The following is a 106,958-nucleotide window of genomic DNA, read 5'->3' as shown; positions in this document are numbered from 1 at the left end:
GGGATCCCGGTGCAGATACGATGGCTCAAGGCCGTGCGGGCCCCTCTTGACGTCACAATCATGATCGTCTCGCACGGCCGTTTGCATGCTCAGACCGGGGTCTCAGCTACCGCGCACGACGTCGTTACGAAGCCAGCCGGGTCGACCGCAGCGAGAAGACTGCTGCGGTCAGGCAGGCCGCAGAGAGCCTGGTGACGAGCGACGACTGGTTTCCGGAACCCCAGGCGGCACTGAGCCCGCTGTATCCGCTGTACGCCAGGTACCGCGCCGACAGGAACGATCGCCTTCCTGACCAGCTGTCCCGGCACGCGCTGGTGCACAGCATCTCTCTCGGGCATCTCAATGTGGGGCACGCAATGGTCGCGATCATGCTGCTGGTCTCGTTGCTCCGGGAACTGGAAGAGCGGTACGCAGAGATCCGCCATGACATGGGCCACTTCGATGACGCCGAGGCGTAGCTCGAGGCAGCGGTGGTTGTGACACCTCACGAGCCGTGTGGCTCCGCGGAGAAGGAAGGGCTGACAGTGCGCGCGTCATCAGCGGGGCTCAGGAATGTGGCAGCTGGCTGCGACGCCGCCCCAACCGGGGAGAAGGGCGCGATCCTGCGCCGTGAACGGCTGTACCACTCCCACATCATCGAGTGGCGGGCTGCGCGGGACGCCGGTGCGATGGCCACCCTGGTCGACAAGCGCACCAGCGCGGCACGGCCGAAAAAAGCAGCGGAACTGGCGGAGTTGGAGCGCTTGCGGAAGAAAGTCGCCCGGCTGGAGAAGGAGGGCGCGCAGAAGGACGCCGCCCTGGAACTGCTGGGAAAAGCACACGCGCTCTTGGAACTGCTCTCCGAGAGCGCGGACTGACGCGCGAGGTCGAGCAGGTCGTCGACGAGCTGTTCGCGTGCTTGGAACGGGAGTTGACCACGACGGCTGCCTGCCGGCTCACCGGCCGCTCACGGGCGACGCACTACCGCCGGCTCAACCCGCCCGCGCCGAAGGAGCGGGCTCGCCGTCCCGCCCCGGCCTCGGCGCTGTCATCCGCCGAACGCGCGCGGGTGCTGGCACTGCTCGCTTTGTCGGCGGCTGACCGCGCGGGATGATCGCGGGATGAGCACTCGCCGGGTCGGCGGTCGAGACCCGCGCGTAGCCGATGAGCATGTGTCGGAATCTACCGGCAGCACCGTTCGCCGACGTTGATTTTCGACGCGAGTTCCCGACACTGTTCACCTGCCGGTTCGTGATCACGGGTCCGAGTGTCGGCAGACGGTCGTTGTCGACACCCGCGGTTGGTGTCCGTGGGTGCATGATCTCCGCATGGCATCGGCGGCGCCCCGTGCGAGGGGTGAGAGAAGTGCGACAGGTGCCTGTTGGCGGCTACGTTCCGCAGCTACCTCGAAGAGGGGACACCGATATGGAATGCACCGGGTTCGTTCCGACAGAAGACGACTACGGAGACGTCCTCTGTGATGCGTGCGGCCATTACGCCTGCGGGATGTGCACTGCGGTGCACGCGCTCCCGGGAGCGTCGCTGTGCCATGCCTGTGCCGAGGAAGTTGGCGGGGAGGAGCTGGCGGAGACACTGGAGGCTGCCGAGCAGTACCGGGCCGCGCTGGAGAACTTGGCGCGGCACCCGGAGGCCGGCCTGCTAGGCCCGGATGAGGAAGACGGAGCGCCGGACCCAGACGAGTGCTCGGAGAGCATGGCGATGGTCAACGGCGCGGTCGATGGAGCCCGCTGCGAGCTGTGCGGCGGGGCCGCCTGCACTCACTGTGAGGCGCACCTGGCGGCCCCGCATGCCGCCTGCGAGAAATGCGGGCGGCAGCTTCTCCACGTCGTCTCTCGCACGGGTGCGAGAAGTGCGATCAGTGCTATTCGCTGACCTGGCGGCGTACGTCGTCGAGGCGATCGAGGGCGACGGCGACCAGGGCGGCCATGAGGACGTGCTTGGGCTTACGGGTCGACCAGTGCAGGTCTTCAAGCGCGGCGGCCAGGCACTGGAACGCAACCGGAAGCTGGCCGACGAGAACCAACGACTCCGTCGCCAGTTGGCCCATGCGCTCGGCGAGCATCGGACTTCCACCGCGAGTGCGCCGACGCCTCCGCGCGCACGTCACCCTTCCCGTGCTGAACCCCTATTGGCAAGGTTGAGCATCACGGCCGGCGGGCCTGAACGAGGAGGAAGGGTGGTAGTCCCGCCCGCTGCGGCTGCTGAGCGGCAACCTCCGCGTTGGGGACAGGTCCGCTACTGACGTCTTCTCAACGGTGATCATTTCCAGATTTGGTTGAGGACGAGGGCGGCTCGGCCGATGTCGCCGATCCGGTTGGGGCTGATGGTGACGTGCTGCAGCGTGCGCCAGCGCTGCTTGAGCTCGGCGGCAGCGCGTTCTCCGAGCGCACGGATGCCCCTGATCAGGCTGTTCGTGGTTCGCGTGTCCGCGTGCCCAGGGCCTGCTCGGATTGGCCCTTCGGGCGGCGGACCGGGATGAGGATGCCGATCCCGGCCCCGATGTAGCCCCCTTGTCGGCCAGGGTCGGCAGCCCGTCGGCCGCGGTCTTGTACAGCGCGGGGAGTGCGGGGATGCGGGCGGCCGTGATGTCGGGGGACGCTGCCGGGTTCGACATCGGAGACCCACAGCGGGGTGCCGTCCGGGGCGGAGAGAAACGGCACGTTGCCGCCGTACGCCTTGTGCTTCTGGCTGAACCACAGGTCGTTAACTCCGCAAGGTACAGGAACCCAGCGGGGGCGAGCAGTTCAGCGACCACCGACGCCCAGCGGCTGAGGTCGGGAAGCCAGTTCAGCGCCCCGAAGCCGGTGTAGACGATGCCGAAGGTCTCCCCCTCGACCGCCGAGACCGCATTGCCCAGGAACCGTACGGTGCTGAGCTGCACGCCGTAGCCGAGCTGCGCCCTCGTACCGCGGCAGGCCATCGCCAGGCGCCGCACGTCGCGGTCCAGCAGGAAGTAGCCGGTCAGCTGCCCGTCGTCCGGTACGGCGGTGAAGGTGCGTAGGTGCGGCGCTGCCCGTCGGTCAGAAACGCCACCGCTGCCGGTCCTCCCCGCCTCTACTCCCCAGGCTGTGACGGTGCTCACCATAGGTCACATGATCGGCAGAGCGGGCGGCGGGTCGGCGCGGGCCAGGGCAGGCAGGGGCCCGGCCGCGGCATGTAAGGGGCGGGAACTCCCAGCGGCTACTGGACGTGTTGATGGGTACGGTGTGCGGTTGTCCGGTGCCGGGACGGTGGCGGGCGGCCGGTCCGCGGAGGCGAAAAAGGGGGTGGGGCATGCTGGTGGAGGCGCTGGCGGCGTTGGCGGCGGCGGGTGGTGGCGCGGTGGTCCAGGCTGCGGGGACCGATGCGTGGAACGGGCTGCGGCGCCGTGTCGGGGAGATCTTCGGCCGCAGCGGTGCCGCGCGGGCAGAAGCCGAGCTCGAACGCCTGGACCGCACCGCGCGGGTCCTGGCCCCGGGCGCTTCGGCGGAGACCGCCGCGGAGCGGCTGCGGCAGGAAGGCGTGTGGGCCGGGCGGTTCGAGGCCCTGTTGGAGGGTCTCGACGATGCCGCGCGGGAGCGTGCGGCCGGGGAACTGCGCGAACTGCTGGCGTTCGTTGCCGCTTCGGCCGGTGATACGGCCGTCGCGACGGGCAAGGCGGTGGCCCGCGACGGGGGCAGTGCGGTCACGGGTATCAAGAACACCGGCGGCGGCCGCCCGGGCCCGGCGCGGGCGGTGCACACCGGGGACGCGGAGGCCACCGGAGCGGGCTCCAGCGCCGTCAGTGGCATCGTCAACGAATGACCGCCCCGGCACCGCCGGAACTGATCAAGGAACTCGGGGGGACGGCATGACCCGATGGCCGTGGCGCAAGGACGGCGGGGACGGGGACGCCGCCGCGTCCGGGCAGGCGAGTGCGGGCAGCAGCGGCGGAGCACCGCTGGCCGCCGGCGGCATCCGGCAGACCGCGGCCCGAAGCACGGGGGGCACCTGGCAGGAGGTGTTCCACAGCGGGAACGCGACCGGCAGCGACGGCGCATTCGTCAACACCGGCATCTACAACTCCACCGTCAACCTGCCGCCCGAGGCGCTGCGGTCGCCCGCCGAGGTGGACGCCTTCGCGGGCCTGGACGACCTGCCCTACCGGCCCGGGCTCTTCGTGGGACGCGGCTGTGAACTCGACCGCCTCGACGCCGCCCTCGCCGCCCCCGGCGCGGCCCTGGTCCAGGCGGTGCACGGGCTGGGCGGGATCGGCAAGAGCACCCTGGCCGCCCACTGGGCCGCCACCCGCCCCCACGGCCGCGCCCCCATCCGGTGGATCACCGCAGACAGCCCCGCCGCGATCCGGCAGGGCCTGGCCGACCTCGCCACCGCCCTGCAACCCGTACTGGCCCAGGTCCTGCCGGACATGGCGCTCGCCGAATGGGGCCTGCAATGGCTGGCCAGCCACACCGGCTGGCTGATCGTCCTGGACAACGCCAACGACCCCGCCGACATCGCCCGCCTGATCGCCCGCGCCCCCTCCGGCCGTTTCCTGATCACCAGCCGGCTCGCCACCGCCTGGAGCGACGCCACCACGCTGGTCCGCCTCGACATCCTCGAACCCCCCGAGTCCCTCGCCCTGCTCACCCGCATCGCCACCGCCCACAGCCCCGGACGGGACCTGGACGGCGCCGCCGGACTGTGCGCCGAACTCGGCCACCTGCCCCTCGCGATCGAACAGGCCGCCGCCTACCTCGCACAGAACCCGCGCGCAAATCGAGTAGACGGCGGAACGGTAAGGTCGGCGTATGACGCAGCAGTCCGACGCAGGGAAGGCACCAAATCTCGAAGGAGTCCGCGCGCTGGTCACTGGAGGCACCAGCGGGCTTGGCTTCGCCATGAGCCGGGCGCTGGCCGACTGCGGCGCCCGAGTCGTCCTGACCGGTCGGACCGAGCAGCGCGTCCGGGACGCCTCCACTCGCATCGCGCGCGGGGATCGCGTGACCGGGCTCGTGATGGACGTCCGTGACGAGCAATCCGTCGGCGAAGGCGTCGATCATATGCTGTCGGCCCTCGGCGGCGTAGACGTACTGGTCAATAACGCCGGCATCGGCATGCGCACTGTCAACCCGGACTTCATGACCGACGCGAAGGCCTTCTGGCACGTCAGTCCGGACGGCTTCAGCGACCTGTTCGCCACCAACGTCCTCGGCTACTTTCTGGTCGCGCGTGCGGTCGTACCCCACATGCTCGACGTCGGGCACGGCAAGATCGTCAACATTTCGATCAACGAGACGACCATGAGGCGCAAGGGCTTCGCACCCTATGGGCCCTCACGCGCGGCAACCGACGCGCTCTCCCACATCATGGCCGACGACCTCGCTGGCACCGGCATCGATGTGAACCTGCTGCTTCCCGGTGGCGCCACCAAGACCGGCATGACGCCAGATCTGGCGCCGCGGGACATGCAAGCGACCTGGCTCGATCCGGCGATCATGGGCCCACCGATCTGCTGGCTCGCATCCCGTGCCTCCGATGGCATCACCGACCAGCGCATCGTCGCAAAGGACTTCACCGGCGGTCGACCTGTCTAGGCCCCGGAATGTCGCCGGACACCAGGGGACAACTGACCGGCCGGTAGGTAGCGTCGTCGGCCGCCGACAACGCCGCCTTGCGCCGCCCCTCGGCACGCGACGCCGCCCCGCCCATCCGCGCGGCCTCTAAGGACTCCTAACAGAACGAGCTTGCGGAATGACTGACCGTCAAGAGTTGTTCTTCCCGCGTTGGCACGGTCGATGTGGGGGTGTGCGGCGACCACTGGTGTGGGGAAGCGCAAGCCGTGGGAGATCGAGGACGGTCTGTGAGAGCGGATGGAGCCGCTGCTCCCGGTGGTGGAGCGGCGTTACCGCTACCCCGGACGCAAGCGGCTTGACCAGCGCAAGGTCATGTGTGGGATCTTGTTCGTGCTGTACACGGGGATCCGGTGGGAGTTCTTACCGCAGGAGCTCGGCTTCGGTTCCGGGATGACCTGCTGGCGGCGACTGCGGGACTGGAACGAGTCCGGCGTATGGCAGAAACTGCACGAACTCCTGCTCGCCGAACTGCGCGCCGGCGACGTGCTTGACTTGTCCCGCGCCTCTGTTGACGGCTCCCACCTGCGGGCATTGAAGAGCGGGGATGCCACCGGGCGCTCGCCGGTGGACCGTGGCAAGACGGGCAGCAAGCACCACGTCATCGTCGACGCCCACGGCATCCCGCTGGCTGCCACCGTGACCGGCGGCAACCGCAACGACGTCACCCAGCTCCTGCCCCTGATCCACGCCGTGCCGCCGATCCGCGGCAAGCGCGGACGGCCGCGTCGTCGCCCCGGCGTGCTCTACGCCGACCGGGGCTACGACCACGACATCTACCGCCGCCAGGTCCGCGAGCTGGGCATCCGCCCGCTCATCGCCCGCCGCGGCACCGAGCACGGCAGCGGCCTGGGCAAGAACCGCTGGGTCGTGGAAGCAGCCTTCGCCCTTCTGCACTGGTTCCGCCGACTGCGCATCCGCTGGGAGATCCGCGCCGACATCCACCAAGCCTTCCTCACCCTCGGCTGCGCGATCATCTGCTGGCGACGCCTGAAAGCCTCTTTTTGATCTGAGTCCTAAGCCGGGCCTGATGTTCACCGCCCCGGGCCCCACCTTCCGCGAGCTCGCCGTGCAGGCGCTGTCATCGGTCGAACGCGGCTACGACCTGCTCGCCCCAAAGTTCGACCACACCCCGTTCCGCACCCCGGACCGCGTGCTGGACTCCGTGACCCGGGCCCTGCGCCCCCTCGGCCCCTTCAGCTCCGGCCTCGACCTGTGCTGCGGCACCGGCGCCGGAATGGGCGTCCTGCGGGAGCTGTGCCGAGACCGGATCATCGGCGTCGACCGCAGCGCGGGCATGCTCGCCGTGGCCCGGGAGCGGGGTGAGCGGGATGCGCCGAACGCGGGGTGGGTGCGCGGCGACGCCCGCGCCCTGCCGTTCAGCCCGGCGTTCGATCTGGTCGTCAGCTTCGGCGCCTTCGGCCACTTCCTGCCTCGGGAGCAGCCTGGCCTCTTCGCCCAGGTCCACTCCGTGCTCCGGCCCGGCGGCCGGTTCGCCTTCCCGCTGCCTGCGCCTGCTCGGCCCGGGTCCAGGGGCTACTGGACGTTGCTGGGCTTCGACTCGGCCATGCGGGTGCGCAACGCCTTGTGGCGGCCCCCGTTCGTCATGTACTACCGCGCGGTCCGGCCCTCGGCCGTGACCGAAGGCACTGCGCCGGACGGGCTTCTCCGTCGAGCTGTACGCGCTGCCTGAGCTCGGCCGACTGCCTGACGGCAGCCCTCGCTGCCGCATGGTCATGGCCACCCGATAGCTGCCTTCCCCTACCTGCGTTCATGCTGGGCGGGAAGGGATCAGTGCGGTGGTGAGGGTGCGGAGGCGGTCGCGGACCTGGGCTGCGGCGGTGGGGCGGTGGTCGGGGTCTTTGGCGACACAATCACATCGTCGCAGGCCAGGCGACACCTTTCCCCGTCGAGGCATCAGATCGGGCTATACCGCTGAATACCCAGGGTTAAAGGTTCCTAGCGACCTGCTCCAGAGGGGGCCTCCAGCGGCCCTGCGGAGCCCCGAGATGTGTTCATGCGCACCGCGGTGGTTTTCTGCCCATTTGTCAGAACCAGTCCCTCCAGTCCCTGCCATTCTAGGGCGCCCTTCGTTGACCTGCAGCTTTGGTCAGTGACTGAAGACACGCGGCTCAGTCCCTGGCCGCCCCTGGTCAGCTGGACGCACACGGCATTCCGCGGTGTCGCGCCTGCCCGTGAGGTCTTCGCTGCAGTCAGGGTGTTCGGAGGACTTGTCCGGCCGATCTCGCTGGTCGTTGGGCACTTCAAGGAGCCCGCAGGCCACCGGGTCCCCGCTCGACGCTTCACTGGCTCCAGACCGCTTCACCGCCAGGTGGCGGGTGAGGGGAATTCAGTGCGGCGCCACAGCATTCAGCAGGCACGCGCGGTCCTCTGCACTGATCAGTCGAAGGGTCTCGTCGTCCAGCAGCATGCGCAGCACGGACGCGTGATCGGCGAACGCGGCCTTGCACTGTTCGCGTTCCGGGTGGTCGCCATCGTTGCCGAGTAGCAGCACCATGCGCTCGTTGTCCGCGTCGACAGGTTGAGAGAGATCCGCAGCGACGACCAAGAGGTCGACCAGGCCGGATCTCACCGCTATGTCAGGGTCTGCCGCGAGGCGGATCAGGAACGGCAAGGCAGTCGGCATCGCCACGCTCGCATGGAAGACGCTGTCCATCAAGACGTTGCCCAGCACGCGCAGGGCCTCGGGACCGGCGGCCTGATCGAGCAGACATTGAAACAGGACCGGGACCCCAGCAGGACACCCGGGGATCTGCGACCAGGCGACATCGGCGCACCCTACAAGCGCGGGGTGGTCGCATTCAGCTTGCCCTGCCTGCGGATATTCGCGCAGGAAGTGAGCGACGGCGGCCTCTTTGTCCGCCGCATCCACCACGCACATCCGTCTGCCCCCGTCTCACACGACATCGCCCCGATGAGCGTCCGTCCGATGGAACTCTTCCTGGGGCGGGGCGTCGAACGCAAGTACAAAGGCGAGCAGTTGAGACCTCAGGCGAGTCCACTCAACTCTCGACACGAGACCACCTAGAGCCAGCCACCGACATCGGGCCCCCAGCCTCTGGCCCTGCTCTCCACTCGACAGGTCGGCCGCAACGCGGTCGCCATTGCGCAACCCGGCCCGTCCGGCGAATCGCTGACGCGCGCCACTCGCGACGGCGGGTGTCCACGCCGACTCCGGGATCTGGAAGACGGCGGCGTGGATGACGTCGGTGATAGTCATGCCGACCGAGTACGACAGCCGTCGGCCGCAAAGATGCCCCCCTATCGGCCGGACCCAACCGACCCACGCGGGACAGGGCCGCGACCGACGCTGCCGGACAGTGGGCAGCTGGAGGCCCCGGCCCGCCGTCGCGCTGCGGCTCAGGCCGTGTTCCGGGCCTTTCCCGGCGCGCTGGCGGCCAGGTCGTTCAGAGCGGCGTTGACGATCGGCCAGCACATGTCGACGGTGTCGCTGTCGGGGGTGTGCCGGGTGCGCATCTCCAAGTGGGGGTGGACCAGGTTGCGGTAGTGGCGCACCAGCTGCGAGGCCATCTTCGCGTCGTGCTGAATCCAGCCGTTGTCGTGGGCAAAGTCGACGAGGTCCTGCAGGCCCATGTTCCGCAGGGGCTTGGACAGGCTGCGGGAGGCCGGCCGGGCCTCGGCGGCGTGCAGCAGGACACCTTCGAGGAGACTACCGAGCATGATCAGGGCGGAGATGTAGGCGCCCTGGGTGGTGCAGGTGCGGGCCTCGTCCAGGCGCAGCTGCACGGCGCGCGCCAGTTCCGGGTCCTTGACGACGTCCTCCACGGCGACCTTGAGCTCCACGCGGGGCGGGCGGGAGCCGATGTCGACGATCCTCTCCTGCTCGACCAGCTTCGGGCGGCCGTCGACGTAGTCGACACGCAGACCCTCCAGAGCCAGGATCTCGTTGAGCTGGTGCAGGGTAGCTTTGAACTCGCGCTCCTGTCCGCGGTACTCGCGGGGATCGGCCAGGCGCAGGACCGCGCGTGCGATGTCGTCCGTTGAGCGCTGCTGTCGGCGGCGCAGCAGGTCGAGGGTCCACTCCTGCCGGGGTGTGCCGTCGTGGTCGGGAACGCTGGGCCAGCCGGCGCGGGTGAAGAACTGCGGGAGCTCCCAGCCCCGGCGGTAGATCAGGGGACCATCGTCTCCGCAGATCAGGCGGGCGATCTCGGCCAGGGTGCTGTCATCGAGCGGTTCGCGCACGTCAGGCTCCTCGGGTGACGCCGGCAAGCACGTCGTCTGCTTCGTCGCCGGTCTCGTCGGTGTCGTCGGCGAGGGTGATGGGGGCCCAGGTGCTCTGCGCATCGGCGACGGACTCGATGCGGGCGCCGGGCTGGATGCCCAGGCTGCCCAGGCGCTGCCACAGCGGTTCCAGGGCGCGGTCGGGGTTGAGGGCGAACTCGCTGCTGCGTACACGCCAGAAGCGCCAGCCGGCCCGGCGCAGCTCACGCTCGCGCTCGTAGTCGTCCCGGATCTGCTGGCTGGTGGAGTGGTAGGGGCTGCCGTCGCACTCGACGGCCAGGCGGCCCTTCTCGCCGACGACGACCAGGTCGATGAGCTTGCCGTTGGCACGCCACTGCGGGACGACGTGGTAGCCGCGCTCGCGGATGCGCAGGAACACGCGCTGCTCGAAGAGCGACTGGAACGGATCCTGCCGGGTGTGGGGGGTGACGTCGGCGAGCTCGGGCGGGGTGTGCTGCAGGGCCGGCGTGGACTGCATATAGGTGAGCAGGTTGTGCCGCAGGTCGCTGCTGCTGAGCTGGTCGGTGGTGACGGAGGAGAACAGCCACATCTGGTCCCTGGCGCGGCTTGCGGCCACGTTCAGGCGCCGGCCGTCGCCGAGACTGGTCAGTGCCCGAGTGTGGTCCTGGTCGATGACCATCGACAACAGGATCACGTCGCGTTCGTCTCCCTGGAACTGCGCGGGGGTGCCCACGCGGATCTCGTGGCGCTCGCGGACCGGCGCATCGAGCTCGGTGTCGATCAGATCTTCGATGAGCCGTACCTGCGCGCCGCCGCTGCGCAGCACGACCACGCCGAAGGTCCGCTTGGCGTAGGCCGGGTCCGCGGTCAGCTCCTTGAGCGTTGCCACGATGCGCTCGGCTTCGGGCCGGTTGAAAAGGCGGTCGCCGAAGCCTTCACAGTGGCCGTTGGGGACGTGGACGACCTTGAGCGGGGTGAGGCGGTCGGCGCCGTACTGACGCAGGGGCTGCAGTTCGTAGTTGTAAAACTGTCCGGACGACCAGTGGATGATCTCCGGCATGCAGCGGAAGTGTTCGGTCAGACGGATGACCTGGCTGAAGGTCTGCGTCAGCAGGGCGTACAGGTTCGACTTCGGGCTGAATCCTTCGCGCTGCCAGTGCTCCATGTCCGGGAACAGCTCGTCGAAGCGCTGGTTGAGCCGGTCGTGCTTGCCGCCGGTGTAGGCCGGGGCGCACTGCTGGTCGTCGCCCACGATGACCACCCGCGGGGCGAGCCAGAGCAGCATCACGCCCTCCAGGCCCACCTGGCTGGCCTCGTCGACGATGACGACGTCGAAGGAGTCCCGCTCGGGAGCGATCAACTGCGCCACCTGCTTGACCGGCATGACCCAGGCAGGCACCGCGCCGCTGGCCACGCGCATCGCCGAGCGGGCTGCCTTGAGGTGGCGCCTGCTCAGCGCGGACGTGCCCTTGCCCGCGTTGCTCATCGCGGTCGCGTAGGCGCTCAGGGCCTGCCGCTGCGCCGCGCTCATCCGCAGCAGGCAGTGGCGCAGGGCGTGGGCTGCGGCCAGGTGCTTCACGGTGTCCTGCAGGTGCTCCTCAGCCTCGTCCAGGCGTGCTTCCAGCACCCCTTCCCGGCCGGGGACGAGCATCTGCTCGACGAAGGCCCGTGCGCGCCGCCAGGCCCAGGCGGCTTCAAGCGCCTCCAGGCGCGCCGCCCAAGCCGAATCGCTCGGAGTCTCCCCCAGCAGGCGCGCCAGCTGGGGGTGTTCCGCCTCCAAGCGCTCGAGCAGCTTGCGCGCCTCGCGGCGATCGGCCTCCCGGGTGTAGGCCCTTGTCAAGGCGGTCACCGCGTCCTGGTACGCCTGCGGGTCGCGGTCGGCCGCCGCGCGGTGGACGACCGCCAGCTCGGGCACACTGCGCGCGGTGGGTGCCGGAAGGGCCCGCGAGAGCTGCTCGAGGTCGCGCTGCGCCTGTTGAGCGGCGAGATGATCGAGTGCGTGCACGGTGGAGGCGCGGACGTCCTGCCACTCCTGGGGCTTCTGCACCGAGACCGGGATCCGAGCCTGCTCCAGGGCGGCGCGCACGGCTGCGGCCTGGTCTGCGAACGCCGTGATGGCGCCCAGCACCGCGATGCGGTCCAGAAGCTCCGACAGCACTGCCGCCACGGGACCGCCCGGAGCGGGGGCACCAACATCGGCCCAGCGGGCGCTCAACTGCTCCACGCTCAGCCGTGCCTGCAGGTGGGCGACGGCGGCCCCCACCTCGGCGGCGGTGCGGGGAGCACGCCCGTCGACCGTGCACCTCTCCAGAAGATCTTTGGCCTCCTTCTCCACAGCCGTCTTGAAGCGCTTGTGCAAAGGCTTGTTCTGGACGAGGTACTCCTGCAGGGCCTGGCCCGCGCACACCAGCCTGGAGGTCTCTGCCGCGCCCAGTCCTTCGGGCACGCCGACGTGTGCGAAGTTCAGGCCGAGCAGAGCCTGACGCGTCTGTTCGGCCTGGCGTGAGGCGTTGCGGATCTGATCCCACAGGAACGACCTCTTCCTCGCGAGCAGGTCGCTCAGTGCTGTGCTCTGCCAGCTGTCGGAATCCCATGCCCCAAGCGCCACCGACAGGCCCTGCCGCTGAAGCACCTGAACTGCCTGCTCCATGTGCTCACGCAGCACCCCGACCAGCTCCGGCCCGTGGCCTGCGATCTGGTCCGCCACAGAGTCGGCTCCTGCCTGAGCGCGGGCCTCCTCGGCGGCCTTCACGCGCGCGACCGCTGCCGCGAATTCCTCGGGTGTCGGCAGATCGTCCGGGTCCGGGCACCGCGCGGCTATATCGTCCAGCACACCCCGGCCGTGCCGCGCGACGATCGCGAGTATGCGTCGCGCCTCATCGGCCGTCACAGACGGGGCGTCGGGTGCTCCTGCCGGCAGCGCGGGGAGCCAGCCGAAGCGCTCCTCGTCCCCAGCGACCGCCTCGACGATCTCCGCCAGACGGCCCCGGTAGCCCGGCGCGACTTCTGGGTGCTCGTACCACTCGGCCTCCCGCAGGGCGCGAAGCTCGTCGCGCAGCCCGGCCGCCTCGTCCGACAGGCGGCGCCGCAGTGCGCTCAGGTCTTCGATGCTCTCGGCCAACTGCTGCGGCGACGTCGTCGACGCCCGGTTGGACAAGGCGCGCACGGAACGCTCCACGTCCTCGGCCCCGCCCGACCGGGCGTCGGTCTGCAGCACGCACAGCTCGCGCAACTCATCGGGAAGTTGGTCGCGCAGCACGCGCAACGCCTGGTCCTTCTCGCTTGTGACCAGGACCCGCTTGCCGTCAGCCAGCAGGGCGCACACCAGGTTGGCGATCGTGTGCGTCTTGCCGGTTCCCGGCGGTCCCTGCACCACAACGCCGGTGTCCTGCTGCAGCCGGTGCAGGACACGGCGCTGGGCGGCGTTCGCGCGCAGAGGGAACAGCGGGTCGGGACCCAGGGCCGGCTGCACCGGACCGCCCCCTGCCGACGCCCACGCAAGCCGCTCGGGCGCCTCCAGGGGCTGCAGGAGCTGGGCCAGGCCGAGAGGGCTCACCGCTCCCGGACGGGACAGCTCGCGCGTGATCGCCTCGTAGAACCCGGTGATCGCGCTGCGGCCGCGTTCACGCAGCACCAGCGCCGGCGCGAGAAGCACCTGCAGGCCCGGCTCCGACGACCGCGTGCGCTCCGCCTGGTCCCATGCCGCGGTGAAGCGGACCGTTCGGCCTTCACCCATCGCCCGATCGCACCATTGGGCGAGGACGCCTTCGATCTCGGGTGACAGGGGGTGCAGGTCACCGCCCTCGACGCGGGTGCGTAGCGCGGCCAGCAGCTCAGAGCTGTATCCGTCCTCCTCATCGAGGAAGTCGCGGTCCTCCAGGCGCAGCGGCGCGTCCGGCACGAGAGCCACGGTGATCTCCACCGTGTCGGGCTTGACCGTGAAGACCACCGGTGCGGTGAGCAGGTGGCGCCGCACACGACCGTCGGGATGGTCCTGGCCGCCGCTCAGCAACCCCACCGCAAGGACGGCCTCGTAGACGTCGCCTTCCTCCTGCATGCGCCGGGCGATACGGCGCAGACGCCGGTGCAGCTTGCGGTGCGGATCGTTCGCGCGCTCGATGCTCGACCACTTCCCCCACAGGGGCAGCCATCGGGTATAGGCGGACAGTACCTCCGCGGCGTCCTCGCGCCGGATCCAGTCGACCTCGATCCACTCGCCGTTCTCGTCCTCGACCCAGCCCCGCCCGGGACCGGTCTCCGCCAGTTCGGGCTCCTGCGCCGTCGGCTGCGCCACCACCTCCGGAGAAAGCCAGCCCGTCAGCTCCTTCGGGATCTGCGGAGCCGGCCTGCGCGGCCGGTGGTCCACCTTCATGAGGATGCCGTCTGCCGTCGCCCGCGGGCGCGGCACACTGTCCGGCAGCCCCGACAGCCACAGGACGTCCTCCAACTGCCCGCAGTCGCGAACAGGCTTATGCGCAGTGCGGACGAAGGCCCGCAAGTACTCAATCAGGTTGCGCAGTTGAACGGTCGTAGCCGCGTCGTCCGCTTGAAGCCGCTGCTTAGCCACATGCCCCCCTTGATCATCGCGACTGAGCTGAACATTTCAGGATGGGGATGAACGACTCTCTCGGCAATAGGACGCATGTTCTACGCGTTCATTCCGGCCATGCACACGCCCGCTCATTCGGAATTTCAGGGCGCGTCCGCCTGCGCTGCCAAACGGTCTACCCGCAGTACGGCCGCACCGCCGGGCCGTCGCATCAACTTCGCGACGCCGTGCCGGGTCAGCGTCATACTCTGGCCGGAACACGTCAGCCCGCGTCTTCGTCCGCCATACCGACGCCGACGCCGACGCAGACACACCGGCCCGCATCCGCCACCGCACGTTGACCGGCGGCCAGGCCGACAAGTTCGCCGCCCTGGCCGCCGTCGGACTTGACGACGACGGTTGGCGCGAGGCGAACCTCTATGCGGTCAAAGCACTAGAGACCTGGTTGGAGGGGCGAGGCTGGTACGAAGAGGATGCCGTCGACGGAGACTTCGACATGGCCGTTTGGGCGGAGGCCTCTTCGCGGCTGTAACCGACTTCGCTTCACAGGCGGTTGAGGACTCGAATGCGGAGGAGCTGAAACGAGGCTCGCCCACACATGGCTCTCTTGATCGTTTTCACCCGGTTGGCGTGGCCTTCGACCCTGTCGGAGCTCCATTCGAGCACGAGACCGGCGGTGACGGCGTCGAGGTCCTGGCGAATGAAGCCGGCGAAGCCACGGTCCGCACGGCGGGGGCCTCTGCCCGCGGTACGCACCTCCCGTCGGTCCGTTACGTGACAAACTCGGTGCCGCGTTGTTGCGGTACGGGATCGTCAGGTAGCGAACTGGAGGGGGCGGCGATGGCACAGTGCCGGATCTGCGGCACCGAGATGAGTCAGGGTCGCGGCCGGGCCCGCCGCACCTGCTCGCCCGCCTGCCGGCAGGCCGCCCACCGCCGACGGCAGGCCGAGCAGGTCGCCGCACTCCGCGCCGCCGCAGCCCGACCCGCGCCCACCCTCGCCCCGCCAGTACCGGCCCCGGTGAAGCTTCCCGTCCCCGACGACAGCCCCGCCGGACAGATCCGGGCGGCCGGCGCACGGCTGCTCGCCGCCGTGGAGGCCGCGGCCTGGCGCGCCGCGCAGGACTGGGACACCGACACCAGCGGCGCCCTGCCCGGCCACCGCCGCACCACCCCCGAGGACACCGTCACCACCGTGCGGGCCCTCGCCGAACAGGCCGTCGCCTCCATCCTCGCCAGCGCCCCGAAAACGTCACGTAACGAACCGGCGCCCGTCGCTCACGCCGCTCCGGCTGTAGCTGTGCCCGCGCGCCCGGAGCCGACCGGCCCGGCCTCGCCCGGACCGTCACGTAACGAACCCGCCACCGAGCCGACCACCGCGCCGGAGGGCATCCCACCCCGGCCGCAAAAGCTCCCCCAAAACGAGGCCTTCGCCATCGCCGACGCCGCCACGCTGGTCCGCGACCCCGACCACCGGGACAACCACCGCTGGATCCTCCGCAGCGGCGACACCGTCCTCGGCCACGTGGAGCCGTCCTACGGCGGTATCTCCAGGTCTGGGCGCAACGGCTGGATCAGCCGCCTCGACGGCATCCCCGGCCCGCGCTGCAAGTCCCGGAACGGGGCAGCAATGGACCTCGCCTCACGCTGGTTCCGGGTTGTCACCTCCCCACCGAAACGCACCATTACCGGCGACTAGGCCGGCCCCCGAGGAGCAAGCGGATGCATCTGTCGGCGCACACCCGAACGTGCACAGCTCGGTACACCCGAAAGTGCACAGCCCGTGCGCGCCGCTTCGGGCTGGCGAGCGCCGGGGCCACCCGCGTCGTCAGGGTGCGGGACAGGCGCCCTTCGGTCCGGGCGTGCCCGTCCTGGACGAACAGCGGTCAGTTAGGGACCTGATCTACCAGACAGTCCCCAGTGCGGTGACCGCGTTGGTTCGCCGACTCGCACCGTCGGCCGCGCAACCCGGCGAATGTCCCACGCGTTTGGGGCGGGGCGCCCTCCCGAGTCACGGAGAGCGCCCCGGGCTCTAGGCTTACCAGCCGGCCTTCGCTGCAGCGCGCGTCAGCGGTCGTGGTGCCCGTCGTGGTGGTGGTCGTCCCAACGGTGGTCGTCCCGACCGTGGTGCTCGTCCCACCGGTGCTCGTGTCCACCGCGGTGGTCGTCCCATCGGCCGTGGTCGTCGTTCCATCGGCCGTGGTCATCGTCCCCACCCCGGTGCCAACCATCGTGGTCGTGTGAGGCGTACGCGGATACGCCCTGCGTGGTGGCGCTGGCAGCTCCAGCACCACCTAGCATCACGGCGATTGCCGCGCCGAGCGCGGTAGCAAAGCGGGTAACGCGCATAACAGTCTCCTGTCACAGCAGACGCACGAAGCGCCTGCACGGATTGGACAGGGCAACCGTCGCCCTCAGTCCTGCGCCGGAAGCCACGGCGCGCCCGTAAAGACACTCGATGTGCTGGAATGTGCCGGTCCACGGAACCGCGGTGTGTAGGCCATCCCGTGCGCGGCGAAACGACGAAGCCCGCCCTCTAGTGCAGGGCGCCGCAGGTCCTTTGCTGGTTGGGGTGGCCTGGCTCAATGGACGGTCCCGCCCTGCGCCCCGCACCTGACCTCGGAGCACTTGGGCGACATTCTCTCCGCCTGGGCCGAGAACTACGAGCTACGAGAGCCAGCTCGCCCAAATGCGGAAATAGAGGACCGCAGACAACGTGCGCCGCGGCGGACGGGCCTGGTGGCGGCGACCCCGACCGCGGGTGCGTTGGTGGCGCCGCCGGGTGGGTGTCGCCCCCCTGCAGGCTCTGTTCGACCTATTGCGGGGCCCGGGCGCGGACACCCGTAGTCAGTCCTCCCACGGTTCAGGTGGAAGGTCCAACGGTTCGAGGAGCTTGCCAGTCGGCTTCACGCGCCCCTCCGGCCAACGGATGACCATCTGATCGTCCCCACTGTCACGCGGAAGCCAGATCCACGGCTCAGCGGCTCCCGGCTCTAGATGGAGTACTACGCCGCGCTCACGGACCTCCCGCTCAAAGCCGAACGCCATACGGAACTGTCGGGGGCCGAGCATTGGGTCATCCAAGCGCCGCCGCAGGAAAGTGAAAAGCCTCTGTCCACGGCTCAAGCTCGTGTACAGATTGCGGCGATACTTGTCCGCCGGCCACACGGCCTCAATGATGGCAGTTGCCGCTTGCTTGTGCGGGTGCCTTTGGATGCCGAGTTGACCGAGCCTCCAATTGACAGCCTGAACGGTGACACCGAATTCCGCTGCGATCTCCTTGTCGGAACGGCCGGAGCGGTACAGTCTTAGCAGTTCTATATTGCCCGGCAGTGAAGTCATTTGGGCCGACCCATTCATGTCCAGTCCCCGAGCGCGGGGTGTGTAGCCGTAAGACATCGCACGGTACCTTCCCGGCTGTTCCGTCCTCAAGATTCGTAGCTGCCCTGTGCTCAAGTCAGTTGCACGGTGGCCCATTCGGCTCCACCGACCGCCCTGCTGGCGGGTGCAGCAAAAGACCCCCGCATCAAAGATGCGGGGGTGGGGCCTCGAACCATTGCTGGTTGGGCCCGGACGGGCAAGCCCGTCGGGATGGCACTTGCATGCACATCCGCTCCACACTTTACGGCACGCCTCTGCAGCACCTGGACTCGGCCGATGCCGCATCCCAGGATGCTGCCAACCAGGACCGGAGGAGTAGGCGACCATCAGCCACATGCTTCGTCCTCTCCGCCCCATCGTGGTGGTCCCGATCAGCCACGATCATGAGTTGCGGTGAGTCCGGTAAGCGAAGGGACTCTTCCGCGCAGCAGCCGCAGCGTCGCAACCCGCTGCGCAAACTGCACCTCGCTGAGGACAGAGACGAACGAGCTGCTGCGCAACACCGAGGGTAGTGCGAGCTAGGGGCTGAAGGGACTGACCTCCGGATTTCCGAGTCCCATACCCCCTCGCCAGGGCGGAGCCTGGCTCTGACAGGATTGGTCGCGTTTCTCACTGACAGGGTCGGCAGCCCTCCTCACCTCTCGGGAGACCTTCATGGCCAAGACCCTGGTGGGCGCTTCGGAGCCGCAGGAGCCCCGGCGCTCGCAGCCCAGCGATCCTCACGCGAACGTGCCGTGCTGGGCGCCATGCTCATGCATTCAGCGGTCTCGGCGCACTTCGTCACCATCCTGGAGGGCGGTGACTTTGCCGAGCCTGCCCACCGGGACCTCTTTTCAGCCGTCGTCGCCCTCCGCGACCGCGGGCAGCGCACCACCCCGGACACCGTGATCGGGGAACTACGCCGTCGGCGCAGCCCGCTCGGCGCCGAGACGGTCCACGCCGTCGCCTCCCACGCGCCCGTGGAAGCCGTCGCCCTTTACTATGCAGCGATCGTTCGCGACCTGGCCGCCCTGCACCGCAAGCCCAGCAGCGCCACCCTGGAGGGCATGGCTCCCATGCCGATGCGCGGATTCCTCATCGACGAGGATGACTGACCCGGGGGCTCCACCGCGGCGCTGAGCGCCTCGGTTCCTCCGCCCAGACGGATACGCGAACGAGCAGCACCTCCGGGGAGCCGACGGTCCCTCCGTGGGCACCGCCCAGCCGGCCATGCCCGGCCATCCCGCCTCGGTTCCCCCTGGCTGACACGAAGCACCGACTGGTCGAGTACGACCGGCGGCACCGCCGGACGAGGGCTGGGTCCCCAAACGGGCGTGCGAATCGGAGGCTCGGCGGCTCAGCGGGACTTCCCGTCCTTCACAGCCCGGTGTACAGCTGCCGCCAGCGGGCAGGTGGTGGAGAGGGACGAGTCTCCGGGGTCCGTCGGGACACGTGCGCAGACTTCACCTGCGAAAACGCGGCCATCGCCGTACTGGCGACGCCCGCCACTGCGGCGACGCTCTGAATAGGAAGAGACACGCATAAGCGGGAGGATCGGGACGATGGGTGACTACGAGGCTTCACGCCAGATCCAAGCGAAGAGCGACACGGTGTTCGATGTGGCGGGCCATCTCGACTGGATGCAGCGCTGGCTTCCGCCCGGGATGCACCTGACCACCCCTGACCCGGCCCACCCCGAGGTGGTCCGTGTCGTGGACGAGCTGGCCAGCCGCCAGTCGGAAGAGGCGGTGGTCCGCACCGCAGCAGATCGCCAGCGGATTGAGTGGGACAACCTCAAGCCGCACAACTACTCCGGCTGGTTGCAGGTCACCGATGCCGCGCCGGACAGGAGCCGGGTCACGGTACACCTGTCATTCGTCGGCGGACACGAAGCAGGAAACGCGAGCGCCGAACGTACCCTCTCCCACGAACGGATCCAGCAGCGACTCGAAGAAGGACTCGAGCGGCTGGAACAGGAGGTCATGGCCCACGCATGATGTGCGAGCGGGGAACCCATCTGCGGTAACGCGGACATCGTAGTCGGGGCGGCGTTTGCTGCGCGGTCTGGCAGCGCTCTGACCAGCGCGTTCGCGCCTAGTTGTCACCTGTCGGCAGCTAAACGAGAAGCTGGGCCGTACGGTCGGCGGTTTCGCCGCGGTGGTGATGGCTTGGACGTTCGGGAGAGGGCAGACGTGTGCTGATAGCGGGTCGGTACCAGCTGGACGACGTGCTCGGCCGGGGTGGCATGGGGGAAGTCTGGCGGGCCGTCGACGAGGTTCTGGGCCGCCAGGTGGCGGTCAAGGTGCTGCGGAATCAGGGCGTGGACGACGTGACCCGATTCCGGCTGGAGGCCTGGACCGCGGCGCGGCTGAACCACCCGCACGTGGTGGCCGTTTACGACTTTGGCGCCGACCAGGACCGTCTCTATCTGGTGATGGAGCTACTCGATGGCCGAAGCCTCGCCGACGAGCTGGCCGAGTACATCCGGCTCTCCCCCGAGCGGGTCGCCGCGATCGGGGCCCAGGTGGCTGCTGGGCTCGCCGCCGCGCACAGCGAAGGCGTGCTGCACCGGGACGTCAAGCCCGCCAATCTGCTGGTGGCCTCGGACGACACCGTAAAGATCGCGGATTTCGGCATCGCGCGCTTCGCGGACGAGTCCGCGCTCGACCTGACCGCTACCGGGCAGGTCATCGGTACCAGCTCGTACCTGGCCCCGGAACGCGCCCTGGGCCGCGTGGGAGGCCCCGCGGCCGACATGTACGCGCTGGGCTGCGTACTGTACGAACTGCTCACCGGCCGCCCGCCGTTCCAGGCGGACACCGCTACAGCCGTCGTGTACCAGCACGTCGACGCCGCCCCGGTCCCCGCCCGGCGGCACCGGCCGGACCTGCCCGAACAGCTAGACGCCCTCGTCCTAAGCCTATTGGCGAAGGACCCGGGCGAGCGCCCCACCGCCCAGCAGACCGCCGATGCGCTGGGATCACTGCTCACCACCCGCGGCGGTGGCATCCCGCGTCAGGCGGGCAAGGCCGCCCAGCGGCCGGCCGCGACCTCGGATGGCGGCACGCGCCAGTTCGATGCCGCCGCACTCGCCAGCGAGGCAAAGTCCGGGCGACCGCCCGGGACCGGCATACTGCACACCCGCCGGTCCCAGGTGATCGCCGGCGTCGTCGCGGCGGGAGCCGTCGCCGCCGCGACGCTATCCGCCCTGCCCCCGGGCACCGGCAGGGCCGCCCCCGCAGCGCCCTTCACTACCCAGTCCACAGGGTCACCGACACCAACCATGACCACCGCTTCCAAGCCCACCCCGTCCACCACGCCTCACCAAACGACGACACGACCCGCCAAGAAGGCCGCGCCTCCCCAGACGAAGAAGGAGAAGGCGAAGAAGGAGAAGGCGAAGAAGGCCGCGCCGCCGTGAGGGGTCGGCTAACAGGCCGAACACACACGGCTACCCCTGCCCGCTACGGGATCTTGAGCGGGTCAGAGGACTTCGGCGTACGGTCGGCCGTTGATGGTGCCGAAGTCCACCTTCGCCGGGAACGGGTTGCCCTCCTGGCCACGCTGAGCACTGTGGAGAGGATCATCTCGGCCCAGCCGCGCAGCGACTCCGGCAGCCGCCGGTACGTGTCATCGGTCAGCCGCACGTAGGCGGTACCACGTCCGGTCGGCCGACCGAGGCCACGTCGAGCACGGTGCCCTTCTGTCCGCTGGAGACGATCGGCGGGAGTTCGATCTCCTCGGCCTGTGCGATCGCTGTGAGCTGCTCCGCGGCCTGTTCGGCGGTGAGTTGGTGGTGCGGCACCTGCGGGCGTTCCCGCCGCGGCTTGTTCTGCTTCTGACGGCCCATAAGCGGGAGCGTAATAGACGCCGGGAGGTCGCTGCCGGGATTGGGCCCCAGCCCATGTCGAGTCACTACCCGTCGCGAGCCAGGGACTTTCGGAGCCGGTGACAAGACGATTGGCAAACTCCTGTGCTCGGGACCCCCTCGTCTGATAGGTGCCGCCGGTCGTACTGTCTCAACGAACTGTGTTGGTGGGGAGGTGGGTTGCGTTTGGATCTCCGGGTGGGCGACGTTGTCAGCGTTTCCTGCCCCTACACCGTTGCCCCGGTCACCGGAAAGTCGCGGGAGCACGTGACGGTCGCGTGGCCCTGGTGGTCGGTCGATCCGGACTGCGACTGGATCGCGTGGAACGGCGAGGTGGCTCTCGTTGGCGATCCCGCTTCGCACGAGTGGGAGCGCGAAATGTTCCGCATCGATCCGGCAACCGACCACCTCACGGTCGGGGCCACCTGCCGCATCGGCATTCCACCCACCCTCGTGCACGTGGTCTCCGTCGATCATTTCGATCCGCCACTGGAGACCGGGCGCCTTCCTCGCCCCCGCCGCCACGTGGTGGTCCTGCGCGCAGGCCAGTCGCACGATGCCGAGTCGGAGGAGCAGGGCTACGAGATCGACCCGGACGACGACATCCCGATCACCTTCGATCTGGTGTTCCGCCCCTACGCCTGCCTCATCGCCGGTGATGAGGTCGCCGACGCCGCAGGTCGTGCGTGGCGCTTCAACGCCGTTTGGGACTGCACCCCTTCGACGGCGGTGAGCCTCACGAGCCGGTTTGGCCCCTCACGCTTCTGACACGCGGGGGCAGCACGGACGAGGCAGCGGCCGCCGCCGTCGCCAGCGCGACGAAGGACGGTTCGCACCAGGAGGAGGTCGCACGCTGGGTCGAGCTGGCTCAGGCGATTCCCACCCGGTAGCGTCGCTCCCGCCCAGTAGGTGGCCGGTCAACCTCAGCTACTCACACCCAGAGTGGTCGGCAACGAGAGCATGTGCCGACAGGCCGCTCTTGCCGCGGGAAGATTCGAATCCTCCCTGCGGCACAAACCGCAACGCCCCGGACCGATCATGGTTCAGGGCGTTCGACATCGTTTCCGACCTGCTTGTATGAGGGGCATCGCAGCCGTAGGTGAGCGTACCTCGGTGGCCGTCCGCCCCCGGCGTGGTGGGGCCGGCGTTCGTAGTGACCGGTACACCGGCGAGAGGGCAAGGGGTGGGCACAGCGGACAGAGGACGACGCAGATGGCGGCTTTGGGGCGTCCTGGGGATCGTAGGGCTCACGGCTTTGGCTGGGGTGGTCGTGCACAAGGAGGCTGTTCCGGCGGCGCCGCGCGTTGACCCAACACTCGAGCGGGCGGTGCTTCCTGTGGTGGACCGCTACCTGCTGACGGACCCGCTGGGCCCACTCGGCAGTGGTGAGCCTCCTGGGAAGAACGGAGCCGTGGCGCGTGGTTTCTGCACCGAGCGAGTGATCGAGATCCGACCCACCGGGGCAGGCCTGCGGGTGGGCCTGGTGGCCTGGTGCGGGCACTACGTACGGCGTGGCACCGAGGTGACTGACCTGGACGCCGGAATAGAGGCAGGGGTGCTGACAGTGTCGCCGGCCTCGGCGCCCGCCCGCGTGAGCGACGTCGCATGGGAGCCCGACGATGTTCTCTACACCTGGGCCCCGGCACACTTCTCCCCCGGAGGCGCCGCCGAGGTCGAGAGGATCGATAGCGACAGCTCGGCGAACCTGACCGACCCCGAGGGCAAGGCCCGCGCCGCGTTCGGCCTGCCCCCACGCAGCAGCGGGAGCTGACGAACAGCCCACGGGGGTGGGGCGCCCCTACCCGGAGGTGCTCCCGAACACCGGATCGAAAGATCGAATACAGATCAGCCGATCAACGGCGCCTACCAAACCCGAGGCAGGAATGTCATGACGGTCACCGTCGGCCGCCCCCGATAAATGGGCCGGTTGTCGCTCTCGTGCAGCCGGACGTACCGCATGGGGCGTGCTTCGACTTCGCGCACGGCGCGCAGCACGGGGCGGCAGCGGGACCAGCCGTCCACGGCGTGCCAGCCGATCCGAGCCAGGCTGGCGATGGCGATGACGCCGCACGCGTACCACTTCCAGTGGCCATGCCCGAAGCGGGGATCGGTGGAGACGGCGCAGGCGAGGCCGAGGAACCACCAGGCGCCCGTGCTCAACGTCGTGCGCAGCATCCAGGAACGGGCAGGTCGACCGGGCCGTTGGGCACTGGTCGGACGTGGTCCCCTCCTGCTCTGCGGCCTCCGGCTGCGGATCCGCCGGAGCCGCGGCTTCGGCCCGGCGCGTCCGGTGCGCGTGAGCGAGCGTGCTGACAACCAGTCGTCCAAGCAGGCCGAGCCGCCCTTCGGTGTCGATGGCGACGATGTTCAGCGCGGCGAGCGCGTGGGCGACGTCGTGCGCGCTACTCCGAGGTGCGGTTCTTGCGCTCAATCGTGGTGAGCAGCGCCTGGGCCTCCTGGGTGCGGTGGTGTCCGGTGCCCAGCGCCGATTCGCACGCGGCCAGGGCCCGGCGGGCCTCCGCCTCGGCCTCCTCGCCCCGGCCCAGGCCCGCGAGGGCGGTCGCGGTGCCGATCTCGATCGCCCCCGCCTCGTCGTGGCGCCCTCCAGGCGTGCGGAGGTGGGCTGCGCGGGCGGCGCGCGCCTCGGCCAGCGCCTCGTCGTACCGGCCCTGGCCGTTGAGACTGCGGAGCAGGGTGATCCGCAGCACCACGGCCAACTTGTTATCGGGGCCAGAGGTTTGGGCGTCCCGGTCTATGGCCTCGCGCGCCACGGTCTCCGCCTCGACGTGGCGGCCCAGGCGGCTGCGGGCGTGGGCCAAGCCATTGCGGGCGGCTAGCTGTAGGAGCAGGGCGCTCGCTCCCTCGATGCGGTCGGCGATGCCCGCGATGGCGAGGCACTCGGCTTCGGTCTCCTCGTGACGGCCGAGGTAGCCGAGGATCTGCGCCCGGTCCGACCGCATCTTGAGCGTCAACAGGTGCTCGGCGCCGTAGGAAGAGACGAAGTCGGGCAGCAGGGAGTCGTACTCCGCCACAGCTTCGGTGTGCCGTCCCTGCGAGTTCGCGGCCAGGGCCGCCATGCTCGACGCGACAAGCCGCGGCCGGTCGTTCGGCAGGGCCGCCCGCACAGCGACGAGGTCCCGCGCCTCCGCTTCGGCCTCCGGGAACCGGCCCGCCATCTGCAGCAGGGTGACCAAAATGATCCGCGCCGACGCCGTCAGTTTGTGCTCGGGCCCCACCGGCGGCCGGGCGCAGAGCCGGACGACTTCACGAATCTCGGCCTCGCACTCCTCCAGGCGATTGAGCCCGAGCAGCGAATGGGCCCACAGCGCCCGGCTCTCCAGCGTCCGCGGATCGTGCAGGCCGTGCGCACGTGTGTCCGCCTGCAGCTTCCGCAGCCGCTGCTGCTCGGCGTCGACCCGACTGGCGGAGGACGGCAGTCCGGTGCTGGTACCGCTTGCTGCCGCCACTGGCGGTGCCGATTCCGCTTTGCGTCCGCGCATTGACCGTATGAGCCCCATGCAGCGAAGCGTAGTGGGCAGACCCAGCGGGCCGGTCGCCGGCATTACGTCTTGCCAGACGACTACGAAAGCGACCCGGCGTACCGGGCGAGTTGATTGGACAGGTCGAGGGCACCCAGCAGGAGAAGGACAGCGTCCAGTTCACCAAGCTGCTCATTCGGTACTCCGCCTATGGCCTGACACAGGCGCAGCCGAGCTTCTACGTGAGTTTGGGCGCGTCGATCCTCGGCGGCGTAGTGCTGGTCAGGAGGTGCGGACTCGATCGGCGGATGACACTGCGCAAGGCGAACAGGAGCAAGCCGAGGTCCTTCTACGCTCGTAAGAGAAAGTTCCGCCAGGCGGGTCACGTTCGGAGCAGTCCGGCTGGCAGAGCACAGCGGCGGACCAAAGGATGTGCATTGACCGAGGGCCGCGCGCTCATGCCTGCACAGCCGCCGCGACCCATCATTTACGGTTCTGAAGAGCCGGCCATCCTGGAGGCACGGTGTGCCCTGTTTTGTCTGATCTCGTATAAGTCGAGGTCCTCGCCCGACACCGTCGGGCACGGCACCAGGGGCGGTTGACCGTCTTCCTGGCAGCATTCTGCACCGCCCTACTACCCGCCGCTGCTCCGCACGCCTCGGCAGCGACGCACAAGGATCTGTTCGGCAATCGGCTCTATGTGGTCAACAAAACCTCGCACAGCGTTTCGGTGATCGACACCAACACCAACAAGGTCGTCGGCTCCCCGATCTCCGTCGGCGACAACCCCTTCGGGGGCACTGGGGTAGTCGCTGCAGAGCGCGAATCAAACTGAGGTGAGCCGGGAGCGGCACGTCGGCGAGCCCACCGAAGGCCCAGCTACCCGCGTGAGCTGTCGCCGCTACCTGGACACGCTCCGTCTCGCTCCGCCTCCGGCCGATGCAGCGCCGTGCATGAGGTGGGGAAACCTGTAACAATACCCCTTCGGATGCCACACGTTGTCAGAGGCGCCCCCTACATCACGAGTTGCAGACTGCGTCGGTGTTGTACGTGTCACAGATGTAGAACTTACCGGCGAAGGGGTGCCCAACGAGCGGCTTGCCGGTCTTGCTGAGAAGCTTTGACTTCACGGTCACCAGTGACCATTCAGTCGCGATCTTGATGCTGAGCTTTGCGCGGGAGCCATCCGGCCACTTCAAGGTCAGTCGCTCCCAGGTATTGTCGGGAAACGGCGCTTGGTAGGCCAGTACCACCGCGTCAGCCTTGAGCATCTGCGTGGTGATCTTCGTGCCAGCGGGCACGTGTACCGTGGCGATGGGGCACATGACGGCATTAAGGCTGCAATCCTCGGGTGACGTGGTGGTGACGTCGAAGTCCTGTGTGCAGCGAACCCGCGAACTGGCAAAGCAGACATCAACTGCCTGAAAGTCAAAGCCTGCGGGTGCCATCAAGGTCGGCGGCCCACTGGGGGACGCGCTCGGTCTGAAACTCGTGGTCTTAACAGGATAGGCCGCTGGCGTTGAGCCACATGCTACAAGGCACGATCCGACCGCCAGTGCGGCTATAATAACTTTGATCACGCCGACTTGTATATGCGATCGACAAGAGAGTGATCAAGTTGCGTCCCGGGGGTGCATGGCGATTCGAGATCTAAGGCCCCGACTTTGGGGCCCACGCTCGTCTCGCCCTCTGTGGTGCGTTGGATTCGATCGGGTCGACCTGCCGACGCTGCACCTGGCGGCGGCGCTTGTCGAGACGCGCGCCTGGCCGCACCTCGCCATCCGGCGGCCGGGGATGTTCGGTGGAGAGATGGCGATCCGGATGCTGCTTGACCATCTGCTCTTCATCGAGCGCCGGAAGGATGCCTGGGCTCAAAAGCAGGCCGTTTTGGAGGAGCGTGGCGCCTGGAGTGCGCTCGGGGTGACGGGAGCCTTCGACTCGGTGTTCCCGCTTCCCCGTGATCACGGGTACGGCATGGCGTCCGTGAAGCGGCCAAGCGCCCCAGCTCCGGAGCCTGGCGCGCGAGGGGCGGTGCAACCACTGCGGCGGTGGGTAAGCGGTATCGGGTGAGTAGGAGCATCCGCAGCGAGAAGATCGATCAGGAGTGATCATGACTCGGTTCAGCGCGCCTGAGTTCCGCATCGTCTCCTATGCGGCAGACCGCATCATCGAACGGATCGGGCCGCTCTTCGCGACTCAAGCCCAAGCGGCGGTTCGGGGTCGGCACCGTGGCTCTCCCAGGCAGCCCCACCCGCCGCCGATCCAGACGTCGACGCCTGCCCAGGCAGTGACTGAGGCTGTGCCCCTTCAGCCACTGACGACCCGCCAGACGCCTGCTGCAGCGTATGGATGTAGACGGCACGGGCCTGCGCCGGCACACCGCTCGAGAAGACCTCAACGCCGCCGCCGAGGTCCACAGAGACCTTGCTGTCGACCGCAGCGAGCTGCTGCTGCAAGGCGACTCCTTGTGTGGGGAGGTACGGACGGCGCTCTGTTCCCGCGGGGCGGGAGCAGAGCGCCGAACCGTTTGTCCGACAGTCCCGCCACACGGGACCGGAGCCCCGCAGCGCGGGCTCATCGGCCTGCGTGCGTCATGCTTGGTGTACTCAGGTACTCAGTTCAGCCCGACCACCGGTGTCGGGGTCGGCCGGTCGGTAGTGGTGCCGTCGCCCAGCTCCCCGGATTCGTTGTCTCCCCAGCAGTCGACGGTGCCGCCGGTGAGCACCGCGCAGGTGTGGAAATCGCCTGCGGTGAGGGCGGTGACGCCGGTCAGTCCGGTCACGGGTGTCGGGGTGGTCCGGTAGGTGGTGGTGCCGTCGCCCAGCTCCCCGGATTCGTTGTCTCCCCAGCAGTCGACGGTGCCGCCGGTTAGCACCGCGCAGGTGTGGCCCCAGCCCGCGGCGACGGCGGTGACGCCGGTCAGTCCGGTCACTGGTGTCGGGGTGGTCCGGTAGGTGGTGGTGCCGTCGCCCAGCTGCCCGTATTCGTTGTCTCCCCAGCAGTCGACAGTACCGCCGGTGAGCAGCGCGCAGGTGTCGAGCCAGCCCGCGGTGAGGGCGGTGACGCCGGTCAGTCCGGTCACCGGTGTCGGGGTGGTCCGGTCTGTGTTGGTGCCGTCGCCCAGCTCCCCGAAGCCGTTGTATCCCCAGCAGTTGACGGTGCCGTCGGTGAGCACCGCGCAGGTGTGCGAGTCGCCTGCGGCGACGGCGGTGACGCCGGTCAGTCCGGTCACTGGTGTCGGGGTGGTCCGGTTGGTGGTGGTGCCGTCGCCCAGCTGCCCGTATTCGTTGTATCCCCAGCAGTTGACGGTGCCGTCGGTGAGCAGCGCGCAGGTGTGGTAGTCGCCTGCGGTGAGGGCGGTGACGCCGCTGAGCCCGGTCACTGGTGTCGGGGTGGTCCGGTTGGTGGTGGTGCCGTCGCCCAGCTGCCCGTATTCGTTGTCTCCCCAGCAGTCGACGGTGCCGGCGGTGAGCACCGCGCAGGTGTGGGCCATGCCTGCTGTGACGGCGGTGACGCCGGTCAGTCCGGTCACTGGTGTCGGGGTGGTCCGGTTGGTGGTGGTGCCGTCGCCCAGCTGCCCGTAGCCGTTGATTCCCCAGCAGTCGACGGTGCCGCCGGTCAGCACCGCGCAGGTGTCGAGCCAGCCCGCGGTGAGGGCGGTGGCTGTGTCTGGGTTACCTCCGCCCGATGGCTTTGTGGTGCCCACGACCGTGTCGGCTGCCGCGTAGGCATCGGCCGTGCTGTGGGCGAACAGGGCGTACGCGTAACTTTTGCCCGGTGTGAGGCCGGTGTCGGAGTAGACGGTCGTTGTCTTGCTCGTTGTGGTCACCAGCGTGCCGGCGGACCGTGAGGAAGGCGGTACGGTGCCGGGGCTGCGTCGGATCATCACACCCGAGAAATCACTCCCGGTGGGGTTCGTCCACTCCAGTTTCAGAGACGTCGTCGTCGCCGTGACCGCGGCGGCGGTGACCTTCCCGGGGGGCGCAACGTAGGTGTAGCCGTCCGCCGTCACTGCGGCGGAGGCCCCGTACGCCGTTTTGACCTGTATGGCCGCCAGTCCGGCGCTATGGGCTGGAGCGGTCACGAGCAGTTTCGTTGCGGAGGTGACCGACAGGGCCGTACCGGCTTTCCCTGCGAAGGTCACTGCGGTGACGTGGCTGAAGTCGGTTCCGGTGACCGTGACTCGGGTTCCGCCGCCGGTGGTTCCGGAAGAGGGCGCAATCGCGGTAATCCGGGGCGGCGCGACGTAAGTGTAGCGGTCCGCTGTTACTGCGGCGGATGCCCCGTACGCCGTTTTGACCTGTATGGCGACCAGTCCGGCGCTATGGGCTGGGGCGGTTACGAGCAGTTTCGTTGCGGAGGTGACCGACAGTGCCGTACCGATTTTCCCTGCGAAGGTTACTGCGGTGACGTGGCTGAAGTTGGCTCCGGTGACGGTGACTCGGGTTCCGCCGCCGGTGGTTCCGGAAGTGGGCGTTATCGCGGTAATTCTGGGTGGTGACACGTAGGTGTAGTGGTCGGCGGTTCGCTGCGCGGAGGTTCCCGCGCTGGTCTGTACGCGAACGTCCACACGTCCGGCGGCATGTGCCGGCGCGGTGACCAGTAGCTGGGTCGAGGACTTCACCTGGATCGAGGAACCCGCGGCTGAGCCGAACAGGATCCGCTTGACGTGCGTGAAGCCGGTCCCGCGTACGGTCACGCGCGTGCGGCCCGCTGTGGCGCCCGACGTCGGCGATACCGCCGACACCGAAGGCGCGGATGCTGCGAAGGCAGACGGTGCGGTTCCGAGTTGGGCGGCGCCGAACACAACAGCCAGGGAGATGCCCCAAACTGCGCATCTTCGTCTGACAGGCATTCACATTCTCCCATGAAAGGACGATCAACTGTTGATCGCATAGCTAGTTCGGGGGAAGTGTGCCACGCGCAAACCCACAAAGATGGCAAATTAGGGTAAAGACGAGCAGGAGCAGAGAACTCTTATGCGTAGCTCTTCGCTGGTCAGCCCTGGGTCGCTGTCGTGGACCGCGCACTTGCCGCTGTGGCGGGCGCCGCCAGTACGGCGATGTCCGCGTTTCCGTAGGGGAGGTCTACGCATTGTCCCGACGGACCCCGGAGACTCATCACTGTCAGCTACCTGCCCGCTGGCGGCAGCTGTACACCGGGGTGTGAGGGACAGGAAGTCCCGCTGAGCCGCCGAGCCTCCGATGCGCACGCCTGTTTGCGGACCCCGCCCTCATCCGGCGGTGCCGCCGGTCGTACTCGACCAGCCGGTGCGTCGTGTCAGCCAGGGGGAACCGAGGCGGGATGGCCGGGCATCGCCGGCTGGGCGGTGCCCACGGAGGGACCAGCGGTGCCCCGCAGGTGTTGCCCCAGTTCGCGTATCCGTCAGGGCAGGGGGAACCGAGGCGCTCAGCGCCGGGGTGGAGGCGCCGGGTCAGTCATCCTCGTCGACGAGGAATCCGCGCAGCGGCATGGGCGCCATGCCCTCCGGGGTGGCGCTGCTGGGCTTGCGGCGCAGGGCGGCCAGGTCGCGAACGATCGCTGCATAGTAGAGGGCAACGGCTTCCACGGGCGCGTGAGAGGTGACCGAGTGGACCGTCTCGGCGCCGAGCGGGCTGTCCCGACGGCATAGTTCCTCAATCACGGCGTCTGGGGCGGTGCGTTGCCCGCGGTCGCGGACCGCGACGGCGGCGGAGAACAGGTCCTGGTGGGCCGACTCGGCGAAGTCGCCGACCGCCAGGATGGTGGCGAAGTGTGCCGAGACCGCTGGATGCGTGAGTATGGCGCCCAGCACGGTGCGTTCCGCGTGAGGATCGGTGGGCTGTGGGCGCCGGGGCTCCTGCGGCTCCGGGGCGCCGACCAGGGTCTTGGCCATGAAGGTCTCCCGAGGGGTTAGGGGGCTGCCGGCCCTGTCTGTGGGAATGCGACCGATCCTGTCAGAGCCAGGCTCCGTCCTGGCGAGGGGGTATGGGACTCGGCAGATCTGCAGGTCAGCCCCTTCAGTCCCCAGCTCGCACTACCCTCGGTGCCGCGCAGCAGCTCGTTCGTCTCCATCTCAGCGAGGGTGCAAGCTGAGGGGTGGGTCGCGACGCTGCGGCTGATGCGCAGATGAGTCCCTTCGCCTACCGGACTCACCGGCAGGCGGCGAGGCGGGCGGGGGCGGGCCTTCTCCGCCTTGCGCCGGACGGCGTCGGCACGGAGGCGGGCGAAGTGGCCCAACTCGCGGGCGGTGGCCCCGCCGCCGCGGCCTGCCCCGCCTGCATGCACGCCCTGACAGCCGCCCACCCTGGCAGCAGCCCCCACATCACCCCGGCAGGGGGCGTGCCCGAGGATCGAGCGATATCCGTTCGCGGCCTGTCACCGCGGGTGGCTAACGTGCACTGACGTGGACATTGAAGATCCCAAAGACCTGGTCCGGCGTGGGTACGACGCGCTCTCACTGCGCTATGACCAGGCGTATGCCGCCGAGACGAAGTATCAGCCGTGGATCAGCGAACTGTGCGGTCGAATCCCGGCTGGAGGCAGGGTGCTGGACCTGGGGTGCGGAAGCGGGGTTCCCGTCGCCCGCGACCTGGCGAACGCAGGTCACCGTGTCACCGGCGTCGATATCAGTGAGGTGCAGATCCGCAGGGCCCGGGAGCTCGTGCCGCAGGCCGAGTTCATCTGCGCCGATGCTACGGCCGTGGACTTCGCACCGGGCTCCTTCGACGCGGTCGTTTCGTTCTATGCACTGATCCATATCCCACTCGAGGAACAGCTTCCGCTGCTGGAGAAGGTCGCCCGATGGCTGCGACCTGGCGGTTGGTTCCTGGGGACCACCGGCCGTCGGGCCTGGACCGGCGTCGATGAGGACTGGCTTGGCGACGGGACCGCTATGTGGTGGAGCCACACGGACGCCGCTACGAACCGGGCCTGGATCACTCAAGCCGGACTGACCGTCGAGCAGGAAGAGTTCGTGCCCGAAGGTGACAGCGGGCATGCGCTGTTCTGGGCCCGACTCCGCTGACGCCCCTTCTCGGTCGCTTCCTGCGTCCGTCTCACGTGACCTATTCCCTCGGATCATGTTAGGGACCAGTGTCCCTGGGCTGGTCCGAGTGTTGTGGTGGAGCGGGGCAGGGTGCGCATAGGGGCATTCACCGTCGGTTTGGACACGGCGGAACGCTGGGTCCGCAGGTATTTCAACGAGGGTAACGACAGAGCGACCGCTGCAACGAGCGGGAAGGCGAGGCCATACGCCTATTTGGTGTACGACCGCCTTCAGACGGGCAGCGGTGAGTCCGAGCTCAATGACAGCGACTTCATGGCGCCGGTGCCGTTGAACGCAAGTTGCCGGCGACAGCGGCCCGATCGGGTCCACCGGCCAGCTGAGCGCTATCGCGCGCGTCCGGGGAGCGAACTGAGGGTGAAGTCGCGCTCTGCAGCGCACGTAACGGCGGTGGTGCAGCGGCGGACGTCGGGGGTGCGTACAAAGTCGGAAAAAGACGTCCGATACGCTCCCCCGACAACGATCAAGCAAATAGGACATTCTCATGCCGAGACACAGATTTCCTCTGCTCATAGCCGCGCTGCTGCCGGTGCTCGCCGGGTGCGGCTCCCACGCACCCACCTCCCCCCAGCAAAACTCCGCGCAGTCCGCCGCCGAAAGCCCCGCAGCCGCCACCGCCCCGACTCCGGACGCGCTCCAGGCCCGTGCCCTTGCGGCCTACGCCGACGGATACCGCATGGGTGGGAACCTGCTCTCCCTCGGGTATGCCAGCGTGCCAGAAGGGATGGACGCCACCGCTAAGAGCGAGTGCAGCAGCGGGACGTCGAACCCCGACGTGGGTGCCTCTGCCACGGCGGACAACGACCAGGCCCTCGCCTGGTCGGCCGGTTGTAGTGACGCGCTGGAGGCCAAGACGGCGAACGCGGCGGCGGCCCCGGTCTTCACCCCACCGCCGTACGACGGGAGCGACCTGGTCGATCAAGGACCGTCACCAGAGATCAACTGCGGCAAGCCGCATCAGAACCAGTGGGAGTTCGGCGGCAACTTCACCTGCCGCTTCACCTCGCTGCGCAATACCGATACTGCACCGCATGCCTACAGGATCACGGTCGTGTTCACCGCCACGGACTTGCCAGGGGGCCAAAAGGACGTGACCCGCAGGGTTAATGTGCCGACGATTCCGGCCGGTGGCACCAACGGGCAGTCCGACCCCTTCGCCCCGCCCCCGGAGACAACTATCGGTTCCGGCGACGCAAAGCAGGACGTTCAGTGGATGATTAACACTACGACCGTCGAACTTCTCCCTGCTGGCAACTGACCACGCAGCCCCGCCCGCAAGGACGTCATCCGCGGCCCGCGGCACACCGCGAAGGACCTCCATGCCCGCCGCCTTCGGCCTCCCCTTTCGCAGTGACGCGTTCCGCCTCGGTGGGGCCGCCGCCTGCGCTGGTGAGATCACAGCGTGGGAGGCGGCCAGAGCGTCGGCGGCCTGCGCGGCCCAGTCGACGGCGTCAGTGACGGTGGGTGGGCCGTCGAAGCGCAGGACGGCGGACAGGTCGCGTCCGGCGAGCAGTTCCATGACCAGGTAGAGACCCTGTCCGAGGTCGTAGACGGTGACCACGCCGGGGTGATTCAGGCCGCCAGCCGTGCGGGCCTCGCGGAAAAACAGCCTGATGTCGTCAAAGGAGCACACAGCGATAGATATCACTGGGCAGGCGTGCCCGCTGCGTGCCCTTCCCGTCTGCCCATTCCTCCCGGTTCATGTGACGATTGCCGGTACTCCGCTAGATCAAGGTGTCGTCGTTACCGGAGCGTACAGACGCCAGGGAGAAGCGTGGCTTGCGGTCTGCTGGGGTGTGTGGCCAGCGCACGCCGGCGGGGGCGAGGTCGTCGTAGGTGAGAACATCGGTGGTGAGGATGGACGCCAGGGTTTGATCCTGTTCGGGTTCAAGATCGGCCAGGCGGGTCAGTACCGTGAGAAGGTTGATGAACTCGCTGGTCCAGTCCGGGTCCCACGCTGTGACGTGCAGGTCATCGAGCGGCGAGCCGCGTCGGCCGCCAGGCTCCTTCTTGCGGTTGCCGAACCAGCCCTTGACGACATTGCGTCCGCCGACGGCATACTCCCAGACCTGCGGGGTGACCGGTCCGAACTCGCCGTCCCCGACTGTGACGACCTGGCGGTCCCCGTCGTAGTTGATGGTCTCGGGCATGGAGGTGATCGGTGCCAGGCTCAGCGGGCGGCGCGGGTCGCTCTGCGGGAGACGGACGTTTTCCTCGGGCCGCTCCGGGCCGATGAAGCACTTCCCGTAGGTGTGCAGCCAGAGGACTTGCCGGCCCAGCTGCACGGCTTTGTGCCACAGCACCGGGTCTGTGGTGACCGGCACCCGGATCCCCGGGGTGGTCAGTTCATCGGCGAAGGTCGCGGTGAAGGCCGGGTGTGCCGTCACACCGGCGATGTAGGCGAGGATGTCCGGGTCCGTGACTTCGGTGCCGAGTCGGCTGGTGAGCGCGGCTCTGAGGCCGGGGGCGAGGTTGGGCTTCCCGTCGGGGTGCAGGAACGGCAGGGTCCTGCCGCCTTCGGAGCCCTTGAAGTGGTCGAAGTCGGGGATCAGAGCCGAGAAGATCACGCCCGGACCTGACTGGATCGGCTTGCGGTGCTGCTCGATGATGAACACCTGCCCCGGTATTCGGGCGGCCCACAGGTCGCGGCGAGGCATGTCCATCACGCGTGGGTCGGCGACGATCCACTGCCGGTCGAAGGCCCGGTATCCGACTCGGACGAGGGCGGGCTGGCTGTTGGTCTCCCGGACGATCGGCGTTGACGGAGCGGGGCAGGTGTCGTCGCCGGGCAGGGGCGGTTTGGCCTTGTCGAGATTGGCGTCGCGGCCCTCCTTGAAGAGCTGCGCCTTCCGTCCGCGGTCACTTTCACCGATGAGCGCCGACCACCTGCTGTGGAGGATGTCGCGGTTGGGGGCGTAGACCCATGTGCGGGTGGGGAACACGCCGGGCGAGTACCAGGGCATCAGCGCGTCGAGCGCGGGATAGGTGTCCCACTGGCTAGTGCTCGCCGGGGTCAGCGGGGCGGTCCAGACCGTGCGGCAGTCGCGCCAACCGTCGTCGTCCAACTCGACGGCGGCCAGCGCGGCGAACTTGTCGGCCTGCCGGCCGGTCAACGTGCGGTGGCGGATGCGGGCCGGCGTGTCTGTGTCAGCGTCGGCATGGCGGACGAAGACGCCGATCGCCAGCGGCTGGCGCACGCCCGGGAATATGCGCGTAGGAACGTCCGGAGTCTGACCTTCGGGGGTGCAGTCGATGATCCAGCCCTCGGATGCGTAGCGGCGCAGATACTCGCGCATGCCGGTGAACGCCGGGCCAGTGAGGTAGCCGGAGGTGGTGATGAAGCAGATGACGCCGGCGTTGCCGCCCTCGTTGTTGGGGGTGGACTCCCACACCTTCCAGGTGGCCCAGCGCCAGAAGAAGACGTACAGGTTTTTGAGCTTGGCCTTGAATTTTGCGGCGCCGGGGGTGTACCAGTCGTCGAGGATGGCTTTGGCGCCGCGCTTGCCCTTCATGTCGGCGCCGCCGTTCTCTACCCAGCCGCCGGCGCCGTTGGCGAGTTCGGCGTACGGGGGGTTGCCGATGACGACGGTGACGTTGGAGCGGGCCTTGATTTCGTTGGCCTTGCGGCGGGCGGCAGCGATCAGCCGAAGTGCGGGCCTGAACTGGGTGGCCGCCACGTAGGGGTCGTCGAGGGTGTCGGTGACGTATAGTTTTATGCCGCCATTCGGCGGGGCAGCCTGGTAGCGGTTCAGTTGTTCGGCGGTTCGCAGTTCCGCCACTGCGTACGGCCCCATCTGGAGCTCGAACCCGGCGACACGGCCCGCAGCGCGGGTGAGCGCCCCACTGACCGCCCCCGGCCCGTCGTGGGCCGCGGCGTTAGCGGCGATCCGTTCCAGCACGGCGTGTAGGTAGGTGCCAGTGCCCATCGCGGGATCGATGGTGAAGACGCCGGGGTCGGCGAAGCCGCGCGGCTTGTCCAGCCGGGTGACCAGGATGTCGTCGGTGAGCCGGACCATCTGCTCGACGACCTCGACCGGGGTGTAGTACGAGCCGGAGCGCTTGCGAAGGTCAGGGTCGTACTCGTCAAGGAAGTGTTCGTACAGGTGCAGGTAGGTGTCCCGGCGTCCCCGGCGTATTCGAGGCCAGTTGACGGCATCGACGGTGCGGGCCAGCAGGTCGAGGGTGATCCTGAAGTCGCGGGCCACGTAGTCGGTGAGCAGCTGCAGCGCCCGGCCCATCAGCGAGTGGTCCGCGCCCAGCTTCTCTCCGATGGTGTGCAGCGACTCGCCCGTGACGGTGATCCCTTCGGTCCGGGCCAGCAGCAACGCAAACGTGACGGTCTGTGCGTACCCGTCGGCGAAAGTGGCCTCACCGGCCTGGGGGAACAGCATCTGCCGCCACTCGGCGGCCAGCCCGAGAAACGGCTGCTCTCCTTCGTCGGCGCCGCCGCGTACGGCCGCATGCTCGGCTGCGAGCTGATCCAGTACCTCACCACGCAGCAAGCGCGTCAGCCTGGCCACCGCCTTGACGAGCGCCCCGATGGTGGTGATCGGCTCAGGCTTCCAGACCAGAAAGTCCACCAGGAGCTTTTCGAACTCCGCAGGAGCGGCGACCTTACCGTCGTTGAGGTCGCCGGTGAAACGCACGACCAGGCGCAGATCACCGTTCTGGTAGAGGCGCCACTCAGTACCGTTGGTGTAGAGCAGGTTTGGCAGATCCCGCTGGCGCTCCCACTGCACCTTGTCGTGCCCACGCAGCACAGCCGGGTCGACAGTCTTGCTGGGGGCCTTGACCTCCACATAGCCGGTGATCGTCCCACCAACGCTGACGCCGTAGTCCGGGCGTACCCCCCGTTCGGTATCGCGAACCTCGTCGTGGAAGACGGCAGGTACGCCCAACCGCGCGCCAGCCGTGCTGAGCAGAACTTCCAACGGGGCACGGATAGCGGCCTCCCGCTCGCCTGGGCCAGCGAGTTTTGCCCCGCAAGCCGCACCGAACACGGCCACGGAGTCGGCGAGCCAATTTGCTGCCCGTGCCATAGGTGCCCCCACCTGATAGTCGTCACCACAGCTCTGGGAGTGGTACTGACGAATCATCCGGTGATCTTATGTAGTCGATCGCCCTTTGAACTAGCCATCAGAGCTGAAGGGTTCATGCCGGGTAGAGCTACGGCTCAGATGCTGAGCGCCGCCCTGAGTATGTAACTGCGCTACAACGAACCCTGATTGTGGGGGTACGGGACGCTTCTGATGTCGGCGTACCTTGCCTCCCAGGTGGTGCGGGGCAATCGCCAACCCGCACTAACAGGTCCTTGTCATCAGCGCAGGATTCGTGCCGCTGCTGGTCACATTGGGGCTGCTGCTGGCCTCACAGCAGCCAGGACGAAACCGTTGAAGTACTCGTCCAATCACCACTCGCCTCGAGATCAGCCGACGTGGGCGTGATCTTCGGCGTGGGCGCGGATGGTTGGCGAGGGCCTGGACCAGGCCCAGGTAGGTGGAGAAGGCCGGTAGAGGACTGCCAATGGCCACTCCGGCTCGCTTGGCGACCTGCTCCAGAGAGGCCCCCCGCGCGGAGCCCCGAGGTGCGTCCAGCCGCAACTCGGTGGTTTTCCGCCCAAATGTTAGGACTCAGTCCCTCCAGTCCCTGCCATTGCAGGGCACTCAGCTTTGACCTGCGGTTTCGTCAGGGACTGAAGCGGCGCAGCCTCAGTCCCTGCCCCAACCCGACCCGGAAGCCGTACGTGATCCTGCATCTCGACCTCGCCGTTCTCGGCGGATCTGAGTAGGAAGAAGCGTTGAGCTGCGGTGATGTCGTGCTCACCGGCACCGGGAGCATCATCGCCACGGCGAGCAGCACGAGAGATTGCAGATCAATTGGGCTTCGTCAGGGCCGCGATTCTCCGTGGACCTGATCAGCGCAGCTCAGCGCGGTTCGCTCAACTATCGAACACCTGCGAACGGACACTTCAGTCCCTGAACGTTTCCGCAGGTCAGGGCGCACCCAGCTGAGCGAGAAGGGACTGGAGGGACTGGAGGGACCGAAATGGAGAATTACGTCCCAATCTCTCCCGGAACTCCTCGCGGACTGGGAGCCTGAGAAGGAGAAACAGTTAACGGGTAGGCGACGCGGCCGCCCTGCTTGGTGGAGCTTGGCCCGGCGGCGGTAATCCGCCTCGCGCGACACGAAGGTCGAGGGCTCCGAGGTCCGAGATGAGGCGGTCGCCCGATTGTGGCCGTTCGCGCACCACGGTCAACGCTTATCTGGACACTTGGCAACTCGATGAGGCGAGCAAGGACACTGACGGATAGGCCCCGGAATCGCAGCTCGGACACCAGGGGACAACTGACTGACCGGTAGGTAGGGCGATCGGACGTGAGGCCCCGACCGTCGTACGCCGACCTGTGGAAACGAGCTCTGGGGTCCGGGGATCCCCGGACCGACTCGTAAGGACACCCCGTATTGCGCGGCGCTCTGCAACGGAAGCAGCACACCCAGGCCGCTCATTCTGGGGCATGCTCCGCGATGAGCTGCTGGCACTGCCGCGCGCGGTCCGCCAGTTCGCCACCCACAGTGGAGAGCTCAGCCAGGTAGTGGCGCAGGTCGGTGACAGCGTCGCGGTTCGGGCCTGCTGAGAGGAACACCTCGGTTGCCTCCGCCACGTTGTTTTCAGGTTCGAGGAGCAGCACCCGGAACAGGCCGAAGAACCTGGTCGCATCCCCATTCGGTGTTTCCACCGGGGAAATGAGCAGCTCGGTCCACTGCTCCACGCATGCCGCGGGCCCCGACGTCACCGTGTCCAGCAGCAACTTCTCGAACGGCAGGCCAGGATCCCCAGGTTTTAATGCGGAAGCCCGCTCAAAGTCCTCCCGCGCAAGTAGGTAGCGGCCGCCCTCCCGGTGGGCGACCCCTCGGGAGCGGAGGACCCAGGCGAGGGTGGGGTCGAGGTTGAGGGCGGCGGTGAAGTCGGTGATGGCGTCGTCGTAGCGGCCCGCCTGCCGGTGAGCCTCCCCCCGGGAGCCGAGGGCCCAGGCGTACGTGGGGTCGAGGTCGAGGGCGGCGGTGAAGTCGGTGATGGCGTCGTCGTAGCGGCCCGCCTGCCGGTGAGCCTCCCCCCGGGAGCCGAGGACCCAGGCGTACGTGGGGTCGAGGTCGAGGGCGGCGGTGAAGTCGGTGATGGCGTCGTCGTAGCGGCCCGCCTGCCGGTGAGCCTCCCCCCGGGAGCCGAGGGCCCAGGCGTACGTGGGGTCGAGGTCGAGGGCGGCGGTCAGGTCGGTGATGGCGTCGTCGTAGCGGCCCGCCTGCGAGTGAGCCTCCCCCCGGGAGCCGAGGGCCCAAGCGAGGGTGGGGTCGAAGTCGAGGGCGGCGGTCAGGTCGGTGATGGCGTCGTCGTAGCGGCCCGCCTGCCGGTGAGCATCCCCTCGGCGGCCGAGGGCCCAGGCGAGGGTGGGGTCGAGGTCGAGGGCGGCGGTCAGGTCGGTGATGGCGTCGTCGTAGCGGCCCGCCTGCGAGTGAGCATCCCCTCGGTAGCCGAGGGCCCAGGCGTACGTGGGGTCGAGGTCGAGGGCGGCGGTCAGGTCGGTGATGGCGTCGTCGTAGCGGCCCGCCTGCCGGTGAGCATCCCCCCGGGAGCCGAGGGCCCAGGCGTACGTGGGGTCGAGGGCGAGGGCGGCGGTCAGGTCGGTAACTGCCTGATCGGTGCGGCCGTTCCAGCAGTGGACGTCGCCGCGGTAGGCCCAGGCGCGGTGGTTGTGAGGGTCGGCGGCGATGGCGCGGTCAAGTTCGGCGAGGGCTTCCTCGTCGCGGTCGGCGAGGAAGAGGCGCCGGCCGCGGTAGGTGTGGACCCAGGCCCGGGTGGCGGGGGTCAGATGGCCGTGGGTCAGCAGGGCGGTGAGGGATGCGAGGGCTGGATCGCTGTCGGCGGCGGCGTTCTGGAGGCGGTCGGCCCAGGGGAGGAGAGTGAGGTCGGCGGTGTCGCGGGCTGCTTGTTCTAAGGTGTCGGTCCATTGCCGCAGGACCGCCGTGTCCCGTCCGGCGGCATGAGCGGTCTGCTCCAGTGCTGCTTCAAGGCTGGCTGCGGGGTGTGCGCACAGCCGGTGGTAGGTCTCGGTCAGGCGGTGCCGGCGCCACAGGGGATCGCCCCACTGCTTCGCTTCGGGAAGGCCCTGCTCGGCGTCGGTTCGCCAGGCGGCGTGGGCGTCGGCGAGCCGGAGGTGCGCCGTGGTCCAGCGCTGGGGCGAATGGGTGCGCTGGCGGCGCACCATGCTTGCGCGCACCACTGCGTGATACTGCTTGAAGTCGCCGTGGCCGCTGACGAACGGCTGCCCGCACAGCCATCCCCACAAGCCCTGTGCCTCCTGTGGTGCGGCGGCGGTGAACACGTCTTCGTTCAGCTGCGGCGCCAGCGCGCACGCCAGCACCGTTTCCCGCTGCCGCGGGTCGGTGATCCACTGCACGAAACGCTCGACCGCCGCGTCCACGGCGTCCCCGCCCTGGTCCACGTCCCCGGCGGTCGTGGGCCGGGCCAGCGCGCAGAGTTCCACGAGCAGTGGCAGCCCCATTGACAGCTGCAGTACCGCCTCCACCGCCCCCGGCTCGGTCACCCCGCGTGCGGCCAGCAGCGCCCGCGTCTCGGCCTCGGTGAACACCTCCAGAGGTACGTCCGCCACCAGGGCCCGCAGCGGTGCCCATTCCCGCTCCGCGAGCTCGTCACGTCCGGCCAGCACCACCATCACGTTGGCCGGCAGCGGCCCGAACGTGTCCTGCAGCAGATCCCGCAACCACCCGTCCAGATAGCGGCCGGTGTGCTCCCAGGTGTCCAAGAACAGCACCACCCACCGGTACTGCCCGCACAATCGGTCCAGCTCAGCGACGAACGCCCGGCTCACCCCGGCCGCGTCACCTCCGCGCCCCCGGCGCCCCCGGGCCCCGGCACCGGCCCGCAGCCGGTCCAGCCCCTGCGCCGCGGCCTCCGGGTTCGCCATCGCGGTCACCACCCCGGCCCCGGGAATCAGCGACACCGCCCCCAGCGTGGCCTGCGTCACCAACCGGCTCGACAACGACGCACCGCCCTCGGCCGCACCGGCGCCGTCCGCCGGTACCGGCTCGGCGGCCACCTCCTGCTCCCGGCGGAACTGCTCGGCTGCCCGGTCGAACCCCTTGAGCGGGCCCGCCTCCTCAGCTAGCTGCCGGGCCAGCTCCGACAGAGCCTGTGGTACGCCGTGGACATCGTTCTCATCCACCACCGCGGACACCGCACCCGCCCGCTGGGCCGCCTCCCGCCACTGCCTCAGCAACGTGGATTTCCCCACCCCGCCCACCCCGCGCACATGGAACAGGAACTCCGCCGGATCCCCCTCCGACAGCGGATCCCTCGCCAGGTTCTCCGCGAACAGCGACAACTGCGCCCGCCTGCCCACGAACTGCGCCCGCGCACGCTGCCGTATCAGCTCGCCGCGCGACAGACGCTCACGACCCGACCCTGACATGCCTCCACCTTCTGCCCGTCCTGCCGCCGCGGCGCATTCGACGCCACACCCACCAGCAGTATGACGGTGGTTCAGGGCGCGGCAGACGTCATTGGCGCCTGGGCCGGTGAGCTCACCGAGCGCATGCGAAACACCGGCGACTGCACCACGAAACCAGGGCGCGCCCCAGGCCCGAGTTCGTTCCCGCAGGTTGGCGTACGACGGTCGGGGCGTCATGTCCGATCGCCCCATCTACCGGTCGGTCAGTTGTCCCCTGGGTCGGAGCTGGGATTCCGGCGCCTCGTACAGGGGGATTGGCAGCCTCCAGCCACCCCGGCGCGCCTTCCCCGGCCACAGTTCTAGGGTTCGAACAGCGGAGGCTGGTTCCAGGGCGCGCTTACTGGTTGCCCTTGTGGACCGAGCAGCCCAGCGAGTTGGTCGGCTTCGTGGTCGGTGAGGTCGTAGAGAAGCCGAGCGGCGGTACCGATGAGCTCATCGAGCGGCACCTGGCTGCGGGCGCCGCGGGCGCTAGCGAGGTGATGAGTGAAGCTGCAACGGAGGACGGCGCCCGAGCGGGTTGGCGCGTCGACTTCGATGACAGTCTCCGCTTGGCCGAGTGCCTCGCTGATCCCGTCGAGTTGCGCGTCGTGTACAACGTTGTCGCCGCGGCCGTCGTAGCCGATGCGGCGGTTGGTGACGAGCATCCTGATCGATGTCAGGGGTGTGGAGAAGCGGTCAGCCCGGTTGCGTACGTCATCGAGGCCGGGTTCGTCGTAGGTCTCGGCCGCCTCGAGGTCCTTGCGGGTCTGGGCTACGTAGGTGCGGAAGCGCGGTGTCTGCAGGACCAGGTGGCCCGAATCCACGGCCCAGCGCCACGGTCCGATTGGTGCGTGGGGAGGTGCTCCAGGGACGATCTTGCATGCGTGGCTTTGCCAGTGCCGCACGGCGGGACGCATCAGGTGCTGCAGGTTGTCGGGGTCGCGGACCGGCGTACGTAGGAGAAGCGGCAGGCTGATCAGGCGCAGGAGCCTGTCCCAGAAGTTGGTGTCGGGGATCTCTTCGGCGCTGAGGAGGTAGGCGAGGGTGGACTCGTCCAGCTGGCCGGAACCGCGCAGGGTGCCGGGGAAGGAGGCCAGGGTGGCGCCTCCGCCCTGCCAAAGGGCGGCCATGAAGGCCGTCATGCGGTCGGCGACCTCGGGGACCATCTGTGCGGCGACTGCGTCCAGAGCGGTGCGCGTCAGCCCTGCGGAACCCTCGCGGGCCGCTGCCACGCCGGTGGCCACCGTGTTTGTGAACCGTGCGGTGGAGGGGCCGTCAAACGCGCCGCGTCCTCCCTCGATTACCGAGCTGGAGATGAGCCGCGGGATGCTGGGGGTGTCCTGCGTCGGGAGCAGCTCACCGAAGGCCGGCGTGTCCAAGAGCAGGGCTTGGTGCTCGGTGGCTGCGGGCTGGAGTTCGGAGGCAGAGGCTTCGATCTCGCCCAGCGAGAGGATCATCGGGCGGTCTTTGGACTGGAGCCGGGTGATGTCCTCATGGAGCTCGGCCGGGTTCGCCGTCGTCCTGAGGTAGACGTAGCGGTCCGGAGTCCGGGCCACCTGGGGCCAGCGGATCACCATGTCGGGGGCATAGGTGTGGTTGAAGAAGCCGGTTGGAATGACCTCGGCACGGGGGTCCATCCGCCGCAACTGGCGCCCGATGAGGTCCTTCACCAGTGTGAAGGGACGCCGGGGGTCCGGATCGTCCAGCGCTGCCATGATCGCCTGCGACGCCTGGTTCACCACTGCTCTCCCTTGCGGATCAGCTCGGCAGCCACGATGGCTTCCCAGTCCTTCAGGGGGACAAGCGTCTCCTGCTTCTCTGACAAGACGATCAGCCACAGCCGGTCGGCGACCATCTCGACAACCTCAGGAGCCATCCGGGACCGGGCGACAGCCATGTCATCAGTTCCGAAGACGCGGTCTCTGTGCTGAAGTACCGCCGACTCCACGTGCTTGGGAGAGTCCAACTGCGCCCAACTGTTAGCCCGGAAAGGGGCCCAAGTGATCCACATGAGGTGGTCACTCAGAAGGTGGCCCGTCTGACAAGCGATATAACACTTGGCGACAAACTCGTCGAACTGCGTGCCCTGGTCGCTGGCGTGCTGGTAGTTCTTCACCTCGGCGCAGAACATGTCCCCGCGGTATGGCGCGCCTCGCATCGCGCCGCCCAGGTCGAAGGAGAACGTCTGGCCGCCGTGCGGCCAGGCCAAAGTCAATCGGCGGGCGCACGACGCCGAGTCGGTGTTCGCGTAGGCCCCTGAGATCCTCATCGTGCCCTCAAGCCACATCTTCGCCCGTCGGGCGCCTGAGAACCCCTTGAGGTGAGCATCCTCCCCCACTGCCACAGCGACCAGCGTAATGCGCGGCACAGGTCGTCCGAGCATTCACGGTCAAATTCAGGTTCGATCGGAAGACACAGACTGGCGCCTACGGCACCTCGTAGCGTTGCAGAGACGGCCCCATCCACAGGCGGCGAGTGTCCTCGTCCGAGTGGAAGCGCGTGTCGAAGTCGTCCGCGAGTTCGCTGATGACGCCCCGGCCCTCGACTACGGCGAGCCAGTCGGTGGGCAGACCCACATCGCCGTGGTACGCGCCGAGAAGGTTGCCGCACACCGCTCCGGTGGAGTCGCCGTTGCCAGAATGGTTGGCCGCGAGCTGCAGCGCCTCTCTGACTGAACCCCCTGCGAGAGCGCAGTACAACGCGATGGCGAGGGCTTCCTCTGCCACCCAGCCGGCGCCGAGGGATTCCACCTTCTCAATGGTCGGGCGGCCTTCGGCGGCTAGGTCGACGGCCGCTCGTAGCGCTGTGGTCGTCTCTTCGTGTCCGCGGTGCTGGGCGAGGTGCCACATCGCATGGTGGGTCGCACGTTCAATGGGGCAGCCTTCCAGGATGTAGGCGATGATGGTTGCGAACGTGCCGGCGGCGTAGTAACCGGTGGGGTGGCCGTGCGTGATCTTGGCGCTATTCGCCGCCACTCTGAAGGTCCGCTCCGGGTCAAAGCCGGTCAGCCCGAACGGGGCTGAGCGCATCACGGTGCCGCAGCCCTTCGACTCTGGGTTCACGCGGCCCGGGCTGCCGTCAAGCTCAGTGTCGGGATGAGGGATGAAGTCGTGCCTCAGTCCGGACAGGGAGGCCTTTCCAGGGGAGCGTCGGGCGTACAGCCATGTCTGCTGCCTCAGCCATCCGGACCGAACCCGATCGTGCTGCGCTGTGTCCATGTCGGAGGACCCCCGAGCGGACGGCGGGCCGCTGTACTCCTGCGTCTCAAGCCACCGCAGGTACGCATCGTGGATGAAGAAGGTCTCCTGACCGGCGTCGACCTCCTTGACGATGGCGCGGACTCGGGCCCGGATCAGTCCTTCGGCGGTGAACAGCGTCATCTGAGTGGCATCGGTGACCTGGGCGACCACGCCTTCCGCATCGGCATCCGGCTCCGTGACACCCGCCCGAAAGGACTGGAACCACCCCTCGGGGTTTCCCATCCCGTCCCCCAGCGCTCCACCAAGCATGCAGCCCCGTATTCGAGACCGCTGGAATGCCAGGAACGCTCGGTCTTCCCAGGATCTGCTCGTCATCGATTAGCCCTCCCACATACCCGCACCCCGTCGCCGAGAATCCTGCCACCTCGCATCGAGACGGAGCAGCACCCAGGACGGGCCGCTTTAGCGCCCGGCCGCTCGAAGGCAGTCGCTCAAGCCCAGGGGCCTGCGGCGACGCCTATCTGTCGCGGGCGGCTGTCGAGCCGGTGACGTCCCCAGCTCCTGGCAGCTACACCGTGGGGCGTCGAGCGGACCGCGGGCGCACGACGCAGAGTCGGTGTTCGCGTGGGCCCCTGAGATCCTCATCGTGCCCTCAAGCCACATGTGCGCCCGTCGGGCGCCTGAGTGGATGGAGGTGGGGACGGCACCGCCGGGTAGGGGCCGCCCCCTCCCGCGGGCTGGTGGCGCTCGTAGTGGAGGTGCAGGCGCGCCATCCGGATGCACGATCGGGTGATCCGGCGAGTCTGAGACCCAACATCCTGAACATGTTCGCTATGTTCAATCCCAGGTCACAGCCTCTCCCGAGACTCATGCGGTCGGAAAAATCAAGGATACGCACCCTTCCGAGATCGAGAGTTCGGGGAAGCCAATCCGTGGACCCTACGCCCAAGATCCCGTGATTGAGATATAGGTCGCAGCCGGCGATCTGCACTCTGGGTCTCCTCTCTCGTGCTCGACCTCGAGACGCAGATCCTCGCACTCCGCCCAGTGTCCGAGCAGGGGTGGTGAGGTATTGCGTTAGGCCTCGGGGTTCATAAATTGGGTGACGAAGCACACGACGTGTCCAGAGACGGCGCGGCCGATCCAGGTCGGGTAGTAGCCGTCTCCCACGCCGGAACTGAAGATCGCCATCGCGTGTCCGCTGGCGGCGTCAGCCAGGATCGTGGCGACTGCCTCGTCGTCGGTCCGACGGAATGCCGCCCGGACCGGGCTGTCGGCTCCAGCCTGGTGAAGCCGTTCGAAGACCGGCACTGACTCCAGGTCAATGAAGCAGCCTGCACCGGCATCTACCCCATAGCCGGGCTGATCGTCATCGACCTCCCAGGTGAATGCTGGCTCATCCCAGATCACCAGCTTCACGGCTACCACCCGCGAGCCCGACGCCCCCTCCTGCCGGACCCGCGCGACCTGGACCGGATAGCTGCCCGCTGGCACGCTCGCGGAGTAGGCGGCCGCGCTCTCTCGGTCGAGGGCTACGAACGGATCGCAGGCATACAGATGTCCGCTCGGCAGATCGAGCTTGCCGAGGTCCTCCACTGCCATGCGGAAGACCCCGCTCCCGTCTCGATGGTGGCACCGTCAGTGAATATCGTGTCGAGGGCGGGGGCATCGACCTGCGTCATCTTGGATCCCAGCGATCAGAGTGAGTGGCGGCGGACACTCTAGGCCCGGACCTACACAGGACCTCGCCGAGGGGGCCAGCACCGGGGCCAAACACGACGTCGCGCAGACGTCCGCGACGCAAAGTGGCTCGTCACCGTCCTTCTGGACGCGCCGCCGTTCGGAAAACTGGAGCTCGCTGCGGCGGCCCGTGAGGCGGGGTGGACGGCCGAGCTGGAGGTGAGCGGCCCGGGCGGCGCCTGGCGGGCCGACGTCCTCGCCTCCGCACGCACGGACGGCCTCCACGTCGCCCTGGAGGCGCAGTTAGCGGCCCTCACCGCCTACGACATCACCGCCCGTACGGAACGGATGGCCGCTTACGGGATCCGTTCATGCTGGTTCAGCGACCGCAGCCGCATCCCCTGGCTAGGCGAAATGCCAGTGACTTAACGGCTGCCGGACGCCATCGCCATCCTGCCCGACGCGATGCCGCTCGCTATGCAGCACGCGCCTGACATCCCCTACGCGGCCGTGGCCGTGCGCCGTGTCGAGCCTGCGCAGGACGGCGCGGACGGCGCTGTCGCGGAGGGCCTGGAGCTGGACCTCCAGATCGGACGATGGCCCATCAGCAAGGTGGCAGCGGACGAGCGCGCACGGTGGAGCGAACCCACCGACAGCTGGAGTAAGGGCGCAGTCCAGCTCGCCGACAAACTGGCGAGACTCGCCGATCACGGCGGCGCGGACGTCGTGGTGCTCACCGGCGACATCTGGGCCCGTGGCGTCCTCGTTCATGCGTTGCCCAAGCGGCTGCGGGAGCGGGTCATCGGCGTCGAAGCCGACGCCCGGGAGCCCGGGGCAGAGCGGGCTCTGCTGGAGGACGGACTCGAAGAACTGTTCCGCGGGCGCCTGGCCGCCCGCGACCAGGTCCGCCTGGACAGGTTCCTGAAGCAGCGGGCCAGCGACAGGAGCAGTGTGGAAGGCATGATCGCGGTGGTTGCCGCACTGGGACGCGGTCAAGCGCAGGCACTACTGGTCAACCCCCCGGTCGACCTTCCCGTGCAGTTGTGGGTCGGCGCCGCGCCCCAGCAGATCGGCTTCTCGGCTGCGGAGCTGCAATCCTTCGGCGTCGAGGACTCATGGGCGGAGCCCGTCGATGCCGCGCTGATCCGCGCGGCCGCGGGCACGGGTGCCGAGCTGATTGTCGTACCCACGGAGCGGCTGGAGATGCAGGACGGGCTGGGTGTGCTGCTGCGCTTCTCCGAGGCCGGTACGCAGACCTGATGCAGACCTGAGCGCCCGCGATCAGCTCCCCGATCACCTGCTGCGCATGGCGGCGTTGATCGTGTCCCGTGTCCGGTCCACCAGGGACGCGAAGGGTCCCACGCTCCACTGGGCCATCGGCGAGCCCGCCACTGCCGGGTGCGGATGCGTGGGGGCGATCTTCTCGGCCATCCGCAGCATCGTGCCCATGCGCTTGAGCTCCTGCTCGCTCCGCCCTGCGTGCACGGAAGGAAACTCCTCCTGCTCCTCATGCCGGGCGTGGTCGAGAACGGCCGGCTCGAACTCCGCCAAGAGAGTGTCGAACTCGGCGCTGCCGGCATTCATCTTCTCCAGCTTGGCGAGCACCTTGTTCGCTTCTTTCTCCTCACGATTGCGGGCCTCGGCCTCCTCCTTCCCGACGGTGTCCTGAGCGACCGGGCGCACGATCATCTCCTCCGCCGTCTCGTGCACCGCGAGCAGGGCCCTCAACTCGTCGAACGCCTGCTGCTTGTGCTCGGACTTCGCGCTCTTCACGTCGCTGAAGAGGTCCTGGATCCGGGCGTGCTGCTCCAGCAGGATCCCGACCACGTCGCCTTCCGGCAACTGCGCTGCCTGCCTGCGTTCGGCGTCGGCTGTACTCATCACGACATCCCTCCTCGTTTCAGGGTCTGTTGGGCGTCACCTGGTGCTGTGACCACATGGGTTCACCGGGTCCGTCCGGTGCCGGTCCCTTCCCCGGCTACCGCTGGGAGGTGCCCCCCCACAACCGCCGACTGGGGGCAAGCCCCCGCCTTCGGCAGGGGGACACCCACCCAGCCGTAGCCGGGGGCGCTCAGAAAATGAGCCCGTCCGGCGATTGAGGACAAGCGTCCGCAGGCCGCACAACCCGGCAAACGTTCGCGGCCACAGCACTAGGCTCGCGTGCGGATCTCGTTCGTGATCAAGAGGAGTGTCATGCGCTACGGCTACATCGGTTCGATGAAAGTCAAACCCGGTCACCGAACGGAGGTGGTCGCAGTACTGGTCGCCGGCGCGGACGGTCTACGCAATGCGGGATGTGATCTCTATGTCGTGACCGAATCGGCCACCGACGAGGACACCGTGTGGGTGAGCGAGGTGTGGGAGAGCAAGGAGCATCACGATGCATCGTTGCAGTTGCCCGAAGCGAAGGCTGCCATCGGCAAGGTCATGCCGCTGCTGACGGGTGAGTTCACCCGTCAGGAGACGCACGTCGTGGGCGGTCTCGGTATCTAACCGCAGATGCGTGCCGTCAGTCAGGGGCTCCGCAGGTGAGGTCTACGCGTTGTCCCGATGGACCCCGGAGACTCATCACTGTCAGCCACGTGCCCGCTGGCGGCAGCTGTACACCGGGGTGTGAGGGACAGGAAGTCCCGCTGAGCCGCCGAGCCTCCGATGCGCACGCCTGTTTGCGGACCCCGCCCTCATCCGGCGGTGCCGCCGGTCGTACTCGACCAGCCGGTGCGTCGTGTCAGCCAGGGGGAACCGAGGCGGGATGGCCGGGCATCGCCGGCTGGGCGGTGCCCACGGAGGGACCAGCGGTGCCCCGCAGGTGTTGCCCCAGTTCGCGTATCCGTCAGGGCAGGGGGAACCGAGGCGCTCAGCGCCGGGGTGGAGGCGCCGGGTCAGTCATCCTCGTCGACGAGGAATCCGCGCAGCGGCATGGGCGCCATGCCCTCCGGGGTGGCGCTGCTGGGCTTGCGGCGCAGGGCGGCCAGGTCGCGAACGATCGCTGCATAGTAGAGGGCAACGGCTTCCACGGGCGCGTGAGAGGTAATCGCGTGGACCGTCTCGGCGCCGAGCGGGCTGTGCCGGCGGTGTAGTTCCTCCATCGCGGTGGCCGGGGCGGTGCGTTGCCCGCGGTCGCGGAGGGCGACGACGGCGGAGAAGAGGTCCTGGTGGGCGGGCTCGGCGAAGTCGCCGGCCTCCAGGATGGTGGCGAAGTGCGCCGAGACCGCTGGATGCATGAGCATGGCGCCCAGGGCTGTGCGTTCCGCGTGAGGATCACTGGACTGTGGGCGCCGGGGCTCCTGCGGCTCCGGGGCGCCGACCAGGGTCTTGGCCATGAAGGTCTCCCGAGGGGTTAGGAGGGCTACCAGGCCCTGTCTGTGAGAATGCGACCGATCCTGTCAGAGCGAGGCTCCGTCCTGGCGAGGGGGCATGGGACTCGGCAGATCTGCAGGTCAGTCCCTCCAGTCTCTAGCTCGCTCTACCCTCAGGCGCCGCACAGCAGTTCGTTCCTCTCCATTCTCAGCGAGGTGCAAGTTGAGCGGCGGGTTGCGACGCTACGGCTGATGCCAAGAAGAGTTCCTTTGCCTACCGGAGTCACCGCAGCTCATGATCGTGGCGGATCGGCACCACCACGATGGAGCGGAGGGGCCGAGGCATGCGGATCCCGGTCGTCTACTCCGCTGGTGCCGGTTGGCCGCATCCTGGGATGCGGCATCGGCCGAGTCCAGGTGCTGCAGAGGCGTGCCGTAAAGTGTGGAGCGGTTGTGCATGCAAGTGCCATCCCGACGGGCTTGCCCGTCCGGGCCCAACCAGCAATGGTTCGAGGCCCCACCCCCGCATCTTTGATGCGGGGGTCTTTTGCTGCACCCGCCAGCAGGGCGGTCGGTGGAGCCGAATGGGCCACTAACCACCCTGTGGGTCTCGTCGCTCTCCAGAGCAGACGGTGCCGTCGGCCACCGCGGGCGAGGACTCGATCCCGTCGCCGGACACCCCTGCCCCGGAGGGGCTGGCTATCAGGGGCTCTAGCAGCAGCACACCTCTACTAACGATGGAGCGGCAGCACCCAAGCGAGCGCGGCGAAGCGAAAGACGCCAGCAGCCCGCCACCGCAGCCAAGCAGGGACTAAAGCTGCACCCCTTCACTCCCTGAACAAAACTGCAGGTCAGTAAGCAGTCTCCGTCAGAGACAGGGACTGGGGGACTGAGTTTCCGAATTAGGGTGAGGTATTCCACCCTGTTGAGTCCAGGCGGAGGCAGTCGGCCGGGCCTACGCCGGTGGCGGCGTCCAGGGCATAGACCTTGCCGTCGTAGCTGCCGATGTAGACGGTGCCGTCGGCCACCGCGGGCGAGGAGAGGACCTCGCCGGTGGTGTGAGCCCATTTCTCGGTGCCGGTGGCGGCGTCCAGGGCATAGACCTTGCCGTCCCAACTGCCGACGTAAACGGTGCCGTCGGCCACCGCCGGCGAGGACTCGACCAAGCCGTCGGTGGTGTGGGTCCATTTCTCGGTGCCGGTGGCGGCGTCCAGGGCGTACACCTTGCCGTCGCGGTTGCCGATGTAGACGGTGCCGTCGGCCACCGCCGGCGAGGAGAGGACCCAGTCGCCGGTGGTGTGGGTCCACTTCTTGGTGCCGGTGGCGGCGTCCAGGGCGTACACCTTGTGGTCGCGGCTGCCGATGTAGACGGTGCCGTCGGCCACCGCCGGCGAGGCGACCGGGCCGCCGGTGGTGTGGGTCCATTTCTCGGTGCCGGTGGCGGCGTCCAGGGCATAGACCTTGCCGTCGTAGCTGCCGATGTAGACGGTGCCGTCGGCCACCGCCGGCGAGGAGCCGACCCCGTCGCCGGTGGTGTGAGCCCATTTCTGGGTGCCGGTGCCGGCGTCCAGGGCATAGACCTTGCCGTCGTAGCTGCCGATGTAGACGGTGCCGTCGGCCACCGCCGGCGAGGAGTCGACCAAGCCGTCGGTGGTGTGAGCCCATTTCTGGGTGCCGGTGGCGGCGTCCAGGGCATAGACCTTGTGGTCCCAGCTGCCGATGTAGACGGTGCCGTCGGCCACCGCCGGCGAGGAGCAGACCTTGTCGCCGGTGAGGAAGCACCAGGGCTGGGGAGGCTGCACCTCAGAGTGATGTGCGGGTTGTGCGGTGGTAAGGGCGCGGAGCCGGTCGCGGACCTGGACTGCAGTGGCGGGGCGGTCGTCGGGGTCTTTGGCGAGCAGGTCCAGGACGAGCCGGTCGAGGGCGGCGGGGACACCGGGGCGCCGGGTGCTGGGCGGTTCGGGGTCGCGCTGCAGGTGCGCGCACATGAGCGCGGCGGGTTCGACGTCGCCGAACGGGACGGCGCCGGTGAGAAGTTGGTAGAGCAGGCAGCCGAGGGAGTACAGGTCGCCGCGGCCGTCACCGACCTTGCCGAGGAAGCGCTCGGGCGGCATGTAGGCGAAGGTGCCGCTGATGCGGCTGGCCTGGGTGACGGTGGAGGCATAGCGGGCGATGCCGAAGTCGAGGACCTTGACGGCGCCGACGGGGGTGAGCATGAGGTTGGCGGGTTTGAGGTCGCGGTGGATGACCCCGGCGGCGTGGGCTGCGGCCAGGGCGTCGGCGGTCTGCGCGGTCCAGTCGACGGCGTCGGCGATGGTGGGTGGGCCGTCCTGGCCCAGGATGGCGGACAGGTCACGTCCGGCGAGCAGTTCCATGACCAGGTAGAGGGTGCCGTCGGTGTCCTGGCCGAGGTCGTGGACGGTGACCACGCCGGGGTGGTTCAGGCCGCCGGCGGTGCGGGCCTCGCGGAAGAACAGCTCGACGTCATCACTGGATTGACGCTGCAAGAGCTTGATCGCGACCTGCCGCCGGATCACGGTGTCGTGCGCGGCCCACACCTCGCCCATGCCGCCTCGGCCGAGCAGCCTGCCCAGCTCGTACCGGCTCGCAAGTGTCCGCCCGGCCAATTCGCCCACCCCCACAAGCACGTGCCCCCACACTGGTCCCGCACGCTACGATGCTAACGGCACGTACCTACTGGTCCAGGAGTTCCCCAACGATGGTGCCCAGTTCCTCGGCGTGAGGGGACGCCGCCAGGGCCTTCCGCACCCGCTGACGCAGACCCACGAGGTAGGCGGTGTCGTCGATGTCCAGGGTTGCGACCCGGTCAGGCTCGGCCAGGGCGGCATGGGCGAGGTGTGGGCAGCGTGCGACAGCGTGATCCGGCGACAGTCGTGGTTAACCTCGTGCAGCAACAGTCCGGGGCCTAGCGACGGGACCGAGCCTGGCCGCGTCGTCGACGACGACCGCGTCCGGGATGGAGCGGGCTTAGGCCCGCAGGCGTCCCGCATGATCTCCGAGTGCACACGCCAGCCCAAGAGCGAGGATGCAGCCATGCCGGTGGCCTGAGGACCACCGAGGTCGGGGAGCACAGCCAAAACAGCGCTTGCCCGAGTCGGGCCGCGGGCGGGGCCCCCTGCGAGCGAGTAATCCAGGCACGACTGCGTGTCGGAAGCCGGGGGCCTGTAGTCGTGCCGTTGCGGCATGACGCCACAACGTTACCCGGGCGCGTCCCGGCCGCCTACCGGCTTTGGTACGACGTTCTGCATAGTGGCCGCAGGGCATTGCCGCGACATGGACTCTGAATGCGTTGGCTGGCTGATGTGGGTGCATTGGCCCGGCATTCAGTGAAGGGAACAAAGGCGTCGAACACATCAGCAGGACTCAAGAGTCTTCAGACGATCATCGTTCGCCCTCGTCCTGGCGGAATCGGAGGATCTCGACTTCGAGGTCGGTGATCCGCTTGTCGAGGAAGCGGTTGTTGTCTCGCGCCCCCTTGAGACGGTCTTCGAGGGCTCGGTTGTCCTGTGTCTGCTGACGCAGTTGGACTTTCAGGGTGGTGTTTTCGCTGACGAGTCTTTGAACGGCGTCGGCAGGGAGGTTGCCCTCCAGGTCACGAACACGCCCTAGCAACGTGGCAATCTGGCGACGCTGCGCGCGAATCTCCTCACCTGCGGACTTCGCCAAATCCTCTGCGTTGAGAGCGCGTTCACGCCAGGATAGTTCGAGCTGAGCGGCCCTGGCCGACTGATCCGCGGTGAACTGCCCTGCGGCCTCGGCGGCAGCCTCCTCGACGAGTCGCCTGGCGCCCTCGTTCTGGTAGAGGAACGTGCGAGAGACATCCGCCCGGCGTGAGACTGCGGCGAAGGTGATCCTCGCACGTTCGCGCCGCATTCGCGTGAGCACTTCGCGGACTCGGCCGGTCATGAGCTCGGCGGCTCGGCGGCGGGCGGCGATCGCCGCGGTGGTCTGGCCGGGCGCCGTGGTCACGATGCTCCAGTCAGGTCGTCAACCGGCTCGTCGGCGAGTCTGGCCAGGTCGGCAGCGCGGAAGGCCGTGCTCCAGACTCGTTCGAAGTAGTCCTGAGGACGTCGCAGGTCGAGCGTGAGTGCCTCCTCCAGCAGGCCCATGCCGGCAAGTGCTCGCTCCAGGCCGTCGATCGCGCGGGCGGTCGGCTCGAAGACCTTGTGCAAGTAGTCCGCGGTGGCGTCGTCGGGTGCCCGCTCGGCGATGGACCGCCACTGCTGCTGCTTGCGGCGCCAGTAGACGAGGTCGGCCCCGGACAGGACGAACTTGTCGCAGTTCTCGCAGTCCAGGTTCCAGGGGCAGACGCCGCCTTCGACGACGGGCTGGAAGGTGCAGAGACCGCCTTCTGCCGGGGTGCTGCGGCGGCTGAGGTCAAGCGCCAGGGCCATCGCATCGTGTTGGGTGAGGGGCCGGTTGCCGGACAGCAGCTCGCCTGGGGACGCCGAGCCTGGGCCGGCCACCCAGACTGCCTGGAGGACGTCTTCCAGGTCCGAGTTGGCGACCTTCGCGTAGTGCTCGGCCATGCGGTCGGAAACCTGGCCGAGGTAGCGCCGGATGTGGGCGAGTGAAGCGCCGTGGCGAAGGAGTTTGGTGGCCATCGTGTGCCGGGCCTGGTGGGCAACGACAGCCCCGAGGTCGAGGATGTCGACCCAGGCGGAGAAGGACATCTGGAAGTGTCCGTAGGACAGCGCCTTCCTGCGGTTGGCGTTGCAGAGCGGCGAGGGGAACAGAGCGAGCTTGGGACGCTCGTCACGGGTCGGCACGCGCCCGTGGATCTCCTCGAACCGCTTGAGTGTCTTGGTCTTTCTCTGTTCCAGCCGTTCGAAGAGGTAGTCCGGGATGCGGACCCCGTCGTTGAGATTCCCGACTTTGGTCTGATCGTGCCAGAGAAACGGAAAGCCGCCGTAGCGGCCGATGCAGTCCAGGCGGAGATTGATGACCTCCTTGCAGCGGCGACCAGTGACGACAAGGGTCTCCCAGATGTCGCGAAGACCGTAGTCGGCGGCATCGAACAGGGCTACGAACTGCTGAAGGTTGTGCTCGTCGGCCAAAGCTCGGGCGACGTCATCGGTGAACGGGTTCCGGGAGATCTTGGGGTCTTTTCCGCCAGTGGGCATGGCGGTGATGAAGACCCGAGGCAGCCCGATGGCCTCCGAATACCCGGACTCCAGGGCCCAGTAGAGCATCTTGTGGAGGCTGGTCAACGTGAGCCGGCGCTGGGTGCTGGTCACGATGGTCGGCTCTCCCGTGGCGCGGAACAGACCCAGCGTGGGTAGGCCTTCGCGTTCACGGTGGTGCATGTCTGCCACGAACGCCTCGGTGTGCCTCTGGGTCAGGTGCTCGGGACTCTGCTCGGCTTGCGGGGCGTCGGCGGCCAAGTAGGTGCCGAGTTGGAAGGCTGAGCGGCGTGCCCCGTCGAACGGTCCCCGCGTGCGCGGGCACTTCGGCGATCTGAGCTGGGCGGCCATGTAATCCCAGAGCAGGTCCCGCAGCCATCGCTGCGGAATGGGCGTGAGGTCGATGTAGCTGGATGTGTTATCGAAGCGGCGTCCGAAGTGCTCCGTCTCGATGAAGCCGGCGTCCTTCGTGTCCTCCTGAGTGAAGTAGATCTTCCGAAGGCTCCGACGGGTTCCCCGGATGACCATCCGTTGGCTCGATGGCAGGCTGGCCACCTCCGGGTGCTCCACGTCAGCAAGGGATTTGATGTCGAGGTTCATGCAGGACCGGACAGCACGCTGTACGGAGGCAGCGGTCCAGCGGCTGGGCTGGGCCTGCTGGTAGTGGTCGAAGATTCCCCACCTGAGTTCGGCGGCGACGAGCTCGGGGAGCCCCTCCAGGCTGATCTGGCCTGTGACGAGGGGCCCCGTCCTCTTGCACCACTGCCGGAACTCGCCCTCGTCGTCGAACTGCACCGCCGGCGTCCGACCAGTGCACGCGTAAACTCTCGCCCAGTCTCTCGGCAGGCGAGCCCCGCCCGGCCGCTGGTGGTACCTGTAGCGGGTGTGGTGCCTGTGGCACAGGCTCAAGGGCGTGGCCGCGGGCTCATCGCAGATCTCCACCACGCAGGGTCCGTAACTCACCCCGGGGTGCTGCGTGCTGCACCAGCTCTCCAGCGGAGGCCTGTCCGCTTCCACCCATCTGTAGTAGTGCGCTCCGCAAAGGGGCGGCTCCTGCCTAACGGTGCCGCGGTCGGGACAGATCAGACACCGCTGCCGCTGCTGCCTCATCGCGGCAGCAATCGGAACCGCCTCACGAAGGAACTCCGGCTTTCCGATGCCGACCGCCTGCGCCTTCTGCCAGCCCTGGTAGTGCTGGTTGCAGAGTAGGCTGCTCTCATTCCGCGTGCGCTCGCATTTGGGAACCTGGCAGCCCCAGCCGAGGTGGGGATGGTCCCGTGGGATCTGCAGAACTTTACCCCGCAGAACGGGATCGAAGTTCGGTGCACTGATCAGCGCTCCAAGCAGCTCGAGCCGGTCGCGCCACTCGCGGGCGGGAATGTCGTGGCTGAGCAACTTCAGACGTGGCTTGGCTGGCTTGCGGCGCTCGCGCGCGGGGCGGGACCGGGCGCTCGTCACAGGTTCCACGTCCTTTTCAACGCAGCGACGAACATCGGGTCGTGGACGTCGACGTGGCCGTAGACCTCGTCGACCATCGCCGCAGACCTCCAGCCGCCTGCCTCTTTGGCGATCATCGCGTTGCCGTCGGCGGCGTCCAGGACCTCGGAGGTGAAGGAGTGCCTGAATTCCTTCGGCAGCACCTTGTCCAGGTCCAGGCGGACACCCGCTCGCCTCAACATGCCGCGGGCGGCCGCAGTGGCGAGCGGTTCACCGGCCCGCGGGCCCTGGAGCTGGACCAGCAGCATGCCGTGACGGGCCTGGCTCGGGTACTCGGTAGTCATGTAGTCGAAGTAGGTGTGGACCATCCCGGGACTGACACGGCGAACGGTCCCACCACGCATGACGCCGTTCTTCAGCTCCCAGGCGTCCTTGACCTTGACCCGGCAGCGGTTCACGTTCCCTTCACGATGGCAGATGTGCACGTGATGCTCCCTGCACTCCCCGCACTCGGCGTTCTTACGAAGATGCAGGTCAACCATGTGCAGACCTAAGAGCTCGCCGATCCGGAAGCCCCCGTCGCTCAACCAACTGACGATCATCCGGTCACGCGCCCAGCGGAGCGTCGTCGGCAGGCCCTGCTTCGCGCCGTCCGGCAGCATCTTGGGATGGCGGCGACGAACCTTCTTGGTCGGCGAGAGCGGATTGGCCGGCATCGACTGCAAGGTGTGTCCCAGGAAGGCCCGCCGCCGATCAACCGTCGTCGGCAACCTCTTCTGGTCCAGAGCTTCCGCAAGCTCGATACCCACCCCGCGCTTCGCCAGGAAGAGGTAGAAGCCCTTCAGGCAGGCCGCCGCCACCTCCAGGGTGCTCTGGCCGTAGGGCTCCTTGTCCTGGCGCCACGGCTGTCCAAACGGGCCTGGGTACTCCGCACCGACCGCCCCCATGTACCGCTCAAGATCAGCGATCGTAGCGGTCGAGAAGTCGAGGCACTCCATCACCAGCCAACGAAGGTAATCGACCAGCAAGTAGGCGTAGGTCCTGCTGGTCCCAGCCGTCAACGACCTGAGATAGCCATCCGCAGCCTCGAAGACCTCCCCGCCCGGTTGCAGGACGGTGTACTCGACCCGGCCGTCACCACGAACCACCTCCTGCACGCGGATATCCCCGAGAACCAACCCCAGCTGCACCGAGACCCCCTCGCTCACGTGCCGCACATCGGCACTCAGAGCGGTTAACGAAGCAGCAGACCCTCAGACACGGGCTCCCACGCACGTTCCACACACACTGGTTGCAGGTCGATTAAATCGAGGAAGAGCACCCCTCGGTGGGCGAGGGAGACCGCGCCGGGCCGGGGAAGACCGCTGCCGCCCCCGACGAGGGAGGGCATTGTCGCCGAGTGGTGTGGCGCGCAATAGGGCGGGGTGTCCACCATGGGTTTGCCGTGTGGCAGCATTCCCGCGACCGAGTGCACAGCGGTGACCTCCAGTGCTTCCTGCTGGGTGAGCGGCGGCAGCAGACCGGGCAGCCGCTCGGCGAGCATGGTCTTGCCCGCGCCGGGGGGACCTTTGAGGAAGAGGTGATGTCCGCCTGCAGCCGCGACTTCCAGGGCAAGCCGTGCGTAGGCCTGCCCGGCGACGTCCGCCATGTCGGGGACGGTGCCTTGGCTACCGGCGAAGCCGACGCCGAGACCGGGACCGGGGAAGGTCAGGCCGGAGCGCATCGAGTCGGGCCTTCCGTCGTCCGGATCGGCTTCCTCCTCGGGGGTCAGCTCGTCGTTGAGCAGGGCGACGAGCTGGCGCAGGGTGCGGACGCCGAGGACGGAGACACCCGGGACGAGAGCGGCCTCGGCGGCGGTCCGTTCGGGGACGACGACCTGCCGGTAGCCGGCGTCGGCGGCGGCCAGGACGGCCGGCAGGACTCCGCGGACGGGGCGGACGCGGCCGTCGAGACCGAGTTCGCCGATCATCATGATGTCGGCGATGTCCTTGGGCGCGATGCGCTCGTTGGCGGCGAGGACCGCGCAGGCGACGGCCACGGCAGTCCTTGAGCTGAGACGCTTCTCATGCAAGCGGCCCCACCGAGGTGACTCCATCACCAAGGCAGGGCCTGACCGAAGTCCTTGTATAAGAAGGAGTCCGGCTGTGCCGATTCTCGCCTTTCTGGCGCCTCGCCGTCCATCCCGCCTCTTCTCCGCCGTCTCCGGCGCGGTCCGCTCGGTCGTCGCCCCGGCCGCCCTGGTCCGTGAGCAGGCGCCCGCCACCGCCCCGGACCCGACGGACGTCTACGCCGCCGACGACATGCCGGCCGTCGAGACCATCGCCGCCGCCGCGGCTGAGCTCGAGCGGTCCGCCGACCAGGCCCGCCGGGCAGACCGCGGCAAGCGTGCCGCGAAGAAGGTCCTCGACAAGCTGCCCGCCGGCGTCTACGGCGGCTGGAAGGTCTTCCGTACCCCGTCGTCGCGGAGCACCCCGGATCTCGCGGAGATCACCCGCATCTTCAAGGCGAATGGCCTCGGCAAGGTCCCGATGCGCCCCTGCAGCCCGTCCCTCAAGGTCGAGCGCGTCGAGGCCCTGGTCCTGGCGGAGGTGGCCTGATGCGCAACCTCCCCACCCCGGCGCAGGCGCTGAACGAGCGCTTCGCCAGCATCTACGCCACCCACCAGGCCCGCATCGCCGAAGTGGTCCGCAGCCGGGTCTTCAACGGCGACCGCGACCTCGCCGACGACCTCACCGCCGAGACGTTCGTCCAGGTGTGGCTGTCCCTCCACAAGTGCAACGCCACCACCGACGGCCGGCTGTTCAGCTGGATGGCGACCATCGCCCGCCGCACCGTGGCCGACCACTACCGCAAGGCCAGCAACACCCGCGAGATCCCCGCCGACACCGGCGACTGGCAGTACGCCAACCGCGACCTGGAGACCGCCGGCGGCTACTACACCCCGGCCGCCACCGGCTTCCGTACCGCCCGCCTCGGCGGTGGCCGATGAGCGACCTCACCCCCGACGTGATCGCCCTGCTCGCCGCCGTCGTCGAGGCCCTCGACCTGCCGCTGTCGCACTGGGACGACAAGGACGAGGCAGCCCACCACAAGCTCTTGACCGACCGGGCCGGCCGCGCCTGCATCATCCTCGACGGCGTCCTCGACAAGGGCCACGACATCGCCGACTCCGCCGCCCACCTGGCGCGGTGGACCAGCGAATCGCCCGTCACCTACACCGTCTGGGTCCCCGGGCAGTCCGACGGCCAGGACGGGGGCCAGGCATGAGCACCCGTCTCGCGGCTATCGAGGCCGCCCGCCGCGCGCTGGACGTGACCGAGGGCGTGCCGTACATGAACGCCCTCGAAGCCGTCGCCGACGTCCGCAAGCTGCGCGGCGTTGTCGAGCAGCTGCTCACCGTCGTCGAGGGCCAGCCGCGGCCCGTGCGGCTCGCCGCGGAGCATGACGAGCAGTTCCTCAGCCTGGCCCGTGCCGCCCGAACGGAGATTCACGCGGCGCGTGGCAGTCTCCAGCGTCTCGACGCGTTCGAGCAGGCCCTGACCGCCATGCTCTGGCCCGAGCAGGCCGAGGGCGGTGAGCCCCAGTGACCGCCCGCCGCATCACCATCCGCACCGACGTCGGCGACATGACGTTCACCGACCCGACCTGGTGCACCATCGAGCACACCGACGACACCGCTACCGCGGACATCGCCCACAGCGGCGAGGACCAGCGGTACAGGGTGCCCACGTCGATCGGCGACGCCCACGTCACCACCAGCGTCGGCAAGTACGAGTTCGGCGACGCCGACTACACCCGCCCGTACCTGAGCGTCGAGGTCGACCTCGTCATGTACCCCGACAGCCTCGAGCAGCTCGAGGAGACCGCCACCGCGCTCGAGGAAGCCGCCCGCTACGTGCGGACCTTCGCCCCCCGCCTCGCCGCCCTCCGGCTCGACGTCGAGAACGGGGGGCGGTCATGAGCAACCAGCCCCGTCCCTGCCAGTCCTGCGGCGGTGCAGGCGGCCGTACCGAGACGACCAGCGACGGCAAGACGATCCGCCAGTCCTGGCACTCGTGCGGCTCCTGCCGCGGCTTGGGGGCGCAGCGATGAGCGCCCGCTTCCCGATCCCGCGCCCGACCGAGGACGCCGCTGTCACGGCCGCGGCCCGCACCATCCCGCCGCTGCCGCCCGTCGATGTGCTGTTCGACCGCCTCGTCACCGCCTACGCCCTGCACGACCGCAACGGCCTGCAGCGCTTCGGGCTCGCCATCGTCCGCGCCGCCGGCGGCCCGCTCCGCTGACACCCATCGGCCCCGCCCCTCACCGGGCGGGGCCCCTATCCCGTGAAGGGAACCCCGTGAAGCTCTGGCTCGCCATCGGCGCCCTGCTCGCCGTCCTGGTCCTCTATCCCGCCCTCGCCGCCGCGCTGCTCGCCGTGGTCGGCACCCTCGCCGTGACCGCCGCCGCGCAGCCCGTCGTCCTCGGCTTCGTCGCCGGCCTGATCCTTCGGCCGCGCATCACCGCCCGCGTACAGAGGTGGACCCCGTGAACCGCACCGACGCCCAGCTGACACGCGGGCAAGCCTGGATCCTCGCCACCGCCACACTGCCGATGATCGCAACCGGCGCCCTCGGCGGATGGGGCACCTACACCAACATCGTCACCAAGTTCGGCCGCGCCGCGACCGCCCTCGGCGTCGTCGCAGCCGGCGAAGGCGTCACCCTCGTCCTCGCGTTGGTCATGGTCGGCCTGACGATGCTGGGCCAATCGGCCCCGGCGCCGGTCCGCGTCGGCCTGTGGTGCGCCCCGCTCGCCGCATCCCTGATCGGCGTGTCCGTCGCAAGCAACCTCACCGAGTCGGTCGTCTACGCCCTGACCCCCATGGCCATGTGCGCATCCGCCGAGGGGATCAGCCTGATCGCCCGGCGCATCGTCGTGTACCGCACTGGCGTCGACATGGAAGCCCAGCGCCGTCATGCGGCCACGGTGCAGCAGCTCGCCTACCACCGGGCCCGCGCAGCGAACCACCCGAACGAAGGGGCTCGCCGCCGCAGCGAGCTCAGGTCGTGGCGGCTGGCCCGGAAGGTCGGCGTGGGGGATGCCGAGCTGGGCGCCAGCCTCGTGCGGGTGCAGCGGGAGCGGCTGCGCGAGGGAGCCGACGCGGCCTTGGCCGGGATGTTCGGTGTCGGTGCCGCACCGGAGTCACTGGAGCTGCCCCCGGCCGAGGAGCCGGAGCCGGTCACCGAGCTGGTAGCCGAGGTGGTCGACTTCGACCCGCTGCCCGTCCTCGGCATGACCACCTCCGCAACCACCCACGGCCTGGGCTACATGGCGCTCGCCGACCTCGGCCTCAAGGCCATTCAGTGGCCGCCTCCGGCCTCCGAGGTGACCACCGAAGCACGGGACAGGGTGACCACCGCCGCAGCCTCCGAAACGGCCCGTCAGACGGTCACCGCCGTGGTCGTCAAGACACCGGCAGAGCTGCGCAAACAGGCCCGCAAGCTCAACGCCCAGACGGTAGCCGAGACCGGCCGCCAAGTGACCATCGAAGCGCTCCGCTCCGAGCTCGGCCTGTCCCGCCGTGACGCGGGCACCCTGCGCCGCGAAATCCTCGAAGGAGGACGGTCATGAGCACCGACCACAGCCGCCGCAAGGTGGCCACCGCCTACGAGCCCACCGCCGTCTACCCGGCCGCCGACCTGGCGCCGATCCCCACCGAGGGGACGCGCGTCGTCGGCTACCGGGAGTACGCCGGGATGCTCGTGCCCATCATCGAGGCGCACCCCGAGCCGGTCATGTACCAGCCCCGCGACCTCACCCCGCGCCCGGTCATCGACCCGCGGGCTCAGGTCATCGCGGCGAGCGGCATCTTCGCGGCCGGCACCGGGTGGGGCGTCGCGCAAGTCCTGTCGTCGCTGGCCGCGGTCGGCAGCGGCGCCCTGATGTGGCTCGCCATCGCCATCGTCGCCGCCAAGGTCACCGGCGGCAGCCGCGGCAGTACCACCAACACGACCACCGTCCACAACCACAACAAGTGGTTCGGCCGCTCCAACACCAGCGCCTGACCCGAGAGGACACCCAGCCATGACGACCTCAGCATCCGAGCCCGTCGACAAGGTCACCGAATACAGCAACAAGGCGGCCCACCTGCTCCGGCAGGCCGAGCCCATGCTCACCCGCACCGACAGCCGCCCCGCCCCCCAGCTCATCGCAGCCGCCGGAGTCTGGGCGCAGCTCGCGCAGGTCGCCGCCCTCGCCGCCCGCCCCGCTACCGAGGACGTGACCCACTGATGGCCGCTGTCGAACCGCAGTACACCGCCGCCGAAAAGGCCCGCATCACGGTGCTGGTGGCGCGCATGTGCAAGCGATCCGTTGCCGGTCCCGACGTGCACCAGGCCGACCTGGTGCGCCGTATCGACCGGATCAAGGAAGGCGCCCGGAAGCGGGCAGAGCAGGCAGCCAAGAAGAAGTAACGCCCCGGGGCGGCCACTCGCCGCCAAGCAGTCAGCCGCCCCGGGTCACCCGCCACTCAGCAGAGAAGCAGGAGACCCCATCATGACCGACACGATCACGGAGGCACCCCCGGTGGGCACCGTTCACAGCCTCAACGACCACCGCGCCACCCCGGTACAGCTCATCAAGCAGCCGCTCGAGGACGTGGTCCTCCCCGCCGGCGTCGAAGCCGTCGACCGCCCGGACAACCCCCTCGCGGACTGGCTCAGTGTCCCCGACGCGCCGCTGCTCCCCGCGTGGGCCCGCTCCCGCGCCTCGGTCGTCGCCAACGCCCAGGCGCTCGCTCGGCTCACCTGGTGGCACGCCCGCTTCCACGCCTTCCGGGTGCCGAAGTACCTGGTGAAGACCGTGCTGCTCGCCGCTCGCGGATTCTTCCGGGCCACCGTGGGACTGTGGCCCACCCTGTCCGCGCACGACCACAGCGCAGCCGTCCGGGCCCTGCGCGCGCAGGTCAAGGTGAAGCCCGAGGATGTCGAGCTGGCCGCGCGACTGCAGGCCGCGCACGCCGCCCGTACCGAGACGCGCCGTTGGCGGTTCGGTGCCGCGGCCGTCGGTGTCGCCGCCGCCGCCCTCGGCTTCGCCCTGGCCGACCCGCTGCTGCAGACCACCATGGCCGCGGCCATCGTGACCCCGCTGTCCTACCTCGGACGCGGCAAGGAGACTCACCTGCTCGACCAGGGCACGCCGCCGCTGCGGGTGGACATGTCCGCGCAGCAGCTCAACGACGCCCTGCGCGCCGCCAGCCTGCTCAAGGTCGGCAAGGGCGACGAGGAAGGCCCGAAGGTCTCTTGCACGATGGGCCCGGTCCGTGACGGGCGCGGCTGGGCAGTGATCTTCGACCTGCCGCGCGGTGGCGGCAAGACCGCCTCTGACGTGCTCGCCAAGCGGGAGGTCATCGCGCAGGAGCTCGGCGTGGATGAGATCCAGGTCATCATGTCCCGGGTGCGCGCGGCCAAGGGCGGCAACGCCGGCCGGGTGTCGATGTGGGTCGCCGACGATGACCCGTACCTCGGTACGCCGAACCCGAGCCCGCTGGAGAAGCTGGACAGCTTCAGCATCTGGGAGCCGATCCCGTTCGGGCAGGACGCCCGCGGCAACCGCATCTCCGTCCCCGTGATGTGGCAGTCCCTCTTCTTCGGCGGACTCCCGCGCCGCGGCAAGACCTTCACCCAGCGGCTGCTCACCGCCGCCGGGCTGCTCGACACCCACGTTCGGCACTACGTCGCCGACGGCAAGGGCGGAGCGGACTGGATGCCGATGAAGGCCGTCGCCCACCGCCTGGTCATGGGTGCCGAGGACGACGCGGTCGAGGCGCTGAAGGCCATGCTGCAGGAGCTGCTGGTGGAGATGGAGCGCCGGTTCGCGCTGCTCAGGGAGCTGCCGACGTCCGTCTGCCCCGAGGGGAAACTGACGCCCGCCATAGTCGCGAAGTACAACCTGCCCGTCATCTTCGTGACGATTGATGAGCTTCAGGAGTACTTCACCGCGATGGAGCGGGAGGACCGAGACGAGGTCATCAACAACCTGTGCCGGATCGCCCGGCGCGGCCCGGCCGCCGGGTTCATCAGCAACTTCGCCAGCCAGCGGCCCGACGCGGACTCGGTACCGACCAAGCTGCGGGAGATCATCACCCTGCGGTACTCCACCCAGGTCGTCGACCGCGCGTCGTCCGACATGGTGCTCGGCAAGGGCAAGGCAGCCCAGGGCGCGGACGCGTCTGTACTGTCCGAGGAGCACAAGGGCGTTGGTGTGCTGGTCACCGGGCCCGCGTCCTACGTGACCGTGCGGGCCGACTACCTCGACGGCCCCGGCTTCGCCACGCTCTGCCAGAAGGGCCGCACCCTGCGGCACGCTGCCGGACAGCTCACCGGCGACGCGGCCGGCGACGTCACCGCAGCCGCCGACGCAGCCGGCATCACCGTCCCGGCCGTCGTCTCCGACGTGCTCGAGGTCATGCGGCACTCGGTGCGGATGTTCACCACCGACCTGATCGCCGGTCTCGTCAACCTCGACGAGGACACCTACGGCGACTGGAACGCCGAGCGGCTCGCCGGTGAGCTGGAGACGGCCGGCGTCAAGCGCACGAGCAAGCAGGTGAAGATCGGCGGTGCGAACGCCGCCGGGTATCAGCGCCGCGACATCGAGGGCGCCGTCCCCGCCGAGATCCTGCTCCGGGGGTAGAGGGGGGTCCCTCTACCAACCCCCACAAACCGGCCCCGCCCGGGGCGCCCTCAGCTGGTTTCTGCAGGGCCCCCGGGTAGCGGGGGCCCTCTACCCCGGTAATGGGGGTGGTAGAGGCCCCTGACCTGCGAGGTAGGGCCGGTAGAGGGGGGTGTACGCCCCCCGTGGCAACCCCACTCAGGCCCCCGATGGGCAGAGCCCAACTACTCCGACGGGAACAGAGATGCGTGCGCTCACCCTCCCGACCTACCGCTACCGCCTGGCCCCGGCCGGGCTGATGACCCGCCGCCAACTCAGGGCCATCGGCCTTCGACCCGGAGGACATGACCCCGTCGGCGAGATCCGATGGCGCCGCGGCCGGCGGACCGCCTACCTGTACGACGTCGCCACCGCTGCCCCGGTCCGCCCCATGACCCCCGGCCGGGCCCGCGCCCTGGCCGCCGCCATGCTCGCCCGCCGCACCTGCCCCGACTGCAGACGCGACGCCGGATACGTCATCCCCCGGTCGCTCGGCTGTTGCTGGCCCTGCTCCGGCGAAGCAATCGCAGCCTGACCCGCACGACGAAGCCCCCGCGCCGGCGTACCGGGCGGGGGCTTCGTGTGTCCGGGGCCCGTCAGGGGTCGAGGCCGCGTTTCGGTTGGCAGATGCTGCACGTCGTGACGTCGGGCATGGTGAGCGCCAGATCCAGCGCCTTCCGGTCGAGCCGGCCGCCGCCCTTGATACGGCAGCTGTCACGGTGCACCACGCCGTGGCCGGTGTCGCCGTCGGGGTTGGGTACGTGCTGCAGCCGCCACGCCAGCTCGGTACGTGGCTCAGGTGGCGGGGCGGCGGCCTTCTCGATCTGCTGAATCTTCGCGTCGACCGCGGCGAGCTGCATCTGCAGGTAGACGCGGATCACCCGGAGGCGCTCCAGATCCGGCGGCAACTCGTACATACATTCGAGCGTAGCCACGCGGACCGGCGGGCGCACCCCCAGGCGCTCTCCCCTCGACGGCATCCGCGTGCGTACTCTGGCGGATACGCCACCCACGCCACACGAGGGGCCCGCCATGGACCTTCCCGAAGACCTCAGCATCGGCGAACGCATCCGACTCCTCCGCGAATCACGCGGCATGTCCCGGCCCACCCTCGCCGGCCTGTGCGGGCGAAGCCCCGACTGGCTCAAGAAAATCGAATCCGGCGAACGCGAACTCCGCTCACACACGCTGCTTCTGCGCCTCGCCGCTGCCCTCCAGATCGCCGACCTGTCCATCATCACCGGCGGCCCGTCCGACGTCGCGCAGCCCGTACCGCTCGGACGCCTCGGCCACCCCGCCATGCCCGCCATCTGGGCCGCAGTCATGACCCGTCCGCTCACCGCCGCGCCGGCACGCGAGGTCGACGCCGACGGACTGCGCGGCCGGGTCGAGCAGACGTGGCACCTCTGGCACACGTCCAAGAACAACCGCACCGAAGTTGGCGCCCTGCTTCCCAGCCTGATCGCCGACGCCGAGACCGCCGCCCGCACCCTCGACGGCCCGGCACGCCGTACCGCCCTGGTCGCCCTGTCCGACACCTACCGCCTCGTTGGCCAGGCCACCGCCTACATTGCGCCGGCCGAGCTGGCGTGGGTCGTCGCCGACCGCGCCCTGACCGCCGCGCAGCAGGCCGACGACCCCGCGGCTATCGCCGCCGCCGCATGGAACCTCGGCAACATCCTCCGCGAGACCGCCTATCCGGACGAGGCGCTCCGCGTCGTCACCGAGGCGGCAGACCTGATCCGCCCGCACCTCGACGGCGCCCCGCAGGACTGGCGCGGCGTCTACGGGGCGCTGCAGCTGCACGCGGCCGTCACCGCTGCCCGTGAGGGCCGCGAGGGCGACGCCTGGCGTTACTGGGACGCCGGGGACCAGGTCGCCAAGTCCCTGCCCGCCGCCTACGTTCACCCGAGCACGGTCTTCGGCCGGGCGAACGTCGACTTCCACGCCGTGTCGGTGGCCACCGACCTGCGCGCGGCCCGTAAGGCGCTCTCGCTCGCCGACGACATCGACCCCGACACGATGCCGTCCACCGAACGCCGGGCCCGCCTATGGGTCGAGGTCGCCCGCGGGCACCTCCAGCGCGGGGACGCCACGGCGGCGCTGCACGTGATGAAGATGGCGCACGACATCGGCCCCGAGACCGTGACCTATACCCCGTCAGCGCGGACGGCGGCGGCCGATCTCTGGCGCAAAGCCCCGCGAGCACTGCGCGGCGAGGCAACCCAGCTGGCGGAAGCGGTCGGAGTCACGGCGTCCGCGTAAGGGGGACAGGGTGTGTACGGGGGACAGACTGTCCCCCTCCACCCGTTGCGCAGCGCTTACGGTAGCGACCCCACAGTGACCGCTACCGAACGGGGACACCATGCCTGACGTGTGCAAATGGCACGCCTCACCCCGCCGCGCCGTACCTGCGTCCCGGCAGGACGACACCGGAGAGATCCGCATCCCGCTTGCCCTGTTCGATCTCGACCAGCTCAAGGGGCACTTAGAGCTGGTGCTGTCCCGCGTCGAGGCCGAGCAGATGTACGCCGGGCTGTCCCGTCTCCTCGTCGGCGACCGCCAGGCCTCCACCTCCGCAGTCCGGTGAGCGCCGCGGAGGGGACCGGGTGGCCCGAGGGCGTACCACCGGTCGGGGCACTGGTGCGGGACACCAGGAAGAACTGCGACGCCGTCGTGATGGCCGCCATCGGCACCTACGTCCAACTGCGCCCCGTCAAGGGCGGCACCGAATGGGACGCCAAGCCGAAGGACATCCGTGCCCTCACCGCCCGGGAAGAGCTGAGCGCACGGATGTCGGTACGGAACACGGCTATGCAGCTGCGGGTGGGTGGCCAGTGAAGAAAGCGGTGTTGCGGTTCGTGGCGTGGACGATCGCGCCCCACCAGGCCCCGGACGCCGAGCCGATCACGCACGCCATGCAGTGCGCGGCGTGCGGGGAGAAGTCCCTGTCGTTCGAGGACGTCGAGCCGGCGCAGTTGTGGGCCCTGAAGCACGCCGGGCGTACCCGCCACGACGCGTACCGCGAGGCCATCACCCGGCCGTGGCGGGCGCTGCCAGCGGAAGGGGCTTCGCTATGAGCGCCGTCTGCAACTGGTGCCGAGAGAGCACCCGTGCCCCGGTCGCGGTCGGCATCGTTGAGCGGGGAACGGGGCCGAGCGGCACCACCTACGCCTGCCCAGCCTGCCGGGACCGCCGCCGCATCGTCCCGATGGTCGACTGGAAGCACGTCGGCGACGGGCGGCCCCAGTTCTACCCGGGGCCGAAGCGCCGATAGACCGCCGCTCCCTGCCGCCGACACGGCATCCCCCGTAGGGGGCGGCGAGAGCCCCGACCGCTGAGCACTCGCGGTCGGGGCTCGCCCATGCCCGGGGAGGAGCCTCATTACTGATGAGGTTGGGCTTACGGGATCGCGTAAGCAGCCGGAAGGGTACGGCGATCTGCCGCACCCTTCTTCGGTGGTCGCCGGAAAAGCCCGGCCGCATGACGCGCCGAAACCGCAGCGTCACGAAACGGCAACTCCTCCCCCGGCCTCCCGGCCGATCCGGTCAGATGGGGCACCACACACCAGGGGGGACCAATGCGCCACGTCCGTATCGCCGCGCCATCTGCGGCAGCCGCCGTTCTGCTCCTCGCAGGATGCGGCATTAGCCCCAGCCCGAACGCACCCGCCGCCACCAAGGCCGCCGCCGCGAAGGCCAGCCCCGACCCGGAGCAGCAGTTCCTCAAAGCCGTCCACGACGTCCCCATCGACAGCTGGACGACAGCAGGGCCGTCCGACGCCGAGCTCCTCACGTACCCGGAGCAGTGGTGCGCCGGGCTGGCTGCAGGGCACAGCGCCGCCTACCTGTTCGACATGCACCAGGGCAACCTGTACCCCATCGGCCAGGACTGGGGGACAGCGAAGGCCGACGCCTACAAGGTCCTCGTCATGGGAGTCACCGCGTACTGCCCGAAGTACCGCAGCCAGCTACTGGACGAGCTGCGCGCCAGCGGCGACTACTGAGCGATGGTCACAGGCCCGTTCCGGTGACCGGGTTGTCCTCCCACTTGTCGACGTCCTCAAAGTAGCCAAGCAATGCTTTCGATCCGTCGGCCCATCCGCCGTGCCGGCCGATGGTGACGATGTCGTGGCCGGCCTTGCGGGCAGCGGTGGCGAAGCCGCGGCGCAGCGAGTGCCCGGTCCACTGGCCCTTCAGCCCGGCGGCGTCGGCGGCCCGCTCGACGATCAGCGCGGCGGCCTGGGCGGTGAGCCGGCCGGACGGGTCGCCGATTGCCACGCCGTGGCGGTACAGCGGCGGGGCCACACGGCCGTGTCGGTCGATCCGCACGAACATCGGGCCGTCGGTGCGCCCCGCCTCGGCCATGGCCTCACGTAGCGCCCTGAGCGTCCGCACGGGGCACGTGGCGAGTTTGGAGCCGTAGGGCACGGCGGTGTCGGTGAACGCCTTGACCTTCAACCGATACACGGCCGCCTCGATGCCCTGCTCGGTCTCGACCAGGTCCGCCAGGTCGAGGGCCACCAACTCGGAGACACGGGCCGCCGAGGCGAAGCCGAGGAGCAGCAGCGCGGCGTCGCGCTTGCCGATCAGGGTGTCGCGGTCGAGGGTGGCGAGCATCTCGCGCAGGCGGGCCGGGACGGCGGGCTGCGCCTTGCGGGCACGGGCGGCGGGATCCTTGGCACGGGCGAGCTCGTCGCGGTGACCGGCCAGCACCATGCGCGCGCCCTTTGTCTCCGGCGGCTGGACGTTCACGGCGCGGTGGGCGGTGCGGATAGCGGCGATGGCCCGCTCGATGGAGCTCGGGGAGAAGGGGCGTCCGGTCTTCGGCCGCACGGCGGTCTTCAGATGCGTGACGTACTCGATGACCGTCTCGGGTGCGGCCGGCAGCGGGCTGCTCCCGGTGGTGGCGCACCAGTCGGTGAACTGCTGCCAGTCCGAGGCGTAAGCGCGTCGGGTGGAGTCGGCAGTGCCAGCGGCGAGTGCGGCCCGTGCGGCTTCGGACAGACGTGCGGGTTCGACGGTGGCGACGGCGTCGTGGTGACGGCCGCTCAACTCCAGTTCCTGGTTCATGAGAAGCCATGTTATCTCTAATCAGGGTGGTGTCTATGGACACCAGCGCGATTGCCGATCGGGGAGCCCGGAACGCGCCTGTCGGGGTGGTCCCGTCCGGCGTCGGCGAGCGCCAGGGCGAGCAGCTCGGCCCGCTCGGCGTCGTCCAGCTCGAGCACATCGGCGAGCACCGTGGCGACCGAACGGGACGGAGTCCGCTGCCCAGTCTCCAGGCGCAGCAGGTACTCATGGCCGATGCCCGCGAGCCGTGCGGCCTCGCGCAGCCGGTAGCCGGCACGCATCCGGGCTGCGCCCAGCATCACCCCGAGCTCCGGCGGCGGGGTACGGGGCATCCGTATCTCGGCCGGCATCAGGCATCTCCCTTTCGCCGCGCGCCCCGGATGGCCAGGGACATGCGGAGCAGCTGCTCGTACTGCTCGAAGTGGCGGCGCTGCGCACCGGTCATCTGCGGCAGTGCCTTGGCGATCCGGTCGGCCTCGACGCGCCGCTTCTCCTTCAGCCGACGCCATGCGCCCCGGCACCGCCGACTACAGAACCGCGGCACCGGTCCCCGGCCGGACGGCGTGAAGTCCACGTCGCAGTAGCCGCATGCGAGCGTCGTACTGCCCTGTGCTGCCGTCTCTGGCACGGTCTGTCCCCTCACCGCTTGTAGGCCGCGTAGGTCTTCGAGTTCCGCATGCCGAGGCGCAGCATCCCCTGCTCGATGGCGTCGCGGAGATCCCGCTCCGACCGCACGCTGCCTGCGACGTTGACCGTGATATTGACGACCGACCCGCCACCGCCTCCGCCACCGCCTCCGGCGAGCCCCATGCCCGGGTTGCGCATGGCGGCGCCCTGCCGGACCGACATAGCGAGACCCTGGGCGGCGATGACGGCGTGCTTGGTGCTGCGGTCGATGCCGACGGCCACACCCTTGGCCGTGTTATCGCCGAGCTCCGCCATGACCGTGGACGGGGACTTGATCCCGAGAGCTTTCTTGATCGCCGCCTCCATGGCCTTGGCGATCTTCATCATTTGCTTCTCGATCGCTTTTTCCTGCGACTGCAAGCCCTTGACGAGGCCTTGGGCGCTCTTGATGCCCGCGCCGTACATGGAGTCGGCGACGGCTGTGCCGGTGGCGTTGGCGGCGGTTTTCATGTTGCCCTGGAGGGAGTTGAGCTGGTCGATCGTCGACTTGTTCGCTCCGGCCAGCGCCGCCGCCGTGGCCCCGCCCTGGTCCACTCCGGCCGCTGCGATCTGTGCGATGAGGTCGGAGCTGAGGCCCTTCTTCTTGAGGGCCTGCAGCTGGGTGGCGAAGGCGGTCGCCTTCTGAACCTGGTCGCGCATGTTGTTGACGACGTCTTGGCCGGTCAACCCAAAGCCGTCTTGCGGGGCGGTGGTGATGACGGATGCGGACTGCATGATGCCGGAGGCGACAGAGTTCTTCTCAGTCGTCCACTGCTTCTGGACCGCGGCGAGTGCCTTCTGTGCGGACTTCAGCTTCGTGGCCACCGAGTCGCGCTTGGCCGCCAGGGACCGCAGGGCGTTGTCCTCGCGCTTGACGTACTTCTCCAGCCGGTCAATGGTCCCCTCGTGGGCCTTGACCCACGAGTTCAGTGACCGGTCTTTGCTGGTTTTGCCGCTGGTCATCAGGTCCGAGACCTTGTTGCGGGTCTGGATCAGCAGGGTTTCGATGCGCCGGGTCGCGGCCTTGACCTTCGCCGTGGACGAGGTCAGGCCGTCGACCAGGCCCTCGTTGACATAGATTCCGAGGCTGCGGAAAACCTTCGAGGGGCTGCTGATGCCGAGGGCGGACTTGAAGGACGACACGGCGCCGTGGGCGATGCCGGACAGGACGCTGGACACGTTGATCGACTTGATGCCGTTGAGGAGGCCGCGCAGCATGTCCGCACCTGCGCTGTAGAGCAGGTGCCCCAGGTTGCCGAGTGCGGACTTCGCCTTGCCGGGCAGGCCGCGGACCCAGTTGATTGCCGTTGTGGCCACGGAGACCTGGGCGCGGTAGAAGGACGTGAATGCCGACCGGGCGAGGTCGTACAGCTTCCCGCCGAGGGAGGCGAGTGCGCCGCCGATGCGGCCGGGGAGTGCGGAGACCCAGCGGACGATGCTCGCTCCGACGCCGACGACAGCGTGGTAGGCGTCGGAGAACCCGGCGCTGATCTGCTTCCAGTACTTGTTGATCGCGTAGACGGCGAGGCCGATCGGACCGGTCAGCAGGCCGAGGATGAGCTTCCAGTGGCTTTTGACGAAGTCGATGACGAAGTTGACGGCCGCCCCGACTGCGCTCTTGATCTGGTCCCAGTACTTGATGATGCCGAGGACGGCGAGCCCGATCGGGCCTGTGATGAGCGCGAGGATCAGCTGCCAGTGAGCCTTGACGAAGTTGATGACGAAGGTCACGGCAGTGGTGATTGCATGGAACGCCGCGTTCACCACGTTCCGGAACGCCGCGAAGTGCGTGTAGGCGTAGACGAGTCCCGCGACCAGGGCGGCGATCGCAATGACGATCAGTACGACGGGGTTCGCGTCCATCGCCACGTTCAGTGCCCACTGCGCGACCGCCGCCGCCTTCTCGGCGATGGTCGTGGCTATCAGCTGGACTTTCTGGAGCGTCCACGCCGCAGCGGTACGCAACGCACCCAGGGCGCTCGCCGCCATCGACTTGGTGAAGTTCAGAGCCGCCGCCGATGCAGTCTTCATCGCCGCGCCGACGCCCTTGACGCCAGACACCAGTCCGGTCCACGCGGCACGACCGGCCGAGGCGGTGGCCGTGGCCATCTTCCGGCCGAAGTCCGCCACCGCCGTACCGGCAGTGCGTGCCCCGGACTTCACGCCGTCCCAGGCGTACATGCCCTTCAGGCGCATCGTGTCGAATGCGGAGGTCGCCGCGGCGCGGGTCGCTGATGCCCCCGCCTTGATGCCGTCCCAGGCGTACATGGCGCCCAGTCGCGCCGAGTTGAACGCGGATGACGCACCCGAAGCAATCCGGCCCCACGGGATCTTGCCGATGGCCTTACCGATGCCGCCGATGCCGCTGATCAGCGGCTTGAGGGCGCCGCTGATGAACTTCACCACCGAGCCGACGAGGATGACGCCGATGGCGGCGGCGAGCACCTTCGTCACCGTGGTGTGCTTCTCGAAGAAGCCGATCACCGACATGATGACCGGGATCAGCTTGAGCCCGACCGTGATCGCCACGGTATTGACGGCTTCCTTCATGCGGGTCATCTGGACGTTGAAGCTGCCCTGCGTGATCTTCCAGCCCTCGACGCTCTTGGAGGCGTGATTGAAGCTCTTGTTCGACTTATCGACGCGATCCTTGAACCCGACCATGTTGTCGCCGGTGAGCTGCAGTGTGGTGTTGAGACCGATCGCGCCGCCGGTCATCTTCTTGACCGCGTCGGTGTAGGTCTTGGCGGCCGGGCCGCCCTTCTTCAGCTCCGCGCTGAATCCGTTGGTCTTGTTCTGCAGCGTCGCGTACTGCGACAGCAGGTTGGCCTGGTCGGGCGGCAGCTTTTTCAGGGCTGAGCGCCAGTCACCGAGGCTGATGGAGCCCTTGGCGTAGGAGCCTGCGAGCTTCTGCAGGCTCGACGGCATGTTCTTGACCATGAGGTCCGCGTCGTGGGCGGCCTGCTTCGTCTTGTTGAACGCACTGAGCAGGACCGTGCCCGACGGCCCCATCTTCGACAGGACCGTCTGCGAGAGCAGGCCGAGGGTTCCGGTCAGACCGCGCTTCCCGATATTCGTGGACACGTCCGTGGCGGACAGGCCGAAGCGCTGCATCTCCTGGACGGCGACGTTGTTCGGGGCGGCCAGGGAGCGGATCGTCGCGGCGAGTTCCTGAGTGCCCTCGCGGGCCGACGTGCCGTGCTGGGTGAGGGTTGCCAGCGCGCCGGTGATCTCGCCGAAGGAGATCTTGTTGGCGGATGCGATCGGCAGGACCGTGGACAGGGAGCCCGCGAACTCCTGCATCGTCATCTTGCCCTCGCCGGCGGCGGTCTTCATCCCGTTCATGACGCGGACGGAGTCGCTGGCCTTGAGGTGGTACGAGGCCATGACCGAGGTCATGGCGTTGGTGACGTCCTTGAGGTTGGCGCCCTCTTCGCGGGCACCCTGCGATGCGGCGCGAAGCACCTTGAGGCCGTCGGCGCCCCGGTACCCGGCCTTCTCGACCTGGTACATGCCCTCGGCGAGCGAGCCCGTCGACGTGCCTGTCTCGCGGGCCAGCGACAGGATGCCGTTGGAGACCATCTTCAGGTTGGACGTCGACTCGCCGCAGGCGGTGACCAGCAGGTTCAGTTTCTGCTGGAAGTCGCCCGCAGCCTTCACGCCGTAGGCGGCGAAGCCGATGCCGACCATGGTGGTGGCCTTGCCGACCTTCGTCAGCATGCCGCTGAGGCCGCCCATGCGTTGCGTGAACGACTCGCCTGTCCGCGACGCCTCACGCATGCCCCGCGTGAACGGGGCGGTCTCCGCGCGGAGACGAATGAACAGGTCACCAACGTCGGCCATGGTGGATCAGGCCTCGCCGTCGTCCTCGTACCGCCCGGCAACGAGCTCGCTGACCGTCATCGGCCGGCGGCGCTGCCTCGGGTGCGGCCCGTACTGGAGCGCGTAATCCCGCCACTCCTCCGGGCCCATCTCGTGCAGCGCCTTCTCCGGCACGGCCGGGGCCGCGGGTACCTCGGGGGCCGCCTCGGCCAGCGCAGCAGCGGCCTGCGGCACGTTCTTCAGCGCCTCAGCAACGGCCGCAGCGACAGCCCTGTCGACGACAGCCCGCAGGCGCGTCTCCTCGGCCTCTGTGGCGACCTTGGCCCTTGCGAGGCGAGCGGCCTTTATGCGGGCCACCTGGGTCGGGCGGTCGACACCGCGGCCCATCTCTTTCCACTGCTCGGCTATCCGGCGCGACTGCGCCCAAGGATCGGGCTGCGGCTGGGGATACTGGTCGGTCACGTCGACTCCTCAAGGTCGCCACGTGCGGAGAGAAGAGGGGGGAGGAAGCCGGTCCTCGGGGCGCAGGCCGCGTCACCGCGGGAGAAAGGAGGCAAAGCCCGCTGTTCGGCCTTACGTCCGCTACCCGGGCCACCACGGGCGCCGGACGGTGAGCTTGACGCCTCGAGGCGGCGGGTCATCAGGAAGGAAGCTGCGGGTTCTGCATGATCTGAAGCAGCACCGGGCTGTAGTCGATCAAGACAGATGCATGGTTCGGCAAGGCCGGCTGCGGCATGTCCTGCGCCCAGATGCCAGCGCCAATCCCGGCGTGGTGTGAATCCAGGCGGGCCTGACCTGCCCTCTGCTGCGCCGCGATGGCCTCGGACACGATCTGCCTGAGCGCCACGTAGGCCTCACGCAGCTGCGCGAGGTGCTGGTTCATCTCGTCCATCGCCTGCGCCTCGCGGGCGGTGGCCTCCTCGAACTGGCGGCCTGCCTGCTCGCGCTGCTCGCGTTCCTGCGTGGCCCGCTGCTCGGCCGCCCGGTGGGCCTCCAGCTCCTGCGCCCCGGCGATGAGCGCCTTAACGTGCGCCTCGGCGATCAGGACCGGCTGCCGGAGTTCGTCGGCGGCCTTCTTGTGGTCCTCGGCCGCCGCATAGTCCCTGTCCTCCAGCGCCTTCGCCAGGTCGGACTCGGCAAAGGCCAGCTGCTCACGCAGCCCCTTGGCCTCTTTTCGCGCCTGCTCCAGCCGCTCGTTGAGCTTGGGTGCCGTCATCGTTGCCATGCCTGGTTCCCCTTCGTGCGCGGTAGGCGCGCACGCTCTCGGGGTCCAGCAGCCACACGTTGCGGCTGGTCTTCCGGCCGTCGATCGTGCCTGCTGCGGCAAGTTGACGGACACGGGCCTCGGATACCCCGGCGATCGTGGCGGCCTGCTCGGTCGTCATGAACTGCCTTCGATCCGATCCTGACGGGGCTTTCGCAGGCGTAAGAAGTGTGACCACCGGGGCGCTTGCGCCTGCGTAAGCCCGGCGGGCTTCCTGCTGCTGCCGGAACTCCACAGCCGCGTCGCGGGCGGTCACACGCACCGCCTGAGCCGCCCAGGACAGACGAGGGCGGCGGAAGGAAGCCGGCGGGGGCGTACCGCGCAGGTAGGCGTCGAGCAGGTCGAGGGCGGCCGTCAGTTCCTCGCAGAGCACGCCGGGCACCGCGATGCCGTCCCACAACTGGACGGGTGCGGGCCGGCGGTCGTCCGGCGGCGGCTCCGCGGGAACCATGGCGTCCATCAGGCCGTGCCCTGGCCCTTCTCGCGGGGCTGCGCCAGCATCACGGCGGCCCATCGGGCAACGGAGCCGTCAGGGCCGCCTTGGGCGCCCTCAGGGAGGTCCACGGACCACACGGCGAGGAACACCTCACGGGCATGGTTCACGGCCCGGTGGCTGCGCCCGATGATCTCGACGACGGCCGCGTTACGGATGCTGTGCGCGAACGTCGCGGTCGTCGCCATGTCCTGCGGGCGCAGCCCCTGGCCGACGTCGACCCGGACACGGGCCCCGTCGGCGCCGGCCACCGCGCGCGGGTCCGCCTTGGCCTTGTACCGGCCCGGCTTGCTCTGTACGCCCACCACGATGCGCGGGTGACGGCCCGGCGGCTCTTGCGTCGTCACTTGTCGCCCACCTCGCTGGCCTCCAGGCGCCCCGCAATACGGCCCGCAGACCGCAGGGCCGCCCCGGGGATCGATGGGGCACCGAAGTCCAGGAAGCACGACGCGAGGACCGTCAGCGCCAACAGCGCCTCCTCCGCAGGCGTGTCGCCGAGCAGCTGCGCCTGCGGGATCTCCAAGCCTGCGTTCCGGGCGGTTGTGAGCGCGACGGCGGCCTGCAGCCCGCGCGCGGTGAGGGTCTCGGCGGGCATGTCACGCCTCGCTTCGCAGGCCGGCGGTGCGGGTGACGGCGTACCAGGTGCCGCACGGGGAGCGGCGCAGTCCGAGGCCGAGGTGCCTGTGCTGGGCGCCGCAGTTGGGGCAGGTGACGACGACCTGCAGGCCGCCGGAGGTGACCAGGTCGGCGCCGGGGACGGTGCGCAGCTCGGTCGAGAGGGACGTGTACGTGTCGGTCTGGTTCATGGGGGGCTCTGTTTTTCCGTGTGGTTGGTGGGGTCGGGGGTGATTTGTCGTTCAGGCCGCGACGGGCGCGACGCGGGGGCGGTCGGCGCGGACGAGCCAGAGCAGTTCGCACGCGGGGTCGAGGCAGCGCACGGCGTCGTGCGGGGCGCCGGCGATGACGACAGCGGCGACGCGCCGGGCCATCCGCTCGACGCGGCACGCGGGGCAGATGATCATGCGGGCGTTCGGTGGCACGGTGGTTCCTCCGGGGGTCGAGGGGGCCTGAAGTCTGCGGCCTTCGGGTGCGCATCCGGCGGCGGGCTCAGCGGTGCTGAGGGCATAGCTGCCGGTCGGGCGAGCGGACGCTATTTCCGCCGCGTTGAGGCGCGCGAGCTTGCCGCGGTGCCGCTGCACGAGCCCGGCGTCACGGGCGGCCTGCAGGTCGGCGCGGCGCTCCTTGGAAGCTTCCCGGCGGCGGGCGGCTTCGGCGATGCGCTGCTGTACGAGGTCTTCGACGTTCATGGGATTCCTGTGGGGGGACGGGCCCGGCCGCCGGGTGGACGGCCGGGCGGGTGGTCAGACGAACATGACGAGCTGCTCGCCGCGGCCGGTGATGACCGTGGCCTTCCTCGTCGCCTCGGGCTTGGGGTCGAACTGCTGGAGGTTCTGCTTCAGCTCCTCGATCCGCTGGGTGAGCGGCTCGGCCATCTCGCGGAGCCACTCGCGCGTGCCGCAGCCTTCGCACGCTTCGACGCCGCAGGCACGGATGTGGAAGGGCACACCCCACCAGCCGACGTCAACTATGTGGCGGCCGGTCAGCAGTGGCTTCCGTTCCTTGTACAGCTGGCGGAGTTCGCGGCTGATGCGCCGCTTCTCCGTCTCGGCCTTCTTCGTGGTCATCAGGTTCTCCTTCGTGGTGTGCTTGGGGTGGTCGGGCCCGGTACGAGCGGGCCCGGCCGTCGTCGTCAGTGCCAACTCAGGTGCTGGCCGGGCATGTCGAACGCGCGGATGCCGTCCGGTCGCATGCGGCCCGTCAGCTGGCGGTACAGGTCGTGGCTGGCCTCGCAGCGGTGTTCGTCGCAGACCACGATGCAAAGCGGTAGTCCGTCCGGAGACTTCACCAGGTAGAGGCCCAACACGTCGTCGTCCTCGTTGGCGGTCTCCTCGACGGCGAGGGTCGCGAGAGTCGCGGGCCTGGTGCAGCCGTCCGGCTCCTGGCAGCGGAGGCCCTTGATCAGCCTTGGAATGCGCTCCACGCGGGTCTGCACGATGGCGTATCCGTGGTCGCGGATGTCGTCGTCGATTCCGGTGGGCGCGCCGTGGGTGAGGGTGCGTTCGGTCATGCTGCTGGTTCTCCTTCGTGGTGTGCTGGGTTGGCAGCCGGCCCCGATAGGCGCGCTGTCAGACGGCGATGAACAGCTGCGGGAGTTCGGCGAGCTGCCGCCACGACTGGTGATAGGCGAGAGCGGGCAGCCGCTCGGCGATGCTTTCGACGGTGGCATCGGGGCCGGCTACGTGGCGGACTCGGCCCCAGAGCTCCTCGCCGCCGAGGCGGTCGGGGTGATCGCCGTAAGCCGCAAGGAACTCTTTGCGCACCGGGCCGTGGAACTGCACTCCGCGGTGGATGAACCGGGTGAACCCAAGATCCTGAGAAGCCGGGCTGCCGGCGACCTGGAGGCGGTCGGGCCTGCGGGCCGCCAGATGACTGCGGATCAGGCCATCGGCGATGACCGCTTCCGCGTACAGACCTGCGTGCAGGTGCTTGTGGGCGGCTTCCTCGGGGGCCCGGACGTGGGCGCGTCGCAGCTCGCCGTCCTTCTGCCAGACCACGTGCACATGGGTGGCCGCGTCCGCGCACTTGTCGGGGTGGTAGTTGACCCTTCCCCAAAGCTCGCCGGTGAGCGTGGCGTTCACGGGGTTGAGGATGGTTTCTTCCTGGAGCTGCCGGAATACGGCGAGGGTGACCTGCTTGCCGCTGATGGTGAGGGTCTTCACCTCTACGGCCGCCGTGGTGATCGTGGCGTTGTGAACGGTGAGCTGCTTGGTCACGGGGTCTCCTTGAGGAGGTTCTCGGGGGCGAGGTAGACGGTCACGTGCCTGCCGGCTGTCGGCCTTTCGGTGGCCAGCAGGAGACCGGCATCGATGAGCGGGTCGAGCAGGGTGTCGAGGTCCGCTTTGGACGGTCGCCGAGCGCCTTTTTCCTTCAGCGCGTCTCGGACTTCGGACCGCGTCCGGCCGTTGTTTCCGGCTCGGCGGATGTACGTCAGTAGTCGCTGATCTTGGGTGGGCATCGGGGTCTCCGTTCGGCGAAAGGTCGACCACTTCACGTCCCACACCCTTATAGGGGTGTGTGGGAACGTGTAGCTGGCGCCGTGTAGTGCGTGTAGTGGTGCGTGAAGCTGTGACCTGCGGTCATGCCCGGTGCGTGAAGCTGTCGTGTAGTGCGTGTAGCTGCACGTGAAAACGGGTGCGTGAAGCTGTTCGTGAAGCTGTGCGAGGGCTTCACGACGCCCTCGCAAGGCCGAGGTAGTAGGTGGCCGGGCTGGTCTTGGTGGGGCCGTCGTGCTTGACGAGCTGCCCGGAGCCGACGAGCTTGTCGAGCCGGCGGCGGGCCTTCTCCTTCTGGGCGGCGGTGGGTGTCTTGGTGTCGAAGATGGCCTCTGCCGCGCGGGCTGCGCTGAGACCTTCGGGTCCGCCGTAGCGGGCCAGCTCGATGAGGTCGGCGGTGTTCTGGACGGAGGAGACACCCGAGGCGTGGTCGTGGATGACGTTGAACGGCCCGAGCTCGTTCATGGGCTGCTTGAGGTGACGGAAGTTCACGACGGGGTCGCCGGCCTCGCCCCACAGGAGGATCACGGAGCCGGTGCCGGAGGTGAGCCACACGGATCCGTACACGCCCGCAAGGTCGTTGGGCGCCGCGCCGTTGGGCCCGCGCTTGGTGAGGTGGTGCAGCTCGAGAACCTGTACGCCTGCCGCGATGGCCTTCTGTCGGGCCCGGTTGTAGCCCGCCCCGACTTCGTCCTCGGACAGGCCGATGGCGGCGTCCTTGAGCGAGTCGATGACGACGGTGTCCGCTTCGGCCGCCTCACACATGGCGGTGAGGATGTCGGTGTGCTTGGCCATGTCGTAAGGCGGCGGCCCTTCCCAGACGACGAGCCGGTCGTCGAGCAGCTTCCGGTCGTCCTTGCCGAAGATGCGGTTGGCTGCGCGCCGGGCCTGGGCGGGGCGGTCCATGGAGAGCAGCAGGACCCGCTTACCGCGGGCGACCGGAAGCCCGAGGACGCTGTCCTGCAGGCCGATGCGGGCGCGGATTACCTGGTGGGCGAGCGTGGTCTTCCCGACGCCCTGAGGGGCGCAGAGCATGAGCGCTTCACCTTCGGCCCACAGGACGTCCCCCCCGCTGCCCCAGACGGCGGGCGGGATATCGGGGACGTCGAGGACGAACGATCCGCCGAGTGTGAACCGGGAGCGCTTTTCCTCGGGCGCCTCGATGGGGTCCTCCTCGGCTGGGGGCTCGTCGGCTTCCGGCCAGTCGTGTACGAACTCCTCTTCGCCGGCCGCGTCATGGGCGGCCTGCTGGAGAGGTCCGGGCTGGCTGAAGGGGCTGGGGGGCTGGGGCGCAGACGGACCGCTACGCCGCTGGATCTCGGCGAGGACGGGTGCCGGGAGACGCCCTGCTTGGCCGAGAGCACCGCGACCATGGGCGGCCAGCAGTAGGTCCCGGGCGGCGGCGTCACGGTCTTCTGCGTAGTAGAGGTAGGCGAAGACAGTGCCTTTGGTGAGCTTCTGGCCGTGCGCCAGGGCGCCGACGGGGAGGTCGGCCAGCTCGGACCAGTTGATGGCGACGTGGTCATTGCACAGCAGGCTGTAGGCACTGCTGGCGCGGTCGCCGTTCGCCGACGGCCGCAGCCACTTCTCACGGCCGTCACTGTGCTGGCCCTCATAGGTGAACCCGGCGGGCCCGAGGATGTCCGCCCACGATGCCGTGTCCTGCAGGGCATCGAACGGACCCGTACCGGCCGCACGATCCACACGAGGTTTGTCCGCACGGGGCGGCGGGATGGCTACGCCGAGCCGCTTGATCTTCCGCTCGCGCTTCTCCCGGTCGGCCTGCTCCAGCAGCTTGCGGGCGTCGGGCGCGAGGCGGTCCGTGATCTCGTACAGCTCACCGAGGTCGTAGGCGACGCCGGTAGCCGGTCCGATGCCGGTCGGGCGCTCGAGGCCTTCCTTGCGGTTCACGGTGCCGGGCAGCTTCATCAGCCGGTCGAGGTTGCCGACCTCGACGTCCCAGGACCAGCCGTTGCGGTAGGCCGCCGCGCCGAGGATGGCCTGCAGGTTGGTCGTCAGTTCCTTGACCCGGGCGCGGTCTTCGTCGTCGCCGATGATGTGGGCCTCGGGGAGCACCCATCCAGGGTTGTAGCCGCCGCCCGAAAGACTCCAGCCCGTCGGATCCGGCAATCCGGATTCTGCGACGACCCGCGCGACGGCGTCAGCGTCGGGTGGTGCGGGGAGGTCATCGAGGCCGGGCTTGTGGCCGATGGTGCCGAAGTCGCCGTCAGCCCAGAAGTACGGAACGCAGTGCGCGAGGTCTTCGCCACCGCGCCCGGTGGTGGGCTTCTCGCGGAGGGTAGTGACCTGGGTGTAGATGCCTTTCGGGCGACGCTTGTCGAGATCGAGTGCGTACTGAACGGCGGCCTCGATGCCGGCCGGGTCGGTGGCGAAGCGTTGGCCAGCCCATCCGTCGGCGTCGGAGCACACACTGATGCATCCGGGAAGCCCGGAGTACAGGTGTGTCAGCCATGTCCGCATGACGTCGGCGTCTGCGGTCAGCGGCGGCTGCTCGGTGCTCACTCGTTGCTCTCCGCGCTGTTCGTGGCCGTGACGACGTCGTCGGCGAGGTTGGTTATGGCGGTGCACCAGCGGCGGGCGCAGGCCCGGATGCTGTGGGGGGAGGGCTGCTCCTCGAGGTGTGCGCGGATCGCGCCGAGGGTCAGCTCGCGGCGTGCCTGCTCGCTACGCAGGCGCAGCATGTGTGCTTCCCTGGCGTCCTCGTCTCGAGGGCGAATGTCGCTCGTGATCAACGTGGTTCCTAGCCGCGAGGGCGAGGGGAGGGCGTAACGGCCAGCGGCCGTCCCTCGCGGACTGGTCAGTTCTGTCGTGCGGTGGAGATCGAGGCGCACCGCCCCGCCTGCCGGGCTGCGGAGGCCCTGGGCGGGGCGGTGCGCGGTCACAGCTGGGTCTCGCTATCCAGGCCGCCGAGGGGGCCGGAGAACGCCTGGTGCCGGGCCACTTCGAGGGAGGGCACGCCTCCCTCACGCATCGCGTCGGCGAGGCCGAGACTGTCGGCGAGACCGGAGTGCAGGAACCCGAGGCGCAACAGGTCCTCGGTGTTCCGGTAGAACTCCTTCGCCCACGGCGAGACGCCAGAGAAGATCCGCATGGCGAACGTGTGCCGGACGATCCGGAGGCCGTTGTTTCCGGGCCAGGTGATCAGGGCGACGTCGCTGTAATCGTCGGCCCGGTCCCGGTCAAACTCGTCCGCGAGCCGGTCGTAGTCGACCCCGGTCGGGCCGCTCAAATCCGGGAGGTGGAACCAGTGCCCCGTGGCGTTGGCGTCTTCGGCGAAGACGGACACCTCCGGCTCGAAGCCCCACAGGCTGGCGACGATTCCCAAGCCGGCGCGGGGCCAGACGGTGTATTCCTCGCAGAAGTCGGCAAGTGCGTCGTGGATGGCGCGCTCACGGTCTTTGAGGTGGACGCCGACGGCGCGGTGTTCAGCGAGCCAGGTATTGAAGTCCGGCCCGCCTTCCACGGCGGGGTGGTCGGTGATCATCGGCCGCCTTCCTCTTCGTCTCCGTACAGGTCGCGCTTCAGGTCGTCCTCGAGGCGGTTCATGGCTTCGTCGGTCATGGGCTCGGTGGTGTGCAGGGCCCGCAGAAGCCCGACGCGGTGGGTGAGGAGCCGCAGCTCCTTGACCGCCCGCCAGAGGGCGGCGGAGTCGACCGTTACGGCTCCGCGTGCGGATACGGCGGCCTGCGCCAGGTGGTCGAGGTCGCCGCCCTGCAGGTAGCTGGATTCGGCGGTGATGTCCTGGTGGTGGAGCGCTTCGTCCTGCTCGCGGCGGTCATCGACGAACCAGGTGTAGAACAGCGCATTGAGGGCGCGTTCGCGCTGGCCGCCGTCGAGCTGGTCCCATGCGGCGCGGCCGGCTGCGGTGGCGGGGAAGCCGTCCGGGTGGCTACGGAGCAGCTTTGTCAGTGCCTGCTGGTACAGGGCGTCGAAGCCGCCGTCGTCGGACGCATGGAGCCCGGTGAGGGCAATGAGGTCGAAGTCGTCGAGGCTCACTGCTCACCGCCATCGACGTGGGTCTCGATCCATCGGGCGATGTCGTCGAAGGTCTCAGCCGGCTTGCCGGTGCCGAGCCCTACGAGGGCCCGCATGGAGATCTCGAACTCCGCAGCGTTGGCGGTTGCGGCGGCCGGGCTGGCACCGCGGGCGGCGAGGTACCTCTCGGCGACGAACGGGTCGGTGTCGGCCCACGGCGCGGGGATGCGGGTCTCCATCTCCACCATCAAGTCGACGGTGGCGGCGGCGATCTCATCGCCCTCCCCCAAGTCCGTCTCCTTGGCGATGGCGAGGAAGTTGGCGCGCTCGACCCAGTCCAGGGCCGGGCGGCCGGGGGTGTCGTCCCCGGCCGCCGACGGGTTGATGGGCTCGGTCATGCACTGGCCGCCTTGTCGAACTCTCCGGCTTCCGCGCGGTCGAACATCTGGACCATGTAGCGGAGGAGCTGGTCGCGCCGGGTGTCGTCGAGGCCGTCGGGCAGCACGATCCGACGGACGCGGATGCCGTCGACCAGTTCGTCGTCAGCCGCGCCGTAGAAGGCCGGGCGGGCGGCGTCGTCGGCGAACTCCGGCATGTCGGCGAGGGGCACGACGGTGGCGTTGTGCTCGGCGAGGAGGGCGTCCAGGTCGGGCGTGAGGGTCGACCCAGCGGTGAGTGTGGTGGTCACCTGTCCCCCTTGGTAATGGCCTCGAACTCGTCGGCGAACTTGTCGAGCTGGTCGAGGTGCGCGCGGACGGCGGCGATGCGCTGCCGCATCTGGGCGGGCGTGGCCACGACCCAGTCGCTGGTGCCGAAGTCGAGTTGCATGTCGGCCTGGCCGGTCTCGTCGTCCATGACGATCTGGGCGAGCAGGATCGGCTCGCCGCCAACGTGTCCGGCGACGTTGATGCTCAGCTCTTCGCTGGCGCAGGGGAACGTGCCGTGCTCGCCGCGCCGGCAGTAGGACGCGTGTCCGTCGCGCGTCTCCGGGGCGGGCTTGGGGGCGGGTTTGTCCTGGGGCCAGGTGCGACCGAGGGCGTCGCAGTGGTCGGGCTCGTGCCCGGCGGGGTTGTTGCAGATCAGGCGACCGCTGGGGTGCCGCTCGCCGCACGAGATGGAGATGACGGCGAAAGCGGCGGGGACGCCGGTCAGGCGGGCCGTGACGTCACGCTGCGCCTCGAGGTCGGCGACCGTGGTAGCCGCAGCCTCGGAGCGGAGGAACGGGCTGGAGATCCGTGCGTCAGCGTCCGCGAGGGCGTGCGCTGCGCCTATCGGATGGTTCATACTGGACTCGATTCACTCGTGCGCCCTTATGGCTTGTCGGTCCGCTGGGCGCGGGATGGGTGGTGTGGCCTCGGGTGTCGTGACCTGGGGCCACAGTCATGTGCGGGGCCGCTAGGCGGCCGTGGCGCGGGGCTCGGCGTCGGACCAGATCAGGACCCTGAGGCGGCTGACCTGCTCGTTGCTGAGCGGCGGCGCCTGGTCCACGACCTTCTTGACGTGGAGCCAGTACGCCTCGCCGGTCTTGTCGCCCCGGGCTGCTGCCTCAGCGGCTTTCGCCTCGGCGTTCATGCGGCTTCACGCTCGCGGGCAGCGAGGCGGCTCAGTGCCTTGTGGTAGGTGAGCGCGTTGCGGCCACGGGGCCGCCGCTCGTTGCGCTCCCACCTGAGGACAGCGGCCTGCGTGACCTCGCACGTCCGCGCCATCTCACTCTGGGTGATCCCGGAGTTCATTCGTAGCTCTCGGGCCCGGCCGCTCTCGATCCAGGCGCAGACCTCGGCGACGCGATCCGTTACTGACAATCGCTTCATGACAAGGACAGTACCTGAAAGTCTTTGCCGTGTCATCTCTGTCGTCACGTCCATCCAATGCCCTGACCTGGACAAGGGTTAGAGTCCGGTGACCGGGTCCATCAAATGACATAGAGGTGACACGTTTGCCACGGCAATGACGGTTGCCTAGGCTCGTGACATGGCACGACAGCCGAAAGACGTAAAGATCGCCGGGGCTTTCGTCACCCCGGGCGAGCGGGCGGCCTGGGTGCGCACCAGCGACGACACGGCCGTGCCTTCAAATATTCAGGCCCTTTTGCACCTGGACGAGCCCCCGGTTGCGGTCCAAATGGTCATCACGGTCGACGCCGGCGCCCGCGCGATCATCCGCGAGTTCGCCGTATCCCCCCGCGAACGCGATGTGCCGATCTCCACATCGCTGCTCCGCCGCATCCCGGTCGACTACCTGCTGCGCGTCGCCCTCGACCGAGCGTCGGTGAGCGTCAAGCGACGCCCCGATATTCACGAGGGTGCGTTCCAACTGCGCGGTGATCCCGAGCATCAAGCCTGGGTGAGCCCGGCACCTCCGAAGCCTGGCCGCGGGCACGAAGCGTCAGCTGACCGAGTTCAGCAGGCGGCCGACGTGTACAAGCAGGCCCTCGCCAGCGGCAGCCGGTCGCCAGGCATGGAAGTCGCCACCGCAATGGGGTACTCCCGCGCCACCGCTGCCCGAGACATCCGCCTAGCCCGCGAACGGGGCCTGCTCGCCGCCGCTGAGTCAGGGGAAAGTGCTGCCGAGGCGAAACTGCCTCCGCCATCCTCCGACGTCCTTGGCCCGGTATGGCAACGGTTCGGCGATCCCGACTCATGGGCGCCGATGGACGAGGTCCTCGCCGGGCCAATGGGGCTGCCGGTCGTCCATCCCGGCATCACGGGCGCTGCGGCACCCGACCCGGTACCGGACGCGAGCCGCCGCCGCGATGCCGAGCAGCGTCTCCGGCGGCCGAGCGCAGACGCTCAGAGCGACTCCGAAGACGAAGGCGGCGCCGACGAGGACGCCGGCGCCGCAGACGAATAGGCCAGCGGTCAGCCGGGCTGTTTCCATTCGACGTGGATCGTTTCCGGGTTGAAGTACGTCTTGTCAACGCCGGGCTTGAAGCCAGCCGGCCTGCCGCGCCGGGCGGGCAAAATCGTGACCGTCATGAGGGCGTCGAGGATCGCGCGCTTCTTGTCCAGGTGATACCCGGGCCACTCCTCATCGATCTTGTCCGCGTCGCCGAGCGGCACGGACGCGAGTACGGACAGCTGCGCCTGCGCGGCCATCTGCGCCTCCACCCGCTCCAGCCGCTTGCGGGTCAGCGCGGTGCCGTCGAGCATCTGCTGCCGGGTGATGAGGTCGGCGTCGTAGTCCTGCGTGTAGCCGTCCAGCTTGCCGCGTAGCGTGTTCGCGGTCGCCGCCAGGTCCTCGCGCACCTCGCCCTTGGGTGCGGGCGGCAGAAGGCGCTGTACTGCATCCGCCATGGACAAGCGCACCATGGCGAGGTGCTCGATGTAGGCGTCGAGGGGCGCAGCTACCCGGGTGACGTGCTTGGTGCTGGTCCTGCAGCGGTAGGTGGGCACGTGGGTGTGTCCGCTGCCCCTGCCGGAGGTGGAGCACCTGACGGTGTCCGTGCATTCGGGGGTGCCGCAGCGGTACAGGTTGGAGCCGAGCCAGACGCGCCCGTTGCCGGTGGTGGTGCGGCGCTCCGGGTTCTCCAGGACGGCCTTGGCCGCCCGCCACTTCTCCTCGGACACCAGCGGCGCCCAGCTGGCCCGGCCGACGATCTCGTCATAGTGCTCGATGAGCCCGGCGTTGCGTGGCCGCAGGAGCATCTTCCGCAGTTCCGCCGGCAGCCAGTCCCGGGATTCGGGCTCGCCGCGGGTGCCGTCTTCCTGCTTGTACCGGCGCGGCACAGTCCGGACGCCCTGGATCTTCAGGTGGCGGCAGATGGAGCGGAGGGAGTCGCCTGCGATGACGGCGTCCGTTGCCTGCTCCGCGTGCCATGCCTCGGAGCCGGGGGTGTTGACCGCGTCCGTGCCACAGGCGCACTCCCGTTCGGCATTGAAACCCTCGGTGGCGCCGCAGCTGGGGCACAGCAATGAGCGGGGGGTGACGCCGTCAGCTTCGTATCCGTAGGGGCGGGGGCCGCCGCGGTATTCGCCGGCGGCGAGGTTGTCGGCCTTGGCGTCGCGGACGCGCTCGCTGATCTGCTCACTCTCGTGCTGAGAGTCGATGGCGGCCCGCAGTGCGTCGCGCCGCCCGTCGGCGGTGGACAGGTCGTAGCGGCCTTGCTTGACCGTCTGGACTTCCAGCCCGCGCTCGGCGATCAGCCGGAAGAAGTCGAGTCCGTCGTCGAGGCGCCGGTAGAAGCGGGTGGGCGCGAGGGCGTAGGCGCCGTCGGCGTGACCGTCGCGGAGGAACGCGAGCATCTTGATGTAGTCCGGCCGTGGCTTGCCGGAATAGGCGCTGCGGTCGTCGTCGGTGAAGACAGCGACGATCTCGTCACCGTTCTTGGCGGCGAGGGCGCGGCATTGTTTGTCCTGGCGGTCTACGCCGTTCTGGCGGCCTTCGCGGTCGTCGGAGATGCGGCGGTAGACGACCATGCGGCGGCCGGGGGTGGGGTCCATCATGTGCGACAGCGTAAGGGGTAAAAACGTCACTTAGCTAGTCTTGACACATCGAAACCGCTGCCGCCCTTGGGGACGGAAGCCGGGCTGAGGCCGACGGTGAGTTTCTTCTGGGGCCAGGTCTCGCCGCTGTTGACGATGGCGGCACGGACCCGGTCGCGGCTCTCGAAGAGGCTCTTGTCGGGAAGGCCGACGAGCGTGAAGGCCGCGAGGCCGGGTTCGAGGTCGGCCTGGACCTCGACGGCGACGCCCTCGACGCCGACCAGGGCCACCGAGCACGTGCGGGCGAAACCCATCAGGCCACCCCCCGGACATGCTCGACGCGGGCGGCGCCGCGCTCGGGCAGCAGCACCGCGACGACATCGATCCGCACTCCGCCCGGTGGCGGGCCGCCATGGTCGGCGAGCCAGTGCTCGGCGAGGGCACGCAGGCGTTCGGCCTTGCGCGTGGTGACAGCGGCCAGGGGATGTTCGTATTCCCCCTCGCGACGGGTTTTGACCTCGCAGACGACCAGTGCGTCACCGTCCGAGGCGACGATGTCGATCTCGCCGCTCCGGCAGCGCCAGTTTCGTTCCACCACGGTCAGGCCGGCTTCGGCCAGCCGGCGGGCCGCCAGGTCCTCCCCGTAGCGGCCCAGTGCTCCTCGTGCGTTCATCCGTACCACCTCCGTCACCCACTGTGACGGAAGTTCGGCAAATCAGATGATCATGGACTCGCCCTGTGGATAACTACGGACAGCCCGCCCGTGGACCACGGGGGCAACTCGCGCCTCAGCCGTTGAAGCCGGAGTTGTCCGACGGCAGGTCGAGGTCAGCCTTGTTCAGCTCCTCGATGTTCACATCCTTGAACGTGAGCACCCGCACCTGCTTCACGAAGCGGGCCGGGCGGTACATGTCCCACACCCAGGCATCGGCCATGGAGACCTCGAAGAACACCTCACCCTGGACGGAGTGCACCTGCATTTCGTAGTCGTTGGTGAGGTAGAAGCGCCGTTCGGTCTCGATCACATACTTGAACAAGCCGACAACGTCGCGGTACTCCCGGTAGAGCTTCAGCTCCATCTCGGTCTCGTACTTTTCGAGGTCCTCGGCGCTCATGGCATGTTCCCCTTCAGCCGTACGTGCCCCCATTGTGCTTCAGTCACGCTCGGTCCCGAGGAGAATCGGCGACAGCGGGGGCCCTTCGTCGAGCAGCGTGCGCAGCAGCCCGGCGAGCCTGCTCGGATACACGGTCTCACGCGAGCGGAGAAGTTCCTCGCACGTCCACCATCGCAGCTCTGCGACGCTGCGCCGCTCCAGCGCCGTCTGGCCGCTGGGGTCCAGTTCCGTGACATCGGTACGCCCCAGGTAGTACCACTCGTCCTGGTCCCAGGCGCGGCCGTCGAAGTCGAAGGAACATGTGCGCTCCCACAACAGCTGCCCCAGCCGCACTGAGGTGATCCCGGTCTCCTCGGCGACCTCCCGGCGCGCCGCCTCCTCCAGGCTCTCGTCCTCCTCGACACCGCCGCCCGGAGTGAACCACCAGGTGGCCGTCGGGTCGGCGGGCTCGAAGCCGTGCAGCAGAAGAATCCGGTCGGCCGGATCCAGGAGCACCACCCGGGCCGCCCGCCGCCTCATCGCCTGCGCTCCAGCCGGCCGGCTACCGGGCCGTAGGCGGCGCCGCCGAGGATGAGAACCACGCCCGCCACAATCGCGACGGCCAGCCACTTGAGGGGCCCCGGTTGCGACACCCCGCCGGCCAGGGCCGCGAAGGCCGCGGGGCGGCCCACCCAGCCCGCCCGGGCCATCGGCCAGACGATGCCGTCCACCCGAGCGCTCACCGCGCTCCGCGGCACCGAGCCACGGTCCGCGTCAGTGAGGTGGACCCGGGAGTCCTCGGACGTAGCCCGGTTGTCGCCCAGCATGAAGAGGTTGCCCTTGGGGACGGTCACTCGGAAGCCGACCAGCGAGGCGGGCCCCTTCGGATCATTGAGATAGGGCTCAGAGACGGACTTGCCGTTGACCGTCAGGTGCCCCTGCTTGTCACAGCAGGCGATCTTGTCACCACCCACCCCGATCACCCGCTTGACGATGGGCACATTGCCCCACAGGGAGTCGGTGAAGACCACGACATCCCCTCGGCGCACATCGGCGCCGCCGATCCGCTGGGCGAGGATCTTGTCCCCCGCGTCGACCGTGGGGGTCATCGACCCCGTGGGCACGGTGTACGGCCGGTAGTCGACCAACCCCCAGCCGAATCCACCGAGGAACAGCAAACAGCCGAACGCGACAGCCAGCCCGGACAACCTGTGTCCGAGCCGGCCGCCTGCCGGGTGCGTCGCGCTTCGGGGCGCGGTGGTCACGGTCGCGCTCTTGGAGCTCATGGATCCGCACCCTACCTGCGGGTCCGAACCTCTGTAAGGTCCCTTTACCGGACCTTGTTGATCAGTCGCCCGTCTTTGTAGATCAGCCGCCGACGGCGCAGCATCACCAGCGGCAGCGCACCCGCCAGTCCGCCGACCACCGGCAGCTCGGCACCGGCCGCGTTGATGCCCGGCTGGTCGAAGGTGCTCGGGACGGGCAGCGTCGACCACCGGTTGACGGGCCAGGCGACCACAATGGCGCGCCCGACGACCTCATTGACCGAGACCGTGCCATTGCCCTTCAGATCCTGGTGGTAACGGGAGTCGAGCGAGTCCTGGCGGTGGTCGCCCATCACCCAGATCCGCCCCTTCGGCACCTTGATCGGACCGAACGGCTTGTCACCGCAAGGGGTGTTGCCGGGGTAGATGTACGGCTCGTTGAGCGCCTTGCCATTCACCGTGACCGGACCGGTGCCCTTGCACTCGACCGTGTCCCCGCCGACTGCGATGACCCGCTTGATCAGGTCCTTCTCCTCGGCGGACGGCATCAGGCCGATAAAGCTCAGGGCCGTCTGGATCGTGCTGGTCACCGGGTTGGAGTTGGCCGGGACCGTCTCGCCCAGCCAGCCACCGGGGTCGTGGAAGACGACGACCTCGCCGCGCGCCGGCTCCGAGCCGAACCACGGGGTGAGCTTGTCGACCAGAACGCGGTCGCCCTCCTGGAGGGTGTTCTCCATCGAGGCGGAGGGGATCGAGAAAGCCTGCACCAAAAATGTCTTGATCAGCAGCGCCAGAACGAGCGCGATTCCGATCAGGATCGGCAGTTCTTTCCAGAAGGAGCGCTGCTTCCTCTGGTGCTTGCCGCCGTCCCTCTCAGCTGACTCCGCATCAGGACCAGGGCCTGCCGCGTTGTCGGCCATCGCCTCGCCGGCCACCGCCTTGTCGACGGAGGCTTCCGAGGAGCCCTGCTCCTCGGGCTCTTCGCGCCCGGACCGTGCGCCGACCACCAGGTCCCCCACATCCACTCCTTACTCCGTGCTGCCGCCTGCGCCAGATGCGGCGCAGGCCCACCACTCCCATAACGAGCGGGAGTTCCGCAGGGGTCGGGAGTTGGACCAGTCCTTGCTGATTATTGGCCGTCTGCAGGGCCGTTGTCGCTTCGCCGCGCGCGGCGGCCACCGACTGGAACGTTGAGGGCTCCTTCAGTTGCGTCATGTGGCCCATGGGCCAGGCAATCACAAAGGCCCTGCCCACCACCAGGCCCTCCGGGATGGTGCCATTGCCGGCCTGGTCCATGTGGAAGCGCGAATCGGCCGAGTTGGAGCGGTGGTCGCCCATCACCCACAGCCGTCCCTTGGGCACCTGCACCGTGAACTTCTCCTGCGACGGCGGATTCCCCGCAAGGATGTACGAGGTCTCGGTGAGCGGCGTCCCGTTGACGGTGACCCGCCCCTGGGTGTCGCAGCACTTCACCGTGTCCCCGCCGACCGCGATGACCCGCTTGATCAGGTCGCCTTCCTTGTCCGACGGCAGCAGCCCGATGAAGGTCAGGAACTCCTTCACCTGTTTGATCACGACCGGGTCGTTCTTGGTCGACGGCTTCTCCTCGCCGTCCAGCCAGCCACCGGGATCCTTGAAGACCACCACATCGCCACGGTGCGGCTCCGAGCCGAACCAGGGCGTCAGCTTGTCGACCAGCACGCGGTCGCCGACCTGGATGGTCGCCTCCATCGATCCGGACGGGATGACAAAGGCCTGCAACAAGAAGGTCTTGAGCACCAGGGCGATCAGCAGTGCCACGACGATGAGAATCGGCACTTCCTTCGCTGCCCCGCGCCGTCGCTTCCGCTTGACCTTGCGTGCCAGCTTGCGCCGGTCGGCCCTGCCGCCGCCCCTGCGGGGCTCACGCACGGCGGACACGATGACCCCGTCGTCCAGCCAGCTCTCGTTCTCGTCATCCTGCGGCCGGCCGCGGCCACGGTTACCCACGAACACCCTCCAGGGTCCGCCAACGGCTCAACGGCCATACGATCCGCTCCGCCCGGCCGATCACCTCGTCGACCGGGACAGTACCGCCGCCGGGGTCGCCAAGGTGGTCGCGGGAGTCCCGGGAATCGTCACGGTGGTCACCCATCACCCACAACCTCCCCTCCGGCACCTCGATATCGAACCGTACCCGGGACGGAGCGTTTCCCGGGTAAAGGTATGGCTCGTTGATCGAACGGCCGTTGACCGTTATCCTGCCCCGCGCGTCGCAGCAGATGACCCGGTCCCCGCCGACGCCAACCACCCGCTTGATGAAGTCCGTGCCGCTCTTGTCCTGCACAAATGAGTCCTTGCCGTCGAACACGACGATGTCGCCGCGCTGCGGCGCACTGCCGAATCGGTACGCCAGCTTGTTCACCAGGACCCGGTCACCCACCGACAGGGTCTTCTCCATCGATCCACTCGGGATGAGATACGGCTGCGCCACGAAAACGTTCACCAAGAACACGATGAGCAAGCAGACACCGAACAGCAGACCGGCTTTCCCCCAACCGGGTACGCCGGAACGCGACGGCTCCTCTGCCACTTCTGTGGCGGGGGAGCCGTCGCGTTCCGGGGATCGCGCTGTGGTGTCCATCGGGCGCGAGCCTATACGGCCCGTTCGCGCCCGGCTGCCTGGACTCAGTTGTCGCGCTTCTCCTTGATCTTCGCGGCCTTGCCGCGGAGCTCACGGAGGTAGTACAGCTTCGCGCGGCGGACGTCACCGCGGGTCACGATCTCGATCTTCTCGACGATCGGGGTGTGCACCGGGAAGGTGCGCTCGACGCCGACACTGAAGCTGACCTTGCGGACCGTGAAGGTCTCACGGACACCCGAGCCCTGGCGGCGGATGACAACACCCTTGAACTGCTGCACACGGGAGCGGTTGCCCTCGATGACGCGCACATGGACGTTCACGGTGTCGCCGGGGCGGAACGCCGGGATGTCGGTGCGCAGGGAGGCGCCGTCGACGCTGTCGAGCAGGTTGGACATGATCGTCTGCTTTCCTCGCCAATGCCACAGGTCATCAGCGGAATCTAGTGATGAGATTACGGTGCCGCCGCGTCGGACGGGCGACGTTCCCCCTGTGGCAGGGGCGCACGCCGGACGTACAGCAACGGCTTATTCTTCCACGGCCCCCGCCGACCGCCCAAATCGGCCGTCCGCGCCCTCTTCCCAGCCCAGTTCGCCCAGCAGCCGGCGGTCGTACTTGTCCAACGCCTCCGGGTCGCAGCGCTCGACCAGGTCCGGACGGTTCTGCGAGGTCCGGCGCAGGGCCTCGTCCCGCCGCCAGCGGGCGACCTTCCCGTGGTGGCCGCTGAGCAGCACCTCGGGGATCTCCCGGCCGCGCCATTGCGGCGGCTTCGTGTAGACCGGGCCCTCCAGGAGGTTTGACATCGCGCCCGGCGCGAAAGAGTCGTCCTGGTGCGACTGGGCGTTGCCGAGCACTCCCGGCAGCAGCCGTGCCACGGCCTCGACGATGACGAGGACCGGGGCTTCACCACCGGCCAGGACGTAGTCGCCGATGGACACCTCCCGGACGTCGAGACGCTCCTCGTACTCCTCCATGACACGCCGGTCGATGCCCTCGTAGCGGGCGGGGGCGAAGACCAGCCACGGCTGCTCGGAGAGCTCCACGGCGAGCTCCTGGGTGAAGGGGATCCCACTGGGCGTCGGGACAACCAGAACAGGCTTGCCGTCGCCGGAGGCCAGCACCGAGTCCAGTGCCTCGCCCCATGGCTCGGGCTTCATGACCATGCCCGGCCCGCCGCCGTACGGGGTGTCGTCGACCGTGTTGTGCCGGTCGTGGGCCCACTCCCGAAGGTCATGGACGCGTACGTCCAGCTGCCCTCGCTGCCGCGCCTTGCCGACCAGCGAGACGCTCAAAGGCTCCAGATACTCCGGGAAGATCGTGACAACGTCGATGCGCATGGGCTTTGACCACTCCGTCCCGGCGACTATTGCGCCCCGGCCTCGTCCAGCAGGCCGGGCGGCGGGTCGATGACGGCCCGCTGCTCCGCCAGGTCGACCTCCGGGACGATCTCGGAGACGAACGGGATCATGACCTCACTGCCGTCCGGCCGCTTCACGATCAGCAGATCCTGGTACGGCAGATGGGAGATCTCGGCGATCCGGCCGACCACGGTGCCGTCGGTGGTCACCACGTCGAGGTCGATCAGCTGGTGATCGTAGAACTCCTCGGGGTCCTCCGGGGTCACCTCCGGGTCCACCTCGGCGATCAGCAGGATATTGCGCAGTGCCTCAGCGCCGCTGCGGTCCTTGACGCCCTCGAAGCGCAGCATGAGCCGGCCGCTGTGCACCCGCCCGGTCTCAATGGTGAGCGGGCCGGCCGACGCCGGGTCGGTGGCCAGTACGGCGCCCGGTGCGAGCCGCAGTTCCGGCTCGTCCGTGCGTACCTCCACCGAGACCTCGCCCTTGATGCCGTGGGCGCGGCCGATCCGTCCGACTACCAACTGCATCGCTGCGCTCCCCCTTCTGCGGCTAAACCGCCGCCGCTCTCGTGGACGGGGTGGCTCGCCGTTGGGATTTCTCCCCTTTTTGCGGCTAAACCCCCGCCGCTCTCGCGGAGGTGGTGGCTCGCCGTTGGGGTTTCTCAATTGATGGTTGCGGTCATTGTCTGTGGCAAGGGCCGGGGACGGCCCGAGGGCCGTGCCCCGGCCCTTGCCGGTGCTTCGTACGTCCCGGCCTCAGTGGGCCGCGTCATCCACATCGACGAGGTCGACACGGATGCCACGTCCGCCGATGGCGCCTACGACGGTGCGGAGGGCACGAGCGGTGCGGCCGTTGCGGCCGATCACCTTGCCGAGGTCTTCGGGGTGGACCCGGACCTCGAGAACCCGCCCGCGGCGCAGGGTGCGGGAAGCAACCTGCACGTCGTCGGGGTTGTCGACGATGCCCTTGACCAAGTGCTCGAGGGCCTCCTCGAGCATGCTCAGGCCTCGGTCGACTCGGCCGCGGCCTCGGGGGCCTCGGCTGCGTCATCGGCCTTTTTGTCGGCCTTCTTGGCCTTGGGGGTGATGGCCTCACCCTTCGGCCCGTCCGAGGCGTCACTGGCGGCGGCCTCGAAGAGGAGCCGCTTGTCGGCCTTCGGCTCGGCGACGAGCAGCGGCGCCGGGGCCGGCAGGCCCTTGTGCGCCTGCCAGTCGCCGGTGAGCTTGAGGATCGCCAGCACGGGCTCGGTCGGCTGCGCGCCGACGCTCAGCCAGTACTGCGCGCGCTCCGAGTCGACCTCGATGCGCGACGGGTTCTGCACCGGGTGGTACAGGCCGATCTCCTCGATGGCCCGGCCGTCACGGCGGGTACGGGAGTCGGCGACGACGATGCGGTAGTGAGGCGAACGGATCTTGCCCAGACGCTTCAGCTTGATCTTGACTGCCACTGGAGTGGGTTCTCCTGGTCTTGACGTGTTTGGGCACGACGGTGCACCACGTGGGGTTGTGGGTTCCGGTTGCCCGATGGACGCGTCAGCCGAAGGAGAGAGGGGTCCTGCACGGCTGCCGAGTGCTCAGCTGACCATTCTGCCATACGGCGGGGATGCCGCCTTACGCGTGGGGCCCGGTGGGGCAGCGCTGGGCTGCGGGCCCCTGATGCGGACAGGGAGCAATGGACGGGCTCAGGCAGCGCCTACGACCTCCGGAATACGAAATGGCGTGCCGCAGGCGCCGCAGACGATCGGCGCCTGGGCTAGAACGGACGGGACGACGCGGACATTGCGCCCGCAGTCGCATACCGCTTTCACTCTGACGCCGCCTCCGGACGACCCGTGCCTGGCGGCCGGCCCACGGAAGCTGCGTGTGGTGTCTGCGGCGGTCGCGACGGTGTGCGCCTTGAGCGCACGTTGCAACCGGTCGATAGTGGCGCGATAGCGCTTCTTGGTATCCGGACGAAGCCCGACCAAGGAGAAGCCACTGCTTGGGTGTGGCTCATCCGAATGGTCCAGGCCAAGCTCGTCGGCGATGGCCAGGAAGCGGCGGTTATGGTAGCGGCCGGCGCGCGAGGTGTCACGGATACCGCGAGCGGCGGCGATTCCGTGCACGGCCTCGTGCAACAGCCTTTCGAAGGAGAGCTCGGTGCCGCAGGCGGACGAGGACTCTCCGATCAGGGACTCGGGGGCGGCCAGATCCGGCAGCTCGGGGTGGTGCCTTTGAATGTCGGCCCACGCGACTGCCAGCTCGGCGGCGAGAACTGGTGGTGTCGTGCTCACGTCGTGACAACGAGCCAGGGGCCCCCGGTGTTCCGATTCCGGGCCATCCTAAATAATTTGCACTCAACGGTCAGTTCCGATTGATGCGCATGACTGAGGGCGGGTGCGGAGGACAGTGGAGAACCCGCGCACCCGCACCTAAGCCGGGACGTACCGCCGATTACGTGCGGCGCTTTCCAGCCAGCGCCTTTGTCCGTACGTGCCCGTACGTGCCCGTACGCGATGACGTACCCGATCAGTACGCCCGGGCGACGATCGCGAGCGTACCCGGCGCGTCGTCCGCGACCGGTACCGACCCGTCCTCGGCGACCAGGCACCGTACCGAGACGCTCTGCTCGGCGAGCTTCGCCTCGCCCTCCGGCCCCAGATCCGCCCACGGGATACGGGCCCAGCCGGTCGCCGCCGCTTCGGCCGCCTCGCCGATCGTGGCCACATCGACCGTGCGGGACTCACGACGCGCCCGGGACTCAGCCAGAAGCGTCGCCTGGTCCTCTTCGAGGACCTCTCCCAGCAGCGCCTCCAGCGCGTCGATGGCGACCGGCTCCTTGCCGCCCGGAATGCGGCGGGCCAACATCGCGGTGCCGCTCTCCAGGTCCCGCGGGCCGACCTCGACCCGTACGGGCACGCCCTTGAGCTCCCAGTCGACCGCCCGGCGGCCGAACGGTGTATCGGTGCGGGCGTCCACCTGCACCCGGAGGCCGGCCGCCTTCAGCCGCGCGCCGATCTCGTGCACCTTGGCGATCACGGCGTCGTCACCCTTGATCGCCAGGACGACGACCTGGACGGGCGCCAGCCGCGGCGGCACCCGCAGACCGTTGTCGTCGCCGTGCGACATGATCAGACCGCCGACCATCCGGGTCGACGTGCCCCACGACGTCTGCCAGACCAGCTCCTGCTTGCCCTCCGTGGAGAGGTACGAGGTGTTGAACGCCTTGGCGAAGTTCGTGCCCAGCTCATGGCTGGTGCCCATCTGCAGCGCCTTGCCGTCACCCATCATCCCCTCAAGGGTGAGGGTGTTGATCGCGCCGGCGAAGCGCTCCCTGGCGGTCTTGCGGCCCAGGACGACATCAATGCCCAGCACATTCACCATGAAGTCCGCGTAGACATCGGTGTGGATACGGGCGGCGTACTCGCGCGCGTCCTCGTACGTGGCGTGGGCGGTGTGGCCCTCCTGCCAGAGGAACTCCGTCGTACGGAGGAAGATACGGGGGCGCATCTCCCAGCGGACCACATTCGCCCACTGGTTGATCAGCAGCGGCAGATCGCGGTAGCTCTGCACCCACTTCGAGAAGTACTCATTGATGATCGTCTCGGAGGTCGGCCGGACAACCACCGGTTCCTCCAGCTCCTTGCCGCCGCCGTGTGTGACCACCGCGAGCTCAGGGGCGAAGCCCTCGACGTGGTCGGCCTCCCTGGTCAGGTACGACTGCGGGATGAAGAGCGGGAAGTACGCGTTCTGGGCACCCGCGTCCTTGATGCGGGCGTCCATCTCCTGTTGCATCCGCTCCCAGAGCGAGTATCCGTACGGCCGGATGACCATAGTGCCGCGCACCGGGCCGTTGTCGGCCAGCTCGGCCTTGTTGATCAGATCCTGGTACCAACGGGGGAAATCGTCCGCCCGGGGAGTGAGAACGGGAGCCTTTGCCATGGCCCAGATGTTACGGCCGCCTCCTGTGCAAGCGTGAATCGAGCGCGAAGGCGCTGTTCGAAGAGGGCGCGCGCCAGGCGCGCTGAACGATACCGGCGCAACCCCTGGACGCCACGGCAGAAGCGGAGTTGTCTGGTTTCGGGGGACATGCACGGCGCACACGGGGGCACACGGGTACGGCGACTCGGCTGATTGGGGCGGCTCTATGACTTCTCCTACGCTCGCACACGCACCGTTGGACCGGGCCCGCGCCAGGGCCCGGGACTGGGCCGAGATCCAGGAACGCATGCTCGTCCCGCTCTACGAAGCCGTGTACGACCGTCTGGAGGTCGGCCCCGCGACCCGTCTGCTCGGCCTGGGCTGCGGCTGCGGACTGGCACTGCTCATGGCGGCCGGCCGCGGTGCCGCCGTCTGCGGCTGCGATCCCGACGCGCACCGGCTCGCGCTGGCGCGCGAACGCCTGCTCCCCGAGCCCCGGTGGGGCGGCCCGTCCCACCACCGGGCGCGCCCGCTCCTGCTCCACGCCAACCCCGAGGACGTGGGCTCCGCCCCGTTCACCGTCGTCACCGCCCTCGACCCCGGGGGCATCCCCGCGCCTCCGGCGGGGCTGGCGACGGCGGCGAGCCTGGCCGAGCCCGGCAGCCCCGTCGTGCTGGCCGGCTGGGGGCCGTCCGAGCGGTGCGCCACCAGCCGGGTCCTGCGGATCGCCGCCCGGCTGGCCGAACCCCGCCGACCGGCCCCCCACGCCGGTCTCAGCCGCCGTGACGACCTGGAGGAGCTGGCAGTGGCGGCCGGGCTCCGCCCTGACGGTTCGGGGCGGGTGGCCTGTCCCTTCGGCTATCCCGACATGGACAGCGCGCTCCGCGGGCTCCTCTCCACCGGCCTGTTCGACGACGCGGTGGACGCCACCGACCAGCGGCAGGTGGAAAAGGAGCTGACCGAGGCGCTGCACGCCTACCGGCGGCCTGACGGGACCGTCCGCATGGAAAACGTCTTCCGTTATGTCATCGCGCGGGTGCCTCGACCAGCTTCTAATCCTCGCCCTTAATGTCCACCCGCACGATTCCCGCGGCGCGGTACGCCGCCGCCTCGTCCAGGGTTTCCGCCTCAAGCAGCGCCGCCGCGAGGGCATCCAGCTTGTCGCGATGCTCATCGAGCAGGCGGCAGGCCGTCCCGTAGCACTCCTCGACGATCCGCCGCATCTCGGCGTCGACCGCATCCAGCGTGCCGGGCGCGGCGGAGAGCCCGTAGGCCTGCTGGGCATCGCCCGGAATGGCGCTGATGGGGCCGATGCGCTTGCTCATGCCCCAGCGGCCGACCATGCCGCGTACGAGCCCGGTCACCTGCTCCAGGTCGTTCTCGGCGCCCGTCGTGACGACGCCGAAGACAACCTCCTCGGCCGCCATGCCGCCCAGCGCGCCGATGATGCGGCCCCGCAGATAGTCCTCGGTGAACGCGTAGCGGTCGGCGTCCGGGGTGGAGAGCGTCACGCCGAGGGCCCGCCCTCGCGGGACGATGGTGATCTTGCGGACGGGGTCGGCGCCCGGGTGGAGCATGCCGAGCAGCGCGTGTCCCGACTCGTGGTACGCGGTCCGCCGGCGCTCCGCCAGGGGCATGACGAGGGGGCGTTCGGCGCCGAGCTGGACCTTTTCCAGGGCATCGAAGAACTCGCTCTCCCCGACCTGCCGTTTCTGCCGCTTCACGGCGAGCAGCGCGGCCTCATTGGCGAGGTTGGCCAGTTCGGCGCCCGTCATGCCCGGGGTCGTACGGGCTACTTTCGCGAGGTCGACATCCGGTTCCAGCGGCACCTGGCGGGTGTGGATGCGCAGGATGGCCTCCCGTCCGGGCCGGTCGGGAGGGCTGACGGAGACCGTACGGTCGAAGCGGCCGGGCCGGGTGAGGGCGGGGTCCAGTACGTCCGGCCGGTTGGTGGCGGCCACTACGACGACGCCCTCCGAGCCCGAGAAGCCGTCCATTTCGGTAAGGATCTGATTGAGCGTCTGCTCGCGCTCGTCGTGGCCGCCCAGGCCGGCGCCGGGGCCCCGGATGCGTCCGATGGTGTCGATCTCGTCGATGAAGATGATCGCCGGGGCGACCTTACGGGCCTCCGAGAAGAGCTCCCGCACCCGGCCGGCGCCCACGCCGACGATCATCTCGATGAACTCGGACGCCGACGCGGAGAAGAACGGCACATCCGCCTCCCCCGCCACCGCCCGCGCCAGCAGTGTCTTGCCGGTTCCCGGCGGCCCCGCCAGCAGCACCCCGCGCGGCATCCGGGCGCCGAGCGCCCGGTAGGCCTCGGGCCGCTTGAGGAAGTCCACGACCTCGCTCAGTTCGGCCTCGACCTCGTCGATGCCGGCTACGTCCTCGAAGGTGGTCCGCCGCCCCTCCCCCGGCGCGACCGGCTTCGGCGGCGCCTTTCGGCCCAGCCCGCCCATGCCGCCCAGCCCCCCGGCCATGGCGCCGCGTATCCGCCGGGCGATGAAGATCCACAGCAGCACGAGCAGCAGCACCGGAGCCAGCGACAGCACCAGGTTGTAGAGGAAGCTGCGCTGCTGGACGACCGGCGCGGCGGTCACCGTCACGTTGTTCTTGGCCAGCGTGGCCCACAGGTTGTCGTTGGCGAAGACCGGGCGCTGGGTCTTGAACTGGGTGTACGTGCCGGTGCCGTCGCCTCGGGGGATGTTCTGCTGCTTCTTGAGCTCGCCCTCGATGGCGTCGCCCTTGGAGTAGATCCTCGAGACGTTGTTCGCGGCGAGCTGCCTGTCGAATTCCGTGTATGAGATCGTCGGCGTTCTGACGCCCGCGAAGAGCGACAGCACGATGTCCGTGATCAGGAACACCACCACCGCGGTCAGGATCATCCAGCCCCAGCCGCTCATCCGGCGGCGCGGCGGCCGCGGCGGAGCGGGCGGCGGGGCACCCTCCGAGCGCCACGGATCCTCGGGGCTCCGGCGGGGCGGCACAGGGTTGGTCATATGATAACGATACGGACACCCATTCTCGGCTGCCCGGCCGGTCAGCTGCCCGGCCACTCCTCCGCGGTAAGCGCGAAGCGCTCGTGGTCCCGCCAGGCCCCGTTCACGTACAGCATCCGCGGCGAGAAACCCTCGTGCCGGAAGCCCAGCCGCTTCGCCAGCGCGATCGACCGGTTGTTCTCGGGCTGCACATTGATCTCCAGCCGGTGCAGCTCCAGCCCCTCCGGGTAGCTCGCGAAGCAACGGCCGACGATCAGCCGCATGCCCTCGCTCATCCGGCCGGTCCCGGCGAACGGGAGATAGCTGTCATAGCCGAGCGTGGCATTGCCGAAGCGGCCGCGGACGATGTTCGCGACATTGCACTTGCCCGCGATGCCGAGTGTTTCGTCATCGATGATCAGAAAGGTGCGCAGGCCCGAGCTCTGCCGTCGTAGCAGCTCATGGAACCCGTCCGCCTCGACCGGATTCCACGCGCCGATGTGCTCTGCCGATCGCGCCACCGCCTCGGCGTACGGGACTGCGTCGGAGGTCTCGGGCGGGCGGATGTGGACGCGCATACCCACCATCATGCCGGGTGCCTGCGGCGCCTTGCGGGTCAGGGCCGAGCCCTTGCGATCTTCCCCAACTCCCGCCGCCCGCCGGGCGCACCCGGCAAGTCCCGGGCCGGCGGCCTACGACACGCCCGGCGCCCCGCGGACGAAAAAGTTCTCGCCGAGCCGGTGCCACGCGCGGGTCGTCCGGCGGGGCGGGGCGGTGGGAGCGATCACCCGTACGGCGGCGTGTCGTGGGGCGACCGGCAAAAGCGGAGCTCGTAACCCTCATGGCTGGCTTCGTTGATAAACCACCCCTGCCCTCCCGGGCCGGGGCTCCCCGCCGAGGCCGGGAGTAATCCCGGGGCGGGAGCGCCCGGCTCCCGCCCGGGACCGCCTACTGCGGCGGGAGCAGGTCCTTGAACTCAGGGGGGAGTTCGAACTTCGACGCGTCCTGCCCGGCCGGGAGACCGAACGCGCCGCCGGCCTGCTCGGCGCGGCGGGCGGCGGCGGCCTGCTCCTCCTGCGCGCGCTTCAACGGATTGCCGCTCTTCCGCTTGCCCTTGGCCTGCTTCTGCTGCTTCTTCTGCCGCCCGGGCCCGCCACCCATGCCGGGGATTCCGGGCATGCCGGGCATGCCGCCGCCCTGGGCCATCCGGGACATCATCTTGCGGGCTTCGAAGAACCGCTCGACCAGGCCCTTCACGGCGCTGACGTCAACGCCGGAGCCGCGGGCGACCCGGGCCCGGCGGGAGCCGTTGATGATGGTCGGGTCCTGGCGCTCGGCCGGGGTCATCGACTTGATGATGGCGGCGGTGCGGTCAACGTCCCGCTCGTCGAGGTTGGCGATCTGGTCCTTGATCTGGCCCATGCCAGGCAGCATGCCGAGCAGCTTGGAGATGGAGCCCATCTTGCGGACCTGCTCCATCTGCTCGAGGAAGTCGTCGAGGGTGAATTCCTTCGGCCCGCGCGCCAGCTTCTCGGCCATCTTCTGGGCCTCGGCCTGGCTGAAGGTCTGCTCGGCCTTCTCGATCAGGCTGAGCATGTCGCCCATGCCGAGGATGCGGGACGCCATGCGGTCCGGGTGGAACGTGTCGAAGTCGTCCAGCTTCTCGCCGTTGGAGGCGAACATGACCTGACGGCCGGTGACGTGCGCGACCGACAGCGCCGCACCGCCCCTTGCGTCGCCGTCGAGCTTGGACAGGACGACACCGTCGAAGCCGACGCCGTCGCGGAAGGCCTCGGCGGTGTTGACCGCGTCCTGGCCGATCATCGCGTCGACGACGAAGAGGATCTCGTCCGGGCTGACCGCGTCACGGATGTCGGCGGCCTGCCGCATCAGCTCGGCGTCGATACCGAGGCGGCCGGCGGTGTCGACAATGACGACGTCGTGCTGCTTGGACTTGGCGAACTCGATGGAGTCCTTGGCGACCTTGACCGGGTCGCCGACACCGTTGCCCGGCTCGGGGGCGAAGACCGCGACGCCGGCCCGCTCGGCGACGACCGAGAGCTGGTTGACGGCGTTCGGCCGCTGGAGGTCGGCGGCGACGAGCAGCGGGGCGTGGCCCTGGCCCTTGAGCCAGTGGCCGAGCTTTCCGGCGAGCGTGGTCTTACCGGCGCCCTGGAGGCCGGCGAGCATGATGACGGTCGGCGGGTTCTTGGCGAAGCGGAGACGGCGGGTCTCACCGCCGAGGATGCCGACAAGCTCCTCGTTGACGATCTTGACGACCTGCTGGGCCGGGTTCAGGGCCTGCGAGACCTCGGCACCGGCCGCCCGCTCCTTGACCTGCTTGATGAACGCACGAACCACTGGCAGCGCGACATCGGCCTCCAGCAGCGCGATCCGGATTTCGCGCGCGGTGGCGTCGATGTCCGCCTCGGACAGGCGCCCCTTGCCCCGGAGGTTCTTGAATGTCGCTGCAAGGCGGTCGGAGAGGGTATCGAACACGTCGGTCGCGGATCCTCGAGTCGGGGGCGGGTGCTGGCAATGCTCTCCAGGGTATCCGCCCGGCCCAGTTCCGGTCTCCACCGCACCTGGGACCGCGTCCGGAACCCGTCGGCGGGTGGCCGGAGATCAGCGCAGAGCGCGCTCCACCTCGCGGGCCACCTCGGCTGCCCGTACGTCACTCAGGGGAGAGCCGTCGGTCCCGGTGACGTAGAAGGCATCGACCGCGCTGGCACCCAGGGTGCTGATGCGGGCGGAGCGGACGTTGACGCCGGTGAGCTCCAGGGCGCGGCCGATGCGGTGGAGCAGGCCGGGGACGTCGTGGGCGCGGACTTCGATGACGGTGGCGGAGCTGGAACTGCCGGGGGCGACGGTGACGCGGGGCGGCGGGGCGGTGATGCCCCGGCGGCGCGGGTACGCCGATTCGCGCTCGGCGAGCCGGGATTCGATGTCGAGGGTGCCCGCGAAGGCACGGTCGAGGTCGGCGCGGAGGCGGGCGGCCTCGGGGAGGGAGCCGTATTCGGCGGCGACGCGCCAGCGCAGCAGCGTGACGGGGCCCTCGCCTATCGGGTCGACGGACCTGAGATCGGCGGCGCGGACCGTGAGGCGGTGCAGGGCGAGGACGCCCGCGGCCTCGGCGAGCAGGCCGGGGCGGTCGGGGACGGCGAGGAGGAGTTCGACGCCTACGGGGTCCGGGCTGTCGTCCGGGGAGTCCACGTCGCCGTCCGGGTCCGGCTCGGTGTGAGCGTGCAGGGCGAGCACCGGGCCGCTGGTGCGGGCGGCCTCGATGGCGAGGCGCTCCTCCTCGGCGGTGGGCTCCGGGTCGACGGGGTCGGGGGCGGCGCCGGTGGCGAGCACTGCGGCGACCCGCTTGGCCAGGTCGGCGACGAGTGAGGCGCGCCAGGCGCTCCAGGCGGCGGGGCCGGTGGCGAGCGCGTCGGCCTCGGTGAGGGCGTGCAGCAGCTCCAGCGTCTCCGTGTCGCGGACGGTGTCCGCGACCGCCTGGAGGGTGACCGGGTCGTCGAGGTCACGCCGGGTGGCGGTCTCGATGAGCAGCAGGTGCTGCCGTACGAGCAGGGCGAGCGTCTCGACGTCGGCGCGGCCGAAGCCGAAGCGGGCCGCGACATCGCGGGCGATGACCTCGCCGGCCTCCGAGTGGTCGCCGGGCCAGCCCTTGCCGATGTCGTGCAGCAGGGCCGCGATGAGGAGGAGATCGGGGCGGCCGACGCGGCGGGTGAGAGCGGAGGCGCGGACAGCCGTCTCGACGAGGTGGCGGTCCACGGTCCACACATGCACGGCGTTGCGCTGCGGTCGGCAGCGGACCCGCTCCCAGTCGGGGATGAGCCGGGTGATCATGCCTTCGGCCTCCAGCGCCTCCCATACGGGGACGGTGGACTCACCCGCGTCGAGCAGGGTGATGAGCTGCTCGCGGGCCTCTGCGGGCCACGGCACGGGCAGCGGGCGGGTGCTCTGCGCGAGGCAGAGCCGGCGGACCGAGTGCATTGAGAGCGGCAGCCCGGCCTGGGCGGCGGCAGCGGCGGCCCGCAGCGGCAGTACCGGGTCACGCTCGGGCTTGGCGGTGCGGGCGAGCACGACCTCGCCCTCGTGTTCCACGACGCCCTCGGCGAGCGGGCTGCGCTCGGCGGGGGTGGCTGAGTTTCCGGCTGGCGCCCCCCGCCCGCGGCCCAGCAGTCCGCGGCGGCGCGGGCGCATCTCGCGGGACCGCAGTACCCGGCCGACCTCGCGCCAGGTGACGTCCGAGGCGTAGCTCACCGTACGGGCGGCTTCGTATACCTGGCGGAGCAGGGCATCGGCGTCGAGCAGGCCGAGGGCGGTGGCGACCTGGTCCTGCTCCTGGAGGGCGAGCCGGTCGGTGGCGCGGCCGGTGACCAGGTGGAGGGTGTCACGGGCGTCCAGCAGCCGGGTACGGGCGTCCTCCAGGCCTTCGCGGGGGGCGTCGGCGAGCCAGGAGGCGGCGACGGCCCGCAGGGCGGTGGCGTCGCGCAGGCCGCCGCGGGCCTCTTTGAGGTCCGGCTCCAGGAGGTAGGAGAGCTCGCCCATGCGCTCGGCGCGCTCCAGGCAGAGCTCATGGAGCGCGGGGAGCCGCTTGGGGGCCTGGTTGCGCCAGTCGGCGAGGACGGCGGTGCGCAGTCCGGCGGTGAGCGCGGCGTCGCCGGCGATGTGCCGGGCGTCAAGAAGGCCGAGATGGACCTTGAGGTCGTCGGCGGCGGTCTTGCGGGCCTCGGAGGGGGTGCGTACGGAGTGGTCCAGGGCGAGGCCCAGGTCCCATACGGGGTACCAGATCTTGTCGGCGAGGGAGGCGACGGGGCGGGCCTTCTCGCCGCTGTCGTGGAGCAGCAGCAGGTCGAGGTCGCTGCGCGGGGAGAGTTCGCCCCGGCCGTAGCCGCCGACGGCGACCAGGGCGTAGCCGGCCACCCCGGACTCGGCGGCGGCGCCGGCCGCCAGTGCGCCGAGCCAGCCGTCGGTGAGTTCGGCGAGGGCCTTACGGCGCGGTGGCCCGGACTGGGTTTCCTCGTTGAGGAGCCTCAGCCGGGCCGCCGCGTAGCCTGCGGGGTCGTGTCCGTCGTTGGCTTTCGCTTCGACGCTTTCCGTCACGCTGTCTCCAGACGCAGGCTGTGCGGTTCTGTCCACGAGGGCGGAAGTGGGGCGACGACCCTCGCTTCCGCCCTCGTTCGGTACTGGTCCCGGGGCGTCGCCGTCCCGGCGATCGTGTCGCCCCCCGCCCGCCAGGCTACGGGGCGGCCGGGGTGCGCGTGCCGCGCTCAGAGCGCGTCGGGGCCACGCTCACCGGTGCGGACCCGGACCGCGGTCTCGACCGGGACGCTCCAGACCTTGCCGTCACCGATCTTGCCGGTGCGGGCGGCCTTGACGACGACCTCGATCAGCTGTTCGGCGTCGCTGTCCTCGACGAGCACCTCGATACGGATCTTCGGTACGAGATCGACGGTGTACTCGGCACCGCGGTAGACCTCGGTGTGACCACGCTGACGGCCGTAGCCGCTCGCCTCGGTGACGGTCAGGCCCTGCACGCCGAAGGCCTGGAGGGCTTCCTTGATCTCGTCCAATCGGTGCGGCTTCACTACCGCGGTGATGAGCTTCACGCGTCCACCTTTTTCGTGTCACTGGTGCCGTCGAGGGAGGAGAGGACGGCACGGGCGGCGCTGCCGACGCCCGCGAAGTCATACCCGGTCTCGGCGTGTTCAGCCTGGTCGATGCCGGCGACCTCGACGTCCTCGGTCACAGTGAAGCCCATGGTCTTGTCGATGACGAAGGCCAGGATGGCCGAGACGATCAGCGAGTAGAAG

The 106,958-nt window shown here is 69.1% G+C and carries 111 protein-coding genes and 3 pseudogenes (1 of these 114 cut by a window edge); 43 read left to right on the top strand and 71 right to left on the bottom strand.

Annotated elements, in window-relative coordinates; translation table 11 throughout:
* The first annotated feature begins 191 nt into the window (after positions 1-191).
* The 3 genes from FCI23_RS10845 to FCI23_RS10835 all read left to right on the top strand — a co-directional run bounded on the left by FCI23_RS10845 (position 192) and on the right by FCI23_RS10835 (position 1,093).
* On the top strand, positions 192-458 hold the full coding sequence (locus tag FCI23_RS10845) for a hypothetical protein (protein WP_136723262.1): 267 nt from the start codon (positions 192-194) through the stop codon (positions 456-458).
* A 66-nt stretch (positions 459-524) separates the two neighbouring features.
* A complete protein-coding gene (locus FCI23_RS10840) occupies positions 525-857 on the top strand; it encodes a hypothetical protein (protein WP_136723261.1) in 333 nt (110 codons plus the stop codon).
* A 53-nt stretch (positions 858-910) separates the two neighbouring features.
* Positions 911-1,093 (top strand): hypothetical protein, encoded by a 183-nt coding sequence (locus FCI23_RS10835; protein WP_136723260.1) that lies wholly within the window; start codon positions 911-913, stop codon positions 1,091-1,093.
* 768 nt (positions 1,094-1,861) lie between these two features.
* Here the strand turns inward: FCI23_RS10835 and FCI23_RS56300 are convergent.
* Positions 1,862-2,062, bottom strand: a complete 201-nt coding sequence (locus tag FCI23_RS56300; RefSeq protein WP_169316757.1) for a hypothetical protein — start codon at positions 2,060-2,062, stop codon at positions 1,862-1,864.
* Positions 2,063-3,273: 1,211 nt separating this feature from the next.
* On the opposite strand from FCI23_RS56300, the gene FCI23_RS10815 reads away from it, so the two are divergent.
* The 5 genes and pseudogenes from FCI23_RS10815 (at position 3,274) to FCI23_RS10800 (ending at position 7,342) form a co-directional block, all read left to right on the top strand.
* The gene (locus FCI23_RS10815; RefSeq protein ID WP_136723259.1) at positions 3,274-3,783 is read left to right on the top strand and encodes a hypothetical protein; all 510 of its coding nucleotides are present in this window, start codon (positions 3,274-3,276) and stop codon (positions 3,781-3,783) included.
* A gap of 46 nt (positions 3,784-3,829) precedes the next feature.
* Complete coding sequence (locus FCI23_RS59425) at positions 3,830-4,990, top strand: NB-ARC domain-containing protein (protein WP_246143627.1); 1,161 nt, start codon at positions 3,830-3,832, stop codon at positions 4,988-4,990.
* Positions 4,872-5,555 carry an SDR family NAD(P)-dependent oxidoreductase gene (locus tag FCI23_RS10810; protein WP_246143630.1) on the top strand — a complete coding sequence of 228 codons (684 nt, stop codon included), beginning with the start codon at positions 4,872-4,874 and terminating at the stop codon, positions 5,553-5,555. Before FCI23_RS59425 ends, FCI23_RS10810 begins: the two co-directional genes overlap by 119 nt.
* A gap of 276 nt (positions 5,556-5,831) precedes the next feature.
* A complete protein-coding gene (locus FCI23_RS10805; RefSeq protein ID WP_169316756.1) occupies positions 5,832-6,599 on the top strand; it encodes an IS5 family transposase in 768 nt (255 codons plus the stop codon).
* Between the two features lie 22 nt (positions 6,600-6,621).
* A pseudogene (locus FCI23_RS10800) lies at positions 6,622-7,342 on the top strand (class I SAM-dependent methyltransferase).
* 599 nt (positions 7,343-7,941) lie between these two features.
* On the opposite strand, the gene FCI23_RS10795 reads toward FCI23_RS10800, so the two are convergent.
* From FCI23_RS10795 to FCI23_RS10780, 3 genes are all read right to left on the bottom strand, one after another.
* Entirely contained in the window at positions 7,942-8,484 is a 543-nt protein-coding gene (locus FCI23_RS10795) for a hypothetical protein (RefSeq protein WP_407645944.1), read from the bottom strand.
* Between the two features lie 488 nt (positions 8,485-8,972).
* On the bottom strand, positions 8,973-9,815 hold the full coding sequence (locus FCI23_RS10785) for a hypothetical protein (RefSeq protein WP_136723255.1): 843 nt from the start codon (positions 9,813-9,815) through the stop codon (positions 8,973-8,975).
* A 1-nt stretch (position 9,816) separates the two neighbouring features.
* Positions 9,817-14,382 (bottom strand): AAA domain-containing protein, encoded by a 4,566-nt coding sequence (locus tag FCI23_RS10780; RefSeq protein ID WP_211265277.1) that lies wholly within the window; start codon positions 14,380-14,382, stop codon positions 9,817-9,819.
* A gap of 319 nt (positions 14,383-14,701) precedes the next feature.
* Here FCI23_RS10780 and FCI23_RS10775 point away from each other — a divergent pair, with 319 nt between their 5' ends.
* The 3 genes from FCI23_RS10775 (at position 14,702) to FCI23_RS56295 (ending at position 16,607) form a co-directional block, all read left to right on the top strand.
* Positions 14,702-14,896 (top strand): hypothetical protein, encoded by a 195-nt coding sequence (locus FCI23_RS10775; RefSeq protein ID WP_136723254.1) that lies wholly within the window; start codon positions 14,702-14,704, stop codon positions 14,894-14,896.
* 308 nt (positions 14,897-15,204) lie between these two features.
* Positions 15,205-16,062, top strand: coding sequence for a hypothetical protein (locus FCI23_RS10770; RefSeq protein ID WP_136723253.1), 858 nt, complete (start codon positions 15,205-15,207; stop codon positions 16,060-16,062).
* Between the two features lie 389 nt (positions 16,063-16,451).
* Positions 16,452-16,607 (top strand): hypothetical protein, encoded by a 156-nt coding sequence (locus FCI23_RS56295; RefSeq protein WP_169316755.1) that lies wholly within the window; start codon positions 16,452-16,454, stop codon positions 16,605-16,607.
* Positions 16,608-17,210: 603 nt separating this feature from the next.
* Here FCI23_RS56295 and FCI23_RS10765 read toward each other — a convergent pair.
* Positions 17,211-17,705, bottom strand: a complete 495-nt coding sequence (locus FCI23_RS10765; RefSeq protein WP_136723252.1) for a hypothetical protein — start codon at positions 17,703-17,705, stop codon at positions 17,211-17,213.
* A gap of 635 nt (positions 17,706-18,340) precedes the next feature.
* Between FCI23_RS10765 and FCI23_RS10760 the strand changes: the two genes are divergently transcribed.
* The 3 genes from FCI23_RS10760 to FCI23_RS10750 all read left to right on the top strand — a co-directional run bounded on the left by FCI23_RS10760 (position 18,341) and on the right by FCI23_RS10750 (position 21,144).
* Positions 18,341-18,838, top strand: coding sequence for a DnaB-like helicase N-terminal domain-containing protein (locus FCI23_RS10760; RefSeq protein ID WP_322973817.1), 498 nt, complete (start codon positions 18,341-18,343; stop codon positions 18,836-18,838).
* 447 nt (positions 18,839-19,285) lie between these two features.
* A complete protein-coding gene (locus tag FCI23_RS10755; RefSeq protein ID WP_136723250.1) occupies positions 19,286-19,720 on the top strand; it encodes an SRPBCC family protein in 435 nt (144 codons plus the stop codon).
* A 197-nt stretch (positions 19,721-19,917) separates the two neighbouring features.
* Positions 19,918-21,144 (top strand): serine/threonine-protein kinase, encoded by a 1,227-nt coding sequence (locus tag FCI23_RS10750; protein ID WP_211265276.1) that lies wholly within the window; start codon positions 19,918-19,920, stop codon positions 21,142-21,144.
* 216 nt (positions 21,145-21,360) lie between these two features.
* Here FCI23_RS10750 and FCI23_RS10745 read toward each other — a convergent pair whose 3' ends face one another.
* Positions 21,361-21,573 carry a hypothetical protein gene (locus FCI23_RS10745; protein WP_136723249.1) on the bottom strand — a complete coding sequence of 71 codons (213 nt, stop codon included), beginning with the start codon at positions 21,571-21,573 and terminating at the stop codon, positions 21,361-21,363.
* A 216-nt stretch (positions 21,574-21,789) separates the two neighbouring features.
* Here FCI23_RS10745 and FCI23_RS10740 point away from each other — a divergent pair, with 216 nt between their 5' ends.
* Both FCI23_RS10740 and FCI23_RS10735 read left to right on the top strand, forming a co-directional pair.
* On the top strand, positions 21,790-22,359 hold the full coding sequence (locus FCI23_RS10740) for a hypothetical protein (protein ID WP_246143626.1): 570 nt from the start codon (positions 21,790-21,792) through the stop codon (positions 22,357-22,359).
* Between the two features lie 559 nt (positions 22,360-22,918).
* Positions 22,919-23,362: a hypothetical protein gene (locus FCI23_RS10735; protein ID WP_136723248.1), complete on the top strand. Its 444-nt coding sequence runs from the start codon at positions 22,919-22,921 to the stop codon at positions 23,360-23,362.
* Positions 23,363-23,454: 92 nt separating this feature from the next.
* On the opposite strand, the gene FCI23_RS10730 is transcribed toward FCI23_RS10735, so the two are convergent.
* Together FCI23_RS10730 and FCI23_RS10725 are read right to left on the bottom strand one after the other, a co-directional pair.
* Positions 23,455-23,766, bottom strand: a complete 312-nt coding sequence (locus tag FCI23_RS10730) for a hypothetical protein (RefSeq protein ID WP_136723247.1) — start codon at positions 23,764-23,766, stop codon at positions 23,455-23,457.
* 227 nt (positions 23,767-23,993) lie between these two features.
* Positions 23,994-25,109 carry a tetratricopeptide repeat protein gene (locus FCI23_RS10725; protein ID WP_246143625.1) on the bottom strand — a complete coding sequence of 372 codons (1,116 nt, stop codon included), beginning with the start codon at positions 25,107-25,109 and terminating at the stop codon, positions 23,994-23,996.
* Positions 25,110-25,668: 559 nt separating this feature from the next.
* Here FCI23_RS10725 and FCI23_RS10720 point away from each other — a divergent pair.
* Complete coding sequence (locus tag FCI23_RS10720; RefSeq protein ID WP_136723246.1) at positions 25,669-25,905, top strand: hypothetical protein; 237 nt, start codon at positions 25,669-25,671, stop codon at positions 25,903-25,905.
* A 184-nt stretch (positions 25,906-26,089) separates the two neighbouring features.
* Here the strand turns inward: FCI23_RS10720 and FCI23_RS10715 are convergent, their stop codons facing one another.
* From FCI23_RS10715 to FCI23_RS10705, 3 genes are all read right to left on the bottom strand, one after another.
* The gene (locus FCI23_RS10715; RefSeq protein ID WP_136723245.1) at positions 26,090-26,518 is read right to left on the bottom strand and encodes a hypothetical protein; all 429 of its coding nucleotides are present in this window, start codon (positions 26,516-26,518) and stop codon (positions 26,090-26,092) included.
* A gap of 1,166 nt (positions 26,519-27,684) precedes the next feature.
* Positions 27,685-29,925 (bottom strand): RCC1 domain-containing protein, encoded by a 2,241-nt coding sequence (locus FCI23_RS10710; RefSeq protein WP_136723244.1) that lies wholly within the window; start codon positions 29,923-29,925, stop codon positions 27,685-27,687.
* Positions 29,926-30,504: 579 nt separating this feature from the next.
* Positions 30,505-30,945: a DnaB-like helicase N-terminal domain-containing protein gene (locus FCI23_RS10705; RefSeq protein WP_136723243.1), complete on the bottom strand. Its 441-nt coding sequence runs from the start codon at positions 30,943-30,945 to the stop codon at positions 30,505-30,507.
* Between the two features lie 510 nt (positions 30,946-31,455).
* On the opposite strand from FCI23_RS10705, the gene FCI23_RS10700 reads away from it, so the two are divergent.
* Entirely contained in the window at positions 31,456-32,076 is a 621-nt protein-coding gene (locus FCI23_RS10700) for a class I SAM-dependent methyltransferase (protein WP_136723242.1), read from the top strand.
* 523 nt (positions 32,077-32,599) lie between these two features.
* Positions 32,600-33,373: a hypothetical protein gene (locus tag FCI23_RS56290; protein WP_169316753.1), complete on the top strand. Its 774-nt coding sequence runs from the start codon at positions 32,600-32,602 to the stop codon at positions 33,371-33,373.
* 466 nt (positions 33,374-33,839) lie between these two features.
* On the opposite strand, the gene FCI23_RS10690 is transcribed toward FCI23_RS56290, so the two are convergent.
* The 6 genes from FCI23_RS10690 to FCI23_RS10665 all read right to left on the bottom strand — a co-directional run bounded on the left by FCI23_RS10690 (position 33,840) and on the right by FCI23_RS10665 (position 46,423).
* On the bottom strand, positions 33,840-37,046 hold the full coding sequence (locus FCI23_RS10690; RefSeq protein WP_211265275.1) for a type ISP restriction/modification enzyme: 3,207 nt from the start codon (positions 37,044-37,046) through the stop codon (positions 33,840-33,842).
* A gap of 1,572 nt (positions 37,047-38,618) precedes the next feature.
* A complete protein-coding gene (locus FCI23_RS10685) occupies positions 38,619-41,603 on the bottom strand; it encodes an ATP-binding protein (RefSeq protein ID WP_136723241.1) in 2,985 nt (994 codons plus the stop codon).
* A 338-nt stretch (positions 41,604-41,941) separates the two neighbouring features.
* The gene (locus tag FCI23_RS10680; protein WP_136723240.1) at positions 41,942-43,360 is read right to left on the bottom strand and encodes a hypothetical protein; all 1,419 of its coding nucleotides are present in this window, start codon (positions 43,358-43,360) and stop codon (positions 41,942-41,944) included.
* The gene (locus FCI23_RS10675) at positions 43,357-43,965 is read right to left on the bottom strand and encodes a hypothetical protein (protein ID WP_136723239.1); all 609 of its coding nucleotides are present in this window, start codon (positions 43,963-43,965) and stop codon (positions 43,357-43,359) included. Before FCI23_RS10675 ends, FCI23_RS10680 begins: the two co-directional genes overlap by 4 nt.
* An 82-nt stretch (positions 43,966-44,047) precedes the next feature.
* Positions 44,048-45,130 carry an ADP-ribosylglycohydrolase family protein gene (locus tag FCI23_RS10670; RefSeq protein WP_322973818.1) on the bottom strand — a complete coding sequence of 361 codons (1,083 nt, stop codon included), beginning with the start codon at positions 45,128-45,130 and terminating at the stop codon, positions 44,048-44,050.
* A 768-nt stretch (positions 45,131-45,898) separates the two neighbouring features.
* On the bottom strand, positions 45,899-46,423 hold the full coding sequence (locus tag FCI23_RS10665) for a DUF4241 domain-containing protein (RefSeq protein ID WP_136723237.1): 525 nt from the start codon (positions 46,421-46,423) through the stop codon (positions 45,899-45,901).
* Between the two features lie 222 nt (positions 46,424-46,645).
* Between FCI23_RS10665 and FCI23_RS10660 the strand changes: the two genes are divergently transcribed.
* Both FCI23_RS10660 and FCI23_RS10655 read left to right on the top strand, forming a co-directional pair.
* Positions 46,646-46,930, top strand: coding sequence for a competence protein CoiA family protein (locus FCI23_RS10660; RefSeq protein WP_456318828.1), 285 nt, complete (start codon positions 46,646-46,648; stop codon positions 46,928-46,930).
* A gap of 48 nt (positions 46,931-46,978) precedes the next feature.
* Positions 46,979-47,761: a baeRF2 domain-containing protein gene (locus FCI23_RS10655; protein WP_211265274.1), complete on the top strand. Its 783-nt coding sequence runs from the start codon at positions 46,979-46,981 to the stop codon at positions 47,759-47,761.
* 33 nt (positions 47,762-47,794) lie between these two features.
* Here FCI23_RS10655 and FCI23_RS10650 read toward each other — a convergent pair whose 3' ends face one another.
* Entirely contained in the window at positions 47,795-48,382 is a 588-nt protein-coding gene (locus tag FCI23_RS10650) for a hemerythrin domain-containing protein (protein ID WP_136723234.1), read from the bottom strand.
* A gap of 312 nt (positions 48,383-48,694) precedes the next feature.
* On the opposite strand from FCI23_RS10650, the gene FCI23_RS10645 reads away from it, so the two are divergent.
* The gene (locus tag FCI23_RS10645; RefSeq protein ID WP_136723233.1) at positions 48,695-48,994 is read left to right on the top strand and encodes a putative quinol monooxygenase; all 300 of its coding nucleotides are present in this window, start codon (positions 48,695-48,697) and stop codon (positions 48,992-48,994) included.
* A gap of 389 nt (positions 48,995-49,383) precedes the next feature.
* Here the strand turns inward: FCI23_RS10645 and FCI23_RS10640 are convergent, their stop codons facing one another.
* From FCI23_RS10640 to FCI23_RS10615, 6 genes and pseudogenes are all read right to left on the bottom strand, one after another.
* Complete coding sequence (locus FCI23_RS10640) at positions 49,384-49,824, bottom strand: DnaB-like helicase N-terminal domain-containing protein (RefSeq protein ID WP_136723232.1); 441 nt, start codon at positions 49,822-49,824, stop codon at positions 49,384-49,386.
* Between the two features lie 878 nt (positions 49,825-50,702).
* Entirely contained in the window at positions 50,703-52,436 is a 1,734-nt protein-coding gene (locus tag FCI23_RS10635) for a serine/threonine-protein kinase (RefSeq protein ID WP_246143622.1), read from the bottom strand.
* Between the two features lie 766 nt (positions 52,437-53,202).
* Complete coding sequence (locus FCI23_RS10630; RefSeq protein WP_246143621.1) at positions 53,203-53,790, bottom strand: DUF6262 family protein; 588 nt, start codon at positions 53,788-53,790, stop codon at positions 53,203-53,205.
* Positions 53,787-55,739 (bottom strand): tyrosine-type recombinase/integrase, encoded by a 1,953-nt coding sequence (locus tag FCI23_RS59415; protein ID WP_246143620.1) that lies wholly within the window; start codon positions 55,737-55,739, stop codon positions 53,787-53,789. Before FCI23_RS59415 ends, FCI23_RS10630 begins: the two co-directional genes overlap by 4 nt.
* A 659-nt stretch (positions 55,740-56,398) precedes the next feature.
* Positions 56,399-57,589, bottom strand: coding sequence for a tyrosine-type recombinase/integrase (locus tag FCI23_RS10620; RefSeq protein WP_246143619.1), 1,191 nt, complete (start codon positions 57,587-57,589; stop codon positions 56,399-56,401).
* A 41-nt stretch (positions 57,590-57,630) separates the two neighbouring features.
* Positions 57,631-58,419 (bottom strand): annotated as a pseudogene (locus tag FCI23_RS10615) (ATP-binding protein); the annotation flags it as partial.
* A 106-nt stretch (positions 58,420-58,525) separates the two neighbouring features.
* Here FCI23_RS10615 and FCI23_RS10610 point away from each other — a divergent pair.
* The 13 genes from FCI23_RS10610 (at position 58,526) to FCI23_RS10550 (ending at position 65,610) form a co-directional block, all read left to right on the top strand.
* On the top strand, positions 58,526-58,978 hold the full coding sequence (locus FCI23_RS10610; protein WP_246143618.1) for a hypothetical protein: 453 nt from the start codon (positions 58,526-58,528) through the stop codon (positions 58,976-58,978).
* Positions 58,978-59,370, top strand: coding sequence for an RNA polymerase sigma factor (locus FCI23_RS10605; protein WP_136723230.1), 393 nt, complete (start codon positions 58,978-58,980; stop codon positions 59,368-59,370). Before FCI23_RS10610 ends, FCI23_RS10605 begins: the two co-directional genes overlap by 1 nt.
* A complete protein-coding gene (locus FCI23_RS10600) occupies positions 59,367-59,648 on the top strand; it encodes a hypothetical protein (protein WP_136723229.1) in 282 nt (93 codons plus the stop codon). Before FCI23_RS10605 ends, FCI23_RS10600 begins: the two co-directional genes overlap by 4 nt.
* Positions 59,645-59,968 (top strand): hypothetical protein, encoded by a 324-nt coding sequence (locus tag FCI23_RS10595; protein WP_136723228.1) that lies wholly within the window; start codon positions 59,645-59,647, stop codon positions 59,966-59,968. The genes FCI23_RS10600 and FCI23_RS10595 overlap by 4 nt, the downstream gene beginning before the upstream one ends.
* Positions 59,965-60,342 (top strand): DUF6907 domain-containing protein, encoded by a 378-nt coding sequence (locus tag FCI23_RS10590; protein WP_136723227.1) that lies wholly within the window; start codon positions 59,965-59,967, stop codon positions 60,340-60,342. Before FCI23_RS10595 ends, FCI23_RS10590 begins: the two co-directional genes overlap by 4 nt.
* 127 nt (positions 60,343-60,469) lie before the next feature.
* Positions 60,470-60,664: a hypothetical protein gene (locus FCI23_RS10585; RefSeq protein ID WP_136723226.1), complete on the top strand. Its 195-nt coding sequence runs from the start codon at positions 60,470-60,472 to the stop codon at positions 60,662-60,664.
* A 56-nt stretch (positions 60,665-60,720) separates the two neighbouring features.
* Positions 60,721-60,912 carry a hypothetical protein gene (locus FCI23_RS10580; protein WP_136723225.1) on the top strand — a complete coding sequence of 64 codons (192 nt, stop codon included), beginning with the start codon at positions 60,721-60,723 and terminating at the stop codon, positions 60,910-60,912.
* Positions 60,909-61,994: a conjugal transfer protein gene (locus FCI23_RS10575; protein WP_211265273.1), complete on the top strand. Its 1,086-nt coding sequence runs from the start codon at positions 60,909-60,911 to the stop codon at positions 61,992-61,994. The genes FCI23_RS10580 and FCI23_RS10575 overlap by 4 nt, the downstream gene beginning before the upstream one ends.
* Positions 61,991-62,428, top strand: coding sequence for a hypothetical protein (locus FCI23_RS10570; RefSeq protein ID WP_136723224.1), 438 nt, complete (start codon positions 61,991-61,993; stop codon positions 62,426-62,428). Before FCI23_RS10575 ends, FCI23_RS10570 begins: the two co-directional genes overlap by 4 nt.
* Positions 62,429-62,447: 19 nt before the next feature.
* On the top strand, positions 62,448-62,654 hold the full coding sequence (locus FCI23_RS10565; protein ID WP_136723223.1) for a hypothetical protein: 207 nt from the start codon (positions 62,448-62,450) through the stop codon (positions 62,652-62,654).
* The gene (locus FCI23_RS10560) at positions 62,654-62,836 is read left to right on the top strand and encodes a DUF6257 family protein (RefSeq protein WP_136723222.1); all 183 of its coding nucleotides are present in this window, start codon (positions 62,654-62,656) and stop codon (positions 62,834-62,836) included. Before FCI23_RS10565 ends, FCI23_RS10560 begins: the two co-directional genes overlap by 1 nt.
* Before the next feature lie 82 nt (positions 62,837-62,918).
* Entirely contained in the window at positions 62,919-65,057 is a 2,139-nt protein-coding gene (locus tag FCI23_RS10555) for an FtsK/SpoIIIE domain-containing protein (protein ID WP_136723221.1), read from the top strand.
* A gap of 223 nt (positions 65,058-65,280) precedes the next feature.
* Entirely contained in the window at positions 65,281-65,610 is a 330-nt protein-coding gene (locus FCI23_RS10550; RefSeq protein ID WP_136723220.1) for an RRQRL motif-containing zinc-binding protein, read from the top strand.
* 61 nt (positions 65,611-65,671) lie between these two features.
* Here the strand turns inward: FCI23_RS10550 and FCI23_RS10545 are convergent, their stop codons facing one another.
* Positions 65,672-65,992 carry a DUF6233 domain-containing protein gene (locus tag FCI23_RS10545; protein ID WP_136723219.1) on the bottom strand — a complete coding sequence of 107 codons (321 nt, stop codon included), beginning with the start codon at positions 65,990-65,992 and terminating at the stop codon, positions 65,672-65,674.
* Positions 65,993-66,107: 115 nt separating this feature from the next.
* Between FCI23_RS10545 and FCI23_RS10540 the strand changes: the two genes are divergently transcribed.
* From FCI23_RS10540 to FCI23_RS10515, 6 genes are all read left to right on the top strand, one after another.
* On the top strand, positions 66,108-67,340 hold the full coding sequence (locus FCI23_RS10540; RefSeq protein ID WP_136723218.1) for a helix-turn-helix domain-containing protein: 1,233 nt from the start codon (positions 66,108-66,110) through the stop codon (positions 67,338-67,340).
* 109 nt (positions 67,341-67,449) lie between these two features.
* A complete protein-coding gene (locus FCI23_RS10535) occupies positions 67,450-67,665 on the top strand; it encodes a hypothetical protein (RefSeq protein WP_136723217.1) in 216 nt (71 codons plus the stop codon).
* Positions 67,662-67,916, top strand: a complete 255-nt coding sequence (locus FCI23_RS10530; RefSeq protein ID WP_136723216.1) for a hypothetical protein — start codon at positions 67,662-67,664, stop codon at positions 67,914-67,916. The genes FCI23_RS10535 and FCI23_RS10530 overlap by 4 nt, the downstream gene beginning before the upstream one ends.
* Entirely contained in the window at positions 67,913-68,155 is a 243-nt protein-coding gene (locus FCI23_RS10525; protein ID WP_136723215.1) for a DUF7848 domain-containing protein, read from the top strand. Before FCI23_RS10530 ends, FCI23_RS10525 begins: the two co-directional genes overlap by 4 nt.
* The gene (locus FCI23_RS10520) at positions 68,152-68,352 is read left to right on the top strand and encodes a hypothetical protein (RefSeq protein WP_136723214.1); all 201 of its coding nucleotides are present in this window, start codon (positions 68,152-68,154) and stop codon (positions 68,350-68,352) included. Before FCI23_RS10525 ends, FCI23_RS10520 begins: the two co-directional genes overlap by 4 nt.
* Positions 68,353-68,655: 303 nt before the next feature.
* Positions 68,656-69,081: a DUF732 domain-containing protein gene (locus FCI23_RS10515; RefSeq protein ID WP_136723213.1), complete on the top strand. Its 426-nt coding sequence runs from the start codon at positions 68,656-68,658 to the stop codon at positions 69,079-69,081.
* Between the two features lie 7 nt (positions 69,082-69,088).
* On the opposite strand, the gene FCI23_RS10510 is transcribed toward FCI23_RS10515, so the two are convergent.
* From FCI23_RS10510 to FCI23_RS10400, 24 genes are all read right to left on the bottom strand, one after another.
* Complete coding sequence (locus FCI23_RS10510; RefSeq protein WP_136723212.1) at positions 69,089-70,147, bottom strand: site-specific integrase; 1,059 nt, start codon at positions 70,145-70,147, stop codon at positions 69,089-69,091.
* 17 nt (positions 70,148-70,164) lie between these two features.
* The gene (locus FCI23_RS10505) at positions 70,165-70,497 is read right to left on the bottom strand and encodes a helix-turn-helix domain-containing protein (RefSeq protein ID WP_136723211.1); all 333 of its coding nucleotides are present in this window, start codon (positions 70,495-70,497) and stop codon (positions 70,165-70,167) included.
* Entirely contained in the window at positions 70,497-70,775 is a 279-nt protein-coding gene (locus tag FCI23_RS10500; RefSeq protein WP_136723210.1) for a hypothetical protein, read from the bottom strand. Before FCI23_RS10500 ends, FCI23_RS10505 begins: the two co-directional genes overlap by 1 nt.
* Before the next feature lie 11 nt (positions 70,776-70,786).
* Positions 70,787-74,656, bottom strand: coding sequence for a phage tail tape measure protein (locus tag FCI23_RS10495; RefSeq protein ID WP_136723209.1), 3,870 nt, complete (start codon positions 74,654-74,656; stop codon positions 70,787-70,789).
* 6 nt (positions 74,657-74,662) lie between these two features.
* A complete protein-coding gene (locus FCI23_RS10490; RefSeq protein WP_136723208.1) occupies positions 74,663-75,097 on the bottom strand; it encodes a hypothetical protein in 435 nt (144 codons plus the stop codon).
* Between the two features lie 178 nt (positions 75,098-75,275).
* Positions 75,276-75,860, bottom strand: a complete 585-nt coding sequence (locus FCI23_RS10485) for a hypothetical protein (protein ID WP_169316751.1) — start codon at positions 75,858-75,860, stop codon at positions 75,276-75,278.
* Entirely contained in the window at positions 75,787-76,359 is a 573-nt protein-coding gene (locus FCI23_RS10480) for a helix-turn-helix domain-containing protein (RefSeq protein WP_169316750.1), read from the bottom strand. The genes FCI23_RS10485 and FCI23_RS10480 overlap by 74 nt, the downstream gene beginning before the upstream one ends.
* On the bottom strand, positions 76,359-76,739 hold the full coding sequence (locus FCI23_RS10475; protein WP_136723205.1) for a hypothetical protein: 381 nt from the start codon (positions 76,737-76,739) through the stop codon (positions 76,359-76,361). The genes FCI23_RS10480 and FCI23_RS10475 overlap by 1 nt, the downstream gene beginning before the upstream one ends.
* Positions 76,736-76,987: a hypothetical protein gene (locus tag FCI23_RS10470; RefSeq protein ID WP_136723204.1), complete on the bottom strand. Its 252-nt coding sequence runs from the start codon at positions 76,985-76,987 to the stop codon at positions 76,736-76,738. Before FCI23_RS10470 ends, FCI23_RS10475 begins: the two co-directional genes overlap by 4 nt.
* Before the next feature lies 1 nt (position 76,988).
* A complete protein-coding gene (locus FCI23_RS10465) occupies positions 76,989-77,198 on the bottom strand; it encodes a hypothetical protein (RefSeq protein WP_136723203.1) in 210 nt (69 codons plus the stop codon).
* A 51-nt stretch (positions 77,199-77,249) separates the two neighbouring features.
* Positions 77,250-77,699: a hypothetical protein gene (locus FCI23_RS10460; RefSeq protein WP_136723202.1), complete on the bottom strand. Its 450-nt coding sequence runs from the start codon at positions 77,697-77,699 to the stop codon at positions 77,250-77,252.
* A 54-nt stretch (positions 77,700-77,753) separates the two neighbouring features.
* Positions 77,754-78,077 (bottom strand): hypothetical protein, encoded by a 324-nt coding sequence (locus tag FCI23_RS10455; protein WP_136723201.1) that lies wholly within the window; start codon positions 78,075-78,077, stop codon positions 77,754-77,756.
* A 65-nt stretch (positions 78,078-78,142) separates the two neighbouring features.
* Positions 78,143-78,520, bottom strand: coding sequence for a hypothetical protein (locus tag FCI23_RS10450; protein ID WP_136723200.1), 378 nt, complete (start codon positions 78,518-78,520; stop codon positions 78,143-78,145).
* Between the two features lie 58 nt (positions 78,521-78,578).
* Entirely contained in the window at positions 78,579-79,226 is a 648-nt protein-coding gene (locus tag FCI23_RS10445; protein WP_136723199.1) for a hypothetical protein, read from the bottom strand.
* Positions 79,223-79,468, bottom strand: coding sequence for a YebC/PmpR family DNA-binding transcriptional regulator (locus tag FCI23_RS10440; protein WP_136723198.1), 246 nt, complete (start codon positions 79,466-79,468; stop codon positions 79,223-79,225). Before FCI23_RS10440 ends, FCI23_RS10445 begins: the two co-directional genes overlap by 4 nt.
* A gap of 211 nt (positions 79,469-79,679) precedes the next feature.
* Entirely contained in the window at positions 79,680-82,028 is a 2,349-nt protein-coding gene (locus tag FCI23_RS59410) for an AAA family ATPase (RefSeq protein WP_246143617.1), read from the bottom strand.
* A complete protein-coding gene (locus FCI23_RS10430) occupies positions 82,025-82,207 on the bottom strand; it encodes a hypothetical protein (protein ID WP_136723197.1) in 183 nt (60 codons plus the stop codon). Before FCI23_RS10430 ends, FCI23_RS59410 begins: the two co-directional genes overlap by 4 nt.
* 197 nt (positions 82,208-82,404) lie before the next feature.
* Entirely contained in the window at positions 82,405-83,010 is a 606-nt protein-coding gene (locus FCI23_RS10425) for a hypothetical protein (RefSeq protein WP_136723196.1), read from the bottom strand.
* Entirely contained in the window at positions 83,007-83,522 is a 516-nt protein-coding gene (locus FCI23_RS10420) for a hypothetical protein (RefSeq protein ID WP_136723195.1), read from the bottom strand. Before FCI23_RS10420 ends, FCI23_RS10425 begins: the two co-directional genes overlap by 4 nt.
* On the bottom strand, positions 83,519-83,899 hold the full coding sequence (locus FCI23_RS10415) for a hypothetical protein (RefSeq protein WP_136723194.1): 381 nt from the start codon (positions 83,897-83,899) through the stop codon (positions 83,519-83,521). The genes FCI23_RS10420 and FCI23_RS10415 overlap by 4 nt, the downstream gene beginning before the upstream one ends.
* A complete protein-coding gene (locus FCI23_RS10410) occupies positions 83,896-84,189 on the bottom strand; it encodes a hypothetical protein (protein WP_136723193.1) in 294 nt (97 codons plus the stop codon). Before FCI23_RS10410 ends, FCI23_RS10415 begins: the two co-directional genes overlap by 4 nt.
* Complete coding sequence (locus FCI23_RS10405; RefSeq protein ID WP_136723192.1) at positions 84,186-84,785, bottom strand: hypothetical protein; 600 nt, start codon at positions 84,783-84,785, stop codon at positions 84,186-84,188. The genes FCI23_RS10410 and FCI23_RS10405 overlap by 4 nt, the downstream gene beginning before the upstream one ends.
* 111 nt (positions 84,786-84,896) lie before the next feature.
* Positions 84,897-85,073 carry a hypothetical protein gene (locus FCI23_RS56285; protein WP_169316749.1) on the bottom strand — a complete coding sequence of 59 codons (177 nt, stop codon included), beginning with the start codon at positions 85,071-85,073 and terminating at the stop codon, positions 84,897-84,899.
* On the bottom strand, positions 85,070-85,312 hold the full coding sequence (locus FCI23_RS10400) for a helix-turn-helix domain-containing protein (RefSeq protein WP_169316748.1): 243 nt from the start codon (positions 85,310-85,312) through the stop codon (positions 85,070-85,072). Before FCI23_RS10400 ends, FCI23_RS56285 begins: the two co-directional genes overlap by 4 nt.
* A 160-nt stretch (positions 85,313-85,472) precedes the next feature.
* On the opposite strand from FCI23_RS10400, the gene FCI23_RS10395 reads away from it, so the two are divergent.
* Positions 85,473-86,351: a hypothetical protein gene (locus FCI23_RS10395; protein WP_136723190.1), complete on the top strand. Its 879-nt coding sequence runs from the start codon at positions 85,473-85,475 to the stop codon at positions 86,349-86,351.
* Between the two features lie 8 nt (positions 86,352-86,359).
* Here the strand turns inward: FCI23_RS10395 and FCI23_RS10390 are convergent, their stop codons facing one another.
* The 16 genes and pseudogenes from FCI23_RS10390 to proS all read right to left on the bottom strand — a co-directional run bounded on the left by FCI23_RS10390 (position 86,360) and on the right by proS (position 98,179).
* Positions 86,360-87,943 carry a recombinase family protein gene (locus FCI23_RS10390; protein ID WP_136723189.1) on the bottom strand — a complete coding sequence of 528 codons (1,584 nt, stop codon included), beginning with the start codon at positions 87,941-87,943 and terminating at the stop codon, positions 86,360-86,362.
* Positions 87,944-87,984: 41 nt separating this feature from the next.
* Positions 87,985-88,236 (bottom strand): annotated as a pseudogene (locus FCI23_RS10385) (magnesium chelatase domain-containing protein); the annotation flags it as partial.
* Positions 88,236-88,595: a YraN family protein gene (locus FCI23_RS10380; RefSeq protein ID WP_136723188.1), complete on the bottom strand. Its 360-nt coding sequence runs from the start codon at positions 88,593-88,595 to the stop codon at positions 88,236-88,238. The gene FCI23_RS10380 and the pseudogene FCI23_RS10385, both read right to left, overlap by 1 nt.
* A gap of 115 nt (positions 88,596-88,710) precedes the next feature.
* Positions 88,711-89,037, bottom strand: coding sequence for a DUF2469 domain-containing protein (locus FCI23_RS10375; protein WP_136723187.1), 327 nt, complete (start codon positions 89,035-89,037; stop codon positions 88,711-88,713).
* A gap of 39 nt (positions 89,038-89,076) precedes the next feature.
* Entirely contained in the window at positions 89,077-89,556 is a 480-nt protein-coding gene (locus FCI23_RS10370) for an NUDIX hydrolase (RefSeq protein WP_136723186.1), read from the bottom strand.
* Positions 89,553-90,302: a signal peptidase I gene (gene lepB / locus FCI23_RS10365; protein WP_136723185.1), complete on the bottom strand. Its 750-nt coding sequence runs from the start codon at positions 90,300-90,302 to the stop codon at positions 89,553-89,555. The genes FCI23_RS10370 and lepB (FCI23_RS10365) overlap by 4 nt, the downstream gene beginning before the upstream one ends.
* 44 nt (positions 90,303-90,346) lie before the next feature.
* Positions 90,347-91,201: a signal peptidase I gene (gene lepB, locus FCI23_RS10360; RefSeq protein ID WP_136723282.1), complete on the bottom strand. Its 855-nt coding sequence runs from the start codon at positions 91,199-91,201 to the stop codon at positions 90,347-90,349.
* Complete coding sequence (lepB, locus tag FCI23_RS10355) at positions 91,170-92,270, bottom strand: signal peptidase I (RefSeq protein WP_407645943.1); 1,101 nt, start codon at positions 92,268-92,270, stop codon at positions 91,170-91,172. The genes lepB (FCI23_RS10360) and lepB (FCI23_RS10355) overlap by 32 nt, the downstream gene beginning before the upstream one ends.
* Positions 92,263-92,904 (bottom strand): signal peptidase I, encoded by a 642-nt coding sequence (gene lepB / locus FCI23_RS10350; RefSeq protein ID WP_136723184.1) that lies wholly within the window; start codon positions 92,902-92,904, stop codon positions 92,263-92,265. Before lepB (FCI23_RS10350) ends, lepB (FCI23_RS10355) begins: the two co-directional genes overlap by 8 nt.
* A gap of 44 nt (positions 92,905-92,948) precedes the next feature.
* Positions 92,949-93,299 (bottom strand): 50S ribosomal protein L19, encoded by a 351-nt coding sequence (gene rplS / locus FCI23_RS10345; protein WP_136723183.1) that lies wholly within the window; start codon positions 93,297-93,299, stop codon positions 92,949-92,951.
* A 129-nt stretch (positions 93,300-93,428) separates the two neighbouring features.
* Positions 93,429-94,238 (bottom strand): tRNA (guanosine(37)-N1)-methyltransferase TrmD, encoded by an 810-nt coding sequence (trmD, locus tag FCI23_RS10340; RefSeq protein ID WP_136723182.1) that lies wholly within the window; start codon positions 94,236-94,238, stop codon positions 93,429-93,431.
* Between the two features lie 26 nt (positions 94,239-94,264).
* Positions 94,265-94,786 carry a ribosome maturation factor RimM gene (gene rimM, locus FCI23_RS10335; RefSeq protein ID WP_136723181.1) on the bottom strand — a complete coding sequence of 174 codons (522 nt, stop codon included), beginning with the start codon at positions 94,784-94,786 and terminating at the stop codon, positions 94,265-94,267.
* A gap of 228 nt (positions 94,787-95,014) precedes the next feature.
* Positions 95,015-95,257, bottom strand: coding sequence for an RNA-binding protein (locus FCI23_RS10330; protein ID WP_136723180.1), 243 nt, complete (start codon positions 95,255-95,257; stop codon positions 95,015-95,017).
* Positions 95,258-95,259: 2 nt separating this feature from the next.
* Positions 95,260-95,706, bottom strand: a complete 447-nt coding sequence (rpsP, locus tag FCI23_RS10325) for a 30S ribosomal protein S16 (protein WP_136723179.1) — start codon at positions 95,704-95,706, stop codon at positions 95,260-95,262.
* Positions 95,707-95,940: 234 nt separating this feature from the next.
* A complete protein-coding gene (locus FCI23_RS10320) occupies positions 95,941-96,531 on the bottom strand; it encodes a hypothetical protein (protein ID WP_136723178.1) in 591 nt (196 codons plus the stop codon).
* A 235-nt stretch (positions 96,532-96,766) separates the two neighbouring features.
* On the bottom strand, positions 96,767-98,179 hold the full coding sequence (proS, locus tag FCI23_RS10315; RefSeq protein ID WP_136723177.1) for a proline--tRNA ligase: 1,413 nt from the start codon (positions 98,177-98,179) through the stop codon (positions 96,767-96,769).
* A gap of 205 nt (positions 98,180-98,384) precedes the next feature.
* On the opposite strand from proS, the gene FCI23_RS10310 reads away from it, so the two are divergent.
* Positions 98,385-99,227, top strand: coding sequence for an SAM-dependent methyltransferase (locus tag FCI23_RS10310; protein WP_211265272.1), 843 nt, complete (start codon positions 98,385-98,387; stop codon positions 99,225-99,227).
* Here the strand turns inward: FCI23_RS10310 and ftsH are convergent.
* The 6 genes from ftsH to FCI23_RS10280 all read right to left on the bottom strand — a co-directional run.
* On the bottom strand, positions 99,211-101,157 hold the full coding sequence (gene ftsH, locus FCI23_RS10305) for an ATP-dependent zinc metalloprotease FtsH (RefSeq protein WP_136723176.1): 1,947 nt from the start codon (positions 101,155-101,157) through the stop codon (positions 99,211-99,213). The two genes, FCI23_RS10310 and ftsH, sit on opposite strands and share 17 nt — an antisense overlap.
* Before the next feature lie 41 nt (positions 101,158-101,198).
* Positions 101,199-101,714: a GNAT family N-acetyltransferase gene (locus tag FCI23_RS10300; protein ID WP_246143616.1), complete on the bottom strand. Its 516-nt coding sequence runs from the start codon at positions 101,712-101,714 to the stop codon at positions 101,199-101,201.
* A gap of 370 nt (positions 101,715-102,084) precedes the next feature.
* On the bottom strand, positions 102,085-103,635 hold the full coding sequence (gene ffh, locus FCI23_RS10295) for a signal recognition particle protein (protein ID WP_136723174.1): 1,551 nt from the start codon (positions 103,633-103,635) through the stop codon (positions 102,085-102,087).
* 126 nt (positions 103,636-103,761) lie between these two features.
* Positions 103,762-106,248, bottom strand: a complete 2,487-nt coding sequence (locus FCI23_RS10290) for a [protein-PII] uridylyltransferase (RefSeq protein ID WP_136723173.1) — start codon at positions 106,246-106,248, stop codon at positions 103,762-103,764.
* Positions 106,249-106,415: 167 nt separating this feature from the next.
* The gene (locus FCI23_RS10285; protein WP_136723172.1) at positions 106,416-106,754 is read right to left on the bottom strand and encodes a P-II family nitrogen regulator; all 339 of its coding nucleotides are present in this window, start codon (positions 106,752-106,754) and stop codon (positions 106,416-106,418) included.
* Positions 106,751-106,958 carry the 3' portion of an ammonium transporter gene (locus FCI23_RS10280; RefSeq protein WP_136723171.1) on the bottom strand. 1,124 nt of this gene lie beyond the right edge of the window, so 208 of the gene's 1,332 nt are visible here — the last part of the coding sequence; its start codon lies off the right edge, out of view; it ends in the stop codon at positions 106,751-106,753. Before FCI23_RS10280 ends, FCI23_RS10285 begins: the two co-directional genes overlap by 4 nt.

This window comes from Actinacidiphila oryziradicis (genome assembly GCF_005047355.1).
Classification (GTDB): Bacteria; Actinomycetota; Actinomycetes; order Streptomycetales; family Streptomycetaceae; genus Actinacidiphila; species Actinacidiphila oryziradicis.
This window is presented reverse-complemented; position numbering and strand designations above follow the sequence as displayed.

Excerpts from the sequence above, each read along its gene's own strand:
- FCI23_RS10400 (WP_169316748.1), bottom strand. The coding sequence starts at position 85,312 with ATGAAGCGATTGTCAGTAACGGATCGCGTCGCCGAGGTCTGCGCCTGG.
- FCI23_RS10465 (WP_136723203.1), bottom strand. The coding sequence starts at position 77,198 with ATGAACCAGACCGACACGTACACGTCCCTCTCGACCGAGCTGCGCACC.
- FCI23_RS10300 (WP_246143616.1), bottom strand. The coding sequence starts at position 101,714 with ATGCGCGTCCACATCCGCCCGCCCGAGACCTCCGACGCAGTCCCGTAC.
- FCI23_RS10725 (WP_246143625.1), bottom strand. The coding sequence starts at position 25,109 with ATGGGGCTCATACGGTCAATGCGCGGACGCAAAGCGGAATCGGCACCG.
- FCI23_RS10600 (WP_136723229.1), top strand. The coding sequence starts at position 59,367 with ATGAGCGACCTCACCCCCGACGTGATCGCCCTGCTCGCCGCCGTCGTC.
- FCI23_RS10745 (WP_136723249.1), bottom strand. The coding sequence starts at position 21,573 with ATGGGCCGTCAGAAGCAGAACAAGCCGCGGCGGGAACGCCCGCAGGTG.
- FCI23_RS10665 (WP_136723237.1), bottom strand. The coding sequence starts at position 46,423 with ATGGCAGTGGAGGACCTCGGCAAGCTCGATCTGCCGAGCGGACATCTG.
- FCI23_RS10815 (WP_136723259.1), top strand. The coding sequence starts at position 3,274 with ATGCTGGTGGAGGCGCTGGCGGCGTTGGCGGCGGCGGGTGGTGGCGCG.
- FCI23_RS10650 (WP_136723234.1), bottom strand. The coding sequence starts at position 48,382 with ATGAGTACAGCCGACGCCGAACGCAGGCAGGCAGCGCAGTTGCCGGAA.
- FCI23_RS10730 (WP_136723247.1), bottom strand. The coding sequence starts at position 23,766 with ATGCTGCGCACGACGTTGAGCACGGGCGCCTGGTGGTTCCTCGGCCTC.
- FCI23_RS10495 (WP_136723209.1), bottom strand. The coding sequence starts at position 74,656 with ATGGCCGACGTTGGTGACCTGTTCATTCGTCTCCGCGCGGAGACCGCC.
- FCI23_RS10440 (WP_136723198.1), bottom strand. The coding sequence starts at position 79,468 with ATGCCCACCCAAGATCAGCGACTACTGACGTACATCCGCCGAGCCGGA.
- FCI23_RS10520 (WP_136723214.1), top strand. The coding sequence starts at position 68,152 with ATGAGCGCCGTCTGCAACTGGTGCCGAGAGAGCACCCGTGCCCCGGTC.
- lepB (WP_136723185.1), bottom strand. The coding sequence starts at position 90,302 with ATGAGCTCCAAGAGCGCGACCGTGACCACCGCGCCCCGAAGCGCGACG.
- FCI23_RS10710 (WP_136723244.1), bottom strand. The coding sequence starts at position 29,925 with ATGCCTGTCAGACGAAGATGCGCAGTTTGGGGCATCTCCCTGGCTGTT.
- FCI23_RS10380 (WP_136723188.1), bottom strand. The coding sequence starts at position 88,595 with ATGAACGCACGAGGAGCACTGGGCCGCTACGGGGAGGACCTGGCGGCC.
- FCI23_RS10645 (WP_136723233.1), top strand. The coding sequence starts at position 48,695 with ATGCGCTACGGCTACATCGGTTCGATGAAAGTCAAACCCGGTCACCGA.
- FCI23_RS10425 (WP_136723196.1), bottom strand. The coding sequence starts at position 83,010 with ATGATCACCGACCACCCCGCCGTGGAAGGCGGGCCGGACTTCAATACC.
- FCI23_RS10370 (WP_136723186.1), bottom strand. The coding sequence starts at position 89,556 with ATGAGGCGGCGGGCGGCCCGGGTGGTGCTCCTGGATCCGGCCGACCGG.
- FCI23_RS10515 (WP_136723213.1), top strand. The coding sequence starts at position 68,656 with ATGCGCCACGTCCGTATCGCCGCGCCATCTGCGGCAGCCGCCGTTCTG.
- FCI23_RS10560 (WP_136723222.1), top strand. The coding sequence starts at position 62,654 with ATGGCCGCTGTCGAACCGCAGTACACCGCCGCCGAAAAGGCCCGCATC.
- FCI23_RS10485 (WP_169316751.1), bottom strand. The coding sequence starts at position 75,860 with ATGGCAACGATGACGGCACCCAAGCTCAACGAGCGGCTGGAGCAGGCG.
- rimM (WP_136723181.1), bottom strand. The coding sequence starts at position 94,786 with ATGCAGTTGGTAGTCGGACGGATCGGCCGCGCCCACGGCATCAAGGGC.
- FCI23_RS10405 (WP_136723192.1), bottom strand. The coding sequence starts at position 84,785 with ATGAACCATCCGATAGGCGCAGCGCACGCCCTCGCGGACGCTGACGCA.
- FCI23_RS10655 (WP_211265274.1), top strand. The coding sequence starts at position 46,979 with ATGCAGCACGCGCCTGACATCCCCTACGCGGCCGTGGCCGTGCGCCGT.
- FCI23_RS10450 (WP_136723200.1), bottom strand. The coding sequence starts at position 78,520 with ATGACCGAACGCACCCTCACCCACGGCGCGCCCACCGGAATCGACGAC.
- lepB (WP_136723184.1), bottom strand. The coding sequence starts at position 92,904 with ATGGACACCACAGCGCGATCCCCGGAACGCGACGGCTCCCCCGCCACA.
- FCI23_RS10430 (WP_136723197.1), bottom strand. The coding sequence starts at position 82,207 with ATGCTGCGCCTGCGTAGCGAGCAGGCACGCCGCGAGCTGACCCTCGGC.
- FCI23_RS10685 (WP_136723241.1), bottom strand. The coding sequence starts at position 41,603 with ATGTCAGGGTCGGGTCGTGAGCGTCTGTCGCGCGGCGAGCTGATACGG.
- ftsH (WP_136723176.1), bottom strand. The coding sequence starts at position 101,157 with ATGACCAACCCTGTGCCGCCCCGCCGGAGCCCCGAGGATCCGTGGCGC.
- FCI23_RS10595 (WP_136723228.1), top strand. The coding sequence starts at position 59,645 with ATGAGCACCCGTCTCGCGGCTATCGAGGCCGCCCGCCGCGCGCTGGAC.
- FCI23_RS10585 (WP_136723226.1), top strand. The coding sequence starts at position 60,470 with ATGAGCGCCCGCTTCCCGATCCCGCGCCCGACCGAGGACGCCGCTGTC.
- FCI23_RS10715 (WP_136723245.1), bottom strand. The coding sequence starts at position 26,518 with ATGGCACCCGCAGGCTTTGACTTTCAGGCAGTTGATGTCTGCTTTGCC.
- proS (WP_136723177.1), bottom strand. The coding sequence starts at position 98,179 with ATGGCAAAGGCTCCCGTTCTCACTCCCCGGGCGGACGATTTCCCCCGT.
- FCI23_RS10755 (WP_136723250.1), top strand. The coding sequence starts at position 19,286 with ATGGGTGACTACGAGGCTTCACGCCAGATCCAAGCGAAGAGCGACACG.
- FCI23_RS10670 (WP_322973818.1), bottom strand. The coding sequence starts at position 45,130 with ATGCTTGGTGGAGCGCTGGGGGACGGGATGGGAAACCCCGAGGGGTGG.
- FCI23_RS10605 (WP_136723230.1), top strand. The coding sequence starts at position 58,978 with ATGCGCAACCTCCCCACCCCGGCGCAGGCGCTGAACGAGCGCTTCGCC.
- FCI23_RS56285 (WP_169316749.1), bottom strand. The coding sequence starts at position 85,073 with ATGAACGCCGAGGCGAAAGCCGCTGAGGCAGCAGCCCGGGGCGACAAG.
- FCI23_RS10505 (WP_136723211.1), bottom strand. The coding sequence starts at position 70,497 with ATGCCGGCCGAGATACGGATGCCCCGTACCCCGCCGCCGGAGCTCGGG.
- FCI23_RS10705 (WP_136723243.1), bottom strand. The coding sequence starts at position 30,945 with ATGGCCAAGACCCTGGTCGGCGCCCCGGAGCCGCAGGAGCCCCGGCGC.
- FCI23_RS10395 (WP_136723190.1), top strand. The coding sequence starts at position 85,473 with ATGGCACGACAGCCGAAAGACGTAAAGATCGCCGGGGCTTTCGTCACC.
- FCI23_RS10540 (WP_136723218.1), top strand. The coding sequence starts at position 66,108 with ATGGACCTTCCCGAAGACCTCAGCATCGGCGAACGCATCCGACTCCTC.
- FCI23_RS10510 (WP_136723212.1), bottom strand. The coding sequence starts at position 70,147 with ATGAACCAGGAACTGGAGTTGAGCGGCCGTCACCACGACGCCGTCGCC.
- FCI23_RS10390 (WP_136723189.1), bottom strand. The coding sequence starts at position 87,943 with ATGATGGACCCCACCCCCGGCCGCCGCATGGTCGTCTACCGCCGCATC.
- FCI23_RS10570 (WP_136723224.1), top strand. The coding sequence starts at position 61,991 with ATGAGCACCGACCACAGCCGCCGCAAGGTGGCCACCGCCTACGAGCCC.
- FCI23_RS10550 (WP_136723220.1), top strand. The coding sequence starts at position 65,281 with ATGCGTGCGCTCACCCTCCCGACCTACCGCTACCGCCTGGCCCCGGCC.
- FCI23_RS56290 (WP_169316753.1), top strand. The coding sequence starts at position 32,600 with ATGCCGAGACACAGATTTCCTCTGCTCATAGCCGCGCTGCTGCCGGTG.
- FCI23_RS10765 (WP_136723252.1), bottom strand. The coding sequence starts at position 17,705 with ATGACTTCACTGCCGGGCAATATAGAACTGCTAAGACTGTACCGCTCC.
- FCI23_RS10310 (WP_211265272.1), top strand. The coding sequence starts at position 98,385 with ATGACTTCTCCTACGCTCGCACACGCACCGTTGGACCGGGCCCGCGCC.
- FCI23_RS10375 (WP_136723187.1), bottom strand. The coding sequence starts at position 89,037 with ATGAGCGCCGAGGACCTCGAAAAGTACGAGACCGAGATGGAGCTGAAG.
- FCI23_RS10455 (WP_136723201.1), bottom strand. The coding sequence starts at position 78,077 with ATGACCACGAAGAAGGCCGAGACGGAGAAGCGGCGCATCAGCCGCGAA.
- FCI23_RS10480 (WP_169316750.1), bottom strand. The coding sequence starts at position 76,359 with ATGGACGCCATGGTTCCCGCGGAGCCGCCGCCGGACGACCGCCGGCCC.
- FCI23_RS10555 (WP_136723221.1), top strand. The coding sequence starts at position 62,919 with ATGACCGACACGATCACGGAGGCACCCCCGGTGGGCACCGTTCACAGC.
- FCI23_RS10460 (WP_136723202.1), bottom strand. The coding sequence starts at position 77,699 with ATGAACGTCGAAGACCTCGTACAGCAGCGCATCGCCGAAGCCGCCCGC.
- FCI23_RS10565 (WP_136723223.1), top strand. The coding sequence starts at position 62,448 with ATGACGACCTCAGCATCCGAGCCCGTCGACAAGGTCACCGAATACAGC.
- FCI23_RS10330 (WP_136723180.1), bottom strand. The coding sequence starts at position 95,257 with ATGCTCGAGGAGGCCCTCGAGCACTTGGTCAAGGGCATCGTCGACAAC.
- FCI23_RS10545 (WP_136723219.1), bottom strand. The coding sequence starts at position 65,992 with ATGTACGAGTTGCCGCCGGATCTGGAGCGCCTCCGGGTGATCCGCGTC.
- FCI23_RS10415 (WP_136723194.1), bottom strand. The coding sequence starts at position 83,899 with ATGACCGAGCCCATCAACCCGTCGGCGGCCGGGGACGACACCCCCGGC.
- FCI23_RS56300 (WP_169316757.1), bottom strand. The coding sequence starts at position 2,062 with ATGCTCGCCGAGCGCATGGGCCAACTGGCGACGGAGTCGTTGGTTCTC.
- FCI23_RS10805 (WP_169316756.1), top strand. The coding sequence starts at position 5,832 with ATGGAGCCGCTGCTCCCGGTGGTGGAGCGGCGTTACCGCTACCCCGGA.
- FCI23_RS10640 (WP_136723232.1), bottom strand. The coding sequence starts at position 49,824 with ATGGCCAAGACCCTGGTCGGCGCCCCGGAGCCGCAGGAGCCCCGGCGC.
- lepB (WP_136723282.1), bottom strand. The coding sequence starts at position 91,201 with ATGGCCGACAACGCGGCAGGCCCTGGTCCTGATGCGGAGTCAGCTGAG.
- FCI23_RS59425 (WP_246143627.1), top strand. The coding sequence starts at position 3,830 with ATGACCCGATGGCCGTGGCGCAAGGACGGCGGGGACGGGGACGCCGCC.
- FCI23_RS10470 (WP_136723204.1), bottom strand. The coding sequence starts at position 76,987 with ATGCCCGCCGAGACCCTCACCGCGCGCGGGCTGCAGGCCGCCGTCGCG.
- trmD (WP_136723182.1), bottom strand. The coding sequence starts at position 94,238 with ATGCGCATCGACGTTGTCACGATCTTCCCGGAGTATCTGGAGCCTTTG.
- FCI23_RS10770 (WP_136723253.1), top strand. The coding sequence starts at position 15,205 with ATGGCACAGTGCCGGATCTGCGGCACCGAGATGAGTCAGGGTCGCGGC.
- rplS (WP_136723183.1), bottom strand. The coding sequence starts at position 93,299 with ATGTCCAACCTGCTCGACAGCGTCGACGGCGCCTCCCTGCGCACCGAC.